This window comes from Sphaerochaeta sp. (assembly GCA_022482495.1).
Taxonomy (GTDB): domain Bacteria; phylum Spirochaetota; class Spirochaetia; order Sphaerochaetales; family Sphaerochaetaceae; genus RUG023.
Map to the genome: position 1 here is coordinate 345,261 of JAKVPA010000001.1, position 113,774 is coordinate 459,034.

General features: G+C 57.0%; 108 protein-coding genes, 2 tRNA genes and 6 pseudogenes (2 of these 116 cut by a window edge). 63 read left to right on the forward strand and 53 right to left on the reverse strand.

What is annotated here, in order from left to right:
- The 5 genes from LKE28_01740 to LKE28_01760 all read right to left on the reverse strand — a co-directional run.
- A protein-coding gene (locus LKE28_01740; GenBank protein ID MCH3906990.1) for an IS110 family transposase crosses the window boundary here: on the reverse strand, nucleotides 1–624 show its 5' portion. 510 nt of this gene lie to the left of the window's left edge; only the first 624 of its 1,134 coding nucleotides appear in the window; it begins with the start codon at nucleotides 622–624; its stop codon lies beyond the left edge, outside the window.
- A gap of 224 nt (nucleotides 625–848) precedes the next feature.
- The gene (locus tag LKE28_01745; protein ID MCH3906991.1) at nucleotides 849–1,811 is read right to left on the reverse strand and encodes a molybdopterin-binding protein; all 963 of its coding nucleotides are present in this window, start codon (nucleotides 1,809–1,811) and stop codon (nucleotides 849–851) included.
- Between the two features lie 2 nt (nucleotides 1,812–1,813).
- On the reverse strand, nucleotides 1,814–2,758 hold the full coding sequence (locus LKE28_01750; GenBank protein ID MCH3906992.1) for a radical SAM protein: 945 nt from the start codon (nucleotides 2,756–2,758) through the stop codon (nucleotides 1,814–1,816).
- The gene (moaC, locus tag LKE28_01755) at nucleotides 2,739–3,209 is read right to left on the reverse strand and encodes a cyclic pyranopterin monophosphate synthase MoaC (protein MCH3906993.1); all 471 of its coding nucleotides are present in this window, start codon (nucleotides 3,207–3,209) and stop codon (nucleotides 2,739–2,741) included. The genes LKE28_01750 and moaC overlap by 20 nt, the downstream gene beginning before the upstream one ends.
- Nucleotides 3,209–4,243, reverse strand: coding sequence for a molybdopterin-binding protein (locus LKE28_01760; protein ID MCH3906994.1), 1,035 nt, complete (start codon nucleotides 4,241–4,243; stop codon nucleotides 3,209–3,211). Before LKE28_01760 ends, moaC begins: the two co-directional genes overlap by 1 nt.
- A gap of 128 nt (nucleotides 4,244–4,371) precedes the next feature.
- Between LKE28_01760 and LKE28_01765 the strand changes: the two are divergent.
- Nucleotides 4,372–5,233 (forward strand): annotated as a pseudogene (locus LKE28_01765) (DUF1848 domain-containing protein).
- A 74-nt stretch (nucleotides 5,234–5,307) separates the two neighbouring features.
- On the opposite strand, the gene LKE28_01770 reads toward LKE28_01765, so the two are convergent.
- Both LKE28_01770 and LKE28_01775 read right to left on the reverse strand, forming a co-directional pair.
- On the reverse strand, nucleotides 5,308–6,693 hold the full coding sequence (locus LKE28_01770) for an MATE family efflux transporter (protein MCH3906995.1): 1,386 nt from the start codon (nucleotides 6,691–6,693) through the stop codon (nucleotides 5,308–5,310).
- A 74-nt stretch (nucleotides 6,694–6,767) separates the two neighbouring features.
- Complete coding sequence (locus LKE28_01775; protein ID MCH3906996.1) at nucleotides 6,768–7,223, reverse strand: winged helix DNA-binding protein; 456 nt, start codon at nucleotides 7,221–7,223, stop codon at nucleotides 6,768–6,770.
- A 77-nt stretch (nucleotides 7,224–7,300) separates the two neighbouring features.
- Between LKE28_01775 and LKE28_01780 the strand changes: the two genes are divergently transcribed.
- Genes LKE28_01780 through LKE28_01790 form a run of 3 tightly spaced genes read left to right on the forward strand, consistent with a single transcriptional unit; the run spans nucleotide 7,301 to nucleotide 9,595 of the window.
- Complete coding sequence (locus LKE28_01780) at nucleotides 7,301–7,594, forward strand: hypothetical protein (GenBank protein ID MCH3906997.1); 294 nt, start codon at nucleotides 7,301–7,303, stop codon at nucleotides 7,592–7,594.
- Between the two features lie 39 nt (nucleotides 7,595–7,633).
- Nucleotides 7,634–8,917: an ATPase gene (locus LKE28_01785; protein ID MCH3906998.1), complete on the forward strand. Its 1,284-nt coding sequence runs from the start codon at nucleotides 7,634–7,636 to the stop codon at nucleotides 8,915–8,917.
- A 9-nt stretch (nucleotides 8,918–8,926) separates the two neighbouring features.
- The gene (locus LKE28_01790; protein ID MCH3906999.1) at nucleotides 8,927–9,595 is read left to right on the forward strand and encodes a TrkA family potassium uptake protein; all 669 of its coding nucleotides are present in this window, start codon (nucleotides 8,927–8,929) and stop codon (nucleotides 9,593–9,595) included.
- A 3-nt stretch (nucleotides 9,596–9,598) separates the two neighbouring features.
- Here LKE28_01790 and LKE28_01795 read toward each other — a convergent pair whose 3' ends face one another.
- Nucleotides 9,599–9,877 (reverse strand): alpha-glucosidase C-terminal domain-containing protein, encoded by a 279-nt coding sequence (locus LKE28_01795; GenBank protein ID MCH3907000.1) that lies wholly within the window; start codon nucleotides 9,875–9,877, stop codon nucleotides 9,599–9,601.
- A 98-nt stretch (nucleotides 9,878–9,975) separates the two neighbouring features.
- Between LKE28_01795 and LKE28_01800 the strand changes: the two genes are divergently transcribed.
- The 3 genes from LKE28_01800 (at nucleotide 9,976) to LKE28_01810 (ending at nucleotide 12,410) form a co-directional block, all read left to right on the forward strand.
- Nucleotides 9,976–10,446 (forward strand): substrate-binding domain-containing protein, encoded by a 471-nt coding sequence (locus LKE28_01800; GenBank protein ID MCH3907001.1) that lies wholly within the window; start codon nucleotides 9,976–9,978, stop codon nucleotides 10,444–10,446.
- A 63-nt stretch (nucleotides 10,447–10,509) separates the two neighbouring features.
- Nucleotides 10,510–11,631: an SAM-dependent chlorinase/fluorinase gene (locus tag LKE28_01805; protein ID MCH3907002.1), complete on the forward strand. Its 1,122-nt coding sequence runs from the start codon at nucleotides 10,510–10,512 to the stop codon at nucleotides 11,629–11,631.
- 185 nt (nucleotides 11,632–11,816) lie between these two features.
- Nucleotides 11,817–12,410 carry a hypothetical protein gene (locus LKE28_01810; protein ID MCH3907003.1) on the forward strand — a complete coding sequence of 198 codons (594 nt, stop codon included), beginning with the start codon at nucleotides 11,817–11,819 and terminating at the stop codon, nucleotides 12,408–12,410.
- Between the two features lie 13 nt (nucleotides 12,411–12,423).
- Here the strand turns inward: LKE28_01810 and LKE28_01815 are convergent, their stop codons facing one another.
- A complete protein-coding gene (locus tag LKE28_01815; GenBank protein ID MCH3907004.1) occupies nucleotides 12,424–13,458 on the reverse strand; it encodes a LacI family DNA-binding transcriptional regulator in 1,035 nt (344 codons plus the stop codon).
- A gap of 178 nt (nucleotides 13,459–13,636) precedes the next feature.
- On the opposite strand from LKE28_01815, the gene LKE28_01820 reads away from it, so the two are divergent.
- The 7 genes from LKE28_01820 to LKE28_01850 are packed head-to-tail and all read left to right on the forward strand — an operon-like array spanning nucleotide 13,637 to nucleotide 20,985.
- Nucleotides 13,637–14,596: an ABC transporter substrate-binding protein gene (locus LKE28_01820; GenBank protein MCH3907005.1), complete on the forward strand. Its 960-nt coding sequence runs from the start codon at nucleotides 13,637–13,639 to the stop codon at nucleotides 14,594–14,596.
- Nucleotides 14,597–14,649: 53 nt separating this feature from the next.
- Nucleotides 14,650–16,149 (forward strand): sugar ABC transporter ATP-binding protein, encoded by a 1,500-nt coding sequence (locus LKE28_01825; GenBank protein MCH3907006.1) that lies wholly within the window; start codon nucleotides 14,650–14,652, stop codon nucleotides 16,147–16,149.
- Complete coding sequence (locus LKE28_01830) at nucleotides 16,146–17,183, forward strand: ABC transporter permease (protein MCH3907007.1); 1,038 nt, start codon at nucleotides 16,146–16,148, stop codon at nucleotides 17,181–17,183. Before LKE28_01825 ends, LKE28_01830 begins: the two co-directional genes overlap by 4 nt.
- Before the next feature lie 9 nt (nucleotides 17,184–17,192).
- Complete coding sequence (locus tag LKE28_01835) at nucleotides 17,193–18,233, forward strand: Gfo/Idh/MocA family oxidoreductase (protein MCH3907008.1); 1,041 nt, start codon at nucleotides 17,193–17,195, stop codon at nucleotides 18,231–18,233.
- A 1-nt stretch (nucleotide 18,234) separates the two neighbouring features.
- Nucleotides 18,235–19,155 carry a sugar phosphate isomerase/epimerase gene (locus LKE28_01840; GenBank protein MCH3907009.1) on the forward strand — a complete coding sequence of 307 codons (921 nt, stop codon included), beginning with the start codon at nucleotides 18,235–18,237 and terminating at the stop codon, nucleotides 19,153–19,155.
- A 1-nt stretch (nucleotide 19,156) separates the two neighbouring features.
- Nucleotides 19,157–19,969, forward strand: coding sequence for a sugar phosphate isomerase/epimerase (locus tag LKE28_01845; protein MCH3907010.1), 813 nt, complete (start codon nucleotides 19,157–19,159; stop codon nucleotides 19,967–19,969).
- 29 nt (nucleotides 19,970–19,998) lie between these two features.
- Nucleotides 19,999–20,985 (forward strand): Gfo/Idh/MocA family oxidoreductase, encoded by a 987-nt coding sequence (locus LKE28_01850; GenBank protein MCH3907011.1) that lies wholly within the window; start codon nucleotides 19,999–20,001, stop codon nucleotides 20,983–20,985.
- On the opposite strand, the gene LKE28_01855 is transcribed toward LKE28_01850, so the two are convergent.
- The 5 genes from LKE28_01855 to LKE28_01875 form a co-directional block, all read right to left on the reverse strand.
- Complete coding sequence (locus tag LKE28_01855; protein MCH3907012.1) at nucleotides 20,927–21,493, reverse strand: DUF5698 domain-containing protein; 567 nt, start codon at nucleotides 21,491–21,493, stop codon at nucleotides 20,927–20,929. The genes LKE28_01850 and LKE28_01855 overlap by 59 nt on opposite strands.
- Nucleotides 21,494–21,562: 69 nt before the next feature.
- Nucleotides 21,563–23,305: a heparinase II/III-family protein gene (locus LKE28_01860; GenBank protein MCH3907013.1), complete on the reverse strand. Its 1,743-nt coding sequence runs from the start codon at nucleotides 23,303–23,305 to the stop codon at nucleotides 21,563–21,565.
- On the reverse strand, nucleotides 23,289–23,774 hold the full coding sequence (locus tag LKE28_01865; protein ID MCH3907014.1) for a helix-turn-helix domain-containing protein: 486 nt from the start codon (nucleotides 23,772–23,774) through the stop codon (nucleotides 23,289–23,291). Before LKE28_01865 ends, LKE28_01860 begins: the two co-directional genes overlap by 17 nt.
- A gap of 1 nt (nucleotide 23,775) precedes the next feature.
- The gene (locus tag LKE28_01870) at nucleotides 23,776–24,873 is read right to left on the reverse strand and encodes a response regulator (GenBank protein MCH3907015.1); all 1,098 of its coding nucleotides are present in this window, start codon (nucleotides 24,871–24,873) and stop codon (nucleotides 23,776–23,778) included.
- Entirely contained in the window at nucleotides 24,873–26,615 is a 1,743-nt protein-coding gene (locus LKE28_01875) for a histidine kinase (protein ID MCH3907016.1), read from the reverse strand. The genes LKE28_01870 and LKE28_01875 overlap by 1 nt, the downstream gene beginning before the upstream one ends.
- 206 nt (nucleotides 26,616–26,821) lie before the next feature.
- On the opposite strand from LKE28_01875, the gene LKE28_01880 reads away from it, so the two are divergent.
- The 13 genes from LKE28_01880 to LKE28_01940 all read left to right on the forward strand — a co-directional run bounded on the left by LKE28_01880 (nucleotide 26,822) and on the right by LKE28_01940 (nucleotide 37,348).
- Nucleotides 26,822–28,120: a sugar ABC transporter substrate-binding protein gene (locus tag LKE28_01880; GenBank protein ID MCH3907017.1), complete on the forward strand. Its 1,299-nt coding sequence runs from the start codon at nucleotides 26,822–26,824 to the stop codon at nucleotides 28,118–28,120.
- A 71-nt stretch (nucleotides 28,121–28,191) separates the two neighbouring features.
- A complete protein-coding gene (locus LKE28_01885; GenBank protein ID MCH3907018.1) occupies nucleotides 28,192–29,079 on the forward strand; it encodes a sugar ABC transporter permease in 888 nt (295 codons plus the stop codon).
- Nucleotide 29,080: 1 nt separating this feature from the next.
- Nucleotides 29,081–29,596: a hypothetical protein gene (locus tag LKE28_01890; protein ID MCH3907019.1), complete on the forward strand. Its 516-nt coding sequence runs from the start codon at nucleotides 29,081–29,083 to the stop codon at nucleotides 29,594–29,596.
- Nucleotides 29,487–29,918: a carbohydrate ABC transporter permease gene (locus LKE28_01895; GenBank protein ID MCH3907020.1), complete on the forward strand. Its 432-nt coding sequence runs from the start codon at nucleotides 29,487–29,489 to the stop codon at nucleotides 29,916–29,918. Before LKE28_01890 ends, LKE28_01895 begins: the two co-directional genes overlap by 110 nt.
- A gap of 2 nt (nucleotides 29,919–29,920) precedes the next feature.
- A complete protein-coding gene (locus LKE28_01900) occupies nucleotides 29,921–31,066 on the forward strand; it encodes a glycoside hydrolase family 88 protein (protein MCH3907021.1) in 1,146 nt (381 codons plus the stop codon).
- 7 nt (nucleotides 31,067–31,073) lie between these two features.
- On the forward strand, nucleotides 31,074–32,723 hold the full coding sequence (locus tag LKE28_01905; protein ID MCH3907022.1) for a heparinase II/III family protein: 1,650 nt from the start codon (nucleotides 31,074–31,076) through the stop codon (nucleotides 32,721–32,723).
- 31 nt (nucleotides 32,724–32,754) lie between these two features.
- A complete protein-coding gene (locus LKE28_01910; protein ID MCH3907023.1) occupies nucleotides 32,755–33,033 on the forward strand; it encodes a hypothetical protein in 279 nt (92 codons plus the stop codon).
- A gap of 75 nt (nucleotides 33,034–33,108) precedes the next feature.
- Nucleotides 33,109–33,309, forward strand: coding sequence for a cation transporter (locus tag LKE28_01915; protein ID MCH3907024.1), 201 nt, complete (start codon nucleotides 33,109–33,111; stop codon nucleotides 33,307–33,309).
- Nucleotides 33,310–33,311: 2 nt separating this feature from the next.
- Nucleotides 33,312–35,453 carry a heavy metal translocating P-type ATPase gene (locus LKE28_01920; GenBank protein ID MCH3907025.1) on the forward strand — a complete coding sequence of 714 codons (2,142 nt, stop codon included), beginning with the start codon at nucleotides 33,312–33,314 and terminating at the stop codon, nucleotides 35,451–35,453.
- Nucleotides 35,454–35,650: 197 nt separating this feature from the next.
- Complete coding sequence (locus LKE28_01925) at nucleotides 35,651–35,950, forward strand: hypothetical protein (GenBank protein MCH3907026.1); 300 nt, start codon at nucleotides 35,651–35,653, stop codon at nucleotides 35,948–35,950.
- Nucleotides 35,951–35,992: 42 nt separating this feature from the next.
- On the forward strand, nucleotides 35,993–36,502 hold the full coding sequence (locus tag LKE28_01930; protein MCH3907027.1) for a winged helix-turn-helix domain-containing protein: 510 nt from the start codon (nucleotides 35,993–35,995) through the stop codon (nucleotides 36,500–36,502).
- Nucleotides 36,503–36,552: 50 nt separating this feature from the next.
- Entirely contained in the window at nucleotides 36,553–37,059 is a 507-nt protein-coding gene (locus tag LKE28_01935) for an IS630 family transposase (GenBank protein MCH3907028.1), read from the forward strand.
- A 28-nt stretch (nucleotides 37,060–37,087) separates the two neighbouring features.
- Complete coding sequence (locus LKE28_01940) at nucleotides 37,088–37,348, forward strand: tyrosine-type recombinase/integrase (protein ID MCH3907029.1); 261 nt, start codon at nucleotides 37,088–37,090, stop codon at nucleotides 37,346–37,348.
- A 40-nt stretch (nucleotides 37,349–37,388) separates the two neighbouring features.
- Here the strand turns inward: LKE28_01940 and LKE28_01945 are convergent.
- Both LKE28_01945 and LKE28_01950 read right to left on the reverse strand, forming a co-directional pair.
- Nucleotides 37,389–38,603: pseudogene (locus LKE28_01945) on the reverse strand (IS256 family transposase).
- A 44-nt stretch (nucleotides 38,604–38,647) separates the two neighbouring features.
- Nucleotides 38,648–39,847 carry an IS256 family transposase gene (locus tag LKE28_01950; protein ID MCH3907030.1) on the reverse strand — a complete coding sequence of 400 codons (1,200 nt, stop codon included), beginning with the start codon at nucleotides 39,845–39,847 and terminating at the stop codon, nucleotides 38,648–38,650.
- A gap of 109 nt (nucleotides 39,848–39,956) precedes the next feature.
- Here LKE28_01950 and LKE28_01955 point away from each other — a divergent pair.
- Nucleotides 39,957–40,325 (forward strand): annotated as a pseudogene (locus LKE28_01955) (tyrosine-type recombinase/integrase).
- A gap of 295 nt (nucleotides 40,326–40,620) precedes the next feature.
- On the opposite strand, the gene LKE28_01960 reads toward LKE28_01955, so the two are convergent.
- Nucleotides 40,621–41,601: a hypothetical protein gene (locus tag LKE28_01960; protein MCH3907031.1), complete on the reverse strand. Its 981-nt coding sequence runs from the start codon at nucleotides 41,599–41,601 to the stop codon at nucleotides 40,621–40,623.
- A 339-nt stretch (nucleotides 41,602–41,940) separates the two neighbouring features.
- Here LKE28_01960 and LKE28_01965 point away from each other — a divergent pair, with 339 nt between their 5' ends.
- Together LKE28_01965 and LKE28_01970 are read left to right on the forward strand one after the other, a co-directional pair.
- Nucleotides 41,941–42,231, forward strand: coding sequence for a transposase (locus LKE28_01965; protein MCH3907032.1), 291 nt, complete (start codon nucleotides 41,941–41,943; stop codon nucleotides 42,229–42,231).
- Nucleotides 42,228–43,169, forward strand: a complete 942-nt coding sequence (locus tag LKE28_01970) for an IS3 family transposase (protein ID MCH3907033.1) — start codon at nucleotides 42,228–42,230, stop codon at nucleotides 43,167–43,169. Before LKE28_01965 ends, LKE28_01970 begins: the two co-directional genes overlap by 4 nt.
- A gap of 78 nt (nucleotides 43,170–43,247) precedes the next feature.
- Here LKE28_01970 and LKE28_01975 read toward each other — a convergent pair whose 3' ends face one another.
- The 3 genes from LKE28_01975 to LKE28_01985 are packed head-to-tail and all read right to left on the reverse strand — an operon-like array spanning nucleotide 43,248 to nucleotide 46,205.
- Entirely contained in the window at nucleotides 43,248–44,723 is a 1,476-nt protein-coding gene (locus tag LKE28_01975; protein ID MCH3907034.1) for a HAMP domain-containing histidine kinase, read from the reverse strand.
- 2 nt (nucleotides 44,724–44,725) lie between these two features.
- Nucleotides 44,726–45,457 carry a response regulator transcription factor gene (locus LKE28_01980; GenBank protein MCH3907035.1) on the reverse strand — a complete coding sequence of 244 codons (732 nt, stop codon included), beginning with the start codon at nucleotides 45,455–45,457 and terminating at the stop codon, nucleotides 44,726–44,728.
- A complete protein-coding gene (locus tag LKE28_01985; GenBank protein MCH3907036.1) occupies nucleotides 45,438–46,205 on the reverse strand; it encodes a response regulator transcription factor in 768 nt (255 codons plus the stop codon). Before LKE28_01985 ends, LKE28_01980 begins: the two co-directional genes overlap by 20 nt.
- A 149-nt stretch (nucleotides 46,206–46,354) precedes the next feature.
- On the opposite strand from LKE28_01985, the gene LKE28_01990 reads away from it, so the two are divergent.
- The 5 genes from LKE28_01990 to LKE28_02010 are packed head-to-tail and all read left to right on the forward strand — an operon-like array spanning nucleotide 46,355 to nucleotide 51,410.
- Nucleotides 46,355–46,720: a NusG domain II-containing protein gene (locus tag LKE28_01990; GenBank protein ID MCH3907037.1), complete on the forward strand. Its 366-nt coding sequence runs from the start codon at nucleotides 46,355–46,357 to the stop codon at nucleotides 46,718–46,720.
- Nucleotides 46,704–47,771, forward strand: a complete 1,068-nt coding sequence (locus tag LKE28_01995) for a Gx transporter family protein (GenBank protein MCH3907038.1) — start codon at nucleotides 46,704–46,706, stop codon at nucleotides 47,769–47,771. The genes LKE28_01990 and LKE28_01995 overlap by 17 nt, the downstream gene beginning before the upstream one ends.
- A gap of 38 nt (nucleotides 47,772–47,809) precedes the next feature.
- A complete protein-coding gene (locus LKE28_02000) occupies nucleotides 47,810–49,390 on the forward strand; it encodes a hypothetical protein (protein ID MCH3907039.1) in 1,581 nt (526 codons plus the stop codon).
- Complete coding sequence (locus LKE28_02005; GenBank protein ID MCH3907040.1) at nucleotides 49,387–50,190, forward strand: Cof-type HAD-IIB family hydrolase; 804 nt, start codon at nucleotides 49,387–49,389, stop codon at nucleotides 50,188–50,190. Before LKE28_02000 ends, LKE28_02005 begins: the two co-directional genes overlap by 4 nt.
- Nucleotides 50,187–51,410 (forward strand): MFS transporter, encoded by a 1,224-nt coding sequence (locus LKE28_02010; protein MCH3907041.1) that lies wholly within the window; start codon nucleotides 50,187–50,189, stop codon nucleotides 51,408–51,410. The genes LKE28_02005 and LKE28_02010 overlap by 4 nt, the downstream gene beginning before the upstream one ends.
- Nucleotides 51,411–51,456: 46 nt before the next feature.
- Here LKE28_02010 and ygeW read toward each other — a convergent pair whose 3' ends face one another.
- From ygeW to ygfK, 6 genes and pseudogenes are all read right to left on the reverse strand, one after another.
- Nucleotides 51,457–52,656 carry a knotted carbamoyltransferase YgeW gene (gene ygeW / locus LKE28_02015; protein MCH3907042.1) on the reverse strand — a complete coding sequence of 400 codons (1,200 nt, stop codon included), beginning with the start codon at nucleotides 52,654–52,656 and terminating at the stop codon, nucleotides 51,457–51,459.
- An 81-nt stretch (nucleotides 52,657–52,737) separates the two neighbouring features.
- A complete protein-coding gene (locus tag LKE28_02020; protein ID MCH3907043.1) occupies nucleotides 52,738–55,620 on the reverse strand; it encodes a molybdopterin-dependent oxidoreductase Mo/Fe-S-binding subunit in 2,883 nt (960 codons plus the stop codon).
- Entirely contained in the window at nucleotides 55,617–56,447 is an 831-nt protein-coding gene (locus tag LKE28_02025; GenBank protein MCH3907044.1) for an FAD binding domain-containing protein, read from the reverse strand. The genes LKE28_02020 and LKE28_02025 overlap by 4 nt, the downstream gene beginning before the upstream one ends.
- 118 nt (nucleotides 56,448–56,565) lie before the next feature.
- Nucleotides 56,566–57,789, reverse strand: coding sequence for a YgeY family selenium metabolism-linked hydrolase (locus LKE28_02030; GenBank protein ID MCH3907045.1), 1,224 nt, complete (start codon nucleotides 57,787–57,789; stop codon nucleotides 56,566–56,568).
- An 18-nt stretch (nucleotides 57,790–57,807) separates the two neighbouring features.
- On the reverse strand, nucleotides 57,808–59,130 hold the full coding sequence (gene ssnA, locus LKE28_02035; protein ID MCH3907046.1) for a putative aminohydrolase SsnA: 1,323 nt from the start codon (nucleotides 59,128–59,130) through the stop codon (nucleotides 57,808–57,810).
- 10 nt (nucleotides 59,131–59,140) lie between these two features.
- Nucleotides 59,141–62,360 (reverse strand): annotated as a pseudogene (ygfK, locus tag LKE28_02040) (putative selenate reductase subunit YgfK).
- 224 nt (nucleotides 62,361–62,584) lie between these two features.
- On the opposite strand from ygfK, the gene LKE28_02045 reads away from it, so the two are divergent.
- The 3 genes from LKE28_02045 to LKE28_02055 all read left to right on the forward strand — a co-directional run bounded on the left by LKE28_02045 (nucleotide 62,585) and on the right by LKE28_02055 (nucleotide 65,939).
- Entirely contained in the window at nucleotides 62,585–64,051 is a 1,467-nt protein-coding gene (locus LKE28_02045) for a pyridoxal-phosphate dependent enzyme (protein ID MCH3907047.1), read from the forward strand.
- Between the two features lie 112 nt (nucleotides 64,052–64,163).
- Nucleotides 64,164–65,447 (forward strand): pyridoxal-phosphate dependent enzyme, encoded by a 1,284-nt coding sequence (locus LKE28_02050; GenBank protein MCH3907048.1) that lies wholly within the window; start codon nucleotides 64,164–64,166, stop codon nucleotides 65,445–65,447.
- Nucleotides 65,448–65,450: 3 nt separating this feature from the next.
- Nucleotides 65,451–65,939: a hypothetical protein gene (locus LKE28_02055; GenBank protein MCH3907049.1), complete on the forward strand. Its 489-nt coding sequence runs from the start codon at nucleotides 65,451–65,453 to the stop codon at nucleotides 65,937–65,939.
- 833 nt (nucleotides 65,940–66,772) lie between these two features.
- Here LKE28_02055 and LKE28_02060 read toward each other — a convergent pair.
- Nucleotides 66,773–66,856, reverse strand: a tRNA-Leu gene (locus LKE28_02060).
- A gap of 44 nt (nucleotides 66,857–66,900) precedes the next feature.
- Between LKE28_02060 and LKE28_02065 the strand changes: the two genes are divergently transcribed.
- On the forward strand, nucleotides 66,901–67,680 hold the full coding sequence (locus LKE28_02065) for a TatD family hydrolase (GenBank protein MCH3907050.1): 780 nt from the start codon (nucleotides 66,901–66,903) through the stop codon (nucleotides 67,678–67,680).
- Here LKE28_02065 and LKE28_02070 read toward each other — a convergent pair.
- The gene (locus tag LKE28_02070) at nucleotides 67,598–68,425 is read right to left on the reverse strand and encodes a hypothetical protein (GenBank protein ID MCH3907051.1); all 828 of its coding nucleotides are present in this window, start codon (nucleotides 68,423–68,425) and stop codon (nucleotides 67,598–67,600) included. The two genes, LKE28_02065 and LKE28_02070, sit on opposite strands and share 83 nt — an antisense overlap.
- A gap of 114 nt (nucleotides 68,426–68,539) precedes the next feature.
- On the opposite strand from LKE28_02070, the gene LKE28_02075 reads away from it, so the two are divergent.
- The 12 genes and pseudogenes from LKE28_02075 (at nucleotide 68,540) to LKE28_02130 (ending at nucleotide 78,632) form a co-directional block, all read left to right on the forward strand.
- Nucleotides 68,540–69,532 carry a class II fructose-1,6-bisphosphate aldolase gene (locus LKE28_02075; GenBank protein ID MCH3907052.1) on the forward strand — a complete coding sequence of 331 codons (993 nt, stop codon included), beginning with the start codon at nucleotides 68,540–68,542 and terminating at the stop codon, nucleotides 69,530–69,532.
- 183 nt (nucleotides 69,533–69,715) lie between these two features.
- On the forward strand, nucleotides 69,716–70,291 hold the full coding sequence (infC, locus tag LKE28_02080) for a translation initiation factor IF-3 (GenBank protein MCH3907053.1): 576 nt from the start codon (nucleotides 69,716–69,718) through the stop codon (nucleotides 70,289–70,291).
- Nucleotides 70,292–70,369: 78 nt separating this feature from the next.
- A complete protein-coding gene (rpmI, locus tag LKE28_02085) occupies nucleotides 70,370–70,570 on the forward strand; it encodes a 50S ribosomal protein L35 (protein ID MCH3907054.1) in 201 nt (66 codons plus the stop codon).
- 10 nt (nucleotides 70,571–70,580) lie between these two features.
- Complete coding sequence (gene rplT / locus LKE28_02090; protein MCH3907055.1) at nucleotides 70,581–70,937, forward strand: 50S ribosomal protein L20; 357 nt, start codon at nucleotides 70,581–70,583, stop codon at nucleotides 70,935–70,937.
- A 15-nt stretch (nucleotides 70,938–70,952) separates the two neighbouring features.
- Complete coding sequence (locus LKE28_02095) at nucleotides 70,953–71,465, forward strand: hypothetical protein (GenBank protein MCH3907056.1); 513 nt, start codon at nucleotides 70,953–70,955, stop codon at nucleotides 71,463–71,465.
- Nucleotides 71,466–71,792: 327 nt separating this feature from the next.
- On the forward strand, nucleotides 71,793–73,082 hold the full coding sequence (locus tag LKE28_02100) for a tetratricopeptide repeat protein (GenBank protein ID MCH3907057.1): 1,290 nt from the start codon (nucleotides 71,793–71,795) through the stop codon (nucleotides 73,080–73,082).
- Nucleotides 73,079–73,501 carry a tRNA (adenosine(37)-N6)-threonylcarbamoyltransferase complex ATPase subunit type 1 TsaE gene (gene tsaE / locus LKE28_02105; GenBank protein MCH3907058.1) on the forward strand — a complete coding sequence of 141 codons (423 nt, stop codon included), beginning with the start codon at nucleotides 73,079–73,081 and terminating at the stop codon, nucleotides 73,499–73,501. The genes LKE28_02100 and tsaE overlap by 4 nt, the downstream gene beginning before the upstream one ends.
- Nucleotides 73,498–74,217, forward strand: coding sequence for a tRNA (adenosine(37)-N6)-threonylcarbamoyltransferase complex dimerization subunit type 1 TsaB (gene tsaB, locus LKE28_02110; protein MCH3907059.1), 720 nt, complete (start codon nucleotides 73,498–73,500; stop codon nucleotides 74,215–74,217). The genes tsaE and tsaB overlap by 4 nt, the downstream gene beginning before the upstream one ends.
- Nucleotides 74,218–74,251: 34 nt before the next feature.
- Nucleotides 74,252–74,284, forward strand: a pseudogene (locus tag LKE28_02115) (hypothetical protein).
- 109 nt (nucleotides 74,285–74,393) lie between these two features.
- Entirely contained in the window at nucleotides 74,394–75,140 is a 747-nt protein-coding gene (locus LKE28_02120) for an FAD-dependent oxidoreductase (GenBank protein MCH3907060.1), read from the forward strand.
- 86 nt (nucleotides 75,141–75,226) lie between these two features.
- Complete coding sequence (locus LKE28_02125; GenBank protein ID MCH3907061.1) at nucleotides 75,227–78,316, forward strand: MMPL family transporter; 3,090 nt, start codon at nucleotides 75,227–75,229, stop codon at nucleotides 78,314–78,316.
- Nucleotides 78,264–78,632: a hypothetical protein gene (locus LKE28_02130; GenBank protein ID MCH3907062.1), complete on the forward strand. Its 369-nt coding sequence runs from the start codon at nucleotides 78,264–78,266 to the stop codon at nucleotides 78,630–78,632. The genes LKE28_02125 and LKE28_02130 overlap by 53 nt, the downstream gene beginning before the upstream one ends.
- Here the strand turns inward: LKE28_02130 and LKE28_02135 are convergent.
- Nucleotides 78,598–78,885, reverse strand: coding sequence for a trp operon repressor (locus tag LKE28_02135; GenBank protein ID MCH3907063.1), 288 nt, complete (start codon nucleotides 78,883–78,885; stop codon nucleotides 78,598–78,600). The two genes, LKE28_02130 and LKE28_02135, sit on opposite strands and share 35 nt — an antisense overlap.
- An 88-nt stretch (nucleotides 78,886–78,973) precedes the next feature.
- Nucleotides 78,974–79,354: an ASCH domain-containing protein gene (locus LKE28_02140; protein ID MCH3907064.1), complete on the reverse strand. Its 381-nt coding sequence runs from the start codon at nucleotides 79,352–79,354 to the stop codon at nucleotides 78,974–78,976.
- A 45-nt stretch (nucleotides 79,355–79,399) separates the two neighbouring features.
- On the opposite strand from LKE28_02140, the gene LKE28_02145 reads away from it, so the two are divergent.
- Nucleotides 79,400–80,359: an aldo/keto reductase gene (locus LKE28_02145; GenBank protein ID MCH3907065.1), complete on the forward strand. Its 960-nt coding sequence runs from the start codon at nucleotides 79,400–79,402 to the stop codon at nucleotides 80,357–80,359.
- Here the strand turns inward: LKE28_02145 and cls are convergent.
- Nucleotides 80,351–81,886, reverse strand: coding sequence for a cardiolipin synthase (cls, locus tag LKE28_02150; GenBank protein MCH3907066.1), 1,536 nt, complete (start codon nucleotides 81,884–81,886; stop codon nucleotides 80,351–80,353). The two genes, LKE28_02145 and cls, sit on opposite strands and share 9 nt — an antisense overlap.
- Nucleotides 81,887–82,004: 118 nt before the next feature.
- On the opposite strand from cls, the gene LKE28_02155 reads away from it, so the two are divergent.
- Genes LKE28_02155 through LKE28_02165 form a run of 3 tightly spaced genes read left to right on the forward strand, consistent with a single transcriptional unit; the run spans nucleotide 82,005 to nucleotide 86,041 of the window.
- Nucleotides 82,005–82,457: a MarR family winged helix-turn-helix transcriptional regulator gene (locus LKE28_02155; protein ID MCH3907067.1), complete on the forward strand. Its 453-nt coding sequence runs from the start codon at nucleotides 82,005–82,007 to the stop codon at nucleotides 82,455–82,457.
- Nucleotides 82,426–84,156 (forward strand): ABC transporter ATP-binding protein/permease, encoded by a 1,731-nt coding sequence (locus LKE28_02160; protein MCH3907068.1) that lies wholly within the window; start codon nucleotides 82,426–82,428, stop codon nucleotides 84,154–84,156. Before LKE28_02155 ends, LKE28_02160 begins: the two co-directional genes overlap by 32 nt.
- The gene (locus tag LKE28_02165) at nucleotides 84,149–86,041 is read left to right on the forward strand and encodes an ABC transporter ATP-binding protein/permease (GenBank protein ID MCH3907069.1); all 1,893 of its coding nucleotides are present in this window, start codon (nucleotides 84,149–84,151) and stop codon (nucleotides 86,039–86,041) included. Before LKE28_02160 ends, LKE28_02165 begins: the two co-directional genes overlap by 8 nt.
- On the opposite strand, the gene LKE28_02170 is transcribed toward LKE28_02165, so the two are convergent.
- A complete protein-coding gene (locus LKE28_02170; GenBank protein ID MCH3907070.1) occupies nucleotides 86,008–86,562 on the reverse strand; it encodes an epoxyqueuosine reductase QueH in 555 nt (184 codons plus the stop codon). The genes LKE28_02165 and LKE28_02170 overlap by 34 nt on opposite strands.
- A gap of 67 nt (nucleotides 86,563–86,629) precedes the next feature.
- Between LKE28_02170 and LKE28_02175 the strand changes: the two genes are divergently transcribed.
- On the forward strand, nucleotides 86,630–87,679 hold the full coding sequence (locus tag LKE28_02175; GenBank protein ID MCH3907071.1) for a hypothetical protein: 1,050 nt from the start codon (nucleotides 86,630–86,632) through the stop codon (nucleotides 87,677–87,679).
- A gap of 1 nt (nucleotide 87,680) precedes the next feature.
- Nucleotides 87,681–88,742, forward strand: a complete 1,062-nt coding sequence (locus tag LKE28_02180) for a pilus assembly protein PilF (GenBank protein MCH3907072.1) — start codon at nucleotides 87,681–87,683, stop codon at nucleotides 88,740–88,742.
- Here LKE28_02180 and LKE28_02185 read toward each other — a convergent pair whose 3' ends face one another.
- Nucleotides 88,743–88,952, reverse strand: coding sequence for a hypothetical protein (locus LKE28_02185; GenBank protein ID MCH3907073.1), 210 nt, complete (start codon nucleotides 88,950–88,952; stop codon nucleotides 88,743–88,745).
- Complete coding sequence (locus LKE28_02190; protein ID MCH3907074.1) at nucleotides 88,937–90,661, reverse strand: patatin-like phospholipase family protein; 1,725 nt, start codon at nucleotides 90,659–90,661, stop codon at nucleotides 88,937–88,939. The genes LKE28_02185 and LKE28_02190 overlap by 16 nt, the downstream gene beginning before the upstream one ends.
- 337 nt (nucleotides 90,662–90,998) lie before the next feature.
- On the opposite strand from LKE28_02190, the gene LKE28_02195 reads away from it, so the two are divergent.
- Together LKE28_02195 and LKE28_02200 are read left to right on the forward strand one after the other, a co-directional pair.
- Nucleotides 90,999–91,083: transfer RNA gene (locus LKE28_02195), tRNA-Leu, on the forward strand.
- A 139-nt stretch (nucleotides 91,084–91,222) separates the two neighbouring features.
- A complete protein-coding gene (locus LKE28_02200; protein MCH3907075.1) occupies nucleotides 91,223–92,527 on the forward strand; it encodes an ISL3 family transposase in 1,305 nt (434 codons plus the stop codon).
- Nucleotides 92,528–92,645: 118 nt separating this feature from the next.
- Here LKE28_02200 and LKE28_02205 read toward each other — a convergent pair whose 3' ends face one another.
- From LKE28_02205 to LKE28_02240, 8 genes are all read right to left on the reverse strand, one after another.
- Nucleotides 92,646–93,779, reverse strand: a complete 1,134-nt coding sequence (locus LKE28_02205; GenBank protein MCH3907076.1) for a GGDEF domain-containing protein — start codon at nucleotides 93,777–93,779, stop codon at nucleotides 92,646–92,648.
- Nucleotides 93,776–95,155: a response regulator gene (locus tag LKE28_02210; GenBank protein MCH3907077.1), complete on the reverse strand. Its 1,380-nt coding sequence runs from the start codon at nucleotides 95,153–95,155 to the stop codon at nucleotides 93,776–93,778. The genes LKE28_02205 and LKE28_02210 overlap by 4 nt, the downstream gene beginning before the upstream one ends.
- The gene (locus tag LKE28_02215; GenBank protein ID MCH3907078.1) at nucleotides 95,143–95,967 is read right to left on the reverse strand and encodes a hypothetical protein; all 825 of its coding nucleotides are present in this window, start codon (nucleotides 95,965–95,967) and stop codon (nucleotides 95,143–95,145) included. Before LKE28_02215 ends, LKE28_02210 begins: the two co-directional genes overlap by 13 nt.
- Nucleotides 95,909–97,210: a hypothetical protein gene (locus LKE28_02220; protein ID MCH3907079.1), complete on the reverse strand. Its 1,302-nt coding sequence runs from the start codon at nucleotides 97,208–97,210 to the stop codon at nucleotides 95,909–95,911. The genes LKE28_02215 and LKE28_02220 overlap by 59 nt, the downstream gene beginning before the upstream one ends.
- A 162-nt stretch (nucleotides 97,211–97,372) precedes the next feature.
- Nucleotides 97,373–98,110: a hypothetical protein gene (locus tag LKE28_02225; GenBank protein MCH3907080.1), complete on the reverse strand. Its 738-nt coding sequence runs from the start codon at nucleotides 98,108–98,110 to the stop codon at nucleotides 97,373–97,375.
- Nucleotides 98,111–98,115: 5 nt separating this feature from the next.
- Entirely contained in the window at nucleotides 98,116–98,295 is a 180-nt protein-coding gene (locus LKE28_02230; GenBank protein ID MCH3907081.1) for an amidohydrolase family protein, read from the reverse strand.
- Nucleotides 98,253–99,629: an endolytic transglycosylase MltG gene (locus LKE28_02235; GenBank protein ID MCH3907082.1), complete on the reverse strand. Its 1,377-nt coding sequence runs from the start codon at nucleotides 99,627–99,629 to the stop codon at nucleotides 98,253–98,255. The genes LKE28_02230 and LKE28_02235 overlap by 43 nt, the downstream gene beginning before the upstream one ends.
- Nucleotides 99,622–100,677, reverse strand: coding sequence for a hypothetical protein (locus tag LKE28_02240; GenBank protein ID MCH3907083.1), 1,056 nt, complete (start codon nucleotides 100,675–100,677; stop codon nucleotides 99,622–99,624). The genes LKE28_02235 and LKE28_02240 overlap by 8 nt, the downstream gene beginning before the upstream one ends.
- 168 nt (nucleotides 100,678–100,845) lie before the next feature.
- Between LKE28_02240 and LKE28_02245 the strand changes: the two genes are divergently transcribed.
- Nucleotides 100,846–101,412, forward strand: coding sequence for a DbpA RNA binding domain-containing protein (locus tag LKE28_02245; protein MCH3907084.1), 567 nt, complete (start codon nucleotides 100,846–100,848; stop codon nucleotides 101,410–101,412).
- Nucleotides 101,412–102,062: an MBL fold metallo-hydrolase gene (locus LKE28_02250; protein ID MCH3907085.1), complete on the forward strand. Its 651-nt coding sequence runs from the start codon at nucleotides 101,412–101,414 to the stop codon at nucleotides 102,060–102,062. The genes LKE28_02245 and LKE28_02250 overlap by 1 nt, the downstream gene beginning before the upstream one ends.
- Nucleotides 102,063–102,098: 36 nt before the next feature.
- Here the strand turns inward: LKE28_02250 and LKE28_02255 are convergent, their stop codons facing one another.
- The 9 genes and pseudogenes from LKE28_02255 to LKE28_02295 all read right to left on the reverse strand — a co-directional run bounded on the left by LKE28_02255 (nucleotide 102,099) and on the right by LKE28_02295 (nucleotide 108,648).
- Nucleotides 102,099–102,434 (reverse strand): TraR/DksA C4-type zinc finger protein, encoded by a 336-nt coding sequence (locus LKE28_02255; GenBank protein ID MCH3907086.1) that lies wholly within the window; start codon nucleotides 102,432–102,434, stop codon nucleotides 102,099–102,101.
- A gap of 82 nt (nucleotides 102,435–102,516) precedes the next feature.
- Nucleotides 102,517–102,744 (reverse strand): hypothetical protein, encoded by a 228-nt coding sequence (locus tag LKE28_02260; protein MCH3907087.1) that lies wholly within the window; start codon nucleotides 102,742–102,744, stop codon nucleotides 102,517–102,519.
- Nucleotides 102,737–103,343 (reverse strand): annotated as a pseudogene (gene thrH, locus LKE28_02265) (bifunctional phosphoserine phosphatase/homoserine phosphotransferase ThrH). Before thrH ends, LKE28_02260 begins: the two are co-directional and overlap by 8 nt.
- A gap of 18 nt (nucleotides 103,344–103,361) precedes the next feature.
- On the reverse strand, nucleotides 103,362–104,099 hold the full coding sequence (gene cobS / locus LKE28_02270; GenBank protein ID MCH3907088.1) for an adenosylcobinamide-GDP ribazoletransferase: 738 nt from the start codon (nucleotides 104,097–104,099) through the stop codon (nucleotides 103,362–103,364).
- Nucleotides 104,096–104,722, reverse strand: coding sequence for a bifunctional adenosylcobinamide kinase/adenosylcobinamide-phosphate guanylyltransferase (cobU, locus tag LKE28_02275; GenBank protein ID MCH3907089.1), 627 nt, complete (start codon nucleotides 104,720–104,722; stop codon nucleotides 104,096–104,098). The genes cobS and cobU overlap by 4 nt, the downstream gene beginning before the upstream one ends.
- On the reverse strand, nucleotides 104,709–105,527 hold the full coding sequence (locus LKE28_02280) for a sugar phosphate isomerase/epimerase (GenBank protein MCH3907090.1): 819 nt from the start codon (nucleotides 105,525–105,527) through the stop codon (nucleotides 104,709–104,711). Before LKE28_02280 ends, cobU begins: the two co-directional genes overlap by 14 nt.
- Nucleotides 105,524–106,543 (reverse strand): nicotinate-nucleotide--dimethylbenzimidazole phosphoribosyltransferase, encoded by a 1,020-nt coding sequence (locus LKE28_02285; GenBank protein ID MCH3907091.1) that lies wholly within the window; start codon nucleotides 106,541–106,543, stop codon nucleotides 105,524–105,526. Before LKE28_02285 ends, LKE28_02280 begins: the two co-directional genes overlap by 4 nt.
- A gap of 51 nt (nucleotides 106,544–106,594) precedes the next feature.
- The gene (locus LKE28_02290) at nucleotides 106,595–107,461 is read right to left on the reverse strand and encodes a DNA repair protein (protein ID MCH3907092.1); all 867 of its coding nucleotides are present in this window, start codon (nucleotides 107,459–107,461) and stop codon (nucleotides 106,595–106,597) included.
- Nucleotides 107,458–108,648, reverse strand: a complete 1,191-nt coding sequence (locus tag LKE28_02295; protein ID MCH3907093.1) for an AI-2E family transporter — start codon at nucleotides 108,646–108,648, stop codon at nucleotides 107,458–107,460. Before LKE28_02295 ends, LKE28_02290 begins: the two co-directional genes overlap by 4 nt.
- Before the next feature lie 81 nt (nucleotides 108,649–108,729).
- On the opposite strand from LKE28_02295, the gene LKE28_02300 reads away from it, so the two are divergent.
- Both LKE28_02300 and LKE28_02305 read left to right on the forward strand, forming a co-directional pair.
- Entirely contained in the window at nucleotides 108,730–109,470 is a 741-nt protein-coding gene (locus LKE28_02300) for an RNA methyltransferase (protein MCH3907094.1), read from the forward strand.
- A complete protein-coding gene (locus LKE28_02305; GenBank protein MCH3907095.1) occupies nucleotides 109,467–110,576 on the forward strand; it encodes a DUF362 domain-containing protein in 1,110 nt (369 codons plus the stop codon). Before LKE28_02300 ends, LKE28_02305 begins: the two co-directional genes overlap by 4 nt.
- On the opposite strand, the gene LKE28_02310 is transcribed toward LKE28_02305, so the two are convergent.
- Nucleotides 110,569–112,974 (reverse strand): hypothetical protein, encoded by a 2,406-nt coding sequence (locus tag LKE28_02310; GenBank protein ID MCH3907096.1) that lies wholly within the window; start codon nucleotides 112,972–112,974, stop codon nucleotides 110,569–110,571. The genes LKE28_02305 and LKE28_02310 overlap by 8 nt on opposite strands.
- A 221-nt stretch (nucleotides 112,975–113,195) precedes the next feature.
- Nucleotides 113,196–113,774, reverse strand: the 3' portion of a protein-coding gene (locus LKE28_02315; GenBank protein ID MCH3907097.1) for a glucosamine-6-phosphate deaminase. 234 nt of this gene lie beyond the right edge of the window; 579 of the gene's 813 nt are visible here — the last part of the coding sequence; the start codon falls outside the window, past its right edge — the gene reads right to left on this strand; its stop codon occupies nucleotides 113,196–113,198.

The following is a 113,774-nucleotide window of genomic DNA, read 5'->3' on the forward strand; positions in this document are numbered from 1 at the left end:
TTCTATAATGCCAAGTATCACCTCGAGTGATGCGGCGGCCTCTGTAAAACCTTGATCCGCGAGATCTTTAACCAGGGCCTGCCGCTTTTTATTGCTCTGCAGCTGGGCTGCCTTGGTCGTGATCCCGTAGCCGAGCAGCATCCCGTGGATCTGGTTCTTCATCTTCACCGTGCTGCTCACCAAAAGGCTCCTGCACTTGATCATCCTCCTGAGCTCCTCGCTGCTCTGGTCCGCCAGGTGGCTTTCCGGCAGCATGTCCTTGCCCAGGTAGTAGGCCAGCGTTGCAGCATCCCCTCTGTCGTTCTTCTTGGTGCTCTGGCTGATCACCTTGAACTTGTTGGTGTTCACCACAACCACGGAGAACCCCTCGCCTTCCATCCGGTTCTTGAAGTACCGTGCATTGCCGGTGGTCTCCACCGCCATGGCGACCGAGCATCCCCGCTCGTCCTCCCACTCATGCATCCTCTGCACAAATGCCTGGTAGCCCTCCGTCGTGGTCCGGTACATCCCTTCCTGCAACAGCTCCCCGTCCTCTCCCATCACACAGATGGTGAGCTGGCTCTTGTGCAGGTCGACCCCTACGCTCAACTGTTCAATCTTCTCTTCTCGCTGCTTGTTGCCCATCTCAAGGCCTCCTTGTGCTTTGGTCGGCAAGACAGCTTCCGTTCGGTGATTCCGTCCAATCTCCTATCCGGCCTATCCGCCATCGCTGACGGTGACCATTGAATGATTCGGTACAAACTCTTCATTCTCCTAATCGGCCTCTTACGACCATCAAACATGTCGAACTTGCACCTACTCTGTCTTCCAACCTTGTATCTATAATGATACACCCTTCAGACAGAGCCTCAGTAACCACCTACTGACTTTTTATCATTCCTCCTTGTCATGGGATTACAATCACCTACCACGCCTTTCATCGTCTGAACGGCATGTTCCAACACCGGCAGCACCACGGAGAGGTTCTCCTCCACCGCCTTGGGACTGCCGGGAAGATTCACCACCAGCGTCTTGTTCCGGATCACCGCAACCGCGCGGGAGAGCATTCCGTGGGGCGTTTTCGCGAGCGAAGCGGCCCGCATCGCCTCAGCGATGCCCGGCACCTGTCGCTCGGCGACGGAAAGCGTCGCTTCCGGCGTCAGATCCCGTGGGGACAGTCCCGTCCCCCCGGTGGTCAGCACCACATCGGCCTGGCATCCATCACAGATGTCCCGGAGAACATCAGAGAGCGGATGGATGCCATCGGGAAGCAGTGTTTGGGAGACAACGGCACATCCCGCTTCCTCCACCATCCGGACGATCACCGGCGAGCTCTTGTCTTCCGCCTCCCCTCTGCTGCACCGGTCACTCAGGCAGACGACGGCCACACGGATTTGCGGATACACGGAAAGCACATCCCCGGCTTTCAGCGTACCGTCATGCAACACCCGGGCGAACGTACCGTACATCGGCATGATGCACGTTCCGGTCCGTTTCTGGATGGCGCACCCACTGTGGCATTCCTTGCCGATCTGGCTGACCATCATCACCACGCTCCTATAAGCAATGATCGTCCCGAGGGGAAGCGTGGAAGGATCAACGCCCTGCAGGACGATGTTCTCCCCGAACGCCCCCCATCCTACCTGCATTCCCTGTTCCTGGTTGAACGCGTCGATCCGCTCCTGGGAGAGCAGGCTCACCTGCCGGATGGGAGAGCCGGCGTGGGCGTCCCCTTCCACCCCCCATTCCGTTTTCAGCTGGATCTTTTCCACCGGCTGTTTGACCGTTCCCTTCCGCTCGCTGACACATACGGCGATCACCTTCGCTTTCATCCTCATCCTCCAATCCATCCCAACGGGACACGTCCGCCATGCCCCTCTCCAAAATGGTGGCATTCCGGTTTCTGTTCCACCTGGTGGCGAAGCATCTCACGCACACGGTCGTCCGGCAAATCCAACAACGCCGAACAGTCCATCACCGGCTTCTGGTCAAGGCAAAGCTGGAGCTTGCCGTCGCCACGCAGGCGCACCCGGTTGCAATCCTGGCAGAACTGGTGGCTTAGCGCCCCAATGAACCCCACCGTTACCCCTTGATAGTTCCGATACCACGCAGGTCCATACCCCACCGGGGAAAGGGGGGAAGAAGGACCACAGATTTCCTCCAGATACGAAGCAACCGTGGTGACGGAAACCCCATGCAGCCGGGACGCCGGACCGAACGGCATCAATTCGATGAACCGTACCGGAATGTTGCGGGAGGCGGCGAACTGATACACCTGGGAGGCCTGTTCCTTCCAGGACTCAGCCAACGGAACGCAGTTCAGTTTGACGGGCAGCCCTTCGGACAGGGCGGCGTCAATTCCCTGGATCACCACGTCCCCATCCCCACCACCGGAAAGAAAGCGGAACAGCGCGGGATCGGTTGCGTCCAGGCTGACATTCAGCGAAGAGAGGCCGTTTTCCTTCAGCGAACGGGCCATAGAAGCCAAATGGGAGCCGTTGGTCGTCATCGTCACCGCCCGGATGCCATCCATCGACCGTACACTCCGGACGAACGGGACGACGCCTTCACGAAGCAGCGGCTCCCCTCCGGTGATCCGCACATGGCTGATGTCCATCTCAGAAAACAGCCGGACCAACCGGGCAAGGACAGGAAGCGGAAGCAGGTCGGCCGCAATGCCTCCCCCACAGTAGCGGCATTGGAAATCGCACGCCTCGGTGACCGATACCCTGAGGTAATCGATCTTCCGTCCTCGTCCGTCAACCAACGTATCGGCCATCTTTGCCCCCGTCCTTCAACGCCACGTGGATTTCCCCGATCCGCATGCCACGGTCCATCGCCTTGCACATGTCATAGATGGTAAGGAGCGCCACGGAACAGCCGGTGAGCGCTTCCATCTCCACCCCGGTTTCCGCGGTGGTTTTCGTCTCGCACCGGCACAGTATGGCTGGTGTCTCTTCCTGGAACGTAAAGGAAACCGCCACATGGGAAAGGAACAACGGGTGGCACAGGGGGATCAAAGAACTGGTCTGTTTGGACGCAATGATGCCGGCGATCTGGGCGGTGGCCAGGGCGTCCCCTTTGGCAAGCGTCCGGCTCCGGATGGCTTCAAATGTTTCCCGTTTCATCGTGATGGTTCCTTCCGCCACGGCGATCCGTGCGGTTTTCGGTTTTTCGGAGACATCCACCATCACCACCGATCCATCATCGGCGACATGGGAAAGCGGCATCACAGGCCTCCTTTGCCAAAGGCGCAGATCGGGTAGACACACGGATCGCAGCCAAGGCACAATCCGCCATCCCCCATGGCTGAGATATCCTCCGCCGTAATGGGAATGCCGGCGACCAGGCGGGGAAGCAGGACGTCAAAGACGGTCCGTTTGGCATACATCACGCACCCGGGCAGTCCGACGATGGGCACTCCACCGTCAAAGTACCCCAGCATGCACATCGCCCCGGGCAGAACGGGGAAGCCGTAGCGCACCACACGAGCCCCGCTGTCAGCGATGGCCTTGGGCGTCCGGTCGTCCGGGTCGACGCTCATGCCGCCGGTGCAGAGAATCATGCCGGCATGTTCTTCCCTGGCCTGGGCGATCAAATCCCCGATCCGTTTGGCGTCATCCCCGCCGTAGGTGACGGAGAGGGTGCGGATACCAAACTCATTTTGCAGTTTCTTCGAAACCACCGGTGAGAACGTGTCGGTGATCAACCCTTTCCGAACCTCTTCCCCGGTGACGATGATGGCGCACGTCGTGACAGCAAACGGATGGATGGAGAGAATCGGGTGCTCTTTGTCCGCGATGGCGGCCACCTTCCGCATCGTCCCCTTGGGGATGACCAGCGGGATGACCCGCATGCCGGCAAGCTTGTCCCCCGGCTTCACCACGCTGTGGTTGGGACGGGTGGCGATCATCACCTCGGGGATCCGGTTGATGGACAACAGCCGCTGGACATCCACTTCCAGCACCCCGGTGATGTTGCTTTTCAGCTCAATTTTCCCCTCTTTGGGAAGGGACGCGTCCATGTACTGGTTCATTGCGGCATCCCGGAGGATGGCTGCTCCGTCATCTTCATGGAGCATGGTGTCATCCATCTCCCAGACATACAGATGCTCTTTCCCCATGGAAAGCAGAACGGGAATATCCTCGTTGGTGACCACGTGTCCTTTCCGAAACCGGGCATCCTTGGTCACCCCGACAATGATCTGCGTCATGTCGTGGCAGAGCACCTGCCCGACGGCGTCTTCCGTACGGACCAGCTTCATCAAGCGCCTCCTCCATCCATTATGTTTATATACGCATAATGGAAACCTACACGGTATCATACGGTTTGTCAACGAAAAAGAAAAGCTACAGAATTGACTTCACGGGTATTTTTCGGTACCACCAGGGTATGCTCATCAACACCGGAGGCAGGACGGATCTGGTAGCCTGCTACACGCCATGGCTCATCCAGCGGTTTCGCGAAGGGGTCGTGATGGTACGCAATCCGTACGATCACCACGCGGTGAGCCGGTATCGGCTGGACCCTTCCGTGGTGGACGGGGTGGTCTTCTGTTCCAAGGATTACCGCCCGATCATCCCGTTCCTCGGGGAGATATTCCAACGGTTCCCCACCTACTTCCACTTCACCATCACCGCCTACGGAACGGATATCGAACCCAATGTCCCGGACATCCCGACCAGCATCCATACCTTGCTGGAACTGGAGAAACAGGTGGGGAGCAGACGCATCTCCTGGAGATACGATCCCATTTTGCTCACCCCGACCTATCCCGTGCAGCGGCATCTGGAAACCTTCGCACAGCTGGCGGAAACATTGAAAGGTCACGTGGACCGATGCATCTTCAGTTTCGTCCAGATCTATCCCAAACTCCGGCAGACGTTTCCTTCGTTGGAAGCGGTCAGCCAGAGCGACAAGGAACGTCCTTGCCCAGGGAATGGGGGAGATCGCCCGTAAGGCGGGCATCCCCCTGCAAATCTGTGGTTCTGACGAAGATTTCTCCCGATTCGGCATTCTGCCATCCGGCTGTCTGACACTCCCCGTTCTGGGGAGAGCCAACGGCATCACGTTCCCACCCCACCCCCATCGGGGCATGCGACCGGGCTGCCACTGTGTGGAAAGCCGGGACATCGGCGCCTACGGCACCTGCACCAACGGATGCCGGTACTGCTACGCCACCAGCGATTTCGCCAAAGCGGCACGAATGCGATCACAAAACAATCCCGCCTCTCCTCTGCTCATCGGGAAATAGGGCCGAAAGACCACATCACGGATGCCAGGCAGGTATCCTTCGGGCCACAGCGCCAACCAAGCCTGTTCGACTGATCAGTCGGCGACGGCCTGTTCCGTCTGGGATGCCACCACCTCGTCGCCAAAGACCCGCTGGAGAAGGAACACCCGCCGCTTGGCGACAAACGCGTGGATGGTGACGACCGCCGCCACCGTCTCTGCGGCGTAGACACTCAGCCACACCCCATCCAGCCCAATGAGGAACGGCAAAAGGATGATGGCGATCGGCTCGGCGATAAGGGATCGGGTCGATGAGATGATGGCCGACGTCTTCCCGTCACACAGGGCGGTGAAGAACGACGAACCGAAGACGGGCAGCCCGCAGAGCAGGTAGCTGAACGCGTACATCCGGAAGCCCCGTACCGTCATGGCGGACACGGCGTTTCCCTGGCCCAGGAACAAGCGGACGATCGTCGGGGCGAACACCTCAGCAAAGACCGTCATGGACAGAGACATTCCCCCGATCATCACCAGGCACTTCTTGAACAAGCTGGAAAGCTCCTTCTTGTTTCCCGCGCCGAAGTGGAACCCCACCACCGGCGCGATGCCCATGGAAAAGCCGACAAAGATGGAGACGAAGATCGAATTCATGTAGTCAAGGACGGTCATCGACGCAACCCCGGCTTCCCCTGCCAGCCGCATCATCTGGTTGTTGTACAGAAACGCCAACAAGGAAGCGGAGAACGAAGAGAGCATCTCGGAGTACCCGTTGGAACAGCTATGCTTCAGCATGGCGGCGTCCCACTGGGGCCGACGCAAATGGAGCAGGCTCCGGTTATGGGAAAAGAAATAGACCAAGGGAAGCACGCCTCCCACGGCATAGCCCAGTACCGTCGCCCATGCCGCCCCGGCGATCCCCAACCCGAAGACCACGATGAACAGGAAATCGAACAACACGTTGGTCAGGCCTGCGGCGATGGAGAACAGGAATCCCAGACGGGGCTTTCCCGCCGTGACGAAGAACATCTGGAACGTCGTCTGCAACAAGTACGCAACCGACCCGATGACCAGAATCCGTCCATAGGTGACAGCGTCTTCCATCAGAATGTCGCTGGCACCCATCATACGGGCGATGGGCCTGATGAACATCACGCCCAAAAAGGTCAACAGAGCTCCGACCAGCACCACGGCGAGGACGACCAGGGAAAAATAGGCTTCCGCCGTTTTCCTCCTCCCCTCGCCCAGTTTCTTTGAAACTTCCGCCGATCCCCCGGCCCCAAGCATGTAGCCGAACGCGCCGATGAACATCGGCAGCGGCATGATGATGTTGATGGCCGAGAGCCCATTCCTTCCCACGATGTTTGCGACAAACAACCCGTCGACGATGCTGTAGATGGAAGAGCAAAGCAGCATCAGTACGGACGGCAACGTAAAATGGGCGATACGGCCATAGGTAAAATGGTCGGACAATGAAACACGCATCAACAAAACCCCCAATGCACAGGAAACCATGGACCCTCTGCGGGCCTGGCAACGAAACCTTCATGGATTGGGCGTCACGAGCGGGAATGCTTCCCCAGTTCCTCCCGCACGAAAGCAAGTTGCTTTTGTGACAGGCGGACCAACGTCTCCCTCTCTTCGGGGGACAAGCGCGAAAAGGCGCGCTCCTGCGCCACAAAGACAGGGGACACATTGGTCCGGGCGAACTGCTTGCCGAATTCCGTCAAGCTCACCCATTTGTTTTTCCTGTTCTCCGAGGACGCCTCAATGAGAAGATACCCGGCTTTCTCGAGCTTCACCAGCGATGAGTGCAGGGTCTGTTTGGAAAACGACCACGTGGCGCACATCGTTGCCGGCGTCAGGGGACTCCCCGCTTCAGAGAGGATGTGCAACACCCACATGTCGCTGTCGGCAAGCCCCAAACTGACGGCCAATCCATGATACAACTCGTCATTCTCCCGGTACAGCCGCCAGAAGGCAGCCAGTCCAGGAAATGAGGGTTCATCCATCATGCAGCCCGTTATAGTCCGATTTCATACTTTCAATATATGTCTGATTTCGTACTATGTCAACCCCCGTCCGATGTGCTATGATGCTTTCAAAGAGGTGGACATGCTCAAACCAACCAAGGTATATCGTTCCAAATTCTTCACCTGCGTCACTCTCCGACGACCCGTCAGGCATCTGGTATCTGGACGTCTCCTGCAAGACGGAACACAACGGACAAACCGGTACCGTCACCGGCCACATTCCCCTGTGCCTGGATCTGAAGGAAAGCCCAGATGGAGGATTGGAAGCCGCTCTTTCCGTGATGGACGACACCCCGGATGAACCGGAAGAAGGCCAGGACAACATCCTGACGTTCAAACCCAAAGGGAAATGACGGTTTGCGCCGTTTCCCATTTTCCGTTATGATTTTGTCATGCGTATTGCGCTTTCGACCACGCAAAAGCTTGTCATAGGCTTTCTGGCGGTCATCCTGGGGGGAGGCGCATTGCTCGCCCTCCCCATCTCGCACGCTCCCGGCGCGCGGCTTTCGGCCATCGACGCATGGTTCCTTTCCGTCAGCGCCGTCTGCGTCACCGGTCTCTCTCCGGTAGTCATCGCCGACACCCTGAGTGTGTTCGGAAAGATCGTGCTTGCCATTCTCATCCAGACCGGGGGGCTTGGATACGCGACATTCGCCATCTTCCTGTATGTCCTTTTCGGTGGGGACATTCCGTTCCGCCAGCGTGATCTCGCACAGGAATCACTGAACCAAGCAAACAGCAAGGGGATCATCACCCTCGTCAAGGTGGTGATGCTCAGTTCGCTCATCGTCGAGGCAATCGGAACCATCATACTGGCATGGGCGTTCCGCACCCAAGCGGGATCCCCCCGAGAGGCGCTGGGATTAGGTCTCTTCCACGCGATCTCTGCATTCAACAACGCAGGATTCGATCTCTTCGGCGACAGTCTGATGGAATGGCATGACAATCTCTTGGTCAACATGACGGTCAGCTTGCTGATCATCACCGGTGGCATCGGGTTCGTGGTCATCGCCGACATGCTCCAGGCAAAACGGTGGAAACGGTTTTCGCTCCATTCCAAAATCGTCATCTCCACGACAGGGGTGCTGCTTGTTGGCGGGATGCTGCTCATCCACGCGACATCATCGCTTTCCTGGCTGGAATCATGGTTTCTTTCCGTGACATCCCGCACCGCTGGTTTCAACAGCGTGGACACCGCCACTCTCAACCGGAACGTCCTGTTGGTCGTCCTGTTCCTGATGTGGATTGGAGCATCTCCCGGTTCTACCGGCGGCGGTATCAAGACCACCACCTTCTTCACCCTGCTCTGCGGGATCCGCGGGGTAGTCACCCATACCGAACCGGTGGGATTTGAACGAAAGATTTCAGACGACAGCCTCGCCAAAGCGACAGCCGTCGCGGGTCTTTCCGCACTGGCCTTGGCGCTGGGGATTTTCCTGCTTTCCCTGAGCCAGCACGCCACGAATCTGTTTGGTCTTGTGTTCGAGGCAGTCTCCGCATTCGCCACGGTAGGGCTTTCCACCGGGGTTACCGGAACGCTTGCCACAGGGGGCAAAATCATTCTGATGGTCCTGATGTTCATCGGCCGGCTCGGCCCCGTCACCATCGCCAGCAGTCTGCAGAAACAGGAAGCACGGCACGTGCATTACGTACCGGAGACCATCATCATCGGATAGGAGAAAAAGATGGGAAAAGCGTATCGGGATCCAAACGCGTTCGGCATCATCGGTTACGGCAGGTTCGGGGCGACGCTCGCCCAGGAACTTCTGAACGCCGGCAAGGAAGTGATCATCCTGGACAACGTGCCGGACAAACTGGAGAAGATCAAACAGCAGGCAAGCCACGTGTATGTGATCACCGAGATCAGCAAGGACGCATTCATTGAGGCTGGTCTGGAAGGGTGTGGCACGGTGATCGTCTGCATAGGACGGGACGTGGAAGGCAACATCCTTGCCACACTGAACGCCAAGGAACTGGGGGTTCCCCGCGTCATCAGCAAGGCAAGCAGCGCCGACCATGCACGGGTATTGCGGAAGCTGGGAGCCGAGGTGGTCTTCCCGGAAGAGGATATGGGACGGAGACTTGCCAAAACGCTTTGCATGAAGGAAGCATTGGACTGGCTCCCCCTCTGTGATGACTTTTCCATCGTCGAAATCCAGGTCGGACAATCCTTTGATGAAAAAACCGTCCTGGAACTGGATCTCCGCAAGAAATGGGGCATCAACATCATCGCGCTGGTCCACCAGGGGAAAGCCACCGGTATGATCAGTCCGGACACGGTGCTTCACGTCGGAGACCAAATGGTCATCGCAGGCACCAACAAGAGCCTTGCCGTGTTTCAGAAGCGAACGTAACGCTTAGTTTTCCAGCCAGAGGCATTCCAGCGGCTGCAGGACGAATCCTGTACCGGGTTCCACTTTTCTACCGGTGAAACAATCCGTATACGTCCCTACGAAATAGGCGAACCGCACCGGTTCCGGATTGTCAGAAAAGTTGGAGATGCACAGAAGCACATTATCCCCTTTCCTCCTGCGGAGCGCGAACACCCTGCCGTTGTGTGCGTCCCAGGTGAAGACCTCCGCCTCCTGGTCAAACACTTCCAATTGAGAACGTTCATCTCTGAGCGTCTGGAACATGCTCCAGATTTTTCCTCTCTGTGTGGGGATCATGGCTCGTGGAAACAGGGATAAGGAAAACCCGTTGCTTCAACAATGTGTCAAAAACCGTGTATGCGGTGCCATCTTTGCTCCAGGCAGTTCTCCACTCTGAAGCTTACGGATCTGGCTATTCCTGTCGTTGCCGTAAAACACATACAGGAACAGGCATCCGCCCTAGATCCATGAGACAATCTTGTAGGAGAAAAAATTGCGCGGGACTGCTCATTGCAATGGGATGCCGCCATCTCCTGCATCTTTTCACCTCTCCACAGCCGGTTGGCATTTTCTGCCACAATGACCTTGCGGCAGGCCAGACATTGCAAGTCTGCAGAGCTCGGGGAATTGCGGTCCCCGAACAACTGAAGGTGATCGGATTCGATGATATCCCTCTTGCGGCAATGACGAGCCCGTCGCTTTCATCCATCCACCAACCAATTCTGGAAATGGCAACGTTGGCCGTGGACATCGTCTGTGATCTTGGCGCGGAGAAGGTATGTCCCAGCAACGTCGTTATGCCCGTCTCTGTCGTCCAACGGGAAACGACATAGAAACAACAAAAGAGATGTCAGTCTCTCCCATTGTTTTCTGCTATGATGGCAATGGAGGCTTCTATGAAAAAACATCTTCGCTTCATCGGTGTCGCGCTCTTCATGGCGATGCTGGTTCTCTCCGGATGCCAAAGCACCAAAGCGGTGGCTCCGGTACAGGAAATCCAAACGGAACCGGTGTCCGGTTCGGTGGTCTCTCTGGACAAGTATGGCAACGCCACCCTCTCCGTAACCCCTGCTGATTTCACCGACAAGGGATACGCCGTCGGCGATCTCTTCTCCGTCTCCGTCGGAGACTTTTCGTTTGACGCCCCGCTGGTGACCAACTACAGCGATGTGGACAACGGCTCGTTCCTGATCAGGGAAAAGGCGGGAGACCCCGGAACCGTCAGCCTTGCCATCAACATGGGCAACTTCAGTAAAACCAGCGGCGCACAGGAAACCTCTCCGGTATCCTTCACGCTGAAGGAAAAGGAAGGATATCTGAAGGAGTACCAGATCCGCCAGCTGAAAAAGAGCGAGAACCGTGACGACTACGCCAGTGACGCCGTTTTCTCCAACTTCCGCACGGTAACGGTGGGAAAGATCGCCCCGGGAACGCTGTACCGTTCCTGCAACCCTGTGCTGGGTGATGCGCGCGCCCCCTACGCGGCGGAGCTAGCCCAACAGGCGGGCGTGAAGACGATCATCAACCTGGCGGACAGCACGGAAACCCTGAAAGAACATATCGCCGATTCCCCGTACTACCAACAGCTGTACAACCAGGGTGCCGTAATCGTCCTGGACATGGGAGTTTCGTTCACCGATCCCGATTTCATCGCCAAACTGCATGACGGCCTGGTGTTCATGGCGAACCACGGTGGTCCGTACCTGGTCCACTGCAACGAAGGCAAGGACCGGGCGGGCTTTGTCTCCGCCTTGCTGGAAGCGGCCAACGGAGCAACGCTGGAAGAGATCACCCAGGACTACATGGTGAGCTTTGAGAACTACTATGGCGTCCAACCGGGAACCGAGCAGTATGAGCTGATCGGCAAGACAATCACCGACATGTTCACCCAGCTGAACGGTGGCAAACCGGTCACCGACAAGACCATCGCCAAGGTGGCCAACACCTATCTGAAAGACACGGTCGGCCTTGACCAGGCGACGATCAACCAGCTGAACGCCCATCTGCAGGGCAAGTAACCAGCTTCTCCGGACTGGGAAAACCTGTCCGGAGTCATTTTCCCTTCCCGATCCCGGTATATTTCTTCTTGTTCCGAAACAGTCACTCCGTCTCTGTTTTTGTGGGGAAAATGGCTTCAGGAAGGTGCGCAATGCTGTTCTTTTTCCTCAATTCTCGCTAGGATAATGCATTCTGCGAGGACATTATGGCGGATATCACACGACAAGACAGAAAGTTCTGGTTCAAAAATCTCAAGGCGTATGAGCGCAGCGTAGAAAAGATTTTCCAGTACCAGGAATACGACGACCAAGGAAGGATCGTCATCAGCGTCAAGCCAGAAACGCTGTTTGAGAAGCTTAATGGCAACCCCCGTGCCGAATTGGACAGGGATCTCTTTTCCTACATCAGTGAGCGGGCGTTCCTCATCCCGCTCCGTTACAGTCTGGTCGTCCGGTTCATCGGAACCTACAGTCAGGAGGAACAGGCGACGATCCGCACCCTGTTCAAGCATCACTATGACGAACAGCTGATGGAAAAGGCGGACGAGCTGAACATCAACGCAGGCAAAGCAGGTATGCTGGCCATCATCGGTGCGGTGCTGCTGTTGATCTCCTATGGTGTTCTGCATCTTACGACCAACAGTCTGGTGACCCAGGTGCTCTCCATCGCCTCATCCTTCGCCATGTGGGAATGCGTCGACACGTTCTTCCTGGCCAGGCGAAGCATTCGGGACGACATGATGAACATCATCCAGCTGGCATTCAGCGATGTGCAGTTTCCCGGGGAGAAATCCGTATAATTTCCCCTGCTTCTCAGCGGAAGGCGGTCCCTTTGATGCTCCGGGTCGTTGACTCCCGGACGATCAACTCGGTTTCCAGGTACATGTTTTTCAGAGGAAGAGAAGCCGAACAAATACGCTCGCACAGAAGGTCACAGGAAAGAAGCCCCATCTGATACCGGGGCTGACTTACCGTGGTGATGGACGGCGTGCACATCGAGGATATCTCGATGTTGTCGAACCCAACGACGGCGACATCCTCCGGAACCCGAAGGCCAGCGCGTTTTGTAGCTTTGATCACTGCAGCGGCAAATACATCGCTGGAGGTAAAAAATCCATCCGGGCGATCCCCACTGTTCAACATCTGATATGCCGCAGATAGCGCCATGTCGTAGTTGATCTCCCCCAATTGAATGATCCATTCCACATCCACCGGGAGCGAGGCGGCAAGCAACGCCGATCGATACCCATTCAAGCGGTCCCTAGCGTATTTATAGGTAAGCGGTCCATTGATAAAAGCGATTTTCCGCTTTCCCAACGAAATGAGATGATCTACCGCAGAGCGTGCTGCAGTCATGTCATCAATGGTCACGAACGGAACATTACAATCTTCCCGGCATTCACAGCACTGCACCACCGGTACGACATGGTCGATCTTCAGTAACGTCTCCAGAGGAAGCGTATTGGTGAAGATTACCCCAGCCGCTTTGGTCTTGTCCACCAAAGAGAGAAAATCGGCCACATGTTCCGGATTATCCAGCGCATTTTCGCTGACCAACAGCGAATATCCGTTCCGCGTCGCCGAATCCTGCGCTCCGTCAATGATCCGGGCGTAAAACGGATTGTTGAAACTGGGGATATTCAGAAGCAACAACGCGCTCTTGTGTTCTTTCGCCTTGGACATTCGCGAGACATCGAATCCCATGGAGGCCACCGCGCCGAACACTTTTTCTCGTGTCGCGTCGGAAACATTGGCCGTATGGTTCAACACTCTGCTGATCGTCGCAGGAGACAGCCCTGTACGTTGGGATATCTCTTCGTAGGTCGGTTTTTTTCGTGTATCGTTCATATTCGTATTATATGTAAGATTTCATATTATTACAGAAATATTTTCATCTTTATCCGGTATTTTCTGAAATATTCCATTATTTCTTTCATAAACCCTGATTAAATGAAAATTTTCTTGACAAACAAATACCCCATTGTACGCTGAAAACAGCACTGGAGACAGTGAAGGAGGAACAGATATGAAAAAGGTACTGGCCATGTTGTTGGTGCTGGCGCTTCTCGGAAGCGGGCTCTTCGCACAAGGGAGCAAAGAATCATCCACCACGTCCTCGGGGACGGGCAAATACAAGATCGGCATTCTCGCCCCGGCGGTCACTCACGGTTGGGTGGCGGCAGTCGCGTACAATGCGGAACAACGCAGCAAGGAACTTTCCGACAAAGTAGTCTACAAACTGTACACCAGTTCCAATGGTGAAGAGATGACCACACAGTTGGATGACCTTCTGCTTTGGGGCGCCCAGGCGATCGTCGCATTCCCCCAGTGGACTGGTATGGAGGTTCCCATCCAGAAAGCGATTGACAAAGGGGTTGTGGTCGTCAACTTTGACATCGAGATCAATGCCAAGGGCGTGTATCGTGTCAGCGGTGACAACGAGGATATGGGCATCCAGGGTGCGAAATACATCGTGGACAAAATCGGCAAGACAGGAAACGTTGTGATTCTCGACGTCCCCACCTCCGGTTCCGTCGCTGCGCTTCGTAAGAAAGGATTCACCGAAACCATTGCGAAACTGGCACCTGAGATGAAACTGCAGACTTATGCGACGCAGTTCACCCGTGAAGCTGGTCTGAAAGACATGGCGGATATCCTGACGAAGAATCCCAAGATCGACGCAGTCTACTCCATGGATGATGAGACATCCATCGGAGCCATCCAGGCGATTCGAGAGGCAGGACGGACGGACATCAAGGTCATCACCGGTGGTGGCGGTTCCCAAGAGTACTTCAAGATGATGCCGGAGAACCCTGACATCTGGATTGAGAGTGCGCTCTATAGCCCTGCGATGGTCCGTGATGCCGTGGATATCGCCGTGGAGATTCTTGACGGTGGCAAACCGGAAGCGGTGAAGATCATCCCGACGACCATCGTCGATCGGTCGAACTACACCGAATTCCTGGATGCGAACAGCCCGTATTAAGCGGGAATAATCATAATGGGGGCTGGACTTCAGCCCCCATATTCGAGGTACTCATGCGTGTTGACATGCATTCCATTTCCAAATCATTCGGCAGTAACTTGGTATTGCGCCAGGTCGATTTCTCGGTGCAAGGAGGGGAAATCCATGCCTTGCTCGGAGAAAACGGTGCCGGAAAATCCACCTTGATGAACATTCTGGGAGGCGTCATTCCTAGGGACAACGGCGAAATTCTTCTGGATGACAAACCGGTGGTGTTCACTACCCCAGCGGAGTCATTGCACAGTGGCATCGCATTCATCCACCAGGAACTCAACCTGGTCAATGACCTGACCATTTACGAAAACCTGTTTTTGGGAAGGGAGCTGAAGAAACGGGGTTCTCTGCTTGATACCGAAGCGATGATCAAGCAAACGCAGGATGTCTTTGACCAGATGGGACTGCATCTTGATCCCTGCATGCTGGTCGGTGACCTTGACGCCTCGTACAAACAGATCGTGGAGATCAGCAGGGCAATGATCGAGCACGCCTCGATCATCATCATGGACGAACCGACTACCAGTCTGACGGAAACGGAAATCCAACGGGTGTTCGCCTTGATGCGCTCGTTGCAGCAACAGGGTGTGGGAATCGTATTCATCTCCCACAAGCTCAGGGAGGTGCTGGAGATATGTTCCCGCTACTCCGTCCTGCGGGACGGTGTCCTGGTGGCCAATGGTCCGGTAACACCGGAACTGACCACCGCACAACTCGCCTACCACATGGTCGGGCATACCGTACGTGCCATCAATCTCCAACGGAATGAGCGGCATGAGGAAGTGGCGCTTCGCCTTGACCATCTGACCGATGGATTACAATTCAGGGACATCTCCCTTGCTGTGCACCGCGGAGAAATCCTCGGTGTCACCGGATTATTGGGGGACGGACGGAGCGAACTCTTCCAATCGGTATTCGGGTTCGGAGCCCCCTATCAAGGTCAGGTGACGCTGAAAGGCAAGCCAATCCATTGCCACTCGACATGGGATGCGATCGCACATGGCATCGCCTACGTCCCCCGCAACCGTAAGGAAAACGGAATCATCAAGGATCTGGATATTCTGGAAAACGGGTCCATCGTGATTCTGAAACATCTCACTCGTCATGGCTTGATCAACCAGAAGAAGGAGTTGGACACCTTCTCCGAACTGGTCAAAGAACTGTCCATCAAACTGGGGAGAGTTACCGACTCCATCACCAGTCTGTCGGGGGGAAACCAGCAGAAGGTGGTGCTGGCGAAATGGCTGGCCAGCAACCCCAGCGTCCTGATTTTGGACAACCCAACCCAGGGTGTGGATGTCGGAGCCAAGGAAGAAATTTATGACATCATCCTGAAACTTGCCGAGCATGGAGTGGCCGTCATCGTGCTCTCCAGCGAAGCGCAGGAAATCATCAGGGTTTGCAGCCGTGCGGTGGTGATGTTCCATGGAGCCATCATGGGAGAGGTCACCGGAGAAGCGATGACTGAACACGCCATCATGCGTCTGGCAACCGGAGAGGAACAAGGAGCATCATCATGAGCACACGTGCGGAGAAACAAGGCATCATCACATGGTTTCGGAGAAACTGGGCGGAACATCCGCTGTTCTCCACGGCATTCGCGCTGGTAGTGATGATCCTTTTCCAGACACTTGCGTTGGGTTTCGACTTCCCCACATTCGGTCGATGGCTGTCCACTTGGTGCCAGAACTGGATCAACATCCTAAGAAACAACGCCAACATCGGCGTCATCGCGCTGGGCATGACGTTCGTCATCATCTCCGGCGGCATTGAACTAGCCGTTGGCTCCACGCTGGTCGCCATTGGGGCGGTCGTCATGGTTGCCATTGACACCAGCGGCAAAGGATGGTTTCTTTCCTGGGGACTTACCGGGGTGCCAGCCTATTTTCTGGCCATAATCCTGGGTCTTGCCGTCGGTTTCGTACTAGGAGAATTGACCGGACTGTTGATCACCAAAGGAAAAATTCCACCGTTCATCGCCACGTTGGGTACGATGAAGATCTGCCGCTCCGTCACGCAACAGTTCATGCAGGGATACAATCCGGTTGTGCCCAAAGGATTTCTGAAAATCGCAAGTACGGAAATTGGAGGCCAGATGGTCATGCCGATCATCTACTGGCTGATCCTCGCCTGGATCCTAAATCTCGTCGCCAAACATACGGCGTTCGGCAGGCATGTGTATGCCGTCGGATCCAATGAGCGGGCGGCCAAACTGTCCGGTATCAACGTCCAACGCGTCAAACGGCTGGTGTACATGTTGATCGGCGTCCTCGTCGCCGTCTCTTCCATCCTGCAGGTCTCACGTATCGGCGCGATGGACTACGCCAACGCGGGAAGCGGATATGAAATGGATGCCATCGCCGCCGTCATCGTCGGAGGCACCAGCATGTCCGGAGGCCGGGGCACCATCGGAGGCACGGTCCTTGGCGTGTTGATCATTGCCGTTATGAACAATCTCCTCAACTTGTTGGGAGTCCCCCCATTCCTTCGGGAGGCATTCAAGGGAATCATCGTCATCTGCGCCGTGTTGCTGCAGAAAAAAGAGAAAAACTAGGAGTCACCTATGGTAGGCATTGGAATCATTGGCTGTGGAAAGATCACACAGGTCAGGCATGTACCGGAATATCAGGAGAATCCCGACGCGAAGATCATCGGCATCACAGACACCAACAAGGAACGGGCGGTAGAACTGGCCAAACGTATTGGTTGCAGGTCGTATGACTCTGCGGACGAACTCCTCTCCGATCGTTCCATCGATGCCGTCAGCGTCTGCACGGCGAATTTCACCCATGCCGAGTTGACCATCAAAGCACTACGTTCCGGCAAACACGTCCTGTGCGAGAAACCGATGGCCACCACTCTGGAGGAATGCGAACTGATGGTCAAGGAAGCGGACAAGGCTGACAAGTTCCTGATGATCGGACAGAATCAGCGTCTGGCAAAAGCCCATATCCGGGCGAAAGAACTGCTGGGACAGGGGGCTATCGGTAAAGTCATCACGTTCCGGACCACCTTCGGTCATGGGGGACCGGAAACTTGGAGCATTGATCCCGGGAAAAACGTCTGGTTCTTTGACAAGCAGAAGTCGGTGATGGGTGCCATGGCGGACCTGGGCATCCACAAGACAGATCTCATCCAGTACCTCCTCGGGACGCACGTGGTGAAAACGCAGGCGGTGCTTGCCACGCTGGACAAGAAAGACGCACAGGGGAATCCCATCGGCGTGGATGACAACGCCATCTGTATCTATACGATGCAGAACGGAATCATCGGCACGATGACGGCAAGCTGGACGTTTTACGGCAAGGAAGACAACAGTACCATTCTGTATGGGACCGAAGGCATCATGCGCATCTACGATGACCCCACCTACTCCATCGTCATCATCCGCAAGAACGGAGAGAAAACGCTGTACAACATCGATGCCATCCAAACCAACGATCATCAGACAAAAAGCGGCATCATTGACGCATTCGTCGAACATGTACAGCAAGGGACACAACCGGAGATCAGCGGGAAATCGGTGCTCTCCGCCATGCGGGCGGTGTTCGCCAGCATCCAGTCCTCACAGACAGGGAAGGCGATCACCATCAAGGAGGATTGAGATGAAGCTCGGATTTGTATCAGCAATTCTGGACCAAGAAGATTTCCATGGCGTCATCACCACAGCACACGATTTGGGGTTTTCCTGCGTCGAGGTGGCCTGCTGGCCTCATGAGGCGGCGGAGCGAAGATATGCGGGGGTCTGCCACATCGATACGGAAGCGCTCGATAAGAAACAGGCAAACGAAATCCTTTCGCTTTGCGAAGCCCAGCAGGTTTTCATCTCCGCGCTCGCCTACTACCCCAACCCGCTGGATCCAGATGAAGCCAAACGAAAACGGGTCATCGCCCATTTATACTCCGTCATTGAAGCAGCGCAGATGCTCAACGTGAATCTGGTCACCTCATTCATCGGCAGAAACCAGTATCTCTCCGTGGAAAAGAATCTGGAACTGATACGCGCCATCTGGCCACCAATCGCCCGGTTCGCCGAGGATCATGGGGTGAAGATCGCCATCGAAAACTGTCCGATGTTGTTCGATCATAACCAGTGGCCAGGCGGACAGAACCTGTTCACCAGTCCGGAACTCTGGAAAGCCTGCATGGAGATCATCAATTCTCCGAACCTTGGCATCAATTATGACCCCAGTCACTTTGTTTGGCAACAGATGGATTACCTGACACCGATCCATACGTTCAAGGATAAACTGTTCCACATCCATTTCAAAGACATCAAACTGGAATGGGAGAAGCTGGCGCGGACGGGTGTACTGGCCTATCCCCTCTCCTACATGACGCCGAAGATACCCGGATTGGGGGATGTAGACTGGGGAAAATTCGTCAGCGCCCTGACTGATATCGGATACCACGGACCGGCATGCATCGAAGTGGAGGACCGTTCGTTTGAGGGGTCGAAAGAACGTGTTTGGGAGAGTCTTAGGCTTTCCAAACGGTATCTTTCCCAATTCGTTCCGGAGGTGTGACATGAAGGAACGGATCATCGCCGTCAACTCCAACACCTACCATGGATTCAGCATTCAGGATGCGGTGAAAGGAATCGTCGCTGCAGGCTTCCATGCCATTGAGCTTACTGCCACCAAAGGATGGACGGAGCACGTGTTCCCCACGATGAGCTTCCACCAGCTTTGCGCCATCAGGGAGCTGCTGGCGAATCATGGACTTGCCGTCATCGCGCTCTCTGGCCATTGCAATCTGATGGATCCTCAACGCATCCCGGATTTTATCGACAACATTCGTCTGGCCGATTTCTTCGGCGCACGGACCATCGTCTCCTCGGTTGGGGAAGCACATCTGAAGAACCGGACAACCAGTTCAGAATCGGTGCTTCTGGAGAATCTGCGGGGATTGTTGCCGATTCTTAAGCAGTATGGCATTCAATTGGTGCTGGAAACCCATGGGACGGAAGGGACAGGAACCGCCATTGACAAGATCGTAACCGCTCTTGACTCTTCTTCTGTTGGCATCGCATACGATACGGCCAATGTGATCTTCTACGGCGGCGTGAAGGATTTGGCCGATCTCTCTTCCTGTGTGGAAGCGGTCCGCTACGTACATTTGAAGGATAAAGCCGGAGCTTCCAGCGAATGGAATTTCCCTGCGTTGGGAGACGGGTATGTGGATATTCCCGGCATCCTGGGATTGCTGGATCAACGAAACAACTCCTCCCCGCTGAGCATTGAAATAGAATTCACCCCGGAAACGCGCTCATTGGAAACCGTCAACCAAGCGGTCCAGCGTTCCGCGACGTATCTGGGCTGTATGGGATACCGCCTATGACCACCATCGCATTAGTCGGAACAGGAGGTATGGGGGCGGTACATTACGCCAATTGGCAACACATCGAAGGCGCAAAAATTGTTGCGGTTGTCGGTCACGGACAGACAGATCAGGACAAGGCGTTGGCATGGGGCGTGCCATTCTTTGAACGGCTTTCCGATGCCAACGCGTGGACCATGTTTTCCGTGGTGGACATCTGTACACCTACATTCCTCCATGCTCAGATCATTCGGGAAGCGTTAATGTTGGGAAAGCATGTAATTTGCGAAAAACCGCTGACTCTTTCCTCCTCTGAAGCGGAAGATTTGTACCGGCAAGCGGCCTTGATCGGAAAACAACTCTATACCGCGCAGGTCCTTCAGTTCACCAAAGCGGTTTCCACCCTACACAGGTTGGTCGAGGAACACCGATGGGGGGATGTATGTTCAGCCCACTTTGTCCGCCTATCGGAAGCTCCAGCATGGAGTTCCGGCGGATGGTTGTTCGACAAAACCCAAAGTGGGTTGATCCCCTTTGATCTGCACATCCATGACCTGGATGTGATCATCAGCTTGTTCGGAGCGCCACAGGAAGCGACGATGTACCCCACGGGGGATCCTGAAAGCCATATTAGTTTCCGCTACCGGTATCCCTCCCGTCTGGTCACCGCCGAAGCTGCCTGGTACCACGCTAAATTCCCATTCACCGCTACGTGGCGCGTAGAGTTCGATCACGCCGTAGCCGTCAATACGGGAAACGAGGTGATCGTGTACCCGGAGGATGAATTCCCCATCCATTACGACACCAGTGACCCGGTGGTGGTCTCCACCGGCATCAATGTCCCTCCGACCGGCTGGTACTACAATGAACTTTCCCATTTTCTTTCCTGCATCCAACAGGATATCCCCTCTCCGCTGGTACCCAAAGACCGGATCATTACCGTACTTCGTACCATCGAGGAAATGGAACAGGAGCTGCTCACTTCCCCGGCGTTGAGGCGACCAGCGTCCCACCTTCCATCTCCACCGACGGGGTGACAGCGACCACCGCCTTGGGGTCTGCCTGATGGATCAAATCCTTGGCAAAGGGAACCAACTTGCGTTTGACGGTCATCAGCAGTACGGTTCTGCCACACTGATCCCTGCCACTCGCGTGGAAGCGGGTCATGGCGAAACCTTTGGACCGAAGGAGCGCCTCGGCGGTCTTTGCCTGTTCCTCTTCCATGAAGATCACGGAGAGCATGCTGGTGCCGAAGGCAAGTTTCGCCTCAATCCAGGAACCGACAATCTGTCCCAGGGAGAACGCGGCGATCAACAGGAACACCCGAAGAGGATCGCTGGCGAAATCACTCAGCACGTTGGCTGTGATGACCACCCAGAACGTGAACTCCAACGCGGCGCAGAGCGCCCCGGTGATCCGTTGCCCTTTGATGATCAACTGGGAACGCAACGTGGCAAGGGAAACTTCGATCAGCTTCCCGAAAAACACCACGGCATACACCCAAACCGAATGCCCCTGCAAAAATTGTTCCATTGCGCCCAGCATCACCCACCCTCCTCCATCCGGCCGTCCGGCCGGAGATGCCTTCAGATTCTTTCTTGATTGATTGTCCGCTCACCATAGCAGGTTTTCACCCAGGGCGCAAGCATCACACCACCTTCCAGCGGATCGTCCGGAGAAGCGGACCAGCGTCCTCCAGATCGACCCATGCCACGCCCGCTGGAGCCGGGGATCGGTCACCGGAATCTCCTCAACCGTAGCCGAATCATTCCCTCGGTCTCCTACCGCGCCCAAGGTACCGAACCGAATGGCATTTCCTTGGATCGATGGCTTTTCCTGGCTGACCAAGGTGAGAATTCCTTCCGCTCCGTCCATTTCATCCATGACCTGAAGGCTCTCGCTCATATCCACCGTCCGGTGGTAGGAAAACCCTTCCTTGGCAGGATACAATCCGGACAGATCCATGGTGATCACCTTGCCGTGTTGGACAAGCGGTGGTTCCTTGCCATCGGAGCTCTGTTCCCCGCCTTCCGGGTTGGCCACGTTGTGCCATGGGGAACGCATCGTCCAGATGGTGTACCGTTGGGGTGAGAACGTCAGTTTGGTGTACGTCTCCACGCCGATGTCGATGAGCAGCGGCTCGCCCTCCTTGAAGACGATCACCGAACCACCATCGTTGTGCTGGTGGCTGCCGCCATTGGCGCTGGCCTTCAGAGAAACAGCCAGGTTCCCCTGCTTGGAGACAAACAGCCGGCAGGACGGATACTCCACCCAGTCCGGTTCTGGAGCATCGGTTTGGTCCTTCAGCGCCTCATCACTTTTCACCAATGCCAGATACCGGATGAACAGGTCGCTTTCCGAGGTAAGAAGCCGTTCCTCCGGGGTGGACAGCTCCAGTTGCCTGCGGGAGAAGGCCATCAACGGAGCGCTTTTCATCGCCTTGCCGAACAGGTATTCCCGTACCCCGGACAGCCCCGTGCACGCCGAGCAGTCCCCCCAGTTGAAGAAATACCGGCCGTTGACGTGCATCGAGACGATGAAATCTGCCATCCTCTGAAGCTTGTCGTTCTCCCAGACATCAGAGAGTGCGCCTCCTTCCACCTGGTCAAGGATCTCAAGGGCGAAGAACAGGCAGAGCGCCGACCTCCGGTAATATTCCGCCCCTTCGCTGCAACAGCCGTCATCCGGGAACAGGTCAAAGTAGACGGACAGCGTCTTGGTGGCGATGGCCACGGCCTTTTTGCGTTCCGCGTTGGTCGTATCCGTCTGGAAGACGGAGAGGAGCACGTTCTGCGTGCACCACGGCGACCAGTTCACCGGACGGGGGTTCTCCCCCCGTGCCATCCACCAGAAATCCTTGGAGAGGTACGGAACGACGATCCGCTGGTGGATCTCCTCGTTGATCCGTTTCCGGATCTCCTTTGGAAGTGCATCACCCAACAGGACGGCGGCGGTGGACAGCGTTGCGCCGCTCTCCGCGGCGAACAGGTCGATCACTGGATCCTGGGGGTCGGGAAACGGCATCACATCAGTATCCCTGATATGGAGATTATGGGCGGGCAGGCACCAGGTGGTCTCTTCCAGCACTGCCCAGAGGCCGTCCATGATTTGGTCGAGGAACCGCCCTTTCTTTTCCACCCATTCGCCCAGCACCAGGGATGAGAGCATCCGCCTTCGGGTGAAATACCGCTTCTCGAAACTCGGCGCGCTCTCCGTTACGGGTATACGCCAGATACAAGAAAGCGGGATCATCGGGAATTCCTTCCCCAGACAGGCCTCCGCCTGTGTGATGATCAACGCCCGGTCTTCCGGCAGGATGTCCCCTGCGGGCAGCGTCCACTCATGCGTCACCGCCATCGATTTTCCTCCCATACAATTTTTGCACGTAATCCCGAGGGGAAAGCCCCTCGTGTTTCTTGAATACCTTGGAAAAGTAGAACGCGTTCTCAAATCCCAACGCCCCGGCGATCTCGTACACCTTATACGTACCCAGCCGGAGCATCTCCTTGGCTTTGTCCATCTTCACTTCGGTGGTGTATTCCACGAATCCCATGTCCCCGTACTTGGCGAACAGGGAACTGAGATAGTTCTCGCTGAAACCGAACACCGAAGCCACATCAGAGAGGGAAAGCCGTTTGTCCAGATTGGCCTTGATGTACTCCTGGACCTTGCGCACCACCACGCTGCGCCAATCCTGCCGACGCAATGTCATCACATGGGCCATTCCTTCGGAAAGGATATCCAGATACCGGATGCAGTCGGCGACGGAACGGGCCTGGTAGATCACCCGATAATCCATCTGGCGCTGGGCAAACAATTTCTGCACTTCAGCCTCTCCATCGGGAAACATGGTGTAGACCAGAAACAACACCCCGCTGACGGCCGGAAACGGCGGAAAGCAACGAGACGTTGTCATCCAGAAACGCCTTGCCCATCTGTCGGCACAGGGCGCTGAACGCATCCCCATCCATTTCGGTCAATGCCTGGGAAAGGCGCTCCCGGTACGGACTGAGGTCGAACCGCTCCGTACGCGCCTCATCCAGGGCAAAAACCAACGGATGATCTTCCGTCGCCTTCTCCGCGTTCGCCCGGGCTGACGCGAAGGAAAGATCACAGCGGACCAGTCCTTCCACCTCTTTGCCCACGGCGCCTTGCATGTCCAACGAGAAGTAGTTGCGGATCACCGTGCGCGCCTTGTCCAACGCACCACGCAGGATCGTCTCCGCCGGCCGCGGCTTGGAGGAAAGGAAGAACAGCACCACCACGTGGCGCATGTCCAGCGGAATGACATGGCAGGAGGCAAGGTTGGACAGCGTCTGGGCCAGCATCCGGGATGCCGCATAGTACTGGGTGCTCTCTTTGCCGTCCCCGCCTCGAAACGTCAACGCCGCCACGGCGACATACGGAGTCTCTTCCTTGATGCCCACCTCGGCAAGCTGGGGGGCATCCACGGCAAGGCCGTTGAGCAACCGGAGGTACGTCCTATCCTTCAACACCTGAAGCATCACCTCATCGTTCTGCGGCGTTCCTTCAGAGAGGTGTTCCGCCTGGATGCGGGCGATTGCCTTGTCCAGGGCGGTGGAAAGCGAAGCGGGAGTCAGTTCCAGTTTGACCAGGTACTCCACCGCGTTGAGATTGATGGCCTTCTTGACCAGTTGGAATTCCTCGTAGCCGGTAAGCAAAATGAACAGGGGGAGCTTCCGCCCTTCCTTGACGCACCTTTCCATCACCTCCAGACCGGAGAGAAGCGGCATCTTGATGTCGGTGATCACGATGTCCGGCTTGCTTTCCTGGATACGATCCCACAGTTCCCTGCCGTTTCGTGCCGTGGCGACAATCTGGGCATCGTGTTCCTCCCATGGGATGATCGACTGCATGCCGATGAGCGTAAGCGGTTCGTCATCGGCGATTACCACATGGTACATCAGGTTCCCTCCTTGGACGACAGGGGAAGAAGAATCATCACCCGGGTGCCTACCCCCGGCGTGCTCTCCACCGTCATGCCGTACGGCGAACCGTACATGGAGACGATCCGCTGGTTGACATTATACATCCCGATGGACTTGAACATCCCGTCCGCCCCGACATCCCGTTTTTCCAAAAGCGCCTGGATCTGGGCCTTTTCCATCCCCACCCCGTCATCAGCGATGGAGAACAGCACGTCCCCGCTCTCGGTCTGTTCGGCGCTGATGGTGATCGTCCCGCCCCCCTTGGGCTCCAGCCCATGGAAGACAGCGTTCTCCACGATGGGCTGGAACGTAAAGCGGGGAATCCGTATATCCAAAAACCGCTCCGGCACCTGTTTCTTCAGCTCAATCGTCCCGCCGTACCGGTAATTCTGGATGACGAAATAATCGTCCAGCAGGGAGAGCTCCTCAGTGATGGTGCACCACTCCTGGGGGCTTTTGGAAACGTGCCGGAGGAGATTTGCCAGGGCGGTGGTCATCTCGGCGATGCCGTCGGCCTTCTGGATCGTCGCCATCCACCGGATGGAGTTCAGCGTATTGTTCAGGAAGTGCGGGTTGATCTGCGCCTGGAGGATCCGGTACTCCAGTTGCTGCCGCTCCTTGGCGTCTGCCAGCCTGCCTTTGATCAACCCATCCACCTGGGCGGAGAGCTCGTTGATGCCCCGTCCGATGTCTCCCAGTTCGGACTCGTACTCGATGGAAGGATCCCAGGAGAAATCCCCACCAGCGATGGCGTGCATCTTCCGCTGGATGGCGCTCACCGGCTCCCGCACCTCCCGGTTGAGAAGCAGTGTCAGCAGGGCGCCAAAGGCCAGAAGCATCCCGGCGACCATCAGGATCAACAGCAGGAGCGGGAGGGTCTCTTCCCTGCTGGAGTACGGCACTCCCTGGGAAAGGAACACGTCAGCGCCATCAATCTTGGTGGAGACGACCATGTGGCTGCCTCCACGGGTACGGGTCACGTCCCCGGCGACGGACGGGAGATTCCATCCCCCCACCTTCACCTTGGCGAACCGTCCATCCTCAAACCGGTAGGAAACATCCCCCAAGGTGAGATACAACGGGCTTTCCGCGTCGGAATGGTAGCCTTTCAGCCGGTCGGTGAGAAAGGAGGCGGAAATTTCCAACAGCAGATACCCAAGCGGGTGTCCGGACTGCGGTCCGTACCCGTACAGCGGCTGGATGACGGGCAGCACCTGTCCCGCATCCGCATGCAGAAGAGGATCATCCACGATGTCACAGAACGCCTGGTAACGGCCGTCCACGGGAAACAATGAGGTGAAGTTCTCCACGGTAAGCGGCCTGCTCTCCACCGTTTGGGAACCGACTTGGATCAGGTTGGTGTGGTTCCTGTCGACGACCACCATCCGGTACAGGCTCTCCTGGGAACGGTTCTCCGAAAGGATCCGGGAAAGCTCATCGTAGGATGCGAGCATCTTCAGCGCGTCACCAGGTTTTTCCAACCAGGTGGTGATGACAGAGTTCTGCCGTACCCTGCGGCGCGCCTCGGTGATGTCACGCAGGTCGCTCCCCGTCAAGGCGCTGACCAGCTGGAGATTGTACTGTGCCGAGTTGGCCCGGCTTTCCAAGGCGTTCCGTTTGTACGTGATGGCGACGAACAGCCCGACGGACAGGGCGACCAGCGCCATGACGAGCGTGGTGATCATCACAAGTTGCCGTTTCAGCGTATGCCGGACCATAGGGACAGTGTACTCCAAAACAATCGGTTTTGCGCGCGTGAAAAAATACATCTTTTTACGAAATATGGCATGTGTTTGCCAAAACTCTGTGAAAAATCGATGAAATATTCCATGCATTGGAGAGTATTTTCCATATACGTCAATGAAAAACGGGTGGACACTTTTGGTATCAATGCAAGGATTCACGCATGAGGAGGTTTTACGTTATGCGTATTCTCAAAAAGACCGTAGTACTGGCGCTCGTCGCACTGATGGCGGTCACCAGCGTATTTGCCAACGGCACGAGTGAAGCGCCGGCGGCAAGCAATGCCAAGACGGAACTGGTCTGGGCGGTGTGGGATATCAATTCCACCGCGTACTACCAACCGTTGATCGATGCCTATGAGGCGAAGAACCCCAACGTCACCATCCGTATGGTTGACCTTGGTTCTGCGGATTTCATGACTGCGTTGCAGACCCAGCTCGCCTCGGGCAGCAGCGAATTTGATGTCGTGACCATCAAGGACATCCCGGGCTACAACAACCTGGTGAAAAAGAACATGCTGGTCAACCTGAACGACTACATCGCCAAGGACGGCGTGGACACCAAGCTGTACGGCGGCACCACCGAGCAGATTTCCGTCAACGGCAATCTGTACGCCCTTCCGTTCCGCTCTGACTTCTGGGTGATCTTCTACAACAAAGGGCTGTTCGACAAAGCCGGTGTGGCCTATCCGACCAACGACATGACCTTCGAGCAGTACGACGAGCTTGCCCGCAAGATGACCAGTGGCAGCGGAGCAAACAAGGTGTATGGCGCCCACTATCACACATGGAGAAGCTGCGTGCAGTTGTTCGGCATTTTGGATGGCAAACACGTCATCACCCAGCCGCCGTATGACTACCTGAAGCCGTACTACGAGATGGTGCTCAATCAGCAGAAAGATGGCATCTGCCAGAACTATGCCACGCTGAAAGCGTCCTCCATCCACTACTCCGGCCAGTTCCAGAACGGATCCGTCGCCATGATGAACATGGGTTCGTGGTACATCGCAACCCAGATCCAGAAAGTGGCCGCCGGTCAGGCTGACGCTTCCAAGGATTGGGGCATCGTGAAGTATCCGCACGCCGAGGGCGTCGAGCCGGGTTCCACGCTGGGGACGATCACCAGCCTGTCCATCAGCCAGGGGTCCAAGAAGAAGGATGCGGCTTGGGACTTCGTCAAGTTCGTCACCGGTACGGAAGGTGCTGAAGTGACCGCCAAGACGGGAACCATCCCCGCCATCATGTCCGATTCCGTCGTGGACGAGATCGCTTCGATGCAGGGCTTCCCCACCGATGCCAACAGCAAGGAAGCGCTCCACGTCGCCAAGGCGTATCTTGAGATGCCGCTGAACGACAAAGCCGGACAGATCGAGACGGTGCTCAACCAGGTGCATGACGAGATCATGACCTACAACATCTCCATCGATGATGGCTTGAAGAAGATGAGCGAACAGGTCCAGAAAGTCCTGGACGCCAAATAACCCGTCCGTAAGAAAAGATGCCGGAGCTTTTCCTCCGGCATCTTTTTCGTTCCGACGTATCGGAGAGGATCATGTCAACCAGAAAAGCAGAGATCAAGAAAACGCTTGTCGCCTATTCGTTCATCGCGCCGAACTTCATCGGATTCGCCGTTTTCACCTTGGTGCCGATGATCTTCGCCTTCGTCCTGGCGTTCCTCGATTGGGATGGATCGCCGTACAATCCCATGCATTTCGTGGGATTCAAGAACTTCGCAAATCTCGCCGGCGACGAACAATTCCTCGCGGCGTTCAAAAATACCATCATCTACACGGTGGGTACCGTACCCCTTACGTTGATCATGTCCCTGCTGCTTGCCGTGCTGCTCAACCAGAAACTCAAGGGACGGGATTTCTTCCGCACCGTCTGTTTCTTCCCCTATGTCGCCTCCATGGTGGCGGTGACGGCCGTCTGGAACATGCTGTTCAACCCCGGCATGGGACCGGTCAACGAAATCCTTCGTCGCCTGGGGGTCGCCAATCCTCCGGGGTGGTCGGCGGACAAGGACTGGGCGATGACCACCATCATCATGTTCTCTGTCTGGAAGTACATGGGCTACTACATGATTTTGTACCTGGCAGGACTGCAGGGCATCAACCCGGAGTTGTACGAGGCGGCGAACCTGGACGGGTGCAACGGCTGGCAACGGTTCCGCAACGTCACCCTGCCCCAGCTTTCCGCCACCACATTCTTCGTGCTGGTGATGCTGGTCATCCAGTGCTTCAAGGTGTACGACATCGTCTACATGATCACCCAGGGAGGACCGGGAACGGCCACGCTGGTGATGGTGTACGACATCTACAACAAAGCGTTCGTCTACTCGACCTTCGGCGCGGCGAGCGCCGAGGCGATCGTCCTGTTCGCCCTGGTGCTGGTCGTCACATTGATCCAGTTCCGCGGCGAGCGCAAGATGGAGGCGTGACATGCAGGTAATCAGCACCAAAACCCGAATCCTTCACGTCATCGTCTACATTCTGCTCATCCTCTGCACCGCCTTGATGGTCCTGCCGTTCCTGTGGATGCTCTCCGCGTCCCTGAAGCTGGACAAGGATGTGTTCACCTTCCCCATCCAGTGGATTCCCAAGCATCCCCGCTGGCAGAACTACAAGGACATCTGGACGGAGATTCCGCTGCTCACCTTCGTGAAGAACACGGTGAAACTCACCTTGATCGTCACGCTCCTGCAGCTGTTCACCAGCTCGTTCGCCGCCTACGCGTTCTCCAAACTCCAGTTCAAGGGGAGAAACGCGTTGTTTCTGGGCTACATCGCCACCATCGCCATGCCGTGGCAGGTGTACATGGTCCCCGCAGTTCGTCATGATGAGCAAGATGGGGTTGAACAACACCCACCTGTCGATCATCTTGCTCCAGGCGTTCTCCGCTTTCGGCGTGTTCATGATGAAGCAGTTCTACTCCAGCATCCCCACCGAGTTGTGTGAAGCGGCGCGGGTGGATGGCATGACGGAGTACGGCATCTACTTCCGCATCATGCTGCCCCTGTCCAAGCCAGCCCTTTCCACCCTGACGATCTTCACGTTCGTCAACACGTGGAACGACTTCTTGGGACCATACATCTACTTGACCCGGCAGGAACTGAAGACCATCCAGATCGGATTGAGAATGTTCATCAGCCAGTATTCCCAGGAATATGGCTTGATTATGGCGGCCTCGGTGATTACCCTTATCCCGGTGCTGATCGTCTTCCTCGCCCTGCAAAAGTACTTCGTGCAGGGAATCGCGACGAGCGGCCTGAAAGGATGAACATGCAAGCGATCACCGCAACAGAACGTACCGAAGCACTGGATGACGCACTCGCCATCGTCAAACGCAATATTCCCCGGTATACGGAGCAGTGCCAGAACCACTCCTCCGTCCACCACTGGTATCCGGCCTGCGAGAACGACCAGTGGACCTGCGGTTTCTGGCCGGGGGAGCTGTGGCTCTCCTGGGAGCTGACCCATGACGACACGTACCGCCGCTGTGGGGAGGCGATGGTCAGAAGCTTCGACCACCGTATCCGGAACAAAATCGCCGTGGAACACCACGACATGGGGTTCCTGTACACCCCGTCGTGCGTCGCGCCGTACCTGCTCACCGGGGACGAAACGGCCAAGGAAGCGGCGATCCTCGCAGCGCGGCAGTTGATCACCCGGTTCCAGAACGTCGGGGGATTCCTCCAGGCGTGGGGACCGATGGGAGCCAGGGAAAACTACCGCTACATCATCGACTGCCTGCTGAACCTCCCCCTGCTGTACTGGGCGAGTGAGGTGACCGGGGACGAGACGTTCCGAGAGATCGCCATCACCCACACCAGAACCTGCCTGGACCATTCGTTCCGTCCGGACCATTCGACGTACCACACGTTCTTCATGGATCCCGTCACCGGAGAAGGGGTGCGCGGTGAGACCTGCCAGGGCTACCGCGCCGATTCCTCTTGGGCGCGGGGACAGGCCTGGGCCGTCTACGGTCTTGCCCTGTCGTACAAGTACACCCAGAATCCCGATCTCCCCGCCCTGTTCGACGGCGTGACGGACTACTTCGTCTCCAAACTGCCCGAAGACATGATCCCCTACTGGGATTTGATCTTCCAAAGCGGCGATGAGCCGAGGGATTCCTCCTCCGCATCAATCGTCGCCTGCGGGCTGCTTGAGATGGCCCGTCTGGTGCCGGAAAAAGCCGACAGGTACACCCAAACGGCCAAGCAGTTGATGGGCTCCCTGGTCCGCTCCTACCGCGTCCACAAGGACGATGACGCAAACGGCCTGGTGTACCATGGCACCTACTCCAAGAAATCTCCGTACAACAGCTGTACGGAGGAAGGGGTGGATGAATGTGTCAGCTGGGGTGATTACTTCTACCTTGAGGCGCTGATGCGCCTGGAGAACCCTTCCTGGAAGGAATACTGGTGATACCATCATGCAGCAAGCGACGTTTTTCAAACGGCTGGAGAAAGCCTATCCCCTCACACAACAAACACAGAGATATGGGAAGAAGCAGTTTCCCAAGGACGTAGAGGAGACCATCGCCTTGGCCGATCAGATCGCCCAAAACGCGTTCGTCTTCACCCTCCGCTGGGACATGGAGAAAACCAGCAAGCCGGTGCGCTTTCCCAACACGATCGACTGGCTGTACCAGCCGGGGGATGATCCGGAATTCATCTTCGCGTTCAACCGGATGCGCTTCTGGGTGACGTTGGGTCAGGCGTATGTGCTCACGGGAAACGAGACATACGCCAAGGCGTTCGTCTCCCAGGCGGAGAGCTGGATCCACACCGTCAAGCGGGACGATCCCGCCTCCGCCAACGCGTGGCGGACCATCGAGGCGGGGATCCGGATGGAGAACTGGATGAAAGCCATCCGGTATTTCCAGGGCTCCCCCGCCCTGACGGACGACTTCCTTGACCTGTTCTCCCAATCAATGCGGGAGCACATGCGCTTCATCATGGGCGTATGGAACAGCTTCAACATGCTCTCCAACTGGGGGGTACTGGCAAACCATGGATTGTTCATGGCATCCACCCTGCTGCCCCAGGACGAAGAGACAACGAAGGCCACAGCGGAAGCCATCCGTCGACTTTGGGAAGAACTCTCCATGCAGGTGTACGACGACGGCGTGCAGTGGGAACAGAGCGCCATGTACCACAACGAGGTGCTCCACGACTATCTGGACGTGCTGTGGGTCGCCAAGAAGCTTGGCGTTCCACTTCCCCAAGCGTTCACGAACCGGGTGCACAAGATGGCCCAGGCTGCCGCTGCGTGGCAGAAACCCGACGGGACAGAACCATTGAGCGGGGACAGCGACAGGATCGACCAGCGGGATCTGATGGAAAAAGCCGCCGTGATCTTCTCCGATCCGGCGCTTCGCGCCAAAGGTGAAGCTCATCTCTGCTTTGACGCGTTCTGGGAGGTGGGGCTTGCGGGGGAACGGAGCTACCAAAAGCTTCCCAAAGCTCATACGGATCCATTGCTTCTTGCTCTTTCCGACGCGGGCCAGGTGTATTATCAGAAGAACGGAACCTATCTCCGCTTCAAGGCGGGAACATTGGGTGCCGGCCATGGGCACGCCGACCAGCTCCATCTGGATCTGTTCGCCCAAGGGGAAGACATTCTGGTCGACGCAGGGAGATACACCTACGTCCCCAAACCGGACCGGTACGTTTTCAAGGATGATGCCGCCCATAATCTGGTGACGGTGGACGGGAAGAACAGCTATGTCTGCCAGGACAGCTGGTCGTACTCCAAGATGAGCAAGGCGTACGGGCTGAAGTGGAATGAGAAAAACGGTCTCTGCCTGTTCCAGGCGGGGCACCTGGGCTACTACCAGGACGGAGTGTTCATCTCCCGCTCGGTCATCGTTCTCTCCCCCACCCGCTTCGTCATCGTCGACCGTCTGTATGGTGACAAACCCCACACGATGGAAGCCCATTTCCACTTTCATTCACGCGGAACGGTCAGGCACGAAACCAAACAGCTTCTCCTACACGGGAAAGAAAGCCAATGTCTGGTTCAGCGCCATCAACGCGGAGCAACTGACGCTCTCAGACAGCCGGTACTCCGAACGGTATAACGAGGAACAACCAAACAAGGCAGTGACTGCCATGCGTCATATCGGCCGCTTCGGCTCGATCATCACCGTGGTGGCCATCGGAACGCCTGCCGAGATCCACAAGGTTCCGGTGAAGAGCACGTTCAAAGGTACGGTGTTCTCCGATGACCAGGTGGAAGCCGTCTCGGTGGATGGCACCATCGTGGTGGCCAGCCATTACGAGTGGGGTTCCCCGACAGACAGCTTCCAGGTGGACGGCCACGTCGGCTGGGGCCAGTGCGTCGTCTTCCGTCCGGGTGACACAAACATCGGCACCGTCCTGGAATACTGAGCATCTTCCCCTCTGCTGTACATTCCCTTGACCTTTCGTCGGGGAATGGCCATATTGTTAGCGGAGGGTAACAATATGAAGACTACAATCAAAACGAAAGGGATGATGTGCACCGGATGCCAGAAGCGGGTTACGACCGCATTGAACCAGGTGGAAGGCATCCACGATGTGGATGCGTCGTACAAGACCGGTGACGTCAACCTGACGTATGACTCCGAAGAAGCGCTGAAGAACGCAAAACAAGCCATCGAAGACACCGGTTACGAGGTGGTCTGATCATGGAAAAAAAGGACATCTGTGTCGGGGACATGGAGTGCGCAGCCTGCAGCGCGTCCGTTGAACGGGTGCTGAAGAAGCTGGACGGCATGCAGAACGTGGCGGTCAATCTCGCCACGGAGAAAGCCCATGTGGAGTATGATCCACAAAAGCTCTCGTTGGATAAGATTGAGCAGACGATCAAGAAGGCGGGATTCTCTGTCATTGAGGACGAAGCGGAGCAGAAGGAAGTACGAGACACAAAAATGCTCTCCCGGAAAATCCGTCTGTGGATCGCCATCGCGATTTCCATTCCGTTGATGCTGTTCTCCATGGGCCACATGTTCGGCCTTCCCACGTTCCCGCCGGTTGTCCAGTTGATCCTCGCCACGCTGGTGATGGGATGCGGCTACACGTTCTTCACCCAAGGGTTCAAGAACCTGTTCCTGCTCCATCCCAACATGGACAGCCTGGTGGCCGTCGGCACGACGGCAAGCTATGTGTACTCCATCGCCAACATGATCAACGGGAACCACATGCACCTGTACTTTGAAGGTGTGGGGACGATCATCACGCTGGTCATGCTGGGCAAGTACATGGAGGCGAAATCCAAGGAAAAGACCGGGGCTGCCATCAAGAAGTTGATGGAACTGGCCCCGGAGACCGCCACGGTGATCCGTAACGGCCTGGTCAGCGTCATCAACGCCAAACGGGTCGTCGTGGGAGACGTGGTGCTGGTCAAACCGGGAGAGAAGATTCCGGTGGACGGGGCGATCACCGAAGGGGCCACGGCGGTGGATGAATCGCTGCTGACCGGTGAGAGCATGCCGGTGGAGAAGAAGGTCGGAGACACCGTCTACGGCGCGACGATCAACACCACCGGAGCCATCACCTACACGGCGACCAAGGTTGGTGGGGATACGGCCCTGGCCAACATCATCAAGCTGGTCCAGGACGCCCAGGGCTCCAAAGCCCCGATCGCCCGGATCGCCGACCAGATCTCCGGGTACTTTGTCCCGGTGGTGATGGCCATCGCGCTGGGAGTGTTCCTGGCATGGAAGCTGACCGGCTCCTCGCTTGACTTCGCATTGGGTACGGCGGTGAGCGTGCTGGTCATCGCGTGTCCGTGCGCCCTTGGCCTTGCCACCCCTATCGCCATCATGGTGGCAAGCGGAAAAGGAGCCCAGATGGGCATCCTGTTCCGTAACGCCGGCTCCATTGAGGAACTGCACAAGGTCAAGACCATCGCGTTCGACAAGACCGGTACGCTGACCCAAGGCAAGCCGGTGGTCACCGATCTGGACGGAGATGCCGATCTCCTTGCCGTCGCGGCGTCGCTGGAGCAGGCAAGCGAGCATCCGCTTTCCAAAGCGATCGTACAGAAAGCCCAGGAACAGAAGCTCACCCTCTCCAAACCCACTGATTTCCTTGCCATTGTCGGCGAAGGAGTTGTGGGCAACGTAGATGGCAAACCGGTGAAGATCGGCAACCAGAAGTTGATCGATATCCCGGAAGCGTACCAGAAGAAGATGGAGAATCTTGCCAGCCAAGGCAAGACGGCCCTGGCCGTCTCGCTGGACAACCGGGTGATCGGCATCATCGCCATCGCCGATACCCTCCGGCCGGAGACCAAACAGACCATCGCCACGTTGAACCAGATGGGCGTCCATACGGTGATGCTCACCGGAGACAACGAGCGGACTGCCAAGGCCATCGCCGCGCAATGTGGTGTCTCTGACTTCGTCGCAGGCCAGCTTCCCGGACAGAAGGAAGAGACGATCAAGAGCCTCAGGGCAAAGTATGGTGAGATCGCCATGGTGGGGGATGGCATCAACGATGCCCCTGCCCTCGCCCAGGCTGATACGGGAATCGCCGTAGGAAGCGCCACAGATGTCGCCAGGGAATCGGCGGACGTAGTCCTGGTACGCAACAACCTGGAAGACGTGGCCAAGGCCATCAAGCTCTCCCATGCGACGATGCGGAACATCAAGCAGAACCTGTTCTGGGCGTTCTTCTACAACTGTCTGGGCATCCCGGTGGCGGCAGGACTGCTGACCTTCTTTGGCGGTCCCACCCTCTCCCCGATGATCGCCAGCCTCTGTATGGCCTTCTCCAGCCTCACCGTTGTCACCAACGCCCTCAGGCTGAACCGCTTCAAGGCATAACCAACCAACGGCAGGAACCCAACCCTTCCTGCCGTCTTTCTTGCCCATTCACAACAAACCACAAAACATACACACCCACAAACCCACCCTATCAAGCCCAATTTTCCATCACTTCCCAAGAAATAACAAACCGAACACAATCTTTCACACCCACCAATCCAACACTCCCTTTCGTTACGTAAATGGAGATTTACGTTATGAAGAAAAAGTTTGTGTTGGTGTTGGCTCTGGTTCTGTTGGTTGCCACCACTGCGGCATTCGCAGGTGATGTCAATTTCTCTGGACGGGCTCGTGCTGGGTATGTATTCAAGTTTACGGATAGTGGAACTGCGATTACAGCCAAATACCCCACTGAAGCCAAAATCAATTTTGTGGTAGCTGATGCGGATGGGTTGTGGACGATTACGTACAAGACGATTGGTGCTTCGGCAGTCTTTGGATCGAATGAGAAATTTGGTGCTATAGTAAACGTCAAAAATATATTCTCTTTCAATTAAAGTTCTCTCGTGCTACAATTGTTGTAGAATGAGGAGAGCTTTATGAACAACCGTAAGTTCAAGACCGATAAATCCACTCTGATACAAGAAGGGAAGCAGATAGTAAACACCACGGAAGACGGAAAGTACATCAGGAAGGTAACCCTGGTGAACCTCATGCTGCGAGGCGTATCAGCTTCCCAGATCGGGGATGCTGCCGGGGAAACAACCAGAACGCTTACGATGTGGATGAAATCGGTCGATGAGCATGGCTTCGAATCCCTGAGGCCCAAGAAGCAGCCGGGGAGACCTTCGAGGCTCTCAAAAGAACAAAAAGAAAATATTAAAGACGACATAACCAAAGATTCTTCTGTCTTCGGATACAACGTGTGGGATGGAAACACCCTTTCCGACCATATCGGCAAATCATATGGCGTGACCCTTCAGACGAGGCAGTGCGAACGGCTGTTCCATGAGCTCGGTTTCTCGCTCATCAGGCCCCAGACCTTCCCTGCGAAGGGGGAACAGGACAGCGAAGCCAGGGAAGCGTTTAAAAAAAACTCGAAACCCTGACCTCAGACGAGCAAAATATCATCGTTTACCAGGACGAGGTACACTTCAGCATACAGAGCACAGTTGCCCGGGAATGGGCGAAGAAGGGCAGCAAGCCCCAGGTGAAATCGTATGCAGGGCGGAAGAACGCATCCTACAGTGGATTCGTTATTCCTTCCGACGGAAGGCTTTTTGTCTCAAAGCCGCTGTGGTTCAACTGGGAAACCACCATCGAGAGTTTCAGGCAGTTCATCGCCCGATGCAAAGTCGATGAAATCAACAAGAGGATCGTCCTCGTCTTGGACAACGCCCCCTGGCACAAGAAAGCGAAGCGACTTGTCGAGAAAGAACCCGAGTACCAGGACATCCGTGACAGGATGACCTTTGTTTCGCTTCCTCCATATTCCCCCGACTTGAATCCCATCGAGCAGGTGTGGAGAATTACCAGGAGGGAAAAGACCCACAACCATTTCTGGCCCGACTTCACGAGTCTTTCTACCACTCTTGATTCCTGGTTTGCCTCACTGAGCAATCCAAATGAGAAAATCAGGACCCTCTGCTCATTCAAACCAAACTGAACCAATCAATGACGTTTACTATAAGATCATGCAAACCGTCAAGGAAACCCTTACAGACGAAGAAATTGAGAAGATCAGAGAAGCATGCGAGACACCACGTGATATTGCATTGATCGACTTCCTCCTCTCCACAGGTATCCGTGTGAAAGAGCTGGTGCTGCTCAATCGTTCAGACATTGATTTCCAGGAACGCCAATGCAAGGTTCTGGGAAAAGGGGTACCGTCAATGATCTTTCGCACATTTAGCCTCCACTTGGGCGGTCGTCAGCCGACTGGGGGGTGTCAATAGTTTTGTGTAAATGATTTCCTATAGTTTTTCCTCTTCCTTCGAACATTATAGAAAACTGGTTCAGTGCGGCACCCCAATTGGATATTGGCATGGTCCATTTCTTAGAGGCCTTGTTTATCGCAAGGTACATGATCTTGTAGATTGAGTCGTCGGTAGGGAAGGCCGCCCGGTTCTTCGTTATTTTGCGCAGCGAGAAGTTCAAGGATTCTATGGCATTGGTGGTGTAGATGATTTTCCTGATCTCTTGAGGATACTTGAAGAATTCCACGAGATCCTCCCAGTGGGTTTCCCAAGACTTCCGGATCATGGGATATTTGGCATTCCAAGTCCCGCCGAAGTCCTCAAGACTCAATAGGGCCTCCTCCTCGGTTGATGCCGAATACACCTTCCTCAGGTCCCTGCAGACCGCCTTCAGATCCTTGTAGGAAACAAACCTGGTGCTGTTGCGCACCATGTGGACGATGCACAGCTGGACCTTGGTCTGGGGGAAGACGGCCCTTACCGCATCGGGAAAACCGGTCAGCCCGTCCATGCAGGCTATGAATATGTCCTCGACCCCGCGGTTCTTCAGGTCGGTGAGGACCCCCATCCAGAACTTGGCCCCCTCGTTCTCGCCGAGATAGAAACCGAGGACTTCCTTGCGCCCCTCCATGTTGATCCCAAGTGCTATATGCAGGGCCTTGTTCTGGTTCTTGCCGCCTTCCCTGCTATTCACCCGCAGCGCATCAAGATACACGATGGGATAGGCGGGAGACAGCGGCCTGTCCCTCCACTCCCTCACCTCGGTGAGAATGCTGTCGGTGACCCTGCTGACAAGCTCTGCCGAGACCTCCACCCCGTACATGTCCTGCAGGTGGGCCTGGATGTCCCGTACGGTCATCCCGTTGGCATACAAGGCAATTATCTGCTCGTTGAAGATCGGCAGCCTCCTCTCATACTTGGGGACCAGCACCGGTGAGAACTCGCCGTTCCTGTCCCGGGGGATGCTGAGCTCGACCTCCTGGTCCTGGGTCATGACTTTCTTGGTGGAGTAGCCATTGCGGCTGTTACCGCTGTTGTCGCCCGCAGATTCGTTCTTCTGATATCCGAGATGGTTGTCCATCTCGGCTTGCAGAGCTTTATTGAGGATGCGGGAGGTTAATGCCTTGACCAGGCCATCTTGCCCGAACAGTTCATCTTGGGTGACCCCATTGAGGTCCAGTTGGTCGACGATTCCATCGATGGCATCTTTCTCTCGTTTGTTTCTCTTGGCCATTTGCTGCTCCTTTCATTAGCATAGCAGATTTCCATTTACACAAACTATGTTACACCCTCGCCGACTGATGACGAATTTGCCTCCTGATTCTCCAGATACTTCATGCTCATGTACCGTTTCTCTCCCCAGGCCGTCCCTTCAACGTGTCGCAACCTGGCACAGACAAGCATGAGTGCGCTATTGCCGTCAGGGAAAGTCCCGACGACCCTCGTCCGCCTTCGTATCTCCCTGTTCAGCCTCTCGATGACATTGTTGCTGCGGATTTTGCTCCAGTGTTCCCGGGGAAAGAACATGTAGGTCAGCGTCTCATGGATCCCCTCTTGTATCTTGGATGCCGCCTTGTCCAGTTTCATCTGCCTCAGCTTCTCGACGACCTGTTCTGATTTCTTCATGGCGCTCTCATGGTCCTCCTGCGCATGGATGGCCTTGAGCATCGCCGCCACCAGCTTCACCTTGCTCCGGGGAACCACGCTGAACACATTCCGGTAGAAATGCACCGTACACCTCTGGTATCGGGCCTCGGGAAATACTTCATTCACCGCTTCCAACAGTCCCAGGTTCCTGTCGCCGATGAACAGCTGGGTTCCTGACAGGCCCCGGCTCTTCAGGTCCCTCAAGAAACTTCTCCAGCCTTCAGTATCTTCCTTCATCCCTTCACAGGCTCCCAGAACCTCACGATAGCCGTCGCTGTTCACTGCCATGGCCACCAGCACCGCCACATTCTGGTATTCTCCGCCCCAGGTGCGCTTGAGATAGATGCCATCCAGATACACATAGGGATATTCTCCCTGTAACGGCCTCTGCCTCCATACCTCGATGTTCGCATATACCTTCTGGTTCAGTTCGCTGACGGTCCCTGCGGATACCCGGGAACCCCATAAGGCTTCGGTGATGTCCTCCACACGTCTGACCGACACTCCGGCCAGATACATCTCCACCAGGGCTTCCTCCACGCTGCTCTCCCGTTTCTGGTAGCGCTGGATGATCGCTGTCTCGAACGTCAGCTTGCGCAGCTTGGGAATCTTCAGCTCCACATCCCCGGCCTTGGTCAGTAGATGTCGCTTGTAATGTCCGGCCCGTGTATCGGTCCGGCTCTCCGTCCTCTCGTATCTCTGGGCGTTGGTCAGACGGTCCGCTTCCTCATCCAGAAGGGTATTCAGCGTTGCCTCGACACTTTCACGTACCAATGTACCCAGCTGCTGTTTCACTACATCCTCATTAAACTGTATAATCTTCTGTGACATGGTCTGTCTTCTCCTTGGTTTCTTGTGGTGTTTGGTTACCTACATTCTACCAAGTGGAGGCGGACCATGTCTTTCATGGCCTCATACCAATGTGCGAAAAATATCGTACCTTATCGGAAAAGGGAACAAGGAACGTGAGGTGTATTTTGATGCAAAAGCAAAGATGCATCTTCTCGAATATCTCAATTCCCGTACAGATAATAATCCTGCCCTCTTTGTCGCACTACGAGAACCGTTTGAGCGCATGAGCATCACCGGAATTGAGATTAGAGTAAAACAAATCGGATTCAAGGCCATTCACAAACGAGTGCATCCCCATAAATTCAGAAGGACATTAGCAACCATGGCCATTGATAAAGGTATGCCGATTGAACAGGTGCAGAATCTCCTTGGACACGTAAAGATAGACACTACCATGCATTACGCTATGGTGAACCAGGAAAACGTGAAGATGTCACATAGGAAGTTTATTGGTTAAGCAGTTAACAGAAGGAAATTCGTAAATTTATACAATCTTCCATATTCATCAATATTCATATGATGATTAACAAAAATAAGCAACATATAAATGTTACTCTTCAGCGATAAATGCGTATTTAGTGTACGTAATTGGTAACAAGCTATTATTATAATCGTATTTTTTTTGAAAAGTGAAGTACCAAAATTGTGAAACTGTTTTTTTAATATCCTGAATTAACTATTGGACTGGATATCATAAAAAAACTGCTATGGGAACTCCCACAGCAGTTATAAACATATTGCTTAACCCAAAATTAGAACGTGACTTCCACGGACGGGGTCAACGAGAAGGCTTCACCCTTAACATCGTAAGAACCGTCCAAAGCATAGGTCACGCCACCCATCTTGTAATTTGCACCGGCTTCGATCGTCGTTGCAATATTGGAAAGATCTTTCAAAGTAAGCTTGGCGTACATACTGGCATTCTTAATACCGCTGTAGGAAACCTTGGCGATCACGTTGCTCGTCCCAGCAAACAGCTGATACTCGGCATATGCGCTGAGATCGGCATAGGAACCACTGACGGCAGCAAGAAAATCACTTTCCTTCTGTCCCAAGAAGTACACTTCCTGAGCGGAAGCGGAGAGGCCAAAATCCAAACCAGCAAGCTTCGCAATGTCGATCATCACGGAACCGCCAACGGCACCAGTAGCATCATCACTGGCAGGACTCTGGAACTCGTTCTTTGCATAGTTGGTATAACCGGCAGCAACACTCATGCCCTCAACCGGAACAATCTTTGCACTTACCAAGAACGGATGATTCGTTGCATCGGTAGGATCCAAAGCAACATATGCGCTGGCAAGCGAAGAATAACCCACGGTCAAAGCAGAAGAATATGCACCTTTCATTCGGAGCTTCAGACTAGTACTATTGGGATCGCTGTAAACGGTCAATCCGTCCATCGTAGTGGAGTTACCAATGTCGAAGGTAGCGGTTACATCGCCCATATCGACACCGTTGGCTGCCAATGCTTTATCCAAATAAATAGAAAGCTTGCCACCAATTTTATTACCGAAATCCAGCGGGCCGCTCCCCACCGAAACCTTCCAAAAGTCATCGGCAATGCTCAAGCCATCGATACTAATTTCTGTACTCGCATTTACAGCTGTAATGCCGGGGAATGCGAACTTGTATCCGGCCTTAAAGGATCCGGTCAGCGTAACAGGAGCAGCTGTCACAGCAACCGCAGCCATAAGCACCAGAGCCAACACCAACACAAACTTTTTCTTCATAACGTAAATCTCCATTTTTGCGTGAGAATTAATTGTAAATTCAGTATGGATACGTATTATGTAAGTAGGATGGCATAATTTTGACAGCAAAGTGAAATAGTGTGTGTAGTGGGAAATGAATTTGGAGTTATATGAGCTAATTTCTTCATATATGGAGAAAATATGGAGATTAATGGCATGTTTGTCATTCCAGTGAAGGTTACACTGACACACTTATTCATTTTGTCAAAAATGATGAAATTTGTGTTAGCACCGTTTTCCCTATGCTAAGACCTGAAAGCAGGACAGAGGGGGTGAAAAATAAGGAATATCTGCTATCCTTGGAAAGGAGAGGCAGACATGGGGAAAAACCGGAAGACGTATCAGGAGTCATTCAAGAAGCAGGTGGCGATCGAGGCGCTGGAAAGCAAGAAGACAGTAGCGGAAATCGCTTCTGAGAACGGGATCACGCCCGGCATGGTGTCAATGTGGCGAAAATCGTTCATCGAAGGAGACTTCAGCAAGGATCTGGGGAAGACGCGCAAGGAGCTGGAAGAAAAGCAGAAAGCGCTGGATGCGGCGACGATGGCGCTGGGGAAAGCCCAGCTGGAGATCGAACTGCTCAAAAAAAAAGTGAATCCGCAGGGATGAGCGTCTACGAGCTGGTGGACCATGAAAGCGCAGTGGAATACCTTCGCGGGGGCCTTGGCCTTCCGGTATCCGGCCAATGCCGTCTCCTGGGAATCTCCCGGAGCAGGTATTACCAGTGGAGGAAGCTGCGGGAAGCCAGGAAAGCAATGCCTGAACGGCAATATGATGGGCGGAAAGAAGAAGAACTCGCATTGGTTGACAAGATCCTAGGCGTCTGGACGGAGAATCCGGCCTGGGGATACCGGAAACTGGGCAGGTACCTGCAGCGGAACGGTTTCCCCTCAGCCACGGAGAAACGGGTGCGTCTCATCTACCAGCGGCTGGGCATCCATGGGGTCTCCCCGGTGTTCCGCACCACCCGCCAGCCGAAAGGGAAATGCCTGAAGCACCCGTATCTGTTGAGGGGGAAGAAGATACGGTTCTCCAACCAGGTATGGGAGACGGACATCACCTACATCCGTCTTCCCGGAGGGATGGTGTATCTGACGGCGTTCATCGACGTGTACAGCCGGAGGATCCTGTCCTGGAGCCTCGGGCGCACGATGGAAAGCGGGTTATGCGTCGACGCGCTGCATGAGGCGGTCATGAACCATGGGATACCGGCGATCCTGAACACGGACTGCGGAAGCCAGTATCTGGGTGGTGATTTCCTTGATGCCGCCTCCAGTTACGGGATCGAGATCAGCAACGACTCGGTGGGGAGATGCCTCGATGACGTGTTTATTGAACGAACGTGGCGGACCCTGAAATATGAATGCATCTTCCTTCATGAGTGGGGCACGATGGAGGAACTGGAGAAGGGATTGGGGATATTCATCAGGAAGTTCAACTTCGAGCGGCCCCATCAGTCGCTTGATTACCGGACGCCGGACGAAGTGTATACGGACGGACGTTTCCCGTCAGCGGGGGACGAACCGAAGAAGACTGAGGTGGCATAGGAGATTTCCTTGTTTTCCCGCCACCCTGTCTTGACAAGGGGCTTAGCTCATCCCTGTTTTCCTGCATATGTATGCAGTTTACCATACAATGGAGACGATGACATCCCCTTTGTCCTGGTGAATCTCCGCTTTTCCCCCATGGAGAACCATCACCTGCATCACGATGGGCAGTCCCATTCCGTTTCCTGTAGTCCCCCTACTGAGGTCTCCTTTGGTCCAAGGCTCAAAGAATTCCACGTTCTCCGGAAGATTTCCCGGGTTGGTGAACGTCATGGCATTCTTTCCGATCGTCCAGATTACGCCATCGGTGGTTGCCTTCAACGCGTTCTTCAACAGTTCCTTGCAGGCGACAAGGAGTTTGTCCTGGTCACCGGAGAGTTTGGCATTGGAGGTATCCACCTTCACCCGCATCCACTCATCCGGGCTGAACTGCCCGCCGACCAGATCGACGAACTCGGCGACATCCATCGGCTGGATGTCCGCCTTGGCGTCCGGACTGATCAACTTGGAGTACAGGACGACGGCGTTGATCCGCTCGGCCAGATCGTCGTTTTCCTTTTTGATCATCTCCATTCCCTTCTTGTCCACCGGGAAGACGCCGTCGGCCATGCCATCCAGAAGCAACTTCATGCTGGAAACCGGTGTGTTCAAGTCATGGGTGATGGAACGGAGCCATTCCCTGCGGGAGCGCTCGTGCATCAAAAGCTGCTTGTCCAGTTCCCTGATGGACTGGTTGATGCCCAGGTTCTCCTCCACGTTGGTGGGAGGAATGGCCACATCGTGCTTTCCCTCGGCGAGTTCAGAGAGGGCGTTCTGGATGCCTTGGGTGTACCGCTGGTTCCGCTTGCTGATCCTCGCCGCCATCCACAGGGCGATGATCAGCGCTACCGGGATGGACCAGAGGAACGGCGTGAGGATGCCCTGGAGGAAGTGGGACAGCGGCTGGTAGGCGAACGGAGAGAACGCGATCACATCCACCGTGGCGATCTCCGTCCCATTGACCATGATGGCGATGGAACCGGCAATGTCACGGGCCCGGAGTTTTCCGGGAAGGAGGATCTGCTTCCGTTCGCTCTTGTCCTTATATAACACAGAGGTAAAGGTGGTCACCAACCCTACTTTCGTCTTGGAGATGGTAATGACGTACAGATCCGTCTTGGCCGTCACGGCGTGGAACGTCGATTCTGAGAGCTGGCGTATCACTTCCGGTGTGGTTCGTTGCCTGCGGTCAGGGAAGCCCAACGGCATTCCTTCCCGGGTCTTTCCGAACGTCGTGACAACGTCTCCCTCGGTATCTTTCAGAAGCAGGCCGCTGACCCGTCCATCCGAGGCGCTGAGCAGCACATCGTCAAGGTTGTTGATGTTCCACCCATCGTACGGCACATTGACGGTCAAGGCATCGGCAAGGGATTGGACGTACGTCTGGTAGATATCCTGGTTCCACTTCCGTTGCTGGCTTGTGGTGCTGACCAGAAACACGGCAACCTGGATGGACAGGACGACGAGCAGCACCAGAATGAATCCCAGGAAAAGCCTGGCGAACTGTTTACGCATGCTTATCCTTTGCGGTGGCCTACGAAGCGGTATCCGTATCCCCGTACCGTCTCGATCCAGGCGCCATCGCCCAGCTTGCCCCGGATGTTCTTGATATGGGTGTCGACGATCCTGTCATAGCTGTCGAAGCTGTAGTCGAAGCACTGCTCCAATATCTGGGCGCGGCTGATCAACTGGGGATGGTTGTGGATCAGGCAGGCGAGGATCCGCCACTCCGCCGCGGTGAGGATCACCGGTTTCCCGTCACAGGTAAGCGTGTGCTCCACCTCGTCGAAATCCAGCGAATGATCCTGCACGTAGAACCACCCGCCTTCCATGTCCGCTTCCCCGTTCTTCTGTTTCTCCGTACGGCGAAGCACCGCCTTTACCCGCATGACCAGCTCCTTCGGGCTGAACGGTTTGGAGATATAGTCATCCGCCCCCAGTTCGAAGCCGAGGATCTTGTCCGACTCCTCGGTACGGGCGGTCATGAAGATCACCGGAACTTCGTACTGGGTTTTCAATTGCTTGACGAAACTGAACCCGTCGCCATCAGGGAGCATCACGTCCTGGATCAACAGGTCGGGGGTCAGCCGGGTGAACGCAGGACGCGCCGCGGCCAGGGTGGCGAAGCCCTCCACCTTGAAGCCGGAGAGCTCCAGGTACTGCTTCACCCCCTCCCGGAGGACATCATGGTCCTCGATGATGTAGATCACCGGAATCTTCTTGGACGGTTCATCCTTCATGGTCCGCATCCTCCGTCTTCTTCACCGGTTTGCCGTTCCGCGGCGCGACAAGCGGGGCGGAACCGGTTCCTTTCCCGGCAAAGCGGTAGCCGTATCCCCGGACCGTCTCGATCCACTGGGAGCCCAACGGCCCCATTTTGCTCCGCATGTTTTTCACATGGGTGTCGACGATCCGGTCATAACTTTCAAAACTGTAATCGAAGCAGTGCTCCAGAATCTGGCTCCGGGTGATCAAAATGCCACTGTTGGCCACCAGGTAACTCATGATGCGCCACTCAGCCGCCGTCAGCGGGATCGGTTTTCCATCGATGAAGAACTGATGGCTGGTCTCGTCCAGCGTCATCGTGGAATTATCCAGCGTCCACTGGGATCCTTTCATCGCCGTGGTGGAGAGTCGGTCGATGCGGCGGAACAACGCCTCGACCCTGAGTTCCAGTTCCTTGGAGGAATACGGCTTGCAGATGTAGTCGTCGCATCCCAGTTCAAAGCCAAGGATCCGGTCGCTTTCGCTGGTCCGGGCGGTGACGAAGAACACCGGGAAGCTGTACGTCTGCTTGAGCTTCTTGATGAACGAGAATCCGTCTCCATCGGGAAGCATCACGTCCTGCAGCAGGAGATCAGGGACCTGTTTGGCGATGGCGACCTGCAAGGCGTGCAGATCCTCAAACGCCTGGACTTCAAACTCATACATCTCAAGGTACCGTTTGATGCCCTCGCGGTCCTCCGCATTGTCATCCACCACATAAATCAGCTTCATACCACGAATAATAGCTTCCTCCTGTTTCCATCTACAAGATACGTCCGTCAGGAATACAACTTACTTACCTGTTTTACCACACAATCTTCACAAAAACAACAAGAACCCCGCTCTCGCAACGCGTGCCCGTTCCTTGTATACTGATTCCCGTGCAACGAAAAACCCTGGTCGCCGACACGCTTTCAATTCTCATCTCCCTGACCGTCGTCCTGTTGATGGTCAGGTTGAACCCCGTACAGGGAGGTTCGTACCTCAATGTACAGGGAACGGAAGGAACGTACCGGTATCCGTTGTCGGTGGACCGGACCATTGATGTCCATGGGCCATTAGGGGAAACCACCGTGGTGATCAAGGACGGGAAGGCGTTCATCACGGACAGCCCGTGCGAGTCCAAGGCATGCACCAGGATGGCTCCGGTGACCAAGAACGGGGGATTCGTCGCGTGCCTGCCCAACGGCGTGCTGCTGTCCGTCGCATCCAGCGGGGAAAGCGAGGTGGATGATGTCACCAACTGAGAAACGGACCTGTTACGTCGCATCCACCACCCTGCTTCTCTCCGCTCTGGAGTATCTGATCCCCAAACCGCTTCCATTTCTCAAGCTGGGGCTGGCCAACCTGCCGCTCCTTGTCGTATTGGAAAGTTTTGGATGGAAGGAGTTCCTCGTTTTGGCGCTGCTGAAGGTATGCGGTTCCAGCATCATCTCCGGCACCTTGTTCAGCTACGTGTTCCTTCTGGTGTTCTTCGGCGGCATGGCCTCCGCCGTGGTGATGAAAGGGGTCTCGTCACTGTTGAAGGGACACATCTCCCCGGTGGGCTGTTCCGTCCTGGGGGCGCTCGCCTCCAATCTGATCCAGCTGTGGGGCGCCTCGATGCTGGTCTACGGTCCGTCCATCTGGGTGGCCGCGCCATTGCTCCTGTCCATCGGACTGGCATCCAGTGTGGTCCTCGGCTTTCTGGCTTCTTCATACCGGAAGCATGGCACGATGCTGACCCATGATTTCTCCCAAGGCAACGCCGCTTCGTGGATCACCTACCCCCACACCGTCCCGTTCACCCTGCTTGCCGTCATCGTCGTGCTGCTCGCCCTGGAGAAGAACCCGCTTCCCCTTGCCATCTCCCTGGTGGCGCTGTTCTGCGCCCAGAAGGCAAGCGGGAGAAAGATCATGCTGGTCCCCAGCCTGGTGTTGTTCCTCTCCATGCTGGTCCTCTCGTTGTTTGAACCGAACGGCAAGGTGTTGTTCTCCCTGGGAAGCCTCACGGTTACCGAAGGGGCGTTGAAGGACGCATCCATCCGGGCGATGCGTCTGGTGGCGCTGGTCTCCGCGTCCCAGTCGATGGTCGTTTTGATGCCCCGTGTTCCCGGCAAGTTCTTCTCCATGCTGTCGCTGACGCTGGGCTACTTCGCGTCGTTCCGTATCCACAAGAAGAACGGTTCGTTCGTCCAGTGGATCGACGCGTCCCTCTCCTCGGCGCTTACCGGCACCCCCAAAGCTCCCAAAGCACCCCGCATCGGGCTGGTAACCGCGCTCTGCGTTCTCTGTGCGCTCTCCTTGATCGTTTTTTGATGACAAGTGCAGAACAATCCGGTATAACAGAAAGAACGATGACGGAAACGATGTATCAAGCATACGGACAGCGAAGCGCAGCGTTCGCCCGTGGGTTCGAAACAATGGAGCGCTCCCTGCAATACTGGTGTCTGGAGCACACCCCTTCACGGGATGTGATGCGGAGCCTGTGCCGGTTGGACGCCAACAGCGGGTGTGAGTATCCCCCGTTGTGGTTCACCCACCAGGCGGAAACGTATGCCTACGCCACCGTCCTGTGCGACGCCCAGACGATCCGTCAATGGGCCAAGGGAGAGAAACGGCTCGACCCGATGGCCCAGGAGATGGTCGCCACATGGACGGAGAGCCCGGCCATCTGGTGCTACTTCACCATTTTGGAAGTCAAGGCCAACGATTTCTTCACCATCAGCGACCGCCTGACCGGCGCTTCTCTGACGCTGTACAGCCCGGCACTCTCCTGCCTGGTGCAGGATACGCAGAACCTGACCAAGCACTTCGTCGCCCTGATCGCCACCAATGGGATGTGCATGCAGAGTTTCGGGATGATCCACTCCAACAACCTGGGGGCCAGTGATCTGGATTTCTTCTGCACCATGCTGGACCAGCAGGCCTATATGACCAGCGGCTTTTCCAGGGTGGTGAACAGCCATTTCATCGACTTCCTGGGCATCGACGCCGTCACCCATGTACCGACAATGACCCATGAAGGTATCTGGCTGAAACAGACGTTCAACAAAGTCACCTTCGACACGTTTGATCCCGCCATGCTGGATGACGCGTGGGAGACGGAACGGAAAGGATCCTATGCCGCCTCTACGTTGGTGCGTCGAAGTCCTGCATTGGCCGCCAGTGGCGCCTCCGACGCGTTCTGGGAAGACGTTCCGTTCTCACGGCCCACCCTGTTTCTGGACCTGCGAAGCAAGTCCGGGTGGCTGCACACGCTGGGACGATCCAGCTACAACGAGTTCATCAAGGTGATCCGCTTCCTGTTCCCGATGATCCCGATGGACAAGGTGATCGTCCCGGACTACGTCGTCTCCCCGTCGATGGTCCATCTGATGGAGATGCAGAAGCGCAAGTGCCCATGGTCGGACTGCACCGAGCCGTTCGACCAGAACGAGAGTCTGAACAACGAGGCGGCCCAGGTTGAGCGGATCGTCTCCGACCACGTCCGTTCGTTGGGGACGCCTCCATTGTTCCTTCGGGGTACGTCCACCATCAAAGATCCCAATGGGCTTACCATGGGCAAAGGTCCGGTACGGGTCGGCATGCGGCTGGAAAGCCCGCTCGAGGATTCCCCCCTGTTCTCCGTGACGATGGATGCGCACCTTACCGCTGTCGTCACGGCATGGAAGGCCATGCTCGCTTCGGACGCGCAGGTGACGCTGAACCTGTTCTTCCAGCTTCTCTGGTACCATGCAGGCTGCTTCAAGGAAACGGACGCCTATGCGGCGGAGCTTTCCAAACAGCTTCCGTTCCTTCTGAAGCGTCATCCCGCATTCCCTGCGGACTTTCATTCCTTCTGCCTGGATACGATGCAAAAGGAAGGCTTGTTGTTGGTGCAGGGAACCACCATCCGGCCATCACTGGCCTTCGCCAAGTCGGTCATCTGGAAATGAGCGCCATCAAGTTGGTCTGCATGGACGTCGACGGGACGCTCCTGGGGGACGACCATATCCGGATTCCGGATCTCAACCGGGTGGCGCTCCAGAAAGCCTTCCAGAAAGGCCTCCATCTTGCCCTGGTCAGCGGGCGTCTTTCCGCCTCGCTGAGGCCGATCCAACAGAACCTGGGCATCACCGGGCCGCTGGGCTGTTTCGGCGGAGCCTTGGTCGTCGACGAGAGGGACCAGATCCTGGACCAGCACCCCATCACCAAAGCGCAGGCCATCCGGGTGATACAGCGGGTGCGCCCCACCGGCATGACGATCTTCCTGTTCGGCCAGAACCACTGGTACAAGGAAAAACAGGACGCCTTCGCCACGGTGGAAGAGGAAGTATCCTGCGAAGGGACGATGATCGGAGACTTCGAAACGTTCATCACAAACCGCACCACCCCTCCGTTCAAAGTCCTCTGCATGAGCAGTGACCATGACCAGGTGTTGCGCATCCAGGCAGGGCTCCAGGAGGAATTCGGGAACGAACTGTCCGTCTGTCTCTCCTCCCCCCGGTACATCGAGGTATCGGTCAAAGGTATCGACAAGGGAAACGCCGTGGACGTGCTGCTCTCCCACTACCATCTGGAGAGAAGGGAGTGCATGGCCATCGGGGATTATGAGAACGACCTGGGGATGTTCCGGGAAGCCGGACTGTCCGTCGCCATGGGCAACGCCCCGGATGACATCAAAGCCAAGGCTGACTGTGTCACCGATACCAACCAGGCAGGAGGCCTGGGGAAAGCCATTCTTTCCATCCTATGAACAACCCTCTTTCGGTGTACCGGCACCTACCCCGGGCGATTTACGTCCTTTCGTTCGCCACACTGGTCAATTCCGTGGCCAACTTCGTGTATCCCTTCCTGGTGCTGTACCTCACCACCCGCCTGTCGTACTCCGCGGCCCAGGCGGGTCGGTTCATGACCCTTACGGCACTGTTGTACGTGCCTTTTTCCCTGTTGGGAAGCGTCATCGCCGACCACTTTGGAAGAAAACGACTGATGATCACCACCCAGCTGTGCATGGCCGTGGTCTGCTTCCTGTGCGGTTGGATTGACGGCAGCCCAGCCATCCCCGTCTTGATCCTCATCGCGCTGGGATTCGACGGGATGTGCGACCCGGCGCGGACGGCGTTGAAGACGGACGTCACCACGCCGGAGAACCGGCAGGCCAGTTTTTCGTTGGTATACCTTTCCATGAACCTGGGGTACACCGTCGGACCGATGATCGGAGGACTGCTCTTCTCCTCCCACATCCGCTGGCTGTTCTGGGGGAACGCCATCGCTCTGGCGGCATCCACCATTCCGGTGGCGCTGCTTGTCCCGGAATCCAACCCTACTGCGGAAGAGATCCGGAAAAGCAGACAGGGGAACGCGGCCGATCGCGCGGAGGAAGGGTCGTTGTTCCACGCGCTCCGCACCCGCCCCTTGCTGCTGCTCTTCGCCGTGGGGATGACCTTCTTCTCCTTCGGCTACAGCCAGATGTCGTTCGCCCTGCCGCTGTTCTTCACCGATCTGTTCGGAAGCCAGGGCGCGTTGCAGTACGGGCGTATCATGGCGTTCAACAGCGTCATCGTCGTCGTGGGGAACCCGCTGGTCATCTCCCAGGCCAAACGACTGCCGCCGCTGAGGAACCTGGCGGGCGCCGCGGTGTTGTTCATGCTGGGGTTCCTTCCCTTCATCTGGACCCGACGCCTGTGGGTGCTGTACCTCGCCGCCTTGGTGTTCACCGTCGGGGAGATCCTCTGGGTGAACAACGAACGCACGTTCGTGGCGAACCACACGCCCATCAGCCACCGGGCGCGCTTCGGCGCCATCCTTCCCATCATCGAGGGGACGGGGCAAGCCCTCGCCCCATTTGCCGGAGGCGCCATCATCGACCGCCTGTCCATGGATTGGCTGTGGATCACCTCCATCATCTCGTTTTTCATCGGGGCGATGATCATTTTGGCGCTTTCCCAAAAGAAGTGGCGGGAAAGCCAATAAAAAATCCACCCGGACTCCCGGATGGATTTTTTTCTGTTCAGACAGCTTAGAAGACCCGCTTCTGGCCGCGCTTCAGCACATCCGTCAGCGTCTTGCCGGGGTTCTGGAACCGCTCCAGCAGGATCATCGCCGCGATGACGTACGGCTTGTAGGAAGCCTGCTTGTACAGCGGGGTGAGGTAGCGCTCGAACACCGACGCGTCGACTTCCCCTTCCTTGCAGGACACCCCGGTGATGTCCGCCGGCAGACAGTGCAGGTACAGCGCCTTCCCGTCCTTGGTGGTCTTCATCAGATCCTCAGAGCAGGTCCAGTCCTTGTACTTGGCGTTGTTGGCCAGGCACCGCTGTTCCAGCGCTTTCAATGCTTCGTCATCGCCCTGCTCGACGATCTTGGTCCGCTCCTGCATGATGGAGAACGGAGCCCAGGACTTCGGGTAGACGATGTCTGCATCCTTGAACGCCTCTTCCATCGTGGCGACCTTGCGGTACGAGCCACCAGAGACCGTGGCGTTCTTTTTCGCCACTTCCTCCACTTCCGGCATCACGTCATAGCCTTCCGGATGGGCAAGGACGACGTCCATGCCGAAGCGGGTGAACAGGCCGATGACTCCCTGGGGGACGGAAAGCGGCTTGCCATAGGACGGGCTGTACGCCCAGGTCATGGCGACTTTCTTTCCTTTCAGGTTCTTCTCTCCGCCGAAGTAGTTGATCACACTCATCATATCGGCCATGCACTGCGTCGGGTGGTCGATGTCGCACTGCAGGTTGACGATCGTCGGGCGCTGCTCAAGCACGCCGCTGTCGTACCCTTCCTGCACGGCATCGGCGACCGTCTTCATGTAGGTGTAGCCTTTGCCGATGTACATGTCGTCCCGGATGCCGATCACATCCGCCATGAAGCTGATCATGTTGGCCGTCTCACGGACCGTCTCGCCATGGGCGATCTGGCTCTTCTTCTCATCCAGATCCTGCACCTCAAGCCCCAGCAGGTTGCAGGCGCTGGCGAAACTGAACCGCGTCCGGGTGGAATTGTCCCGGAACAGGGAGATGCCCAGTCCGCTGTCAAACACCTTGGGGGAGATGTTCTGCTCCCGCATGGCGCGGAGGACCTCCGCCACCGTGAAGATGGCGTGGATCTCGTCGTCGCTTTCCTTCCACGTGTGGAAGAAATCATTCAGGTACATCCCTTTGGTGTCCAGCGTTTTCAGCTGCTCAATCATCTGTTCGATCGCTTTCTTGTCTTTCATACGTCCTCCGCGTGTCAGGGACATCATAGCATCCGCCGATGTCCCTGTCCACTTCTTTTGTTGCGTTTTGTTGCAGTCTTGTCAGAGTTTCCCCAATTCCTTAAGAATCTTCTCCGCCGTGAACGGCCAGGAACGAATCCACACGCCACAGGCGTCGTGAATCGCCGTGGCGATGGCCGGCGCTGCTCCGTTGGCGGCGATCTCGCTGATCGACTTGCCTCCATACGGGCCGTCCTTGTCATCCACGTCGATGAACACCGCCTGGAAGTCGTCCGGCGCCTCGTAGATCATCGGAACCCCGTAGTCGGTGAAGTCAGCGTTCAGGCAACGCCCGTCCTTGTCCAGCACCAGCCCTTCGTACAACGAGTGTCCGATGGACTTCATCACCGCGCCGTACATCTGGCACAGGGCCAGCTCCGGGTTGATGGGAGTGCCACAGTCCTGGATGGCGTAGAACTTCATCACCTTCACCTCCCCGGTCTTCACGTTGACCGCAACCTGGGCGAAGTGGGCGCCATACGGAACGGCGCTCGCCTTGGTGGCGAATCCTGCGTGCCCGATAAGCTGCCCGTGACCGGTTCCAGAGAGGGTGTCATGGCTGAGCTTGGCGTAGGAAAGCGTCTTGCCCGTCTTGGTGCTGTACACCTCTCCGGGAGCGCGGGTGATCAAATCATCCGCATCCTCGCCCATCTGGTAGGCGGCTTCCTTCAGCATCGCCTCCTTCAGGCTCTGGGCGGCCAGCATGGACGCGTTGCCGCTGAAGAACGTTCCGCTGGAAGCGTAGGCGCCGGTGTCAAACACACAGCTGTCCGTATCCCCGCTCGTCACGGTGACCCGATCCAGCGACACGCAGAACGCCTCGCTCATCACCTTGGCGCTGATGGTATCCAACCCGGTACCCAGGTCGGCGCCACCGCTGAAAATCTCGAACGTCCCGTCGGTCAGGAGCTTTGCCCAGGCGTTTGCCTGGTCCAGTCCGGGCAGACCGGAACCCTGCTGGATCATGGCGAAGCCTTTGCCGATCTTCCAGTCGGGATCCGTTGAGGTTTCCTTCTTCCCCCAGTTGATCATCCGGTGGCCTGTCTCCAGCGCCTTTCCCAACCCGCAGGAACCGACCGGCACGACGTTTCCGGCACGCCCTTCCCCCAGCCCTTTGAGGATCTCCAGCATGTAGCCGGTCTCCACCTTGTTCTTGAAGGCCATCTGGTAGTAGTCGATACCCAGTTTGTCGGCAAGCTCCGCCATGCAGGTCATCAGGCCATAGGTTCCCTTGGGGGAACCATATCCCTGATACGCCCCGGTGGGCGGGATGTTGGTGTAGTACGTGATGACGTCGAACTTCATGTTGTCCACCTTCAACAGGGGCAGCGTCTTGGAGCAGGCGTTCATCGGAACGGTGAGACAGTGGTTGCCGTACGGGCCGGTGTTGGCCCGGACATCCATCGACACCGCCGTGATCGTCCCGTCGCGTTTGGCTCCCATCTTCACCGTCACGCGCATCGGATGCCGGGTGCTGGTATTGGTGAACTCATCCTTGCGGGTGTGCCGGTAGAAGATCGGCTTGCCGGTGATGTAGGTACAGTACCCGACGAGGTCTTCGATCAGAATATCCTGTTTGGAACCGTACCCGCCTCCGACATGTTCCTTGATCACCCGGATCTTGTTCTCCGGAAGCCCGGTCACCCAGGCGACGATCCGCCGCACGTGCCAAGGCACCTGGGTGGAGTCATGGATCTCCAACCGTCCGTTGTTGATCAACGCGTAGCAGGTATGCGGTTCCAGCGGGGTGCACTGCACCTGGCTGGTCTGATAGGTGCGCTCGATCACCATGTCCGCTTCGGAAAATCCTTTTTCCACATCCCCGATGGCCCCATGGGCCTGGCTGGCGATGTTGTGCCGGATATCCCCGTGGAGCGGGAACTGGTAGATCACCTTGCCGTCACGTTTCTCGTAGGTCTTGTTGTACGCGGCGAGATCGGCGGGAGCGCCGCTCCGATACTCCACCAGTCCGTTGTGGACCAGCGGAGCGCCCGGCGCCATCGCCTCTTCCACGGTGAAGATCGGCTTGCACACTTCGTACTGTACCTTGATCATCGCTGCGGCGCGCTGGGCGTGGTCCATCGTGTCCGCAACGATGGCGGCCACCCGGTCTCCGACAAAACGCAGGTGCCAGTTGAACAACCTCCGGTCATGAGGACTTGGCTCGGGGTTCCCCTGTCCTGCCTGCATGTAGAACACGTCCGGACAATTGGCTGCCGTGACAATCTTCACCACCCCGGGGGCTTTCTCCGCTTCGGTGGTGTCGATGGAGGTGATGAACGCCGAAGCGTACGGGCTTCCCAGTACGTACAGGCTGTACGGTGTATCCGCTCCGATGCGGTCCTCCACGTAGCTGCGCTCCCCGGCGACCAGCTGGGGGCCATCGATCTTTCCCATCGGCTTTCCCACATAGGAGAGATTCTTGCGGAACGAGGGAGCGGTCGGTTCCCGATAGGCGCCATAGTCCCGTTTCTCCACGGCAAGCCGCACGGCAAGGTAGTACCGCTCATACCCGGCGTCGCGGATGAAGATGCCGCTGAGCACCTGCTTGACGTCCTCTGTGGTGGGATGGCTGTTGTGTTCCAGAAGCCAGGTGAGCAGCAACGCCGCTTCCGGGGCGTTGTAGGCGCTCTGCACCACGCCTGCGTCGATCATCGCCTGCTGGACGATGGAGAGGTTCCGGGAGGAACCCAGACCGTCCGCAGTACGGATATCCTTGCCATTCGCCTGGACGGCGAGCATCAGATTGGCGTAGGCGGGGACATCGTCGACGAGCACCGTATCGCTTCCGACAAAGCCTTCCCCGTTGTCACTGTCACGAACGGCGAAGTGGCCCAGACGGACCAGCATCTCCCTCAGACTCTCACCCGGTTTGGTCGTTACCGTCTGCCGGGTTCCGTTGATGGTGCAACTGATGCGGCTCATGCTCCCTCCTTGAAGAACTTCTGGTACATCTCCCACAGCGCTTCCTCAGTGATGTACCGTTTGTAGGCGGCGCTTCCCGTCAGGTCATCCGTCGCGGTGATCTCCCCTTGCAGCACACGATGGAACTCCTCCCGTTCCACCTGGGATTGTTGTTCGATGAGATTCTCCGTCTCCTTGAAGCGGACCAGGCCGGTTCCTTTGATGGCGGCGTACATCCGGGCATGGGAAACCACCCCGTTCTCGGTGCATTCGCTGCCGAATGCGCAGGTGACGGCAGCTCTGCCTTCCACCGTCCGGGCGAACCTCCGGGAGGCGACGAACCGGGAGTGATCCGGAATGATCACCTCCAGAATCAGGCTGTCCCGATACGGCTCGTGGTGTGCGTGATATTCGCGAAGCGGAAGATTCTCCTCGCTGGTGGAGCCGTCAGCGACAAGCTGGGCGGTCTGCAGGCGGGCCCGCATGGCGAGGAGCGTACAGACGATGTAGGCGTCATCCGAACAGAGGGCGATATTGCCCCCGATGGTTGCCATGTTCCGTTTGGTGAACGAACCCATGAACCGGAGTGCCGTCTTCAGGGCAGGAGGAACCAACGTATGGTCCAGCGCCTGCTGGAACGTCACCATCGCGCCGATGTGCAGGCCGTATTGGTCATGGGAAATGTCGGCAAGACCCAGTTTTTCCAAACTGATCGCCGACGATGCCGTGATGGATGATCCCAGCCGGTTGATTTCCGTGCCGCCTGCATAGTAGACGCTGCCCGCCTTGGCACGATGTAGTTCCAGCGCTTCCGTGATGGTCTTTGGTACGGAGAATTGACGCACCATGTTCGCCTCCTTGTCTGAAGCCAGTATACCATACAATTCCACGGTGTGGCCCCAATATGAGGAAAGCCACGGTGTCGCCACCGTGGCCTGCCTTGCCGGGCACACCGGCCCGTTTCCCTTACTTCGCCGCCGCCTCCAGCTGGTACGGCAACATGGCGTAGAACGCGCTGCAGATCTCCAGGTCCTTCACCCGGGTGATCTCGTTGGGCGCGTGGGCCTGCGCCTCATCGCCAGGGCCGAAGCCGATGGCAGGAATATGGTGCCTGCCGGTGGTCGCCACCAGGTTGGTGGAGAACGTCCACTTGTCGACGACCGGCTCGGAAGAGAACAACGTCTCGTAATCCTTCACCGCCGCTTCGACGAGCGGGTGGTTGCGGTCGATCTTCCAGGTGGGGAAGTACAACTCCTGGGAGTACGGGGTCTTCGTCCAGCCCACCTTCTCGTAGTTGGGCATCTCGACGATGATCTGGTCCTCCGGATCCCCGGTGGCCTTGCTCACATACTCCTTGACCTGCTTGATCGCCATGTCGGCGTTCTCACCCCAGGTCAGACGGCGGTCGCAGTAGATCATGGCGTAATCGGCCACGGCGCACTGGCTGGGTCCTTTGACGTCCATCTGGCTGACGCAGATTGTTCCCTTGCCCAGGAAGTTCTCCGCATCCGGCTTCAGATCCTTGTTCAGCTGCTCGATGGCCAACGCGGCCTTGGCGGCCTTGTAGGCGGCGTTGACACCCCGCTCCGGCGCGCTGCCGTGGCAGGAGATGCCGCGCAGGATGATCCGGATCTCCATCCGGCCGCGGTGACCGCGGTAGATCCTGCAGGAAGTCGGCTCGGTGGAGCAGATCAGATCGGGCTTGAACCCTTCCTCTTCGATCATGTACTTCCAGCACATGCCATCGCAATCCTCTTCCATGACGGTGAAGGTGAAGTATACGGTGTATTCGCCACCATAGCCCAGCTCCTTCAGGATGCGGCCTGCGGTGATCATTGCCGCGGCTCCGCCCTTCTGGTCACTGGTTCCCCGGCCCCAGACCTTGCCGTCCTTCACTTCCCCGCTGAAAGGATCGAACGTCCAGTTCTTGATGTTGCCCACCTCGACGGTGTCGATGTGCGCGTCAAAGGCAAGCTTCTTCGGACCGTTGCCCACCCGGCCGATGACGCTGCCAAGCCCGTCGATCTTCACTTCGTCGAACCCTGCCTCCTGGCAGAGTTTTACGATCAGGCGGCATACATTCTCCTCCTGGGAGCTGTAGCTCTTGGTCTGCACCAGTTTGCCAAGGTTCTGCGCCGTATAGTCGCGGTACTTGGCCGCCAGCGCCAGAATCTGCTCTTTCTTGTCCATATGTTCTCCTCCTGCCCGTCACGGGGCGATCTTGTCCACGGTTTTCCAAACCCGCTTGGCGACTTCCCTGGCACCGGCGTAGATTTCCGCAACGTCCAGTCCGGGGAACTGATGGTCCTCCATCACGACCTTTCCATCCACGATGACGCTCTTCACACAGTTGGAGCTCATGCCCCACACGAAGTGCGAGGCGGCGTTTTCCGCAACCAGCGGCGTCGGGCTGTGGTAATCCAGAATATCCAGATCGGCCGTGTATCCCGGCTCGATCCTCCCCAGCTTGACGGGGAAGTACTTCTCCAGCAGCTTGTTGCCCCGGGTCAGGGCGGCAAGGAAGTCGGACGGCCACCACGGGCCACCCTCGTCCTTGTGGTTGAAAAACGCGATCTTCAGCTCCTCGAACATGTTGCCGCCGCATCCGTCCGTGCCGATGATCAGATTCTTCACGTCGCGGAGGTGTTTGCAGTACCCGACATGATTGTTCATGTTGGACCGGGCGTTGTGAGCGAAGAAGCAACCCCGTTGGTTGATCAGATCCACCTCATGGTCGTTCAGCCACAGGCCGTGGACCAACAACGAGTTGTCCGTCAGCATGCCGAACTTGTCCATCCGGTCGATGATGTCCATGTTGTAGTGATGGTGGCTGAAGATGGCGTCATAGTCCCCTTCGGCCACGTGGGTGTGGGTGCCGCATCCGGTTTCCTTCATCGCTTCGCTCATCAGCCTCAGGCCCTCGTCCGGGATGGTGAACAGGGCGTGCCCGCCGATCATGCCACGGACCAGCTTCCGTTTCTTGCTTGAAAGAGCGAAATCGTGGTTCTCCTGGACGCCCTCCTCCACTTCCCGCATCCCGCGGTTACGGTCGGTAACCTCGTAGCAGGTCATGCCACGGACTCCCACCTTCTCCATGCCGTCAGCGATCACATCCAGGCTTCCCTTGATGAAGTTCGGGCTGGCGTGATGGTCGATGCAGCTGGTCGTACCGGCGGCGATGGCGTCCAAGGAGCAGATCAACGAGCTGTAGTAGCAGGCTTCCTTGTCCAAGCCGCGGTCAAGCCGCCACCACCACTCCTTCAGCACCTGGATGAAATCCGTCTGGGGACCGGAAGAGACCAACATGCCGCGGGACAGCCCGCTGTAGTAGTGGTGATGTCCGCAGACGTTGCCGGGAATGACCACGTTCCCCGTCGCGTCGATCACCTTGTCCGCCGTGACGCCGTGCAGCGACCGCCTTTGCCGACCTTCTCGATCACCGAGTCCTTGATGACGATGTCCACCCCTTCCGTCACGGAAACAGGGGGACATCGTCTGCATCACCGTCGCGTTCTTGATGACGATCGTCATGCCTTCCTCCTCAGTCGTCCACCGGCCCCAACAGGTAGCCGTACGTCTCGTAGATCGTCTCGATCAGGGCTGCGACCTCATCCGTCACGCCTTCGTCCCCGACCAACGTCCCATCCTTGTCAAACTCCGCCGTATACCGTTTTCCGCCCTGGCGGATCACCACGCCACCGTCACCGTCCTGGCAGAAGCCGTCGTTCTCGCTGTGTTCGAAGTCATCCGTCCGGGAGAACAGGGTGAACTTCTTGCGGTATGGGCCGCCGCTGTACGGGCAGAACGTCTCGCAGTTGCCGCACTCGTTGCAGTATGCGTCCAGATGGATGATCTGGAACGGATTGTCGAACATTCCGGTGTTCCGCACGTCGATGGCCACGTTGGCGCGGTTCGGGCAGACGTCCACACACTTGTTGCAGTAGTAGGAGCATTCCATGCACCGCTTGGCCTCGTTGGCGGCAAACTCCTTGGCGTCAAACTCAAGCGTCTGGCGCATTTGGGCTTTCTTCTCCTCCAGATCGTTGAAGTAGGCGTCCTCTTCCTTGGTCAGCTGTTCCAGCTCATCCTCGGTGAGATCGTCCTCTTCGTCTTCATCTTCATCGTCATCGTGGTCCTCGTCACAGCAGCAACCGTCCTCATCGTGATGGTGATGGTGGTGCTCTTCTTCCGTATCCGGACCAAGCTCCGTATCCAGCGCGTTCTCCACCGCCGCTTTCGCCGAAGCGATGGCACGAACGATGGAGGAAGGTCCGCTCTGGACGTCCCCGATGACGTACACGCCTTCCAGCGGCGTCTTCATCGTCTTCTTGTCCGCCTCCGGCCATCCTTTCTCCGTGACGGGGATTCCCAGCGTCTTCAGGACATCGGCATCGGCCTTCTCCCCGATGGCGGTGATCACCGCATCGCAGGGAATGGTAAATGTCTCTCCGCTTTCCACCGGACGGGCACGGCCGGAAGCATCCCTTTCGCCAAGCTTCATCCGGGAGACGAGGAGCTTGCCCTCTTCCAGACGGATCGGGTTGGCCAGGAATTCCACCGCAATGCCCTCTGCAAGGCAGTTGTCCACTTCCTCGTAGGCGGCGGGCATCTCTTTCTTCGTCCTGCGGTAGACGATCGTCACCTTCTCCACGCCGGGGAACCCGTTTGGCCGCCCGGGCTCCGTCCATGGCGGTATTGCCGCCACCGACGACCACCACCTGCTTGCCCAGACTGACGGAGGAAGGATCCTTCCGATACGCCTCCAGGAACTCCAGGCTGGTGTACACATGATCGCCTTCCAGACCGATGTCATTGTCCTTCTCCGCGCCGAGACCGTAGAACAGGTAGGAGAATCCCTGCTGTTTCAGCTGGGAGACGGTAAGCTGGGTGGGGTCGACGCCATAGTGGATGTCCACGCCGTGCGCCTTGATGAACGCCACGTCCTGCTCGATCACCGCGACGGGGATGCGGAAACCTGGGATGACGTTGCGCACCACCCCACCGGCATCCTTCTGTTTCTCGAACACCGTGGTGTCGAAACCGGAACGGGCAAGGAAGAACGCCGCGGCGAGTCCCGCGGGACCTGCCCCGACGACGGCCGCCTTGATGGAACTCTTGTCCTTCGGCGCTTCCCATTCCTTGCGGAACTCGGCAAAGCCGTTCTCCAGGGCGATCTTCTTCATCTCACGGATCTGCACCGGACCTTCATAGTCACAGCGGGTGCAGTGGCTCTGGCACTGGTGATCGCACAGCCACCCGGTCATGCCGGGAAGCGGGTTGGTGTCGTAGATCAACGTCAGGGCGTCGGCATACCGGCCTTCGCCGCAGAGCTGCACGTACTCGGGGATCGGCTGATGGATCGGACAGGCAACCTGGCAGGGGGCGATGTAGCAATCCGTCAAGGGAAGCGGCATGCCGACCTTCACCGAACTGCCTTCACGGAAATCGCGGGTGACCGGCTTGCAGGCGCCGCTTGCCGCTTCTCCCGCCAGGTGCTCCAGTTGCTGCACGTCCAGCGTGGTCCGGCCCCAGTCTTCGCTCTTCTGGAGCAGTTTGACGATCTGGGTGAGTTTCTCATACCCGCCGGGATGCAGCATGTCGGTAGCCAGCGTCAACGGCCTCAGACCAGCCTCGAAGAGCGGTTTGGCGGTGAACCAGGTGACGCCGCCACAGTACGAGATGGGGAGTTTCCCATCGAATTCCTTGGCGATCATGGCGGCGACGGAGACGGAGAGCGGATACAACGCCCGGCCGGACATGTACATCTCTTCTCCCGGCAACCGTCCCAGCGTGTTGGCCGAACCCAACGTGTTGGTCAGCTTCACGCCAAACTCCAGGTGTTCGCCCTTTGCAAGGTCAGAAAGGCGCCGAAGCATCGCTTTGGCGTCGTTCCACTGCAGGTCCTTCTCAAAGCTTTCCCGTTTCAGGTGGACGGAGGTGAATCCGTTGACGTCCAGAATGCCACGGGCCTTGTCGTACCCCAGGAGCGTCGGGTTGAGCTTCACGTAGGTGTGGATGTGCTTTTCCTTCAGCATGTACGAGCAGATCGCCTCGATCTCCGCCGGAGGGCAGCCGTGCATCGTGCTGATTGTCACGTTGTTGACGATGTGGCTGTCGATCTTCTTCGACAACCCGGCAAGCTTTTTCTCTTTTCCTTCCCACGGGGTGTCATGGAACAGATCTTCCTTCAAAAGCCCGTCCAGTTCCTCAAGGTGTTCGTTCCACCGGGGATCCTTCCGTCCATCCAGCATGCTGTCGATGTATTTCTGCATCTTCTCCGTCTTGATGCCGGAGAGCGTGTAGCCGACGGACATGTTGAAGACGAACGACGGCTTCTCCCATGTTCCTTTGGAGGACAGGGCGTCCAACAGACAACAGACCAGGTACGCCTTGGCGTACTCCTCCCAAGCCTGGGGAAGCGTATACTCGGTGGACCATTCCACGTTGTATCCTTCGTCGGTGGCGTCGATGCACGGTTTCTGCACCGCGCCGGTCGCGGCGAAGTCATCCTTCTCCTGACAGGTCTTCAATTCTACAAAACGGCTTCCCACAAGGTAGCTGGTGATGATATTCTGTGCAAGCTGGGTGTGTGGTCCGGCGGCAGGCCCCACGGCGGTGGTCGCCGTCCTGCCGAAGATGGTCATCGCGTGCTTCCCGTCATCTGTGTAGAAGCGGGTCTCTGGGATTCCGAAGATGGAGTGATGGAGCCGAAGCTCTCCGACGATCCGGTTCACCAACTCGGCGAACGGGACAGGGCGCATGATGTCAGACATGATTTCACCTACCTCTCTTGGTATTGTAAAACAGATTCCCTACAAGTCAACGCCTATATTGCAACAAAATGCAACAATAATCAAGAATGATCACAAAAGTACTGAATATCTCAAAATTTTGAAGAAAAAAAGAGAATTCATACAATATAACCTTTACTTGCTGATGGTTTCAGCTATACTGGTGAAGAACACTCTCGTTTTTGGAGGCTTACATGCTGATCAATCTGAACGTCAACCCTGAGGTCAGGGCGAAGAACGTCAAGCTTTGCAGGGAAAAAGGGATCCTTCTGCCGACTTTCAAGCAGATGTGCGATCCTTCCACCATTCCCCAGGACATCAAGAAAAAACTGAAGGACGTCGGACTGTGGGACGTCAATCCGCTGAACCTGTACCGCATCACCTGGCACAACGAGCCGGTGGAGAAAGGCGGCCAGTTCGGCGGCGTGAATTATATCGAGATCCCCAGGGAGATCACCGGCGTCAAGGCGCACATCTACGCCCTGGTCGGAAAGTTCTTCCCCACCGGAGCCCACAAGGTCGGCGCCACGTACGCGTGCCTTGCCCCTGCGTTGGTGACGGGCAACTTCGATTCCGTCTCCCAACAGGCCGTCTGGCCGTCCACCGGCAACTACTGCCGTGGCGGCGCGTACAACTCCGCCCTGCTTGGCTGCAAGTCGATCGCCATTCTTCCTGCGGAAATGAGCAAGGAGCGGTTCAACTGGCTGAAGTCGGTGGCCGGTGAAGTGATCGCCACCCCGGGATGCGAATCCAACGTCAAGGAGATCTTCGACAAGTGCCATGAGCTGGACCGCGAGCGGGGCAAGCACATCGTGATCTTCAACCAGTTCGAGCAGTTCGAGAACTATCTGTGGCACTACACCGTCACGGGAAGCGCCATCATCGAGGTGCTGAAGAAGCTCGGCGTCAAGGACGAGAACGTCCGGGGCTACGTCTCCTCCACGGGAAGCGGCGGGACGCTTGCCGCCGGTGACCATCTGAAGGATGTGTATCCCAACATCAAGATTGGCGCCGGGGAAGCGTTGCAGTGTCCGACGTTGCTGCGTAACGGCTTCGGCGGCCACCGGATCGAAGGGATCGGAGACAAGCACGTGCCTTGGATCCACAATGTGAAGAACACCGACATGGTGCTGGCCATCAATGACCAGGACTGCATGGACATCTACCGCCTGTTCAACGAGCCGGCCGGAATCTCCTACCTGAAGAAGCAGGGGGTCAAGGAAGAGGATCTGAAGCATCTTCCTCTGTTCGGCATCAGTGGCATCGGCAACCTGCTGGGAGCCATCAAGATGGCCAAGTACTACGAGATGGACGAGAATGATGTGATCTTCACCATCATGACGGATTCCTCGGTGATGTACACCTCCCGGTTGAAGGAGTTGGAAGCGCAGCAGGGTCCGTTCGACGAGATGGAAGCGGCCCGTGTGCTTGCCGCCGCGCTGCATCACCAGGGCATCGAGAACGCCCTGGAGCTGACCTACTACGAGCGGCTGAGAATCCACAACCTGAAGTACTACACCTGGGTCGAGCAACAGGGAAAGACGTTCCAGGAGCTCAACGCCCAGTGGTACGACCGGTCGTACTGGAAGCAGATTCCGCCGATGGCCAAGCAAATCGACGAGATGATCGAAGCGTTCAACAAGGAAGTCCAGCAAGGCTGAGGCATTCAGGAAGGGAGGCGGTTCCGCTTCCCTTCCTTGCGTTTGGCTGTTGGTGTTTCCCTTTTTTCTTTCTTTTATTTTTGAAACTTTTTCTTTTCAGTGAGGTACCCCGATGCGATTCACCTACGTTTGCAACGAATGCGGCAAGGTCTTTGACACGGACCAGGTCATCTACCAGTGTCCCGACTGCAGCAAGGACAACGATGATTTCCACTTCCCCAAAGGAAACCTGGTCGTCCGCTACGATCCGGATGAACTGAGGGCGTTGAAACAGAAGGAGCATCTGAGTTTCTATGACTTCTTCCCCTACCCGGTTCCTGACAAGGAATGCTACCCGGTGGGGAACACCCCGCTGGTCAAGCCTACCCGGTTGATCACAAAGTACGGGGAGAACGGCGTATTGCTGAAGATGGACAGCGCGCTTCCCTCCGGTTCGTTCAAGGACCGGGCAAGCCAGTTGGTGGCGGCCCAGGCCATCGCCCACCATGAGAAGAAGGTGACGTTGGCGTCCACCGGAAACGCCGGGGCGGCGATGAGTTGCGCCGGAGCGGCCTATGGCCTGTCCATCGTGCTGTTCGTTCCCGAGACGGCACCGGTGAACAAGCTGATGCAGTCCGTCCTGTACGGAGCCGAGGTGATCCCGGTGAAAGGGACGTACGATGACGCGTTCAAGCTGTCGCTGGCCTATACCAAGCACTTCGGGGGCATCAATCGCAACACGGCGTACAATCCGATGACCATCGAAGGCAAGAAGAGCGTCTCCATCGAGCTGTTCCTCCAGCTGGAACGGAAGGTTCCCGATCTGGTGTACGTGCCGGTGGGTGACGGATGCATCTACTCCGGCGTGGTCAAGGGGTTCCTGGATCTCCGGGATGCCGGCTTGATCGACCGTCTGCCCCATGTGATCTGCGTGCAGTCCCGGCAGTCAAACGCCATCAGCAGGGCGTTTTCCACCGGCAGGTTCGATGCCATCCGACAGGCGACCACCAAAGCCGATTCGATCAGCGTGGAGAATCCGGCAAGTGGCCGGATGGCGGTGCGGTACCTGAAGGAATCGGAGGGATACTGCGTCGAGGTGGATGACACGGAGATCTTCGACGCTCAGATGGAGCTCGGTCAGGGAGGCGGGAGCGTTCGTCGAGCCGGCCGCCGCCTGCGCCTGGGCTGGGTTCGTCCACGACAAGGAGAACCGGACCAAACGGTTCGGGACGGACGCGTCCGTCTGCGTCCTGTTGACCGGCATCGGTTTCAAGGACATGCAGGCGTTCTCCGGCAAGGTGGCCATTCCCCCCGCCATCGAGAACAGCGAGGAAGCGATGCTTCAGCGTTGTTCCCGCTGACACCTTCCCTTTACTCTCCCCGGTCGATTCGGTATCTTGTGCGAAGAGAGAGGTGACCTATGAAGGAGTTTTTGATCGGTCTTGGACTGGGCGGATTGCTCACGCTGGTCGTCGCCATCGCGATGTCCATCAGCAACCACCGCAAGATGCTTGTCGTCAAGGCGGAGAAGGACAAGTACAAACAGATGGTGACCGACCGGATGGACATCGAGGCCGAGGGTCTGTCCAAGCTGAAGGCGGAGAATGAGTCGTTGAAGAAAGCCAACGAGAACCTCAGGATCACCGTCAACACCTACTCCCAGAAACCGGGTCGCAAGGAAATCTCCCGCCTGCAGGTCTACCAGCTTGCCGTTGACCGGCTTACCATCAACAGCCCGGGCTTCGGCGCCGCGTGGCAGGCCGCGTTGAAGGAAAGCGAGGATGAGTTCCAGAAGACCTACGTCGGCGTCCAGCCGTTCATCCGTCGTCTGATCCCGATGAAGACCGATGCCGCAGTGCTGCCGGAGAAAGTCGAAGTGAATGACGACGAGGACGAAGAAAAGTCCTGAAACGATTCAGAAATGAGTTTGGAAAGAGGGAATGTCTCATTCCATCCACAGGAAGAATCCGGGGGGTATGAATTCCTTCCCAGTTTCAATTTGATGTTTTCTGCATCATTTGAGATATGAGCGAAAGATCCATACACGGAGAAGACCATAGTTTTTTATATCAAAACCTTTTTCATCGGGTATTTTCCCAAGATTCGTACACTTGAGAAAATTCTGTTTTGCTTCATGGTCGGTTCTGCTGGTAAAGAGAAATCACATCTGAGAAATGTTACGACTCCGGACAATTTCATCCTCGAAATTCCGAACTTGTGGAACACAGAAAATAGCATCAACTCTGGGCTCCTTTGATAAAGTATAGTATTTCGTAAAACACGAAGTAACACCTATACTTGAACAAAACAGCATCAAGAACGCAAGGGTCTTTCTCCTTTGGGGTTTTCTTCCTCATGATCACCACCTGGAAACAGACTATCTCACATCTCTTTCCCTTAGGTAAAAAAGGTTTCCCAGAACCAATCATCCAAGAGGCAGAGAAAATCCAGAACGCACGACGATCACCCTGCTGACGGTTTCTAAGACTGCAGGATTACCACGGCGAGAAGCATATACCACGGAACAAAAGCAACGAGTTCTTTCTTCTTCTTTCACCTGTTCCAATGCAGATATGTGTCTCCTGTGGGAGATCAGGGAATCCCGGGGAAAAGAACGGCTTCGCCAGATGGTACAGGAAAAAGTGCTGGCACCCAAAGGGGAAAGAAAAAGCAGGCGCTACCGGATGGATGTCCGATAACCTCCCTGCTTTTCCAACAACCGTTTTTCCTGCATACTTGAAGTACCCAGAACGGGGGTCGAACCCGTACGACATCACTGCCTAGGGATTTTAAGTCCCTTGCGTCTACCAGTTCCGCCATCTGGGCACATCAAGGATGATAGCTGTTTTCCCCGGAGGTTGCAAGAAAAGATGGAACAAACGATCAAACTTACCGACAGTCACTTCCACATCCTCTCCCTCTCGGAGAAAGGGCTGGATACCAATGACCTTCTGGAACGTATGGAGGCCCAGGGAATGGAAGCCATTGACATCGGCACCGTCTCGGACGATCTTCCCGCACGGAGGAAACTGCTTGGGGGGAGGAACTACCCGCTTTCCGCCGGCATCGGCCCCTGGGGCGTCGGACAGGACATCGAGGAACTGAAGCGGATGATCGCATCGTACGGTCCGGTATGCGCCATCGGAGAGATCGGGCTGGACAACCATTGGAAGAACTATGCAGCCCCATTGGCGCAGGAAACATTCTTGTCCGAACAGATTGACCTGGCCGACTCGCTCGGACTGCCGGTGATCTTCCATGTACGTGACGCCGACGAGCAGATCCGGAGGATTCTCAAAAGCAGACCTTTTCCCAAGGGCGGCATCATGCACTGCTTCGAAGGGGACGACCGCACCTGCGACGTGGCGCTTCAGACGGGATTCTTCATCTCGTTCAGCGGCGTGGTCACCTACAAAGGCAACGAATGGATGGAGGCCATCGTCCGGATGGTCCCCGATGACCGGCTCCTGTTGGAGACGGACAGCCCGTACCTTTCACCGGTACCGCTCCGTGGACTGAAGAACACGCCGCTTTCCATCATCCACACCTATGAAAAGGTGGCGGAGATCAGGAAAACCACCGTCGAATCGCTTGCAACAATCGTCCGAACCAACCTCCATGCGTTCCTTGCAGCGGGACATACCGCCTGAGAAGCGGTACGGTTTGGGGTGAGACAGGTTGTGTGTGGATCACTTCTGAAAGCGTAGCGGCAAGATCATCCACCACCACCCCCTGGAGATTTTCCTTGGGTACGGCAAGCATGAAACGGCCCGGAACGATCCACTGAAGTGAGGTCTGTACACTGAAGAAGGGAGAAGGATCTTCGTTCGCTCCCCAGACAATCGTCCGGTACCCGGCTGCTTCCCATGCCCGGAGCGAAGCGATGGCCGAGGTGTCCGTCACCTCGGTGAGTTCCATATGGTGCGGATATACGTTGATCTGGGACGGTGCCTGTCCCTGGGAGACCAGCAACGTCTGGTCATCACCTTTTTGGGGGAATCCCGACTCTTGTGTGGTGGTGAGGGTGAACGTGGCAAGTTCACTTTCCGTCTCCATGCCGATGTATACGCTCGTCGGGATTTCTGTTTCCTGGATCCGGTACTCGGCCATCAACGTGGTCACCAGTGGGGAGGACAACGTCCATCTCCCATGGGTTTTGTTGAGCAAGGCGACCGCTTCTTCCCTGCTTTCCGGAAGGGTGTCCCATTTCTCCACTTTCACCCGGACTCCCTGTTTCAGCATCTTCCGCTCCAGGGCTGGCAACGCCAGATCCAGGTCGGTCAGCCGATACACCGGGTCGGTGACCACCGTCAGCGTGGGGAGCAGGAAATACCCGCCTCCGATCAGGAAGAGGAGCAACGTGAGGATGATGAGGGGAAGCTTCCGATGCCGCATGGGGACACTGTACCATATTTTTCCCCGGCAAGGAATCAGAGCTCTGTTGACCAACGATACGGGAAAAAGCTAGATTAGCTCTAGAAATGTTTATCATGAGAGGAGAGAAACGCTATGGTTTCGTATAAGGAACTCGGTCTGGTCAACACCAGAGAGATGTTTGCCAAAGCGGTGAAGGGCGGTTACGCAATTCCTGCCTACAACTTCAACAATATGGAGCAGATGCAGGCCATCATCCAAGCGTGCGTGGAGACGCGTTCGCCGGTCATTCTGCAGGTGTCCAAGGGCGCTCGTGACTACGCCAACATCAACATTCTGCGCAATATGGCGCGCGGTGCGACGGAATACGCCAAAGAACTGGGCTACGCCATTCCCATCGTGTTGCATCTCGACCATGGCGACAGCTTCGAGACGGCCAAGCAGTGCATCGACAATGGATTCTCGTCCGTGATGATCGATGGTTCTTCCCTTCCGTTCGATGAGAACATCGCGCTGACCAAGAAAGTGGTTGACTACGCCCATCAGTTCGACGTCACCGTCGAAGGAGAGCTTGGCGTGCTTGCCGGCATCGAGGATGAAGTTTCCGCCGAAACCAGCCACTATACCCGTCCGGAGGATGTGGAGGAGTTCGTCAAGAAGACCGGTGTGGACTCCCTGGCCATCTCCATCGGCACCAGCCATGGCGCCTGCAAGTTCAAGCCGGATCAGTGCACCCGCAACGCCGATGGCATTTTGATACCGCCTCCGCTTCGCTTCGACATCCTGGCCGAGGTTGAGAAACGGCTCCCCGGTTTCCCCATCGTACTGCATGGCTCTTCTTCCGTACCCATCGAGTATGTGAAGATGATCAACGAGTACGGCGGCAAGCTGAAGGACAACGTCGGTATTCCTGAGGAACAGCTGCGCAAGGCGGCCAAGACCAACGTCTGCAAGATCAACATCGACAGCGACGGCCGGCTTGCCATGACGGCGATGATCCGCAAGGTGTTCCACGACCATCCGGAAGTGTTCGATCCGCGCAAGTACCTCGGACCAGCCCGTGACGAGCTGAAGAAGATGTACGAGCACAAGAACAAGGACGTGCTTGGCTCCGCCGGCAAGGCGTGATGCCTGTTCTTTGTCCAGAGAAACCCACTGCCAGAGCGCGTCTGACGGTGGGTTTTTGTATCTTTCCATGGGGGCGGGACTTTGACAGGTCCATGCCCTTATGCTATAGTCGGGAATGAGCTTTTGCTTTACAAACGCTTGAAAAACTAAGGTGCTTTTCCCGCGAAAACACAAGGAGATCGATTGGCTACGAAAGATTTACGGATCAACAGACAGATCCGCGCAAAGGAAGTGTTCGTCATTGACGCAGATGGAAATCAGAAAGGGATCATGAGCGTACTGGACGCTCTCAGACTTGCTGAGGACGAGGGGCTGGATTTGGTTGAAGTCTCCCCTACGGCGAATCCGCCGGTGTGCAGGATCCTGGACTTCGGCAAATACCGGTATGAGCAGGAGAAACGGCTCAGGGACGCCAAGAAGAACCAGACGACCATCAAGATCAAGGAAATCCGGATGCAGCCGAAGATCGAAAAGCATGATATCGAGACGAAAGGCAAGTTCATCGCTGATTTCCTCTCCCAGGGGAACAAGGTGAAGATCAGCATCCGCTTCCGTGGCCGGGAAATGGCCCACACGGACCTTGGGAAAGATACGTTGAACAAGATACTTGAAAATCTTACCACAAATGGTGTAGAGTTCAATCTTGACCGTCCGCCGCTGATGGAAGGAAAAATGATGTCCATCATGGTCAGTCCACGCAATCCCAACAAGGGACAGCAGGCCGCCAAACCCCAACAGCCGCAGACAGACAAACAGTAACCTACAGCCGAAAGGCTTTGGGAATAACCGCCGTTCAGGGGTTTCTTGTTCCTGACGACGAGAAGGAAGGTAATGGATATGCCGAAGATGAAAACAAGAAAATCCGTCGCCAAAAGGTTTCGGATCACCGGGACTGGCAAGGTGCGCTACAAGAAAGCGAACCTGCGCCATATTCTCACCAAGAAAAGCCGCAAACGCAAGAGTGACCTGCGCAAACAGGGATACTTGACCGCGAAGCCGATGATCAAGTCTGTAAAGACGATGATGCCATGGGCGTAGGAGGCGAACGATGAGAGCAGTCGACGGAACCAAACACAAGGATCGAAGGAAGAAAGTACTTGACCTCGCCAAAGGCTATTGGGGCCGCAGAAGCACCAACTGGCGTGTGGCGAAGGATGCTGTCGCGAAAGCGGGCAAGTATGCGTATCGTGGCCGGAAAGAGAAGAAGCGGGATTACCGCAAACTCTGGATCGCCAGAATCAACGCTGCGGTCCGCGCCGAAGGAATGAACTACTCCCAGTTCATGCATGGTCTGGCTCTTGCCAAGATCCAGCTGAACCGGAAGGCGATTTCCAATATGGCGATCGAAGACAAGCAGGCGTTCACCGCGTTGGTCGCGCAAGCGAAAGCAGCGCTGGAAAGCTGAGCAAAGGACGGAATCATGTCGGTGATGGATACGGTGCAGTTGTTGGAACAGAGGACGCAGAAGGCGGCGACGCTGATCGCCATGCTCCGCAAGGAGAAGGCAGATCTTCAGGAAAAACTCAACGAGGCGCAAGGTCGCCCGGTGGCGGATCCTGAGACGGAGCGCAAGCTTCAGGAGGCCCTCGCCAGTGTGGCGACGCTCCAGGAGCAAGTGACCGCGTCTGACGAACTTGCCAAGAAACTTCAGGCTGAGCTGGATGAGGCGAAGCGGCAGATCGAAGAGCTGCAGCAACGCCTGACGCTGGCCAACACCCACAACGAAGAACTGCAGTCGTACATCAGCAAGTACGAGGAGAGCAACAAGCTCATCGAGGAAAGCATCTCCAAGTCGCTGGAAACCCTTTCCGGTGTCCAAGGTCTGGACGACATCCCACTGGATACGATGTCCAACCAGGAACTGGAAGCGGCGGACGACTTCACCCGTGGTGGAGCCCTTGGCGGCGACCAGGTGGACGAGTCCAACCTCTGATTCTTTTTCTTTCATCCATGTCCTGCCGCAGCAATGTGGCAGGTTTTTTTATCGCGCCGCCGGAAGGGTTTTTCCTTCACCCCCCTTTATCATTTGGGGTTTCTTGTGTACCATAGGAATAACCTGCGGTAGCCACCGGAGCAAATAGTCTCTTGGCGCAAACATAAGCAGAGGGTCTCGGAATAGCTGGCCTGCATTGCCTTCGCCTTCGGGTTAAAAGAAGACAGAATCGCCAGCACCAAGTCACCCACTTGAACCTTAGGTTCAAGAGCTTCTTCGGAAGCGGCGCCGCAGGCCTTTTTTTCCTTGGGAGAGGAACCACTACGCATGACAGACGCAACGCTGAAGGACATCGTTTTCATCACGCTCCCTGAGAGCATGGGAAGAGAGATCAACGGCTTTCGGGTCGACCCGGCACGCCGGATTCCTGTTCAATTGCCCGATGGGAAGACCGCCATCGACGAATCGGACGAGATCACCGTCGAGATGATCATCAGCGGCATGCTGAAACTCATCGCATGGCGTCCGGAAGACCCAAACCACGATTATTACCGGGCATTCGTTCTGGCAGCAGAACCGGACGCGGTGGAACAGCTCAACCTGGCTGCAATCGCCCAAGAGAAGCAGGGGCACCTGGAATTCGCAGAGGAACTGTTCCTCACAGTCTGCCACCTCTCTCCGCAGAGCGCCACGTTCATCAACCTGGCGACGCTGTACAGCGAACGGGCAGCCAAGGACACCAGCAAGGGAACGGTGTACGACCTGTATGCCCAGAAGGCGCTGGATACTCTTCTGGAAGGCTTGAAGCAGTTCCCCAAGGATGCCGACCTGCTCTGTGAGGTGGGATATTTCCATCTCTACCAAGGGAATACCGAAGCGGCGCGGAACTTCTTCGAGCAATACCTTGCCGTGGCGCCCCAGGGGGACAAACGGACCAAGGTTGAGAAGGTCTTCTCCGACATCACCAACAAGATCACCAACGACACGGAGCTCCTGGGCGCCTACGACAAGATCCAGATGGGCGAAGAGGACAAGGCGGTACAAGCGCTGGATGCCTACATCGCCAAGAACCCCACCGTCTGGAACGCCTACTTTCTCAAAGGATGGGCGCTTCGACGTCTGGAGGAGTTCGAACCGGCCAAGGACGCGTTCCTCAAATGCCTCTCGCTGGGAGAGCGTGACGGGGACATCTACAACGAACTGTCGCTGTGCGAGTTCTCGTTGGGAAACAAGGAACTGGCCAAGACCTATCTGGACACGGCGGTGGATCTGGATGAAACCAACCTCACCTACCTGTCCAATCTGGCATACCTCCATCTGAAGGACGAGGAATACACCGAGGCGCGGAGGCTGCTGGAAAAGGCCCGTGTCATCGACGGAAACGATCCGTTGATCCAGCAATTGATGAAGGATTACGCCACCCAGACGGGCGACAGCCTGTCCGAACAGCCGGTGGAGGAGCGCGTTGTCGATGACGAGACGCTCCAGGAAGAGGTGAAGAAGCAGGACGCCAAAGAGGCGATGCATGACTTCTCCGCCCACCGGGAAGATATGGAAGAAACTGATGATGAGGGTGAACATCATCATCACCATCATCATGGCGAGGAAGCAGAATGACGATTGTTTCGAAAAGCCCGGCGGAAACGCTGGAAGTGGGAAGAAGGATCGGCGCGCACTGCAAGCCGGGAACGGTGATCAGCCTGAGGGGAAGCCTCGGGGCGGGAAAGACGGTGATCGCCAAGGGAGTTGCCGAGGCGCTCGGCATCACCGAGGCGATCGTCAGCCCGACCTTCACGTTGATCCAGGAATACCAGGGCAAAACCCTCAGGATGTATCACATGGACCTGTACCGGCTCTCCGGCACGGATGAGTTTGAGATGATCGGCGGAGAGGAGATGCTGTACGGCAAAGCCGTCACGTTGATCGAGTGGAGCGAGAAGATCCAGGAGATGTTGCCGAAGAACACGGTGTACGTCAATCTGGAGATTCAGCCCAACCAGGAGCGGGTCATCACGATCCAGGGGATGGAACTATGAACATACTGACGGTGGATACGGCGACGGAGACGATGCGTCTGGGGCTTGCCATCGGGGACGAAGAGAATCCGATGGATCTGTTCTGTGAGCGGATGCTTCTTTCCAGCGGCATGCACTCCGAACACCTGGTGCCCGAGATGATCGCCATGTGTTCCGAGATGGGCATCACGCTGAAGGATCTTTCCCTTTTGGTCTGCACCAGCGGACCGGGATCCTTCACCGGACTACGGGTTGGCATGAGCGCGCTGAAAGGCATCGCCCTTGGGGGAAACATCCCGTTGGTCTCCATCCCGACGATGGACGCCATCCAGAAAGCGGTGGGCTTCTTCCCCGGGGCCGTCGTCCCGGTGATCGACGCCCGCAAGGCACGGTACTACAGCACCATCTTCGTCGATGGCAAGCGGATGTGCCCTGATCTGGACTGCCAGGGTTCCGAAGTGGCGGAGCTTCTGGAAGGATATGAGATGGCGCTGGTCACCGGTCCTGATGCCGTGGTGTTCGCCCCGAGCATCACCCCCTACTCCGGCAAACTGGTCGTCGACACGATCCGCTACCGTTCGCTCACCCAGGCACTGGTCGAATTGGGTTTGAAGCGTTACCATGAAATAGGCGCGGATGATATCGGAACCGGGCCGGAATACGTACGACGCAGTGACGCGGAGATCGCGTTGGAAGAAAAAATCAAGCGTCAGGAAGAGGAACGCAATGCAAAGTAGAGACATCATCGTCATCGGAAGCGGCGTGGCTGGCATGAGCGCGGCGGGATACGCTGCGCGCGCCGGCCGCAGTGTCATGATTTTGGAAAGTTTCGCCGCTGGCGGACAGTGCATGTACATCGCTGATGTGGAGAACTACCCGGGACTGACCGAGCCGATCTCCGGATTCGAGTTCGGTGAGCGCTTCGAGACCCAGGCGAAGAAGTTCGGCGCAGAGAACGACGTCGGCCGAAGTGAAAGCGATCCGCAAGGAAAACGACCGGTTCATCGTCCAGACCAACGACGGGGACTGGGAAGCGAAAGCGGTGATCATCGCCACCGGGGCGAAACATCGCAAGATGGACGTCCCCGGGGAAGAGGACTACCAGGGCAAAGGGGTGTCATACTGCGGCACCTGCGATGGTCCGTTGTTCCGTGGCAAACGGATTCTTGTCGTCGGAGGCGGGGACACGGCGCTGACCGATGCGCTGTACCTGTCCCAGATGACCAAGGATCTGACCATCTGCCATCGCAAGGACCGGTTCCGTGCCCAGGAAAACCTGGTCTCCCAGATCAGTTGCAAACAGATCGCCACGGTGATGGATACGACCGTCTCCAAGATTCTCGGAGATGGGAAACATGTCACCGGCGTGGAACTGACCTCCACCAAAGACGGTTCGTCCCACACGATGGATGTGGATGGAGTGTTCATTTTCGTCGGCATGATCCCCCAGACGGCATTCCTGGACAAAGCGATCCTGGATAGCCATGGATACGTGGTCACCGACCGGAACATGCAGACGTCCGTACCCGGCCTGTTCGCCGCGGGTGATGTGCGTGACACGCCATTCCGCCAGCTGGTGACCGCCGCCTCGGACGGGGCCATCGCGGCCCACGCGGCAAGCGAGTACATCGACTTCATTGACGGCCATCCCTACCGCTGAGGCGTACCGTGGACCGGTTCTTCGGATGGATTTCCCGACATAGAGTCCTGATTCTTCTGTTGGTTTTCGCCATTACAGGGGTACTGTTGTTTTTTGCATTGTCCCTTTCCCTGGACAGCAGTGTGGAGGGAATGATTCCTTCCGACCCGCAGGTGGAAGCCATCAAACGGGAAGTCTGGGGAGAAGACGACGGGCAATGGCCGGAGAACATCTACTTCCTGGCCGAGGGTCCCGGACTGTTCCGTCCCGAGACACTCACCGCAATCGATGCGGTGCGGGCCCAATTGCAGGAACTGCCCCAGATCGGTCCGGAAGTCTCCCCGTTCACCTTCGTTACCGTAACCAGAAAAGGAACACGACTTGCCACCGTCCCGCTTTCGCCCCATCAGGGGAATGAGCCGTGGACGGAAGCGGAAGCTGAGGAGTTCCGTACCCGGATCCAGGAAGACGACATGGTCCGTGGTCTGGTCACTACCCCGGATGGCAATGGACTTCTGATCTATTTCAGCGCCGCTTCATTCGGAAAAGACCGGACGGAGATTGACCAGACGATCAGCAGCATCGTCCACAGCCTGGATCCGTACTGCACGGTAAAGGTGCTGGGTTCCACGTTCTTCAGCGACCGGCTGGACCATTACCTGACCAACAACCTGTTTCTGCTTCTTGGATTGTGCCTGTTGGTGATTCTTCTGATCTACTACCTCTCCTTCCGGGCAAAGCGTGCCGTGTTGATCCCGTTCAGTGTTTCGGTGATCGGCATCATCTGGACGCTTGGCGTAATGCGCCTTTTGGGATACGAAGTGACGATCGTTTCCGTCATCACCCCCTGCATGGTGTTGATCTTGGGCTCTTCCTACTCGATCCATGTGATCAGCGCGTACTATGCCCAGTTCCGCAAGAATCCGGACATGAAGGATCCTGTCGCATTGGTCACCACGTCGATGCGCGGCATCACCCAGACGATCGTCGCGGCATGCCTGACGACGGTGGTGGGGTTCCTCAGCCTGCTGGTCACCCATATCCAGGCGTTCCGAGAGATGGGGCTCTCCGTGGCGCTGGGCATCATCTCCTGCGCCATCCTCTCCTTGACCTATATTCCCGCCTGGCTTTCCACTATTTCCCCACCCCGCCCCCACCAGCTGAAGGTGATCAAAGAAGGGACGCTCTCCAAAGTGGTTGACGGCGTCTCCGGCTTCGTCGTGCGGCGCTGGTACGTCGGTCTGCTCGTCCTGCTCGCCATCTGTCTCTCCTTTGTGGTGGTCCATGACAAGATTCCCGTGGAGACGGACTTCATTTCCTATTTTCCCAAGGATGACCAGTACGTGCAGGACGCCCTGTATTTCTCCACCCAGATGGGGAGCACCGATCCCCATTACATCTCATTGGAAGCGCCAGAAGGGGAAGAACGATACTTCACCCGACCGGAGGTGCTTTCCCAGATCTTCGTCTTCGAGGAGGCGCTCCGCGCATCCGATCCTGATATCGTGCACATCCTCTCCTTCAGCCAGTACGCCGCGTTCTTCAACAAGGCGTATACCGGCAAACGGGAGACACCAACCACTCCCGGCATGATCCTTGCCCTCTCCAAATATCTGGACGTATTGCAGAACCGGTTGGGGGACAATACGGTCAGCATGCTGATGAGCCAGGATGGATCCCGGATGACCATCGCCGTCCGGTACTGGGACAGCAAAAAGCAAACCATGCAGAACTTGGATGCGGCAAAGCGGCTGAAACAGGCCATCGCCAGCCATCAGGTGCTGCTTCCTCCGGAAGTGACCGTCACCGATTGGGGAACAACGGCAAGCAGCCTGAAGCTGGTTTCCCAGATCCTGTATGACCAAAGGCTTTCCACCTTGCTGTCGTTCATGTTGGTGTTCCTGATCGTCTGTTTCCAGTTCCGTTCCCTCACCTACGGTCTGGCCTCGATGATCCCCATCATGGTCGGCGTGATGTGCAGCTACGGCATGATGTACCTGTTCGGCATTCCGTTTGATGTGGTGACGACGATCTTCGGATCGGTGACCGTCGGAACCGGCATTGATGACGCCATCCACTTTCTGGTGCGGCTCAGGGAACATCGCAAGGCCCATTCCGACCAGCCGTTCCCCGTCCAGGTGCAGCACACCATTCTGATCTCCGGCCGACCGATCATCCTGACATCCGTCAGCATCATTCTGGGCATGCTGATGTTCGGATTCGCAAGTTACACACCGATCCGCTATTTTCGGGTTTCTGATGGCGATCGCATTGCTTTCCACGACACTCTCCACCATCTGTATCCTTCCCGGGGTGATGGTGGCGTTCCATCTGTTGGGACGACGATGGAAAAAGGAGACGAAATGAAAGGCTTGTTCTTGTACATCACCGCGGGCAAAGGACACCAGACGCCGGCGGAAGCGCTTCGGGACGCAATGATTTCCCTGGGACACCAGGCCGTCTCGATGGACATGTTCGACCTGATGCAGGCGCCGCGCATCAAGCAGCAGATTGAGCGCAACTGGCGGATGATGCTCCGCCACCCGACCCAGGAACGGCTGGGGGATTCCCTTGCCGACACCAAGTTCAGCGGCAAGTTGATTACCACGACGCTTGGTCTGGTTCCCAAGATGCGGGATCGGGTCATCGCCTACGTCAGGGAGTACCAGCCGGATTTCATTCTGGGCACTCACTTTCTCATCGGTCCGATGATCGCCCCGATCATCCGCAAGTTCTTCCCGGCGATTCCGGTGTACGCCTATGCCCCGGACATCTTCTACTACCCCATCGCCGGCTCAGCCAGCAAGTATCTGGACCGGGTGTTCGTCACCTCCACCATCGGACGGGACTGGTGCTACCATCTGGGCTTTTCCGGCGCCCAGGTCTCCCTTTGTCCGTTTCCGTTGAAAAAGGTCATCGAGGAGACCAAACCGCTCCCCACCAAGGTCGCCCGGGGAAAACTGGGATTGAAGGAGCGGTTCACCATTCTGTTCAACCTTGGGGGGGAAGGCATCGGCAACACCCGCCTGGTACGGGTGCTGGCCAAACGGAACTTCTCCTTCCAGGTGGTCATTTTGGGCACGATGAGCAAGGATACCGGCCAAGCGGTACGCAAAGTTCCGCCAAGTCTATCCTTCATTCCCGTTGTACACCCCGGGCTTCGTCACCAACATGCAGGATTGGCTGTGCGCCTGTGACATCCAGATCGGCAAAGCGGGAGCCAACGCCCAGATGGAGGCGATGTACTACCACAAACCGTTCATCATTACCGAAATGCTGTATCCTGCGGAAAAGACGGCGGATTTCTTCGCCCAACACGAGGTGGGATGGATCGAGAACAACGTGCGCAAGCAGGCCGACCTGTTGGAGCGGTATGCTACGGACACGGCGTTCCGGCGTCATGTGGCCAAGGAAATGCGGAACGTGCCGATCGCCTTTGGAAGCAAGCAGTTCGCCCGTCAGATCATCGGCGACGCCATCAAAGATGCAGGTGATCGTCAAACCGGTCACTGAGAATCTTTTTGAAGAAAGAATTGGGTTGTTTCAGGATCCGTGACCCGCGGGTGATCTTGCACAGCGAGATATGGTATTTCTTGGCGATCTCCCGCTGGGGGGTTCCCTGATACAATTCCTGCAGCAGGTTCCATCGCAGGGCGAAATCCTTCTGCTCCGCCTGCGTGAACAGTTCGTCAAACAGCTTGTACATCTCCTGCTCGTTGGTTGTCTTTGCGAACAGTCGGATCAGATCATCCATTGCGTTTTCCATGGTGGCTCCTTACTTGGATACTACTGACAGAAACTTCTCCCGTCAAGGATAGATCGTCCGGAACTCCTCGCATACCACCCGTTCGTCATCAGTGATGCCGGGGAACGCCTTCCGGTGGGCTTGTCCTCCAGAAGGCCAGACTGCCATCCCCTTCCCCCTCTTTTGCCGCATAGGCGGCATCCACCGCGCCGAACGGCACGACGGTCACCTTCTCATCCACGATGACACACACCGCCTCACCCCTGCTGTCCAGAATGACGGAATGATCGCCCTCCTGGGGGAGCGGGTCATCCGCGCCTTGGTAGTCAGACAGCCTGCTGGTCGTCGCCTGTTTGACGCGTTCCGCCGCCAGATGGGCAAGAAGATCCACTTCTTCCGAGTCCGTTCCATAGAACGCCCAGGCGGCGTACGGTGCTGTTCCTTGGGTGAGGTAGCCTCTGCTTGCCTGCCACATTTCTTGTGCTTGCATACGGACAGTATAGCGAAGCGAGACCTCATCTGCTATGATGGAGCCATGCAGTACGTTGATTTTCACGGACGGAAACTTTCCGTCATCGCGCTGGGATGTGACCATTACGGGGAGACCGTTACCACGGAAAACTCCATCGCCAACCTGAATCTGTACGTGGAGCGGGGCGGCAACATTCTGGATACGGCACGTGTCTACGGACAGGAGAAACCGCTGGAAAAATCCACCAGTGAAACGCTTCTTGGCCGCTGGATGGAAGAGACCAAAAACCGCGACAAGGTGTTTTTGATCACCAAAGGATGCCATCCGCTGAAGGAAGACACCCACCACAGCAGGGTGGACCGGACCAATCTTGCCGCCGACATCCAGGAAAGCCTTGAGGAGCTGAGGACGGATCATGTCGACCTGTGGTTCTACCACCGTGACCGGCCGGAGATTCCCGCCGACGAGTTGATCGACATGGCCAACGACGAGGTGTACGACAAAGGGTACGCCACGTTCCTTGGCGCGTCCAACTGGACAAGCGAACGGATCCAGAAGGCCAATGACTGGGCGAAAGCCCATGGAAAGCAGGGCTTCTCCATGAGCGAGATCCAGGCGAGCCTAGCCCACTGCGACGCCACCTGGTGGGGCGATGACACCATCCAGTTTCTGACCAAGGAGGAAGAGGCGTGGTATGCGAAGAGCGGCATGCCGGTGCTGGGGTTCGCCAGCCAGGCGAAAGGCATCTTCTCCAAACTGCTTTCCGGGCAGGAGGACAAGATATCAGCACGGGCACGGGAGCGGTTCCTCTCTCCTGAGAATCTGGCATTGGTCCCCAAAGTGAAAAAACTTTGTGAGAAATACGATGCGTCCCCCGCGGCCGTCACGCTGGCCTACCTGTTGAGCAAGCCGGTCCGGGTCATCCCTCTGGTGGGGTGTTCCAATCCCGTCCAGCTGGCCGATTCCCTCTCCCAGCCGGATCTCCGGTTGACGGAAGCGGAAATGGCCGACCTGTCACATTAACGGGGAGAACAGGCGAAGGAGGAAGCGGCCCAATCGGCGAAGCGTCGAGGTGGAGCGCACCTCCTCCATGCCAACCTGGTGGGAGAGCTCCATCGTCCGGCGCACATCCGCTTCCACGTTGGTGACGATGGAGCAATAGTAGAACGCCACGCCATTCTCAAAGTTCAGGTAGAACGTCCGGTAATCCATGTTGATCGTCCCGATGATGGCCACGTTGCCGTCACTGACGATCGCCTTGGCATGGATGAAGCCGGGAGTGTACTCGTAGATGCGCACCCCGCTGGCCATCAACTGGCGGTAGTAGGAACGGGTGACGGCGAACACGTACCACTTGTCCGGGATGTGAGGAACAATGATCCGCACATCCACGCCGCTCTGGGCGGCAATCTTCAGCGCGGTGATCATCTCATTGTCCAGCGCCAGGTACGGCGTGGTGATCCACACGTATTTTTTCGCCACGCCGATGATGGACAGGTAGGAGTTCTCCGCCACATTGTTGTTGTCCAACGGGTTGTCGCCGAACGGCTGGACGAAACCATCGCTCTCCTGGCACTCGGTGGGCATGAAGGGGGCGAAATCCAGCTCTTCACCAGTGGCATAGCCCCACAGCTGGAAGAACATCAAGGTCAGGTTGCCCACCGCCTCCCCTTCCAGCCGTACGGCGGTATCCTTCCAATGTCCGTATAAAATCCTCCGGTTGACGTACTCATCGGCCAGGTTCACCCCTCCGGTATACCCGACGTTGCCGTCCACCACCAGCACCTTGCGGTGGTCACGGGAGTTCATCCGGCTGTTCAGGTGGGGCTTCAGGGGGTTGAACGCCACCACCTTCAGCCCTTTGGCGCGGAGTTGCCGTTCATAGTGGTTCGGCACGAATTTGATCGTCCCCACGTCGTCGTACATCAGACGGACATCCACACCTTCCCGCACCTTGCGCACCAGAATATCCAGCACGGTATCCCACACTTCTCCGGGATCCAGAATGAAGAACTCCATCAGAATGAACCGTTTGGCGCTTTCCAGCGTGGCAAGCATTTCGGGATACCAGTCATCCCCCAGGGGATAGTAGGTCACCCTGGTGCGCTGGCAGAGGGGGAACCCGCTGATGGCGGAAATGTATTTCGCTTTGCGGGACAGGGCGGGATCCTTTGCCTCCAGTTGCTGCATCGGGGTGGCGTCTGGAGCGTGGACGTTCCGCAGACCTCTGCGGTAACCGCGGAGAAACGCGTTCAATTTGCGGGATACTTTCCCGGTGAACTTCTTGTTGCCGAACAGGATGTAGTAAAAACCGCCGTACAGGGGAAACAGCATGAAGATCAAAATCCAACCAATCTTATAGGCGGGGTTCTCGTCCCGGGAGATCACCACCATCGTCATGATCAGGCTGATGCCCAGGAACACACGCTCCACCGTATAGTCACTCCCCGCCTGGGAGTAGATCAGATAGGAGAGCAGCGCTACCTGGGCGACGATCAGAATGGTGGACCAGAAAAGACGCCCGGTGAGGAACTTCAGCAATTTCCGCATGACTGGAGTATACCCTGTCCATGCATAAGGGGGAAGACGTTCCGTCTCCACACAAAAAACAGATTCAGCCCCCTTGCCCATCGCCTTACTTTTCAATATTGTTAGGCAACGAACAATCATGACACAGCATCCGCTTAGTTTCATGCTCTTCTCCCTGGCTCGGGCCGTGCAACGCACGGTCAACGATCATCTTGCCCAGCACGGACTGAATACGGTGGAAGCGAAGATCCTTGGGATCCTCATCCACCACCAAGGGACCGTCTGCCAACGGGACATCTGCAAGGCGTTCGGAACCAGCCGTTCCGCCACCAGCGGGGTCTTGGACACGATGGAGCGCAACGGGTTGATCACCCGCAGCGGAGACCAAAGGGACCGGAGACGAAACAACCTGACGCTGACGGACAAAGGGCGGGAAATCGCCCATGTCTGCGAAGCGGTGATGGATGAAGTCGATCAGACTCTGTACGACTGTCTTGGTGAACAGGACTACCGTACGGTGCAGGATGTGATCGTTCGTTTGAGAGGAGCATTGACGACGCATGAACAAGACACTGCTCAAGCGGGTTCGTGAATACCGCAAGGATGCCATCATCACCCCGATTATGATGATCGGGGAAGTGGCGATGGAGGTGGCCATCCCCGCCTTGATGGCGGAGGTCATCGACCAAGGGGTGATGCAGGGGAACATGCATTTTCTCTCCCGCATCAGCATCATTCTGATCGGCGCGGCGATGTTGTCGCTGCTGTTCGGCGTGCTGGGAGGGATCACGGCAAGCAGGGCGAGCTGCGGCTTCGCCAAGAATCTCCGCCACGATCTGTTCTATACGTTGCAGGACTTCTCGTTCCACAACATCGACGGATTCTCCACCAGCAGCCTGATCACCCGTATGACCACCGACGTGCAGAACGTGCAGAACGCGTTCCAGATGGTGATCCGCATCTGTTTCCGGGCTCCGATCATGTTCATCTTCGCCTTGTTGATGGTGATCCGCAACGGCGGTCGCCTTGCCATGGTGTTCGCCGTAGCCATCCCGGTGATCGCCCTGGGGATGTTTTTGATCATGCGGCGCGTCTACCCCGCCTTCACCCGTGCGTTCACCTCCTACGATCACCTCAACCGGGTGGTGGAGGAGAATGTCACCGGAATCCGCGCCGTCAAGGCGTATGTACGGGAGACCAATGAGGAAGAACGGTTCAAGGAAGCAAACGACCAGATCCACGACAACTTCGTCATCGGCCAGAAGCTCACCGCGCTGGCAAGCCCGTTGATGATGGGGACCACCTATGCCTCCATTTTGGCCCTTTCCTGGCTGGGGGCCCACTCCATCGTCGCCGGCTCGATGACCACCGGGGAGCTGATGAGCGTCATCTCCTACACCATCCAGATTCTGATGAGCCTGATGATGATCTCCATGATCGTCGTCATGCTGGCCATCTCCCGGGCAAGCGAGCAGCGGATCACCCAGGTGCTGGAGACCAAGACGGACATGGATACCAATCCCAATGGACTCACCCAGGTGGCCGACGGGTCGGTCGACTTCGACCATGTCGATTTCTCCTACGGCGGCAAAGGCGGAGCCCTGTGCCTGCATGACATCAACCTGCATATCACAAGCGGCCAGACCATCGGGATCTTGGGCAATACCGGTTCCGGCAAGAGCACGCTGGTCAGCCTGATGGCCCGTCTGTACGACGTGACAAGCGGCAGCGTGAAGGTGGGGGAAACGGATGTGCGGGAGTATGAACTGCACAGCCTTCGCGACGCCGTCTCCATGGTGCTGCAGAAGAACCAGTTGTTCAGCGGCACGGTGGCCGGCAACATCCGCTGGGGAAATCAGGAAGCAACGGACGAAGAGGTCATCCAGGCGTGCCGCATCGCCCAGGCAAGCGAGTTCATCGAACAGCTTCCCGATGGGTACAACGCCCACGTGGAACAGGGAGGATCCAACTTCTCCGGAGGTCAGAAACAACGCCTGTGCATCGCGCGGGCCATCCTGAAGAAACCCAAGGTGGTGGTCTTCGACGACTCCACCAGCGCGGTGGATACCAAAACGGACCAGAAAATACGGGAAGCCTTGGCGGCGTACGCCCCCGAGACGACCAAGATCGTCATCTCCCAACGGATCGCGTCGGTGGAGAACGCCGACCGGATCTTCATTCTGGACAACGGGACGATCGCCGACAGCGGCACCCATATGGAGCTGTTGGGTCGCAACGCGCTGTACGCGTCGCTGTACCGGACGCAGAACAAGGTGGCCGCCAATGCCTAGACCCATGAAATTCGGCCCGAAGGCCAAAGATCCCAAGAAGACGGGAAAACGGTTGTTCCGTCTGGTGTTCGGCACCCACAAGGTGACGTTCGTCCTGGTGTTGCTGACCATCGTCGTCTCGTCGCTCGCCATGGTGGAGGCGACGTTGTTCCTCAAGACGCTGGTGGATGGGTACATCGTCCCGATGGTCCAAGGCTCCAGCCGGGATTTCTCCGGCCTGGCCAAGGCGATGATCCAAATCGGCGTGATCCTGGCCTTCGGCGCGGCGGCTTCCTATCTGACCCAGCGCCTGATGGTCTACGTGGCCAACGACACGCTTCGTGACATCCGTCGCGATATGTTCGCCCACATGGAGAGCCTGCCTATCTCCTACTTTGACACCCACTCCCATGGGGAGATCATGAGCAGGTTCACCAACGACACCGACACGCTGCAGCAGATGATCAGCCAGAGCATCGTCCAGGTGATGAGCTCGCTGCTGACTGTCGTCATGGTGTTCGTCGCCATGATCCGGCTTTCCTGGATGCTCACCGTCGTCGTATTGTTGTTCATCGGCCTGATGCTACTCTCCACCCAGAAAATCGGCAAGAAGAGCGGCGCCAACTTCAAGGTGCAGCAGACCAATCTGGCCGCCGTCAACGGATATGTGGAAGAGATGGTCGGCGGCGTGAAGGTGGTGAAGGTGTTCAACCATGAACAGCTGAGCAAACAGCAGTTTGACCAACTGAATGAAAACCTCCGCCAGTCCAGCACCAAGGCCAATGCCTACGGCAACGTGATGGGCCCGATCATGAACAACATCGGAAACCTGCAGTACGTGGTGGTCACGCTGGTCGGCGCCATGATGACCATCTCCGGCGTGGGAGGCTTGACGGTCGGTTCCCTCGCCTCGTTCCTCCAGATGACCCGTACGTTCTCCAACCCGATCGGCCAGATGGCCCAGCAGATGAACTCCATTTTGATGGCGCTTGCCGGCGCCGAGCGGGTGTTCCAGCTCCTGGACGAGCCGTCCGAGTCGGATGACGGATACGTGCGGTTGGTCAACGTCACCTATGACGCCGATGGCACGATCCGTGAGAGTGCCACACCCACCGGCAAGTGGGCGTGGAAGCATCCCCACAAGGATGGTTCCCCGACCACCTACCGGCCGCTTGCCGGAGAGATCGAGATGGAGGATGTGGATTTCGGGTATACCCCGGAGAAGATCGTGCTGCACCACATCAGCCTGACCGCCAAGCCGGGACAGAAGATAGCGTTCGTCGGAGCCACCGGAGCAGGCAAGACGACGATCACCAACCTGCTGAACCGTTTCTATGACATCCAGCAGGGGAAGATACGGTTCGACGGCATCAACATCACCAAGATCCGCAAGGATGACCTCCGCAGGTCACTGGGCATGGTGCTGCAGGACACCCATCTGTTCACCGGAACGATCCGTGACAACATCCGCTTCGGAAAGCCGGACGCCACCGACGAGGAGATCCGCGCGGCGGCCAAGCTGGCCAACGCCGATTCGTTCATCATGATGCACCCCAACGGGTATGAGACGATGCTCACCGGAGACGGCGAGGAGCTGTCCCAGGGACAGCGCCAGCTGTTGTCCATCGCCCGTGCTGCGGTGGCCGACCCTCCGGTGATGATCCTGGATGAAGCGACCAGTTCGATCGACACCCACACGGAGACGCTGGTCCAGCAAGGGATGGACCGCCTGATGGAAGGCAGGACGGTGTTCGTCATCGCCCACCGGCTCTCCACCGTGCAGAACAGCCAGTTGATCCTGGTGCTGGATCATGGGACGATCATCGAACGGGGAACCCACGACGAGCTCATCGCCAAGAAGGGAGTGTACTATCAGTTGTACACCGGCGCGACGGAGCTTTCCTGAAGGGAGAATTCGCAGCCGCAGTACTGCTGGCGGTACAGTCCCAGTTCCTTGGACAGGCGGCAGCTTTCGGCGAATCCGTTCTGTTTCTTGAAGTCGATGGCCTCAAAGCCAGGGAACGCCGACCCGACGCGGAAAATGGCCAGGCTGTTCTTGTATCGGGAGACGGTCAATGTGGTGCAGAAATGGGTGAAGCCCAGTTCCTTGGCCTTCAACGCGGTGCGGCTCAGGTTGTACTCCCAGCATTTCAGGCACCGCGCGCCGCCTTCCTTCTCCCCTTCCAGACCTTTGACGAACGCGCGCCATGCCGCGTGATCCTGCTCCTCGCGGATCACCGGCACGTGGTAGTGCTCCCCGACGACCACGAGGTTTTCCCATCGTTTTTCAAACTCCTGGGGTGGGTACATGTTGCTGTTGGAGTAAAAGACCGTCGGCTTCCACCCATCCCGAAGGAGCCGCTCCAGGGAAGCGGTGCTGCAGGGGCCGCAGCAGGCATGGACCAGAATTTCGTTTTCCGCGTGCATGCCTGTATCGTATCTTTCCCACAAAAGAGTTGCAATCTCCCCTCCTTTCACGTACCATCGTACTGATATGAAAAAATACCGCAGCTTCATCATCTTCATCGTCATCGTGGTGGGAGTCACGTTCCTCCCCATCCCCAAGAACATCCGTCTGGTCCTGCTGTTGGCGGTTCTTGCCGTCTTTGCGTTCATCCGCCGCAACATCTTCTTCTACCTGCACGCCAACAAACTGGCCAATGGCAGGCGGCCCAATGCCGCCTGGAAATGGTACGAACGGTCCATCCGGAGCGGCTTGAGTGACGACGGCGTGGTATCCATCGCCAGCCTGTACATCCAGTTTGGGAACATCACCCGCGGCAAGGAACTGCTGGAAGATTTCTTCGCCCACACCAAACGGGGCGCAACAGACGGCACACGGGTGATGGCCACCATGCTCCGGGCATTGGTCGTCTACGTCCAGGGAGACACCAACGAAGCGCTTTCCCAGTTCCAGGCGCTTCAGGCGAGCGGCTACAAGAGTCCGACGTTGATCGTCGACCTGATGACGATGCAGTTGGATCTGGGTATGAACGCCCAGGCACGTGAAACCTATGAGAAGAGTGGATACTCCATGGAGAACGGCGTCACCCTCCAGGAGGCGTACGGCAGGCTGTTGATCGCCGAGCGGAACTGGTCGGACGCGTATCTCCTGTATGACAATCTGATGAAACAGAACGTCGTGATGGCCCCCGGCATGCTGCACGCGGCGCAGTGCTACATCCACTACGGAGAAGTGAAGAACGCCATCCTCGCGCTTTCCCTGGCGCTTCGGGCCTCCTTCAACCATACCTGTCTTTTGAAGCGGGAAGACGTACAGACATTGCTTGACCAGCTTCAGGATCCGACGACACGCATCGCCACGGCCAGGGCCATCGACGCCGACACCGATGCCGTCTCCCGCGGTTCTCTCCCCAAGCCGTGGCCACGCCCCTGCCCGCCATCCCGTGACGATGTCCTGGAAGGCTTCGCCCTGAAGGAAAAGAAGCTGGGGGAAAAGGTCAAAACGGATCGGATGCCCAATACGGAGATCACCGACGCGGATGAGGCGTATCTGAAAGCCCATCATCTGGAGGATGTCTGAAATGAACGGAACGTACATCTGGGTGTTCCCGGCGGCGATGGTCGCCATCGGGATATCCCCCCTTCCCTTGGTGGCGAAGATCGCTCTGATCATCGTCGTGTTTCTGGTCATGCTGCTTCTGAAACGCAAGACGTTCCTGTACCTGTCGGCAAGCAGACACATCGCCCAAGCCGTCGTCCCCGAGCAGAAAGACTGGGACAAGCTGGAAAAGGCGCTGGCCATGGGGCTTCCTGAGCAGATGCGCGTCACCTCAGCCAGCCTGTACATCCAGAAGGGCGATTGGAGGAAAGGAAAAGCGATCCTTGATGCGGTGATCACCGCCCCGGCCGGCAAGAACGAGAAGGAACACCAGGGAATGGTCAATGTGGCCAAGATCATGCGTTCCATGACCTCCTGGCTGGATGGGGATCTGGACGGCGCCATCAACGAAGTGGCCCAGGTGTACCAGAGCGGGTATCGGGACAAGAACCTGTTCATCAACTACGAGACCTACGTGCTTGAGAAGGGAGATCTGAAGACAGCAAAACAGCTTCTTGAGGAGTCTTCCGATCGGGAACACGGTTCCTTGGGAATCCAGGACAACCACGCGTGGTATCTGATGCTCACCGGTGCCTGGGAAGAGGCGACGGCCCTCTACGATGTGTTGTTCAATCTGAACCCCCGCTTCCCTGAGCCGTACGTCCACATGGCGCAGATCAAACTGCACTATGGGCTGTGCGCCGAAGCGATTTCTTGGCTCCAGAAGGCAAAGGATGCCCGTTACACCCAGACAAGCGGCATCAAAAAAGATTTCGTCGAGCGGCTGGTCGCCTTGCTCTCCAATCCCTCCACACGGCTGGCCACCGCCAAAGCGGTGGATGGCGCCGTCGCCCAGGTTGCCATTGGAAAGATGCCGGCCATCCCCCAAGGATATCCCCCGACAGAGGCCGACGTGCTGGACGGCTTCGCCCCGCTTCCCCAGCAAGAAGAAGAGGAAGTCCAGAGGGATACCGATGACCGGCTTCCCGACACCGACCTTTCCTCCGATGACGAGGAGTACCTGAAGCGGCACGGGCTGGAGTGATTACAAGGCGGAGGAAAGCCAGAAGCCCCAGACGATTCCTCCGGTGGCGTTCTCATAGCCGCAGAACATCGTCAGCGGGAAATCTTTCAGGCCGAGGAACGACGGGTTGATCGTCATCTGGATGCCGGTGGAAAAGTACGCTTCGTTGATCCACAGGAAATCGAAGTATCCGGCGATGGAAGTATCCTTCAGGATCACCGCTTCGGCCACCGTCGGCTTGAACCCACGTGGGCTTCCATCCCAACGTCACGTTTGCAGGCCACCAGCACATTGGATGGATTCGAGGGAGCTCCGTGCCCTTCCCGTCGGATCTCCAGGCTGTTGGTCCGGAATCCATCCTTGGCGAACAACGGGACATTCCCCTCCCCATCCAGCGCGAACCGGAATGTAGATGCAAGATTCAGGAAGACACTGGAGGGACGATGGGCAAGCTGCAACGAACTGCGGACGGCAAAAAACGGCCGGAAAGAATCAGTATTGCCAAATCCCTGGACGAACACGTCAAGAGAACTCCCGCTGAAATTCCACTCTCCGTTCCCCTTTTGATCCTGATACGTCGACAACACCCCGGCATTGGCCATCATCGTCGTCCCGACAAACGTTTTCTCCTCCACCTCGCTTCGGAGCAACTCGGCGCTTCCGATGCCTCGGAGGATCAGGTGGTCACCCAACAGATGGTATCTGCTTTCCACGTTCGCCCGGAGGTATACCGACGGAACGGCCGTTCCCTGGTCAAGGTTGGTGTCCAACAGGAACGTAAGGCGGGTATGGTTCCACGCATGGTAGGTGACGGCGGTGGCGATCATCGGGGAGGCGCTGAACGCCTGGTCGCGGTAGGTGGTCAATGAGCTGGCGCCCAAAGCATAGAAGGCGAAATTCCCCCATTTCAGCTGGTATGCCAGTCCTAATGCACCGGAGTCCTTCAGATAGCTCGCGTCATCGGTCAGGTACGACGAGAACTCGAAACTGAACGTATTGCTCAGTTTCGTCTGGCGCACATGGTTGTACAGGCTGAAGTTGGCGATACCCTGGTCAATGGATTTCTCCAGGTCATCACGCCGTTCTTTCAACGAGACGACCCCCAGAGAGGAGGGAAGCTTGGACAGCGCCTCCTGCTGTGCTTTTGCCGCCTCGTACCCTTTCTGTGCGATGGCATCCAGATTGGCGAAGTCCATGAACGAAACTTTCTCCACGTCGCAGCGGATCCAGATCATTTCCGGGTGGGCGATGATTTCGTTGACACCGGTTCTCCGTTTCTGGATGTCCAGCATGGTGTTCACCGCGGTGAGGGGATTGCGAAGATTCAGGTCGTTCCGGGTATTGAACGTGGTGGAGACGATCACATCATCCGAATACTGGTAGGCGACGTTGATCGGCGCCAGGTTGGTGATGCCGCCATCGATCAACAGATGCCCATGGTATTCCACCGATGGAAAGTAGACCGGGATGGCAAAGGATGCGCGAAGGATGGTGGCGAAGTCCCCTTCGCTGACCAGAATCTGCCGTTTGGTCACCAAATCCTCCTGCACCACGATGATGGGGATGCTCAGATCCTCCAGCCGGAGGCTCTTGGTATTGGAGCCATTGAGCAGACTGACGGCATAAGAGGCCAGGGAATCCGCTTTCAGGAGCCCTCCTTCCAACGGCAACGTGAAGCTGATCACCTTGGACAGATCCATCGTGCTGATGCAACGCTCGATCTGGCCGGGGCTCATGCCGGCTGCGTAGAGCAGTCCGACGATGGACCCCATCGAGTTGGAGACGATGTAGTCCGGAACAATCCCCTGCTCTTCCAGGTATTTCAGCACGCCGATGTGGGCCATGGCGCGGGCGGAGCCACCGGAGAGCACCAGGCCGATGGCGGGACGCTTGCCTCCGGTCCGCTGCAAAATCCGTTGGCGGAACAGCTTCGTCCCCATAGGCCAGCGGATCACCGGAGAGGAGCAGGTCATCCGGGCTTTGCGTGGAGGAATTCTCAGATGACGTTGGCTCCACCGCGACCGAGGTGGTTTCCACCGGCTTTGTCTGGTCCTGCGTCACGCCATCCTCGGCGAACCCCGACGTCGCCAGCGCGAGCACCACCATCACTCCTATGCAGCGTCCGCGAGCTTTCATGCACATTCCTCCCGTATGGGTCTCATTCTACAGGAAAACAAGAAAACACGAAAGATTCCATCACCAATTTTCATCTCACAAAGAGTTCCGTTCTTTTGGTTGATTTTTCTTTGGGGATTTGATAACATACCACCTTGTCACGCCGGCATGGTGTAATTGGTAGACACGTCAGACTCAAAATCTGATGGCTGAGTAAGCCGTTCCAGTTCAATTCTGGATGCCGGTACTTTTCAACCCCTTATTCGTTTTGGTATAAGGGGTTTTTCTTTGAGAAAGGGTTATTCGCTGTTTATGGTGGGTAGGAATCAATCGAGTATTCATAAATAGAAGGTGTTCTGCTATGTTTAGAGCAAGGAGCAAAGCAGATGATCGACCCGCATATTCAGAAACTTTTCAGCCTCGGATTGGGCCTTGAGGAACCTTGGCGCATCACTTCACTGGAGATGGTTCCGTCCGAGAAGCAGCCAACGCTGTTGGAACTCCACATACGGATCGATTTTAAGGAAGGGTCGAGTTTCCAGTATCCAGGATTCGACCAGAGCTGCAAGGTCCACGATACCCGAGAAAGAACCTGGAGGCATCTCAATTTCTTCCAGTACCGTTGCTACATCACCGCAAAAGTCCCCAGAATCATCACGCCCGACGGCAAGGTGAGGACCGTTTCGGTGCCCTGGGCAAGAAGCGGCAGCGGCTTCACCTTGATGATGGAGGGGGTGATACTCACCCTGGTGAAGCACATGCCGGTCAGGACGGTTGCCCGGGAGATCGGGGAGCACGACACCAAGCTGTGGCGCCTGATCGACTACCATGTGGAGGAGGCCCTCAAGGACCAGGACTTCTCGGATGTCAGTGCGATAGGGGTGGATGAGTACAGCCACAAGGGCCACAACTACATAACGGTCTTTCTTTCCCATCCCGATGTCGCCACCGATGAGGCCGGAAGGTGCAGGCAGGCGGGGAAAGCGAGGGTACTCTTTGTGACGGAAGGAAAAGACAAGGATGCCGTGAAACGTTTTCTTGAGCGTTTCAAGGAGAAGGACGGAAAACCCGGGCAGGTGAAGGTTGCCACCAGCGACATGATCCACGGCTACCGCAGCGCCCTGGGGGAGAGCTTTCCCGAGGCCGTCGTCACCGTGGACAAGTTCCATGTGGTCAAGAATTGTTCGGATGCGGTGGACAATACCAGGAAACGGGAAATGCGCAGCAAGAACGCCGCAAAGACAAAGGACCTGAAAAAGACGCGGTACATCTGGCTGAAGAACCCCGACAACCTCACCGACAGGCAGCGGGAGCGGCTCGGCCAACTGCTCCAGGTCGAATATCTGGATACGGTCCAGGCCTACAGCTGCCGTCTTGAGCTGCAGGATTTCTATGAGACCCACAAGGCCTATGACGAGGACATGGTGTCTGACTTTGAGCGGCTGGCCATCAGATTCGCCAACTCGGCGGTCATGGAAATCCGCAAGTTTGCACAGTGCCTGACAAGGAATGCGGTGGAGATTCTTAACTACTTCCAGACCCTGAGGACCAATGCAATCCTGGAGGGGTTCAACTCGAAGACAAGCATCATCAAGAGCCGTGCGAGAGGCTTCAGGAACATGAGGAACTTCATGAACATGATCTACTTCGTCTGTGGAGAATTGTCTCTCCCCCTGCAGCCAATCATGTAGAGCTACCCACTATAAACAGCGAAAGGCCTGAGAAAGAGAGAATCATGCACATGGTATGCGCCCGTTAGTTCGACGAAAGAAGGTGCGTACGCTCTCTTCCTGTATGTTGCCTCTCCCCTTACAGCAACGTCTGCTGATGTTCCTCCTGCCGGAAGGATGCCGCTTCTTCGATGACGACGCAACTCCGTCCCCTCCGCTTCGCCTCGTACAATGATTCATCGGCATAGCGGAACATCTCGGGATACGAAGAGACGCCATCCCAGATCACCGCGCCGATACTGCAGGAAACATGTTCTTCCTGTTCCGTCAGGATGCCGATGACCCGTGCCTCAACGGTATCAAGCAACACCACCAGATCATCCCGGCTAAGGGGACGATCCACCAAGATCATGAACTCATCCCCACCGGAACGCCCGATGAAATCCTTGTCGGCGAAGCAACTGCGCAGCACCATGCCGGTGCGGGATAACACGAAATCCCCCATCTGGTGGCCAAGCTGGTCATTGACCTTCTTGAAGTTATCCAGATCGATCAACACAAATACCCGTTGCGGCTTGTCCGTCGGTACATCAAACGCCTTGCTCATCTGCTGCACGATCGCCGCACGGTTATACAAGCCGGTCAATTGATCCAATGAGGACATTCTGCGGTACTGTTCCTTGGCGATGCCCTCCTCGGCGCGGGAGTCGGTGATGATCACAGCGACAAGGATTCCGCAGGCAAGGCCGAACAGCGCGGAGAATCGGTCAATGCTGACATTCCATACCGGCTTGACCGATGCATCCAGAACGATATACAGCAGGTACGGCGCGGAAAGCATGGGGATATGCAGATACAGGGGAAAGATGAACATCGCCGGAGCGATGACGAACAACGGGGCCATGAACACGGAGATGCCTTGCGGATAGGGAAAGATGTCGACCACCATGCAGCTGATCATGACGATCAACTCAAAGAGAATGCAACTTGCCGTCACCGCCTTGGGATGGTCCTCCAATGCGGATCCGAACAGCCGGGTGGCGAGCAACATCACCCCGGAGATGGCAAAAAAAGCCCAGTATACCCCGCTGACCCTCCAGCCCGTCATGAACAACGGAGTGACCAGAAAGAACGCCCCGATGAGAATGAACAGGATGAACGCCAGGAACTGGAGGAGCGCGAGGTTGTGTTGGGTGATATCCTCATGGGATTGAGCGAAATAGATCTTCCGTTTGTGGAAAGAAGAACGGACCTGGGAAAGAAACAATTTCATGCCGACCTCCCTTGGAGCAAGGAACAAAGCTCGACATACAACGTCTGTTGGTCAAACGGCTTGGAAAGATACCCGTTCATCCCGGCATGCATGCAACGCTCTCGTTCCTGGGGGGAGTCTTCCGCCGTGACGGCGATGATGGGGACGGAGGCATCTGGACGGGATAGGGAGCGTATCTCTTTCGCCGCCTTGATACCATCCATCACCGGCATGTGCATATCCATCAGGATGGCATTGTATCTGCCATGCTCCCCTTCCCGGAACATCCGCACCGCTTCCGCTCCATCGTGGGCTTGCTCCACCACCATCCCCGCCTTTTCCAAAAGCCGGGCGGCGATCTCCGCGTTCAGCGGATGATCCTCGGCAAGCAACACCCGCTTGCCCTTCAGCATGGAATAATCCATCTCTTTGGATCGTACGGGAACGTCATAATCATCCACCCAAGTCATCGGGAAGGAAAGGAACACCGTCGTTCCCTTATCCAGTTCGCTTTCCAGCCTGACCGAACCGCCCATCAATGTCACCAGATACTTTACGATGGCAAGCCCCAGTCCGGTGCCAGGGATGGATCGATTCTCCCCGATCCGTTCCTGAGTGAACGGTTCGAACGCTTTCTTCAGAAATTCCGCCGTCATGCCGCACCCCGTATCACGCACCGCGCAATCCAGCCAACCAGAAGGATTCCCCCTGTCTCTGCAACTGAGTTCCAACGTAACGGAACCACCGGAAGGGGTGAACTTCACCGCATTGCCAAGCACGTTGACGAAAATCTGGATGAAGCGCAGGTCATCCACATGGATTTCCGTAGCGACGTTGCCTTCCACCACCGTGGTGAACAACACACCCTTTGCCTGACACTGAGGCTGGATGATGGCATCCAACGATTCCAAGAAATGGCTCATTGTCAGGAGCTGGGGGTGCAATTCCACTTTGGCAGCCTCGATACGGGACATATCCAGCACGTCGTTGATCAACCCAAGCAGGTAGGTGCAGGACTCATGGATCTTGCGGAACGCATCCCGAGACTCCCGGTCATGCGTTTCCTCGATGCCCAGTTGGGTGAGCCCCAAAATGGCGCTGATCGGCGTGCGCATCTCGTGGCTCATCCGGGAGAGGAACTCGCTCTTCGTCGCGCTGGCCTTCTGCGCGGCATCCAACGCGGCCTGAAGCCGTTGTTGCTGCTCCGCTTCCTTCTGGACGATTTCCGTGACATCCTGGTCCAGACAGCAGATCTTCAGATGGGATTCATCCAGATAGGAGAACGTCAGACGCACCCTGCCGTGTTGTTTGGTCAGGAAGGAAACGAGGTACCGCCCGTTGGCATCCAGTTCCTTGTTGATCACATCCAACGCCAGTTTCTGTTTCACCGAGTCCATCGGTTCATCGACGCCACCGGCGACATCCTCGATTTTTCCACCACCACAAGCGATTGGCGGTTGCCGTTCCGCACCAGCCGTCGCGTCCCTCCGGTGTGGGCGTCGATGATGTACAGATTCTTGTAGGTGTCCAGCGTCACGCTCCGGAACAACAGCTGGGAATCCACATCGTCATTGACATCGTAGACGGAACAGAACAGCAACAGATGCTTGGAATAGGGATGCACTACAAGAGAAAGCACCGCCTTGGCCCACCGGTAGTCCCCTTCGGCGAACCGGCAGCGAAAGGTGACGCTCAGCCGATGATCCCCGGCGGCGAACGCATGGATCAGACGGGAACGGGACAACGTATCCAGGAACGCCTGATGGTCATCCTGAAAGATGAACGCATCAGCTTTCTGGATGAAGGCGTCATACTGGTCAATCTCCTTTTCATGGGGATCGGGAAACAGGAAGAAGCGTCGTGCCAACACTTTGTTCTCCGTCAGGTCCGCCTGCAACAGGAACAAAGCCTTTTCATTGAACAACGTCGGATGGTTCTGTTCCCGTTCAAACAACTCGACCTGTTTCTGCTGTTCCGTATGGTCCGTGGCGATCAAAATGGCACGGTCCGGTTTTCCGTCCACCTCGGAAATCGTCTGGAGCATCATCCGATACCAGGATTCCGGCCGGTCATTGGTCGGTGCGAACGCTACGTCCATGTAGACGGCAGGCATGCCGTTTTCGATGCTGCGCACGCCATCACGAAGCGAATCATGATAGGTGGGCAGGAGGATTCCCCGTCTCCAGCAACGATTCCGGAAATGCTTCAACGGTGTCGGGCAAACCCAATGAACGGCGCATGTTCTCCCCCACGTGCAGGATATGGTGGGGGACATCCAGCTCGGCGATGTACATGGAAGTCTGTTTGACGGCCATTTCCAGAATCTGCTGGCTTTCCTTCAGTCTGCGCATGTTTTCCAGATGCCTGCGGCGCAACACCACCATGACGGCGATCACCACAAGGATAATCCCCACCACACCACAGAGCAGGTACACCACCGTCCGGTACCGGGCCACCAACAGGACGGGACGGTTGACCAGCATGCTGTTTTTGGGAAGCCAGAACCGATGGATGCCAAAACGCCGCATCTGCCCCTCATCGAACAGGTAGGTGTACGGCATCGTCTGGATGGGGATGGAAGACGGGGCTTCTCCGCCAAGCACACGAAGGGCCATACGGCCCGTCATACGCCCCATTTCGGTAAACGACAGGACAGCGCCACCAAAACTCCCGTCACCGACGGTGCACTCATCAATGCGGAACACCGGCACATTGGCCGCTTCGCTGATCATCGTCGCGGCCTGATGCAACGTATACCGGTTCCCGTTTTTGTCCTGGCTGTAATGGAGGAACAACAGGATCGTCTCATCTGTGAGATTCCCCAGAGAAGCCACAAACGCTTCCTTATCCATTTCTGATCCATCCAGGACTTCGAACCGTAGGGAAGGAAACTGATCGCCTAACGAACGGAACAATGCGCTGGCACCTTGCCCGGTGGGGGATTCGTCACTGATGGCCAGTACACGCTGGGCCCGTGGATACAGCTGGGATGCCAGACGGACCGTCTCGGCGATGGGAAATGTCTGTACGATCCCGGTGGCGTTTCCCAGCTGGAACGCGCTTTCCGCCTTCTGGAGCGTATTGACTCCTCCGAACACAATGGGGGAAGCGGAGAACAGATCGTTCTGATGAGCCAAGGCGAAATCCAAGGCTTCGTCGTCCGAAGTGACCACCAGATCGAATTGCTCCCCCTGCAGGATCCGGATCGTCTGCTGTTCGGATTCTTCAGGAGACAGCTGCTTGGCGTCCATGAACACCCATTTGACATCGGCATTGGAGCGAACCGACTCCTCAAACCCCTGCATCTGAAGTCTCGAAGCATCCCAATCATACGCATACGAACTGAGAAACAGCACGCGGGGGAGCGAAGAAGCGAATGCGACCGGAAGAAAGCATCCCACCACAAGCAGGAACACGAGGATTCGATAACGTGATGCATGCGTCTGCCGCATACCGGCATGGTACCATGAACCACTTCCTCCGTACATGACTCTTACTCCTCAAACATCCCTTTTCGGGTAATTTCTCCATTCCTGGCAAGAAATTCCCCTTGGCAGAGCACGGTTTTGGGCTTCCAATTTTCCAACACCACCAAATCGGCGCTCTTTCCCGGTTCAAGGGAGCCGATCATCCCGTCGAAGCCGAAGCGCCTTGGCCACGCTCTTCGTACAGGGCAGAAGCGCTTTCTCCCAGGTGAAGCCGAAATCATCCACCAGCGAGCGGATCGTCGACAGGAGCGCCGTCATCCGGCCGCGGTCCATCCCGATGATCTCCTTCTTGTCGTTCCACTTGGGCATTGAGCCGTTGGAATCGCTGGACATCGTCACCAGGTTCCATGCCGTCTCATCCAACCTTCCGGCAAGGTCGGCCAGATGGGCGGCCGCGTTGGTTCCCGTGGTGATGTCGGCGTAGCCACCCTTCCCGATCCACGCCAGCGCCTGCTCCAGGTGACGGCCCATGTGGGTCGGATGGAACTGGCTTGCCGGGATGGGCGAGTCATGAATGATGCGCATCAGCACTTCGATGCCGTTGGGGTCGGCTCCGACATGCAGGTGGAGCTCCCCTACCTTGCCTCCGATCAAGCCTCCCAGGCGGCACTGGCTGGCAAGCCGGGTCAGCTCTGCCTGGTCGGGGCAACTGCACCGTTGGTCACTGATGGCAATCTTGCAGCCGATCACCGGGTCGATGAAGATCAGGTCATCGGAGACCGAACCGGTCAACGTCGGCGACGGATACTCATAGGAACCGGTCAGGCACCAGGCGTGCACCCCCTGGTGGCGGAGCGCCATTGCGGTGGCGAACAGGTCGCGCAGCGTTTTGGTGTGGCAGTCCGTACCGAGGGTGCCGACCACCGCCGTCACCCCGGCTTTGGCCAGATCGCTGAACGGCCAGAGGGCTGGACGCGGCTTTCCGGCCCATCCTCCCCGCCTCCGCCGATGATGTGGACGTGCTGGTCGATCAGGCCGGGGATCACGTCCCGGCCTTCCAGGTCGATCACCTGCAGACCGGGCAGCGTGACGGAGAGGTTGTTCCCCATCGCCACAATGGTCGAACCGACCACCAGTATATCCTGGATTCCGAGATCCTTCGGTTGATGAACATGCGCGTTGTGAAACAGATATGCCATGATGACTCCTTACAAATACGTTTCCATGTTACGCTGATGCGCTTGGTAATCCACCGCGGTGTGGATGGCCCCATCCTTGCCATGAAGATAAAACAGCGCGTCCGTTTTCTGGGGATGGGCCGCCGCGGTAAGGGCGGCAAGGCCCGGACAGCTGATCCCACTGGGAGGCAGGCCTTTGACCCTTCGTGTGTTGTACGGGCTTTTCTGCTCAAATACCGCGGGGTTGATGGGATGCTCCCAGTCTCCCGTCTCATACCGGGTCGGTCGCGTCGATGCCCAAGGGGAATCCCCTGCTCCAGCCGGTTGTAGATGATGCCGGCGATCAACGGCATCTCATCGGGATTCTGCGTCTCCGCCTGGATCATCGAGGCGATGATCACCACCGCCTCCAAGCCATACTGGCGGACGGCATCGCTTCCCGAAAGCGGTCCCAATGCGTCCAGCATCGCCTGATGCATCGCCACAGCAAGGCTGGAAGCCACATCCCCATCCCGCACCGGATAGGTGCCGGGGAAGAACCATCCCTCAGCAAAACTCAATCCTTCTGATGCGGCAAGCGCCTTCGCCGCGGCGAGGAACGCCCCTTCCTTGGCATATCCCCGCTGTGCCAGGTAGGTGTCCACCTGGGAAAGCGTCTGTCCGGGGGTGACCACCACGGAGAGCGCCGCGGGGTTGGAGGTGAGCAACCCTGCCACGGTCTGGTCGGACGAGCCCCGGGAGAACAGATACGTGCCGCTCCTTAGTCTCGAGGCGAGGTCATGGGAGACAAGATAGGAGATGAAATCATGCGCCGAGGAAACCACCCCGTTGTCCTCCAGCAGGACGGCAACCTGCCGGGCGCTCATTCCCGCCTGGATGGAAAGGGCGATGGTCTCAGACGGAGCGGAAGGGGGCGCCGCCTCCGTCACCTGGGGTTTCCGCCTCCCCTGCCATTGGGTGACAAGCACCAGCGCCAGCAGGCAGAACCAGATGCTCAGCGTGATGATGAGGGCGAAACGGGAAATGGGAGACTGGTATCCTTTGCGCTTGCCCAGTTCAGGAGGCTCCACGTCCACCCGGTGGGGCTTGGACGCGGTGCCTGCCGGTTTCTTCGGTTTGGGACGGGACAGGTTCTTCGCTTGTTCCCTGCCTGTAGTCCGTGGTGATGCGGGTTTTCTCTTGGCCTGGTTCTTTTTGGGCGAGGAACGCTTCTTTTTCGGTGTTGGGTGGTCACCCAGGTTCAGTTCCAATTGGGTATCAGCCATGGTCGGCTCCCGACAGGTCACGGATCTTTCTTCTCCGCTCGGCGATGGAGCGCTGCACCTCGGAAATCTGTTGCTCGATGGCTTGTTCCTGTTCCTCCAGATGGGCGATCTTCTGGTTGTCCAGTTCCATCTGGGCGTTCAGTTCGTCAATCTGCATCTGGTTGCGCAGACTTTGGATCCGTTGCTGCGTCTGTGCGATTGCATCCAGCCGTTGGACGATGGCAAGCCCCTGTTCGTAGGCGATCTGTCCGACATCGCGGGCGATCACATCAGGGGGGATCTGGTCGTACACGGCCTTTCCATACACCGACGCAAGCTGCTGGAGCTTTGCCTGCATCACGGACAGTTGGGACTTGGCTTCTTCCAGCGCTTTCTTGCCGTTGTCCACCTCTTCCTGCAGGGAGGAAACGTTGCTCCGTGCGGCGGCAAGGTCCTCCGTCAATTCCTGCTGTCGGGAGACCAACAGGCTCGCTTCCTCTGCAAGATGCGCATCGGGCAGCAACGAACATTGGTCGTGATCAAGAAAATCCTCCCCACAGTGTTGAAACAACGCACCGGTGCGCCGGCGGAGCAGCGACAGCCGCGTCCGAGCCCACGACGCGACCACCCCACCCTTGAGCAACATCGTCTCCAGGCGCTGGGTTTCCTTCAGATAGCCATCAAACCACGTTGCAGAAGCCGCGCGGAGCGCCTCATCCGCCACCCCGCTCTGATATGCCTCATACGCCACGGCGCCCAGTCTGCCTGCAAGTTCTTTTCTTTGTCGGGCGGCCAGCTGCAGATCTTTTTCCGTCTGGCGGATCCGCCCTTTCTTGTCGGAGATCAGATCCAGGCGCCGCTTCTGTTTGGCGCACACCTTCTCCAGTTCGGTGACCGATTCCAAGCAGGTCTCATATGCCTGCCATTCGTCACGGCAACACCCAAGCGTCCGTTGCCGTTCGATCAACGCACAGCTCTCGCCGAACGCCGCATAGTCCGCGCCGAGCTGTTTCTTCAGGTCGGTGAGGTGACGTTCCAATGCGACAATATCCTGTGAGGTGATCGCCATGGCGCATATTCTACCATAAAAGGAGACGCCAAGGCCATATGCGTTTCCTTGACAGAGCTACAAGCGGCGAGTATGCTTTTTGCTATCTTGGACATACCGTTTGTACGCCCAGCGCATTCAGTACAGCCCATGCATACATCATGAGGATTGCAGGAAGGAGATTGCCCTATGGACAATGAAAAGAACAAGGCCGATCAGGATCAGGCGGCCATCGCGAAAATCCAGATTCTCGTTGGGAAAACCAAAGCGGATCCCAATCCCGAAGAATTGGAACATCTGAAGAAACTGATTAAGAAAAACGTTCCGTTCACGTTACGCTCATATTTCATGGCTTACCTGTTCCGCGAGTTGCAGCAGGGCGGACAACGAAGCCAGGCCCCAGCCCGGAGGAATCCGGCGCCACGGCCCCAGGCTCCACGCCCGGCCAAAGAAGCAACGGAAGGAACGACTCCGGAGCAGAAACCGGAACGGGTGGAGAAACCGCTTCCCGAGGGAGCCAAGACGCTGTACCTGAACATCGGCAAGATGAAACGGTTGTACGCCAAGGAGCTCAGCCAGATTTTCCAGGACCAGCTGGGGATCACCAAGGATGACATCTACGCCATCCGGATCCATGACAAGTACAGCTTCGTCTCATTAAGCGGTGAGAACTGCGAGAAGGCCATCGCCAAGATGAACGGCATGGACATCAAAGGCAGAACGGTCGCCGTCAGCTATTCCAACAAGGAGCAGTGATGTTCGTTGATCGTGTGGTGGTCGGGCCGTACCAGACCAACTGCTACATTCTCGGGGACGAGGAAACGGAAAGCGGCTGGATCATTGATCCAGGCGGGGATGCCAAGCGCATCATCGCCTGCGTCACCAGCCACAAGGTCCATCCCGTCGCCGTCTTGCTCACCCATACCCACTGGGATCACATCACGGCGCTTCCCGCCGTGAAGGACGCCTATCCGGACATTGAGATTCTGGTAGGCCGCCTGGATGCGGGATTTCTCGGGAAGAACGCCTACCAGCGGTTCGATGAGACGATCACCGACCGCAGGTTCCTGGCGGTGTACAAGGATCAACTGCAGCGGATGCCCGAGCCAACCACCCTTCTGGATGACGGGCAGATGTTGGATGACTGCCACATGCGGGTGCTCAGCACCCCGGGGCACACACCGGGCGGCGTCTGCTACTACCATGAGGCCGGACACTTCCTGTTCTCCGGAGACACACTGTTCTGTGGAGGCATCGGACGGACCGACCTGTACGGCGGTAGCTACAGCGACATCATCCAAAGCTGCAAACGGCTGCTGGAACTTCCCGGCGACGTCCAAGTCCTCCCCGGCCACGGGCCGGAAACGACCATCGCCCAGGAACAGACCAACCCGTTCATCGTGTAAGAAAAAGCCCTCGGTTTCCCGAGGGTCTTTTGTTGTCTAATAGCGGTGTGGCCGCTCTTCTTCGTTCTTGCAGTCCAGGCAGAGGACGGCGTACGGCAGTGCCCGGAGTCGCTCCTCGGGGATTTTCTTGCCACAGCGGAGGCAGGTGCCGTACCGACCTGCGTGGATTCTGTCCAACGCCCCTTCGATGGCGCGAAGCCGGTTGGCTTCGTGTTTGTTGATCACTTCCAGCTTCTTGATGGCGATGTCATCCGCGGCGCTGTCAATACTGTCCTTGATGCTCATCGTTCCCGCTATATCCTTGAATTCGGAATTGCTCTCAGCCATGTGCTCCAGGATCTCCTTGCGCATGTCCAGAAGCTTTTGTTCCATCTCCTCGTTGAACGTCATAGAGTACCCCCAAAGGAATTTTCTCTAACATGGTGTTTCTTCGCAGGGAAGTCAATAGGTCAATTCACGATTTCTCGTCATTTTTCTCTTTTTTTGTATCTGTCACATAGGTGCCCATTTTCCGTACCGTCCGTATCATGGCGGCAAGTACGACGACAACCAGAACGGTCATAACGGCGAGGATTCCCACCTGGTCGCGATACAGGACGGCAAGCAGACAGTAGCCGACCAGCAGGCTGACGCAGAGCACCACCACCCACCTGACCAGCGAACGGTATTGTTTCTTATCCATGGAGGAACTCCTTGATCACCGAGAGGAACGCGTCGTACGTCGTGACGATCTTCAGGTCGGGTTGTTCGGCGAGGATCCGCTCGGGCGCGCGGAACAGGCATCCGCCATCCGCCTTGCGGATCATGGCGATGTCGTTGTACGAGTCCCCTGCCGCGAACGTGCGGAAGTTCAGCGACCGCAGGGCGTCGATGGCCTTGCGCTTGCCATCTTCCAACCGCATCACGTAATCGGTGATCATCCCGCCCTCATCCACCTTCAGGCTGTTGCACCACAGCATCGGCCAGTCCAACTGACGCATCAAGGGGAGAGCGAAACTCGCTGAACGTATCGGAGAGAAGCACCACCTGGGTCAGGGAGCGCAGTTCATCCAAGAAATCCTTGGCGCCTTCCAGCGGATGCATCGTGGCGATGACCTGCTGGATGTCGGAAAGTTTCAGATGATGCTGCCTGAGCAGGTTGATGCGGTACTGCATCAGTTTGTGGTAATCCGGTTCATCCCGGGTGGTCAGACGCAGTTCGGGAATCCCCGTCTTCTCGCTGAACGCGATCCAGATCTCCGGTACCAGCACCCCTTCCAAATCAAGACAGACGATGTCCATAGGCTCTCTCCTCTTTTTTCACCAAGTATTGCCATTCACGGCAAGAAAGACAAGAGCACCCAGAAGGGACGCCGTCTCCCCAAGCACCTCGCCTGCGCCCAGCACATCGCCGGTCACGCCCCCGATCTTCCGCCGGGACACCCGGCTGACGAGGAGCGTGCACACCAGAGCGGCCAGGGCCATGGCCGCGACCACCTTCCGCCCCCACACCCAGAGCAGCACGGCGCAGATGCCAAAGGCTCCCAACAGATGACGCTCCTTCGCGCCCCTCACCAGATCCCCCGCCGTCCCGTTCTCCCGTGCATAGGGAAGCGCCACGCAGAGGAGCACCTGCATCGTCCGGCCCAGGACCGGAGCGGCGAACAGGATGGACGCATCCTCCCCCACCGCCTGATACAACGCGTACTGGAGAAGGAGCGTGACGGAGAGCGCCAGCATTCCGAACGAGCCGACATGGCTGTCCTTCATGATCTCAAGCCGCTTTTCTCTGGTGTATCCTCCGCCGAAGCCGTCAAACGTATCACACAGCCCGTCCCAATGAAAGCCACGGCTCATCCACGCCGTCCAGGCGAGGACCAACGCGCTTCGCACAGGAAGGGGGAACGGTAAAAAGAACAACAACAAGTCGCACAGGCCGTACAACGCCCCGACGACGGGAAACCAGTACAGGCTGGTGGACACATGGCGTGGTTCGGCGCCAGGAAACGGAAAGCGGGTCAGCGTCCGGAGGGCAGAAGAGAGCCCGATTCCGCTCACAACAGCTTTCCTTTGATCGGCACAGGGATGCCGGCGATCATCACGATGACGTTGCGGGCCAACGCGGCGACCTTCTGATGGAGCCGGCCGGCCTGTTCGACAAACAGCCTGCTCTCCGGATCGGCGGGAATCACTCCCAGGCCCGTCTCATTGGTCACCAGCACGATGTCGCATGGCGGGTTTTCAAGGACGGACAACAGGCTGTCCACCGCACCGTCCAGCGCTTTGTGGTAGATCAGATTACCCATCCAGACGGTCAGGCAGTCAACGACGCACACCTGGGCGTCGGCGGGAAGCGAGCGGATCGCCTCGGCCAGTTTGATCGGCTCCTCGATGGTATGGAACCGTCCGGCCCGGGATGTCTGATGGGCGATGATCCTGCGGCTCATCTCATCATCCATCCGCTCCGCCGTGGCGATGAAGTACCGGCTATTGGTGTCACTGGCGGCGTCCAACGCGTAATCCTGGGCGTAGGAGCTCTTTCCACTCCGCTCCCCTCCGATGATCAATGTGATGCGGCCACGGCTTTTCACCCGGATGCGCATTCCCCCGACCGCGCTTTCAATGGTATCCCTGTCCTCTTTCGTTTCCTTGTACAACTGATGAACGTCAATCGTCGCCATGCTCATGCCTCGTGGGTGCAAGTATACGCCGTAACGGCTTCTCCAACAACGGTTTTGAGGAGAAAAACTTCTCCTGTCCGAACACCTCGATGGTCACCACCCGGTCCACGCCGTCCTGAGCTTCCTGCCGTACCACCTGGGACAGGAAAGCGTCAACCAGACGGGGATCTCCATCGGCAAGGCTCCGGTGGTCCTTGCCGTCCCGAACCCCGTGGATATGGATGATACGGGCAGCAGGAAGCAATTGACGTGCCGCTCGCCCAGCGTCATAGCCCATCAGCCAGATGTGGCCGATGTCCAGCGTGACGGAAAGATGGTGACGGCGCACCAGGGGAAGCACCAGAGAAAACGGGTAGCTGAGCGTCTCGGCGCAGAAGCGCGAGGGATCCACCCCGCTCTCCCCGGTCAGCTCTTGCAGCGAGCGGTCCAGCTGGGAAAGCCAGCGGTCCATGTCCGTCGAGGGGACGGCGCCCCACGCCTCCGGAGTCAGATGAAGCACGTAGGAGAACACAGGAAGCGGATCGGTCAGGCGGATGATCCTCAGGTAGGTCTCCACCGCCGTTCTGCGGAGCGTCTCGTCCGCAGCCCCCGGCCAGACATCCAAGGGAAAATGAACCGTGTAGGTCAGATCCCCTTGCCTGGCAAGCAGAGCCAACGTCTGGATTTCCTGCGCTGTGGGGAGATTGCTCGCTTCCTTGCTTTCGAACAGCACCAGCTCGACATCCTGCACCTTGCCGGAGAGGAAACGGACGTTGGGGATGATGGCATCCGGGATGATGTAGCTGGTGGTTCCCAAGCGGATCATAGGATTCCCAGCTCCTTCAGGTGGCGGGTGCTGTCCGTCACCCCGAGGTCGCCAAACTCCTTCAGGTCACGAAAGAGGTGACTGGCAAGCCGCACCACCGGCCATGCCGCGGCGGCTCCGCTCCCTTCCCCGAGCTGCATGCCCAGGTCCAGCACCGGGGTGAGACCCAGTGTCTTCAGGACGAGATCGGAGCCAGGGGAAGCGGACCGGTGTCCGGCGATCAAATGACGCGGTACGGACGCATCCATAGCACAGGCGCAGAGGGCGGCGGCGTAGGTGATCAAGCCATCCAAAAGAATGGGGAGCCCTTCCCTGCTTGCACGGATCATCCCCCCGGCGATGGCCGCCGTTTCAAAGCCTCCAAACGAACAGAGCAAAGAGAACCCATCCCGGGCGGGATGGCGGGAAAGGGCTTGTTCGATCACCTGGATCTTATGGGCCAGTTCCGCGCTCCCCAGTTTGGAGGCGCTTCCCGTCACAAGGGAGGCGGGGACGCCGAGGCGCCGGGAGAGGATTGCGGACGCGGAAGCGGAGTTCCCCACCCCCATCTCTCCGAAGAGCAGGATGTCGCATCCACGTCCCAACGCCTTGCCCACTTCATCCGACCCGATTTCCAATGCCCTGGCGCACTGTTCTTCCGTCATGGCCTCTTCCTGAAGGAAATCCCTGGTGCCACGGGCGATCTTCCGGTCGACAAGCAGAGGATCCGTCTGATCGGTATCCAGTCCGACATCGATGACGGACAAAGAGATACGGTTCAAGGAACAGAACAGACCGGATACGCCGTAGCCATGGGCGAATGAGCGGGCCATCTGGAAGGAAATCTCCGTGGCGCTGTGCGTCACTCCTTCCTTGGTCACTCCATGGTCAGCGCAGAAAAGCAACAGTTCCGGTTGCTCCAGATTGAAGGAACCCATCAACGCAAGACGCACGGCAAGATCCTCCATGGCACCCAACGCGCCAGGGAGCATCGCTTTGTGGAGCAATGCGGTTCGGTACTCCGATTCGGTAGGCATAGGTACGATTGTACCCAACGCGGCTGCGGGAGGACAAGAGCGGACGGCTTCTCAGATGTCGTTGATCCGGTACCGGCATTCCGTCTCCGCCACCAACCCTTCATCGGAAAGCCGCTTCAGCATGGAAGAGACCCGCTCCGGTTCAAACGGCAACTGGGATTCCAGTTGGGAGAGGGAACGTTCGCCGGTTTCGGCAAGCACATGCAGGAGAGCGCCGCGCACCTGCCGGTCGGAACCCTGGAACGTCGACTGGGTATGGTAGGAAGCGCTCCTTCGGTTGGGGTTGGGGATCAACCGCTTGAGGAGGACGCCGTAGTCCATCAGGGCGTAGTACCACGGTTTGGGATCCCCGCAGGAGGGGAAGAATGACGCAAGGAGGTTGGAGAGGACCTTGTCCTTCACCCCTTCCTCCCCCGGATGGAACACGTGAAGCAGCACCCTCCGGATATTGGTCTCCAGATAGATGTCCGGCTGATGGTAGCAGAAACAGCGGATCGCCGACGCGGTGGACGGCCCCACGCCGGGAAGAGAGAGGATCACTTCCTTGTCATCGGGAATCGTCCAGCCCCAGGCGGATGTCGCCTTGGCGGCTTGCTGCAACGCCCGGGCACGACGGTTGTACCCCAGTCCCAGCCAATGGGTCAGGAGGTCGGGAAACGGGGCTTCGGCCAACGCGCGGAAGTCCGGCCACAGGGCAAGAAATTCGGCGTACTTCGCCTCCACCCTGCCCGTCTGCGTCTGCTGGAGCATCACTTCGGAGAGCAGGACGCGGTAGGGATCATCCGTATCCCGCCAGGGAAACGAACGGCCGTGTTGATGATAAAAATGGAGAATGAACGCGACAAATTCCGTCTCGTCCGTCGGGGCGTCAAGATACGAGGCTGCTTCTTCTGGACTGAGGTCAGGAAAATCGGTCATTTCTTGTCGTCAAAGGAATCAGGGAAGATTGCGTCCACCTGTTGCATCGGTTTGGGAATGTCTACACCGCCACGCTTGTTCTTTTTCTTGTCTTTCCGTTCCTGGTCCCGCTGGCGCTGGTACGATTTGCCGCTGGACAGCAGAATGGCGATCGGCCGAAGCCGTTTGATGTTGGCGCAGAGGATCTCGGCACAACTGGTCAGCGGGACGGCGATGAACATGCCGACGATGCCCCAGATGTACCCCCAGATGGACAGGGAGATCAAAATCACCAGAGGAGAGAGGTTCAGCTGGCCGCCCTGCAGTTTGGGATCGATGATGTTGCCCAGAATCATCTGGGTGGAGATGGTCATCACGGCGACGAAAATCACCAGACCCCAATGGGGAGCGAATTGGATCAAGGCCATCACGACGGTCAACGCCGTCACGATGATCGAGCCAATGGACGGGATGAAGTTGAAGACAAACGCCAGAACTCCGTAGAGCATCGGCACGTCCATGCCGGCGATCAATGCGGTCAGGTAGAACATCAGACCGGTGAGAAAGCTGATCACCGCCTTGAGGAGCAGGTAGGTGGACACCTGTCGGGAAATACGCTCCCCCAGCATGGCGACCATCGGACCGTTGGAATCATTGAACGCATGGAGCACCTTGGGCATGAACAGTTGCTTTTCCATCAGCAGGAACAGCACGAACAGGATGACCAGCACGCACACCTTGATGACGGAGATCAACTGGGTGGAGACGGTGGTCACACCGCCGACCAGCATGTCCCTCCACTGCACAGGAATCTGGGAAAGAAACGTCTTGCCCTCCGGCACTGTCACGTAGTTGGAGAACTTCTGGGTAAGCAACCGATCCAGCGCGGTGATCCGGTCCAGATAGACCGGCACCATTGAGACCAGCATGGAGACGGTCTTGTACAGCACCCACCAGGCAAAGCCAACGATGCACACCAAAAGCAGAAAGCAGATGGTGATGCCGATGAAATGGGGTACGTGGAGTTTGTCCAGCCGATCCAACAGCGGGGAAAGCAGAAAAAAGATGAATACGGAGAGAACGATGGGAATGGCGATATCCTTGGTGGCTTTCAATGCCGCCAGGACGATGATCGCAGCGATGATGGCAAGGGTGGTCCCCCCTGTCCAATGCTGGGAATCGTCCTCTTTGATCGTGTAATCTTCCATCTTGCGACCATCATAGCATGAAGATTCCGTTTCATCCAGCAATCTTGGCTGATTTGGCGCATTCTGCTACAATCGTTGGCCATGGAGCAACAACAGAATCTGGACAGGATTGAAATCGTTCTTGTCGGGACACAGGACGGCGCGAACATCGGTTCGTGCTGCCGGGCCATGAAAACGATGGGACTGACCCATCTCACGTTGGTCACCGAACGGGAATACGCGGAAAACCGCGTCCGTGCCCTGGCCATCCATGCCAGTGACCTGTGGGAGGGCCGCAAGCAATACCCCACGCTGGAGGAAGCGCTGGCCGGCAGTGTGCTGACCGTCGCGGCGACCCGCCGGCACGGCAAATTCCGCAAGGGCACCTGCGTCACGCCGGAACAACTGGCCGATCAGATATCCACGCTGGGGGACGGCAAGGTCAGCATCGTCTTCGGCCGTGAGTCCGACGGGCTTACCGACGATGAGGTGAACGCCTGCGCCGAGGTGGTCACCATTCCATCCAGCGACAAGTTTCCGTCGCTGAACCTCTCCCAGGCGGTGCAGGTGATCACCTACACGCTGTTCTCACGGATCAAACCGAGTACCATCGGCATCGTGCCGGTTCCCCAGACGCGGGTGATCACCGCCACCGACCGGGTGACCGAAGCGATGGAGGCGATGGGATACTTCAAGCTGGATGACGAGCGTCGCTGGACGCGTCAGTTCCTCTCTGATATTTTCGAACGGGCCCAGATGTCGGAGACGGAAATACGGAAAATGGAAAAGGTGTTCACCAAAATGAGCACCATCGCCCGCTACAAAGGAACGGAAACAAAATGAGCACACTATCGAATGTCTATTTCACCAACCTCCGCAGCCATGCGGAGGAAAGCCGGCTGACCAAACTGAAGAAGGTGATCATGGCGGCAGGGATCGGGAAGCTGGATGTGGATGGCAAATTCGTCGCCATCAAGATGCATTTTGGGGAGCCGGGGAACCTGACGTTCCTCAGGCCCAACTACGCAAAGGTGGTGGCGGACGTCATCAAGGAACATGGGGGCAAACCGTTCCTCACCGACTGCAACACGCTGTACGTCGGCGGCAGGAAGAACGCCCTGGAGCATATGGACAGCGCCAATCTCAACGGGTTCAACCCGCAGACCACCGGCTGCCAGATCATCATCGCCGACGGCCTGAAAGGAAGCGACGAGGCTTCCATCCCGGTGGAAGGCGGTGTGTACGTCAAGGAAGCGAAGATCGGCCGGGCGCTTGCCGACGCCGATGTGATCATCTCCCTTGCCCATTTCAAGGGCCATGAGGCAACCGGCTTCGGCGGTACGCTGAAGAACCTCGGTATGGGCGGTGGTTCCCGGGCGGGAAAGATGGAGCAGCATTGTGACGGGAAACCGGATGTTGACCAGGCGCTGTGCATCGGCTGTGGGGCCTGCCGGCGGATCTGCGCCAACGACGCGCCGCAGATCGTCAACCACAAGTGCCACATCGACCACGACAAGTGCGTGGGGTGCGGACGGTGCATCGCCGTCTGCCCGAAGGACGCCATCGCCAACCATGACAGCAGCTCCAACGACAAGCTGAACTGCAAGATCAGCGAGTACGCCAAAGCGGTCATTGACGGCAAGCCTGCGTTCTTCATCAATCTGGTCATCGACGTCTCCCCGAACTGTGACTGCCACAGCGAGAATGACACGGCCATCGTCCCAGACATCGGTTTCTTCGCCTCGTACGATCCGGTGGCGCTGGATCGTGCCTGCTGTGACGCCGTCAACAAGGCGACCCCGATGCCGAACAGCACCCTCTCCGACCAGAAGCCGATGGACGACAACCTGGATACCAACCACCCGGACACCAACTGGCGGGTCGGTCTGGAGCACGCAGAGCACATCGGACTGGGCACTCAGGCGTACCACTTGGTCGACATCAGCTGAGCGAGGAAGGAAGCAGGTTCACCAAAACGGTGAACGTCCAAGGATTCTCCTGTCCCCACTGGTAGGCAAGGGAGAATCCGAGGTATCCTGAGTCCGTTTCCAGCGCCGTGTTGTTCAGACTGGTATCCAGCGTACAGGACAGGACGGCGCTCCGTTGTTTCTCCCCGATATCCCAGGGAGAAAACAAGGGAAAATTCTCCGGCATGAAGGAACGGAGCCAGGTTTCTTCTGCGCTCAGGGTGACATTCAGACGCCGGAAGAACAGATGGACGACCGGCGTTCCCCGCTGGATCTCCCGACTGTACAGCACACAGCCGACCGACTGGGAAAGGACAACATATACCGATGGAGAAAGGGAGAGCGTCCACCAGATAGGAAGGTCAACCGTCATCTGTCGGAAATGGAACGGCAGCAGGGACGGAACCGCCACGGTGGCGGAAAGCCCCAGGTTCCACCAGGACCAATCCATCGCAGGTTGGGCGTCAAAGGAAAGGGAAGCCGTCGTGGACAGGCCACCGTACGAATGAACCCCTTCGTGCCGCCTCCGAATCCCCTGATAGCCCAGCGACAACGTATCATGCCAGGCGCTCTGCGTACCGGAAGGTTTCTTTGATCCAAACCACCATGTGGTGTTGGACAATACCAACCGATTCCAAGGAATCTGCGCCCCCGCACCGAGCGCCCAGGAAGAAAGGCCGCTCTCCAGGAACGAGGTCTGGCCGAACAGCGCCCACCGCTCCCCGCTCGCCTCCCCCACCACGACAACCGTCCCATCAGACGGATTCCAGCCGGAGCCCAGAAGCAGCGTCAGGCGATCCATCGGGTCTTTGGTCAACCGTGACAGTCCCAGCGCATACCCATCGGAAGAAAGGGAAAGGAAGCCATTTCCGCTGATCGTTACGGCGGAAACCACCGGCAGGAACATTCCCTTGGCCAACCAGGAAGCGGCATGGTACGGCATGCCACGATCATGAACCTTTGCTGGAACTTGGAGACTTCCCCTCTCGGGAAGAACGTTCATCGTATTCCATGTGAGACGGGATTCATCCACCACCGAGAGCGCCGTGTGGTCGAAGAACGCTCCCTGTCCCACCAGCCCGATCCCATCCACCGTCTCCGCTTTGGTGATCCCCCCCAGCACGTCCTGCTCCTGCCAGCGCACCAAGCCATCCTGGATATTCAGCACAGCCAGGCGGGAAAGGGTTCCCATCTTCGCCCAGGTAAGCAGAATGCCGTCCTTCCCGGTACGGACCGAACCGACTTCCACGCCGTCAGGTACGGGGTAACGAACAAAGCTTCCATCCAAAACATCCAGAAGCAGGACAAACTGTCCTTTCCCATTCCATCGGGCCAACGCCAAAAGCCTTCCATCACCCAGAACATCCAACGAACGCAGGGAGAGATCGTTTGGAAGCGGAATCTCCCGCTGTACGACGCCCATGGCATCGCAGATGACCAGCGTCTCTCCACCGGAATTCTGGGTGAGCAAGACGACGTCCTCACCGGCAAACATCGCTTCCCGCACATGTTTCACACCCAACGTTTTCCATGAACCATGTTTCCACAACCGAACACGATACCGGTCATCGGTATCGGTGATGAGCATCAGGACGGAGGAGCCGTCGGCACGCACAAAAGCGCCCCGCACCGTCGCATCCGAGGCGATACGCCTGCCATTGAGCAGCAGGTTTCCCGGAATCGATTCCAGAGAAAGCAGGTCCTTCCCGTTGGAGTCCAACACTTCATCCCCGTACCCGGCAAGCGGCACGGTTCCATCCACCACGGAAACGGTTGGTATGGATGCAGAAAACCGTCCCCATGTCCTCTCCGGCCATACACCAAAGTTTTTGTGGAACCAGACGGTGAAATCCACGGGAAGGAGCATCGTGTTGCATTCCTTCAGGAACGCGCGGTACGCATCCATGCCGTACGCATCACGAACAGACTTCAGCCACGCTCCACCAAAGAGGTACGTCAAATCTCCGGTAGGCCGGGTATCCCGGATTCCCGTGATATCCAGATACGAGACGGGGAACTTTCCTTCCGCTTTCGCCTGAAGCAGTTTGGCCATCTGGAGCGGGCTGTTCAGCCGCCCTTCCCCACCTTCGCTTTCGTACAGCACGGCCGATCCTTCGATGACCGAACGTGACAGAGAAAGATAGACCGGCGTGTACGGGTCCCCCAACACGGAGCCAATACTCCGGAGGAACGGTCCTTTCATGTTCAATGAAACCAGATGGAACGTCTCATGGGTGAACACCCCTCGGAGCGTATCCTTCCAGTACCCCAGAGAGGGAAACGGTTGGTCGTAGATCAAAATCTTGGCGTACGGCGCGTTGGTCTGGTAGGCGTTTTCCGTATCGGAAGGCGCAACGATGACCAGTGGGATATGTTTCATCCATATATCCATACCGAGATAGGTACAGATATTTGTATATACATCATCCGCATACGTAGAAAGCTCCGTTGCGGTGACGGCGCTTTTTTCCTCATCATAGATGATATCAAAATACCGGGTGGACAGGACGCTTTGCGCATACAGCGTTCCACTGATGAAAACCAGAAAGAGAATAGGGAGAAGACGCCGGATGCGCATCGCTGGTCGTCCCTCGGCTGGCGTTATTTCAACAGCTTGTCGACATCAAGATTGGCGCTTTCGATGTCCTTGAAGTACTTGTAGGTGTCCAGCTTCAGTTCTCCGCAGGCCGCCTCATCACAGACGATGATCGCCTTGGGGTGGAGTTGCAGGGCGCTGCAGGTCCAAACCTGGCTGACTGCTCCTTCCACCGTAGCCTGCAGGGCACGCGCCTTGTTGTGGCCGTTGACCAGGATCATCACTTCCTGGCTGTCCGTCACCGTCTTGACGCCTACCGTCAATGCCTGGGACGGCACTTTGTTGAAGTCGTTGCCGAAGAACCTGCTGTTCATCACCTTGGTGTCGAACGTCAGGCTCTTCACCCGGGTCCGGGAAGAAAGGGAACTGAACGGCTCGTTGAACGCGATGTGCCCATCGGCGCCGATGCCACCCAGGAAAAGGCGGATGCCGCCGTAGGAGGCGATCTTCGCCTCATAGTCGGCGCATTCCTTGGCAAGGTCCTTGGCCATCCCGTTGAGAATGTGGATGTTTTCCTTTTTGATGTCGACATGGGAGAAGAAGTTCTCCCGCATGAACGTGTGGTAGCTCTGCGGATGATCATC

What these genes read in the sequence shown, in the direction of transcription:
- LKE28_01810 (MCH3907003.1), top strand. Translation starts at nt 11,817, where the DNA reads ATGGCGGATATCACACGACAAGACAGAAAGTTCTGGTTCAAAAATCTC.
- LKE28_02200 (MCH3907075.1), top strand. Translation starts at nt 91,223, where the DNA reads ATGATCGACCCGCATATTCAGAAACTTTTCAGCCTCGGATTGGGCCTT.
- LKE28_01910 (MCH3907023.1), top strand. Translation starts at nt 32,755, where the DNA reads ATGCGTCATATCGGCCGCTTCGGCTCGATCATCACCGTGGTGGCCATC.
- LKE28_02030 (MCH3907045.1), bottom strand. Translation starts at nt 57,789, where the DNA reads ATGGACAAGAAAGAGCAGATTCTGGCGCTGGCGGCCAAGTACCGCGAC.
- LKE28_02075 (MCH3907052.1), top strand. Translation starts at nt 68,540, where the DNA reads ATGGTTTCGTATAAGGAACTCGGTCTGGTCAACACCAGAGAGATGTTT.
- LKE28_01885 (MCH3907018.1), top strand. Translation starts at nt 28,192, where the DNA reads ATGTCAACCAGAAAAGCAGAGATCAAGAAAACGCTTGTCGCCTATTCG.
- LKE28_02250 (MCH3907085.1), top strand. Translation starts at nt 101,412, where the DNA reads ATGTTCGTTGATCGTGTGGTGGTCGGGCCGTACCAGACCAACTGCTAC.
- LKE28_02010 (MCH3907041.1), top strand. Translation starts at nt 50,187, where the DNA reads ATGAACAACCCTCTTTCGGTGTACCGGCACCTACCCCGGGCGATTTAC.
- LKE28_02175 (MCH3907071.1), top strand. Translation starts at nt 86,630, where the DNA reads ATGAAAAAATACCGCAGCTTCATCATCTTCATCGTCATCGTGGTGGGA.
- LKE28_02285 (MCH3907091.1), bottom strand. Translation starts at nt 106,543, where the DNA reads ATGCCTACCGAATCGGAGTACCGAACCGCATTGCTCCACAAAGCGATG.
- LKE28_02065 (MCH3907050.1), top strand. Translation starts at nt 66,901, where the DNA reads ATGGAACAAACGATCAAACTTACCGACAGTCACTTCCACATCCTCTCC.
- LKE28_01790 (MCH3906999.1), top strand. Translation starts at nt 8,927, where the DNA reads ATGGGAAAAGCGTATCGGGATCCAAACGCGTTCGGCATCATCGGTTAC.
- LKE28_02310 (MCH3907096.1), bottom strand. Translation starts at nt 112,974, where the DNA reads ATGAAACATATCCCACTGGTCATCGTTGCGCCTTCCGATACGGAAAAC.
- LKE28_02260 (MCH3907087.1), bottom strand. Translation starts at nt 102,744, where the DNA reads ATGGATAAGAAACAATACCGTTCGCTGGTCAGGTGGGTGGTGGTGCTC.
- LKE28_01995 (MCH3907038.1), top strand. Translation starts at nt 46,704, where the DNA reads ATGATGTCACCAACTGAGAAACGGACCTGTTACGTCGCATCCACCACC.
- cls (MCH3907066.1), bottom strand. Translation starts at nt 81,886, where the DNA reads ATGCGGAAATTGCTGAAGTTCCTCACCGGGCGTCTTTTCTGGTCCACC.
- LKE28_01835 (MCH3907008.1), top strand. Translation starts at nt 17,193, where the DNA reads ATGGTAGGCATTGGAATCATTGGCTGTGGAAAGATCACACAGGTCAGG.
- LKE28_01780 (MCH3906997.1), top strand. Translation starts at nt 7,301, where the DNA reads ATGATGCTTTCAAAGAGGTGGACATGCTCAAACCAACCAAGGTATATC.
- LKE28_02255 (MCH3907086.1), bottom strand. Translation starts at nt 102,434, where the DNA reads ATGGAACAAAAGCTTCTGGACATGCGCAAGGAGATCCTGGAGCACATG.
- LKE28_02055 (MCH3907049.1), top strand. Translation starts at nt 65,451, where the DNA reads ATGAAGGAGTTTTTGATCGGTCTTGGACTGGGCGGATTGCTCACGCTG.
- LKE28_01965 (MCH3907032.1), top strand. Translation starts at nt 41,941, where the DNA reads ATGGGGAAAAACCGGAAGACGTATCAGGAGTCATTCAAGAAGCAGGTG.
- LKE28_01745 (MCH3906991.1), bottom strand. Translation starts at nt 1,811, where the DNA reads ATGAAAGCGAAGGTGATCGCCGTATGTGTCAGCGAGCGGAAGGGAACG.
- LKE28_02295 (MCH3907093.1), bottom strand. Translation starts at nt 108,648, where the DNA reads ATGGAAGATTACACGATCAAAGAGGACGATTCCCAGCATTGGACAGGG.
- LKE28_01980 (MCH3907035.1), bottom strand. Translation starts at nt 45,457, where the DNA reads ATGCGGACCATGAAGGATGAACCGTCCAAGAAGATTCCGGTGATCTAC.
- LKE28_02050 (MCH3907048.1), top strand. Translation starts at nt 64,164, where the DNA reads ATGCGATTCACCTACGTTTGCAACGAATGCGGCAAGGTCTTTGACACG.
- LKE28_01760 (MCH3906994.1), bottom strand. Translation starts at nt 4,243, where the DNA reads ATGAAGCTGGTCCGTACGGAAGACGCCGTCGGGCAGGTGCTCTGCCAC.
- LKE28_02145 (MCH3907065.1), top strand. Translation starts at nt 79,400, where the DNA reads ATGCAGTACGTTGATTTTCACGGACGGAAACTTTCCGTCATCGCGCTG.
- LKE28_01785 (MCH3906998.1), top strand. Translation starts at nt 7,634, where the DNA reads ATGCGTATTGCGCTTTCGACCACGCAAAAGCTTGTCATAGGCTTTCTG.
- LKE28_02240 (MCH3907083.1), bottom strand. Translation starts at nt 100,677, where the DNA reads ATGGCGATCACCTCACAGGATATTGTCGCATTGGAACGTCACCTCACC.
- LKE28_01875 (MCH3907016.1), bottom strand. Translation starts at nt 26,615, where the DNA reads ATGGTCCGGCATACGCTGAAACGGCAACTTGTGATGATCACCACGCTC.
- LKE28_02020 (MCH3907043.1), bottom strand. Translation starts at nt 55,620, where the DNA reads ATGAGCCGCATCAGTTGCACCATCAACGGAACCCGGCAGACGGTAACG.
- LKE28_02025 (MCH3907044.1), bottom strand. Translation starts at nt 56,447, where the DNA reads ATGGTGCGTCAATTCTCCGTACCAAAGACCATCACGGAAGCGCTGGAA.
- LKE28_01940 (MCH3907029.1), top strand. Translation starts at nt 37,088, where the DNA reads ATGCAAACCGTCAAGGAAACCCTTACAGACGAAGAAATTGAGAAGATC.
- LKE28_01915 (MCH3907024.1), top strand. Translation starts at nt 33,109, where the DNA reads ATGAAGACTACAATCAAAACGAAAGGGATGATGTGCACCGGATGCCAG.
- LKE28_02135 (MCH3907063.1), bottom strand. Translation starts at nt 78,885, where the DNA reads ATGGAAAACGCAATGGATGATCTGATCCGACTGTTCGCAAAGACAACC.
- LKE28_01770 (MCH3906995.1), bottom strand. Translation starts at nt 6,693, where the DNA reads ATGCGTGTTTCATTGTCCGACCATTTTACCTATGGCCGTATCGCCCAT.
- LKE28_02280 (MCH3907090.1), bottom strand. Translation starts at nt 105,527, where the DNA reads ATGATCCGCTTGGGAACCACCAGCTACATCATCCCGGATGCCATCATC.
- LKE28_01775 (MCH3906996.1), bottom strand. Translation starts at nt 7,223, where the DNA reads ATGATGGATGAACCCTCATTTCCTGGACTGGCTGCCTTCTGGCGGCTG.
- LKE28_01985 (MCH3907036.1), bottom strand. Translation starts at nt 46,205, where the DNA reads ATGAAGCTGATTTATGTGGTGGATGACAATGCGGAGGACCGCGAGGGC.
- LKE28_02000 (MCH3907039.1), top strand. Translation starts at nt 47,810, where the DNA reads ATGACGGAAACGATGTATCAAGCATACGGACAGCGAAGCGCAGCGTTC.
- LKE28_02220 (MCH3907079.1), bottom strand. Translation starts at nt 97,210, where the DNA reads ATGCGGCAGACGCATGCATCACGTTATCGAATCCTCGTGTTCCTGCTT.
- LKE28_01960 (MCH3907031.1), bottom strand. Translation starts at nt 41,601, where the DNA reads ATGAAGAAAAAGTTTGTGTTGGTGTTGGCTCTGGTGCTTATGGCTGCG.
- LKE28_01925 (MCH3907026.1), top strand. Translation starts at nt 35,651, where the DNA reads ATGAAGAAAAAGTTTGTGTTGGTGTTGGCTCTGGTTCTGTTGGTTGCC.
- LKE28_01870 (MCH3907015.1), bottom strand. Translation starts at nt 24,873, where the DNA reads ATGTACCATGTGGTAATCGCCGATGACGAACCGCTTACGCTCATCGGC.
- LKE28_01860 (MCH3907013.1), bottom strand. Translation starts at nt 23,305, where the DNA reads ATGGCGGTGACGCATGAGTGGACGCTGCCCGCAGGGGACATCCTGCCG.
- LKE28_01895 (MCH3907020.1), top strand. Translation starts at nt 29,487, where the DNA reads ATGGGGTTGAACAACACCCACCTGTCGATCATCTTGCTCCAGGCGTTC.
- LKE28_02300 (MCH3907094.1), top strand. Translation starts at nt 108,730, where the DNA reads ATGGAGCAACAACAGAATCTGGACAGGATTGAAATCGTTCTTGTCGGG.
- cobU (MCH3907089.1), bottom strand. Translation starts at nt 104,722, where the DNA reads ATGGCGACGATTGACGTTCATCAGTTGTACAAGGAAACGAAAGAGGAC.
- LKE28_02235 (MCH3907082.1), bottom strand. Translation starts at nt 99,629, where the DNA reads ATGGCTGATACCCAATTGGAACTGAACCTGGGTGACCACCCAACACCG.
- LKE28_01820 (MCH3907005.1), top strand. Translation starts at nt 13,637, where the DNA reads ATGAAAAAGGTACTGGCCATGTTGTTGGTGCTGGCGCTTCTCGGAAGC.
- LKE28_01845 (MCH3907010.1), top strand. Translation starts at nt 19,157, where the DNA reads ATGAAGGAACGGATCATCGCCGTCAACTCCAACACCTACCATGGATTC.
- LKE28_02160 (MCH3907068.1), top strand. Translation starts at nt 82,426, where the DNA reads ATGAACAAGACACTGCTCAAGCGGGTTCGTGAATACCGCAAGGATGCC.
- LKE28_02155 (MCH3907067.1), top strand. Translation starts at nt 82,005, where the DNA reads ATGACACAGCATCCGCTTAGTTTCATGCTCTTCTCCCTGGCTCGGGCC.
- ssnA (MCH3907046.1), bottom strand. Translation starts at nt 59,130, where the DNA reads ATGACGATCGTCATCAAGAACGCGACGGTGATGCAGACGATGTCCCCC.
- rplT (MCH3907055.1), top strand. Translation starts at nt 70,581, where the DNA reads ATGAGAGCAGTCGACGGAACCAAACACAAGGATCGAAGGAAGAAAGTA.
- LKE28_01750 (MCH3906992.1), bottom strand. Translation starts at nt 2,758, where the DNA reads ATGGCCGATACGTTGGTTGACGGACGAGGACGGAAGATCGATTACCTC.
- LKE28_01890 (MCH3907019.1), top strand. Translation starts at nt 29,081, where the DNA reads ATGCAGGTAATCAGCACCAAAACCCGAATCCTTCACGTCATCGTCTAC.
- LKE28_02305 (MCH3907095.1), top strand. Translation starts at nt 109,467, where the DNA reads ATGAGCACACTATCGAATGTCTATTTCACCAACCTCCGCAGCCATGCG.
- LKE28_02100 (MCH3907057.1), top strand. Translation starts at nt 71,793, where the DNA reads ATGACAGACGCAACGCTGAAGGACATCGTTTTCATCACGCTCCCTGAG.
- tsaE (MCH3907058.1), top strand. Translation starts at nt 73,079, where the DNA reads ATGACGATTGTTTCGAAAAGCCCGGCGGAAACGCTGGAAGTGGGAAGA.
- LKE28_01795 (MCH3907000.1), bottom strand. Translation starts at nt 9,877, where the DNA reads ATGTTCCAGACGCTCAGAGATGAACGTTCTCAATTGGAAGTGTTTGAC.
- LKE28_01805 (MCH3907002.1), top strand. Translation starts at nt 10,510, where the DNA reads ATGAAAAAACATCTTCGCTTCATCGGTGTCGCGCTCTTCATGGCGATG.
- LKE28_02140 (MCH3907064.1), bottom strand. Translation starts at nt 79,354, where the DNA reads ATGCAAGCACAAGAAATGTGGCAGGCAAGCAGAGGCTACCTCACCCAA.
- LKE28_01905 (MCH3907022.1), top strand. Translation starts at nt 31,074, where the DNA reads ATGCAGCAAGCGACGTTTTTCAAACGGCTGGAGAAAGCCTATCCCCTC.
- LKE28_02170 (MCH3907070.1), bottom strand. Translation starts at nt 86,562, where the DNA reads ATGCACGCGGAAAACGAAATTCTGGTCCATGCCTGCTGCGGCCCCTGC.
- LKE28_02230 (MCH3907081.1), bottom strand. Translation starts at nt 98,295, where the DNA reads ATGGGGAACAACCTCTCCGTCACGCTGCCCGGTCTGCAGGTGATCGAC.
- LKE28_01830 (MCH3907007.1), top strand. Translation starts at nt 16,146, where the DNA reads ATGAGCACACGTGCGGAGAAACAAGGCATCATCACATGGTTTCGGAGA.
- LKE28_02165 (MCH3907069.1), top strand. Translation starts at nt 84,149, where the DNA reads ATGCCTAGACCCATGAAATTCGGCCCGAAGGCCAAAGATCCCAAGAAG.
- rpmI (MCH3907054.1), top strand. Translation starts at nt 70,370, where the DNA reads ATGCCGAAGATGAAAACAAGAAAATCCGTCGCCAAAAGGTTTCGGATC.
- LKE28_01815 (MCH3907004.1), bottom strand. Translation starts at nt 13,458, where the DNA reads ATGAACGATACACGAAAAAAACCGACCTACGAAGAGATATCCCAACGT.
- LKE28_02070 (MCH3907051.1), bottom strand. Translation starts at nt 68,425, where the DNA reads ATGCGGCATCGGAAGCTTCCCCTCATCATCCTCACGTTGCTCCTCTTC.
- LKE28_01855 (MCH3907012.1), bottom strand. Translation starts at nt 21,493, where the DNA reads ATGCTGGGCGCAATGGAACAATTTTTGCAGGGGCATTCGGTTTGGGTG.
- LKE28_01900 (MCH3907021.1), top strand. Translation starts at nt 29,921, where the DNA reads ATGCAAGCGATCACCGCAACAGAACGTACCGAAGCACTGGATGACGCA.
- LKE28_02205 (MCH3907076.1), bottom strand. Translation starts at nt 93,779, where the DNA reads ATGAAATTGTTTCTTTCCCAGGTCCGTTCTTCTTTCCACAAACGGAAG.
- LKE28_02005 (MCH3907040.1), top strand. Translation starts at nt 49,387, where the DNA reads ATGAGCGCCATCAAGTTGGTCTGCATGGACGTCGACGGGACGCTCCTG.
- LKE28_01920 (MCH3907025.1), top strand. Translation starts at nt 33,312, where the DNA reads ATGGAAAAAAAGGACATCTGTGTCGGGGACATGGAGTGCGCAGCCTGC.
- LKE28_01930 (MCH3907027.1), top strand. Translation starts at nt 35,993, where the DNA reads ATGAACAACCGTAAGTTCAAGACCGATAAATCCACTCTGATACAAGAA.
- LKE28_02290 (MCH3907092.1), bottom strand. Translation starts at nt 107,461, where the DNA reads ATGACCGATTTTCCTGACCTCAGTCCAGAAGAAGCAGCCTCGTATCTT.
- LKE28_01880 (MCH3907017.1), top strand. Translation starts at nt 26,822, where the DNA reads ATGCGTATTCTCAAAAAGACCGTAGTACTGGCGCTCGTCGCACTGATG.
- ygeW (MCH3907042.1), bottom strand. Translation starts at nt 52,656, where the DNA reads ATGAAAGACAAGAAAGCGATCGAACAGATGATTGAGCAGCTGAAAACG.
- LKE28_01825 (MCH3907006.1), top strand. Translation starts at nt 14,650, where the DNA reads ATGCGTGTTGACATGCATTCCATTTCCAAATCATTCGGCAGTAACTTG.
- LKE28_02190 (MCH3907074.1), bottom strand. Translation starts at nt 90,661, where the DNA reads ATGGGGACGAAGCTGTTCCGCCAACGGATTTTGCAGCGGACCGGAGGC.
- LKE28_01840 (MCH3907009.1), top strand. Translation starts at nt 18,235, where the DNA reads ATGAAGCTCGGATTTGTATCAGCAATTCTGGACCAAGAAGATTTCCAT.
- LKE28_02180 (MCH3907072.1), top strand. Translation starts at nt 87,681, where the DNA reads ATGAACGGAACGTACATCTGGGTGTTCCCGGCGGCGATGGTCGCCATC.
- tsaB (MCH3907059.1), top strand. Translation starts at nt 73,498, where the DNA reads ATGAACATACTGACGGTGGATACGGCGACGGAGACGATGCGTCTGGGG.
- LKE28_01975 (MCH3907034.1), bottom strand. Translation starts at nt 44,723, where the DNA reads ATGCGTAAACAGTTCGCCAGGCTTTTCCTGGGATTCATTCTGGTGCTG.
- moaC (MCH3906993.1), bottom strand. Translation starts at nt 3,209, where the DNA reads ATGCCGCTTTCCCATGTCGCCGATGATGGATCGGTGGTGATGGTGGAT.
- LKE28_01850 (MCH3907011.1), top strand. Translation starts at nt 19,999, where the DNA reads ATGGGGGCGGTACATTACGCCAATTGGCAACACATCGAAGGCGCAAAA.
- LKE28_02245 (MCH3907084.1), top strand. Translation starts at nt 100,846, where the DNA reads ATGGACAATGAAAAGAACAAGGCCGATCAGGATCAGGCGGCCATCGCG.
- LKE28_01950 (MCH3907030.1), bottom strand. Translation starts at nt 39,847, where the DNA reads ATGTCACAGAAGATTATACAGTTTAATGAGGATGTAGTGAAACAGCAG.
- LKE28_02045 (MCH3907047.1), top strand. Translation starts at nt 62,585, where the DNA reads ATGCTGATCAATCTGAACGTCAACCCTGAGGTCAGGGCGAAGAACGTC.
- LKE28_01970 (MCH3907033.1), top strand. Translation starts at nt 42,228, where the DNA reads ATGAGCGTCTACGAGCTGGTGGACCATGAAAGCGCAGTGGAATACCTT.
- LKE28_02210 (MCH3907077.1), bottom strand. Translation starts at nt 95,155, where the DNA reads ATGGACTCGGTGAAACAGAAACTGGCGTTGGATGTGATCAACAAGGAA.
- LKE28_02095 (MCH3907056.1), top strand. Translation starts at nt 70,953, where the DNA reads ATGTCGGTGATGGATACGGTGCAGTTGTTGGAACAGAGGACGCAGAAG.